At 42.5% G+C, this 115,343-nt stretch carries 86 protein-coding genes, 2 tRNA genes, 1 other RNA gene and 1 pseudogene (2 of these 90 only partly in view); 82 read left to right on the top strand and 8 right to left on the bottom strand.

Going from position 1 to position 115,343, the window contains the following annotated elements:
• Both dusB and hslO read right to left on the bottom strand, forming a co-directional pair.
• Positions 1–648 carry the 5' portion of a tRNA dihydrouridine synthase DusB gene (dusB, locus tag DW930_RS06805; protein ID WP_165851216.1) on the bottom strand. The gene continues 333 nt to the left of window position 1, outside the view, so only the first 648 of its 981 coding nucleotides appear in the window; the start codon lies at positions 646–648; its stop codon lies beyond the left edge, outside the window.
• Complete coding sequence (hslO, locus tag DW930_RS06800; RefSeq protein ID WP_023027349.1) at positions 635–1,507, bottom strand: Hsp33 family molecular chaperone HslO; 873 nt, start codon at positions 1,505–1,507, stop codon at positions 635–637. The genes dusB and hslO overlap by 14 nt, the downstream gene beginning before the upstream one ends.
• Positions 1,508–1,882: 375 nt before the next feature.
• Here hslO and DW930_RS06795 point away from each other — a divergent pair, with 375 nt between their 5' ends.
• From DW930_RS06795 to DW930_RS06670, 25 genes and pseudogenes are all read left to right on the top strand, one after another.
• A complete protein-coding gene (locus tag DW930_RS06795) occupies positions 1,883–3,175 on the top strand; it encodes an adenylosuccinate synthase (protein ID WP_049522949.1) in 1,293 nt (430 codons plus the stop codon).
• A 214-nt stretch (positions 3,176–3,389) separates the two neighbouring features.
• Positions 3,390–4,034 carry an HAD family hydrolase gene (locus DW930_RS06790; RefSeq protein ID WP_031575622.1) on the top strand — a complete coding sequence of 215 codons (645 nt, stop codon included), beginning with the start codon at positions 3,390–3,392 and terminating at the stop codon, positions 4,032–4,034.
• 118 nt (positions 4,035–4,152) lie between these two features.
• Positions 4,153–4,431, top strand: coding sequence for a hypothetical protein (locus DW930_RS06785; protein ID WP_003009004.1), 279 nt, complete (start codon positions 4,153–4,155; stop codon positions 4,429–4,431).
• Positions 4,432–4,575: 144 nt separating this feature from the next.
• Positions 4,576–6,153 carry an ABC transporter ATP-binding protein gene (locus DW930_RS06780; RefSeq protein ID WP_049498605.1) on the top strand — a complete coding sequence of 526 codons (1,578 nt, stop codon included), beginning with the start codon at positions 4,576–4,578 and terminating at the stop codon, positions 6,151–6,153.
• 302 nt (positions 6,154–6,455) lie between these two features.
• Positions 6,456–6,965: a tRNA adenosine(34) deaminase TadA gene (tadA, locus tag DW930_RS06775; RefSeq protein WP_207801603.1), complete on the top strand. Its 510-nt coding sequence runs from the start codon at positions 6,456–6,458 to the stop codon at positions 6,963–6,965.
• A 38-nt stretch (positions 6,966–7,003) separates the two neighbouring features.
• Positions 7,004–7,099, top strand: an RNA gene (gene ffs, locus DW930_RS06770) — signal recognition particle sRNA small type.
• Positions 7,100–7,418: 319 nt separating this feature from the next.
• Positions 7,419–8,768: a glucose-6-phosphate isomerase gene (locus DW930_RS06765; RefSeq protein WP_008808173.1), complete on the top strand. Its 1,350-nt coding sequence runs from the start codon at positions 7,419–7,421 to the stop codon at positions 8,766–8,768.
• A gap of 186 nt (positions 8,769–8,954) precedes the next feature.
• A complete protein-coding gene (locus tag DW930_RS06760) occupies positions 8,955–9,755 on the top strand; it encodes an SDR family oxidoreductase (protein WP_001000837.1) in 801 nt (266 codons plus the stop codon).
• Between the two features lie 62 nt (positions 9,756–9,817).
• Positions 9,818–11,644, top strand: a complete 1,827-nt coding sequence (locus tag DW930_RS06755; RefSeq protein WP_117744786.1) for a PRD domain-containing protein — start codon at positions 9,818–9,820, stop codon at positions 11,642–11,644.
• On the top strand, positions 11,644–12,141 hold the full coding sequence (locus tag DW930_RS06750; RefSeq protein WP_023024627.1) for a transcriptional regulator GutM: 498 nt from the start codon (positions 11,644–11,646) through the stop codon (positions 12,139–12,141). The genes DW930_RS06755 and DW930_RS06750 overlap by 1 nt, the downstream gene beginning before the upstream one ends.
• The gene (locus DW930_RS06745) at positions 12,138–12,680 is read left to right on the top strand and encodes a PTS glucitol/sorbitol transporter subunit IIC (RefSeq protein ID WP_023024625.1); all 543 of its coding nucleotides are present in this window, start codon (positions 12,138–12,140) and stop codon (positions 12,678–12,680) included. Before DW930_RS06750 ends, DW930_RS06745 begins: the two co-directional genes overlap by 4 nt.
• Before the next feature lie 16 nt (positions 12,681–12,696).
• Complete coding sequence (locus DW930_RS06740; RefSeq protein WP_020992831.1) at positions 12,697–13,677, top strand: PTS glucitol/sorbitol transporter subunit IIB; 981 nt, start codon at positions 12,697–12,699, stop codon at positions 13,675–13,677.
• A 98-nt stretch (positions 13,678–13,775) separates the two neighbouring features.
• On the top strand, positions 13,776–14,147 hold the full coding sequence (locus DW930_RS06735) for a PTS glucitol/sorbitol transporter subunit IIA (protein ID WP_008808177.1): 372 nt from the start codon (positions 13,776–13,778) through the stop codon (positions 14,145–14,147).
• A 440-nt stretch (positions 14,148–14,587) separates the two neighbouring features.
• Positions 14,588–15,064 (top strand): annotated as a pseudogene (gene pgi / locus DW930_RS06730) (glucose-6-phosphate isomerase); the annotation flags it as partial.
• A gap of 183 nt (positions 15,065–15,247) precedes the next feature.
• Positions 15,248–16,384: a hypothetical protein gene (locus tag DW930_RS06725; RefSeq protein WP_123159623.1), complete on the top strand. Its 1,137-nt coding sequence runs from the start codon at positions 15,248–15,250 to the stop codon at positions 16,382–16,384.
• A 21-nt stretch (positions 16,385–16,405) separates the two neighbouring features.
• Positions 16,406–17,209, top strand: a complete 804-nt coding sequence (locus DW930_RS06720; RefSeq protein ID WP_123159622.1) for a hypothetical protein — start codon at positions 16,406–16,408, stop codon at positions 17,207–17,209.
• A 350-nt stretch (positions 17,210–17,559) separates the two neighbouring features.
• Positions 17,560–18,291 (top strand): hypothetical protein, encoded by a 732-nt coding sequence (locus DW930_RS06710; RefSeq protein WP_123159621.1) that lies wholly within the window; start codon positions 17,560–17,562, stop codon positions 18,289–18,291.
• A 10-nt stretch (positions 18,292–18,301) separates the two neighbouring features.
• Positions 18,302–19,048: a hypothetical protein gene (locus tag DW930_RS06705; protein WP_023024614.1), complete on the top strand. Its 747-nt coding sequence runs from the start codon at positions 18,302–18,304 to the stop codon at positions 19,046–19,048.
• Between the two features lie 17 nt (positions 19,049–19,065).
• A complete protein-coding gene (locus DW930_RS06700; RefSeq protein ID WP_023024612.1) occupies positions 19,066–19,977 on the top strand; it encodes a hypothetical protein in 912 nt (303 codons plus the stop codon).
• A 69-nt stretch (positions 19,978–20,046) separates the two neighbouring features.
• Positions 20,047–20,961 carry a hypothetical protein gene (locus DW930_RS06695; protein ID WP_023024610.1) on the top strand — a complete coding sequence of 305 codons (915 nt, stop codon included), beginning with the start codon at positions 20,047–20,049 and terminating at the stop codon, positions 20,959–20,961.
• A 209-nt stretch (positions 20,962–21,170) separates the two neighbouring features.
• Positions 21,171–21,869, top strand: a complete 699-nt coding sequence (dapD, locus tag DW930_RS06690) for a 2,3,4,5-tetrahydropyridine-2,6-dicarboxylate N-acetyltransferase (protein ID WP_123159620.1) — start codon at positions 21,171–21,173, stop codon at positions 21,867–21,869.
• 60 nt (positions 21,870–21,929) lie between these two features.
• Complete coding sequence (locus DW930_RS06685) at positions 21,930–23,063, top strand: N-acetyldiaminopimelate deacetylase (RefSeq protein WP_123159619.1); 1,134 nt, start codon at positions 21,930–21,932, stop codon at positions 23,061–23,063.
• A gap of 12 nt (positions 23,064–23,075) precedes the next feature.
• Positions 23,076–23,615, top strand: a complete 540-nt coding sequence (locus DW930_RS06680) for a 5-formyltetrahydrofolate cyclo-ligase (protein ID WP_123159618.1) — start codon at positions 23,076–23,078, stop codon at positions 23,613–23,615.
• A complete protein-coding gene (locus tag DW930_RS06675) occupies positions 23,599–24,273 on the top strand; it encodes a rhomboid family intramembrane serine protease (RefSeq protein WP_123159617.1) in 675 nt (224 codons plus the stop codon). Before DW930_RS06680 ends, DW930_RS06675 begins: the two co-directional genes overlap by 17 nt.
• A 239-nt stretch (positions 24,274–24,512) precedes the next feature.
• Complete coding sequence (locus tag DW930_RS06670) at positions 24,513–26,477, top strand: C69 family dipeptidase (protein ID WP_123159616.1); 1,965 nt, start codon at positions 24,513–24,515, stop codon at positions 26,475–26,477.
• 225 nt (positions 26,478–26,702) lie between these two features.
• Here the strand turns inward: DW930_RS06670 and galU are convergent, their stop codons facing one another.
• Both galU and DW930_RS06660 read right to left on the bottom strand, forming a co-directional pair.
• Positions 26,703–27,611, bottom strand: a complete 909-nt coding sequence (gene galU, locus DW930_RS06665) for a UTP--glucose-1-phosphate uridylyltransferase GalU (protein ID WP_123159615.1) — start codon at positions 27,609–27,611, stop codon at positions 26,703–26,705.
• Positions 27,612–27,672: 61 nt separating this feature from the next.
• Positions 27,673–28,689 (bottom strand): NAD(P)H-dependent glycerol-3-phosphate dehydrogenase, encoded by a 1,017-nt coding sequence (locus DW930_RS06660; RefSeq protein WP_117744778.1) that lies wholly within the window; start codon positions 28,687–28,689, stop codon positions 27,673–27,675.
• Between the two features lie 274 nt (positions 28,690–28,963).
• Between DW930_RS06660 and DW930_RS06655 the strand changes: the two genes are divergently transcribed.
• The 41 genes from DW930_RS06655 to rsmA all read left to right on the top strand — a co-directional run bounded on the left by DW930_RS06655 (position 28,964) and on the right by rsmA (position 93,041).
• A complete protein-coding gene (locus DW930_RS06655; protein WP_165851215.1) occupies positions 28,964–32,899 on the top strand; it encodes an FctA domain-containing protein in 3,936 nt (1,311 codons plus the stop codon).
• A 156-nt stretch (positions 32,900–33,055) separates the two neighbouring features.
• On the top strand, positions 33,056–33,745 hold the full coding sequence (locus DW930_RS06650; RefSeq protein ID WP_123159613.1) for a gamma-glutamyl-gamma-aminobutyrate hydrolase family protein: 690 nt from the start codon (positions 33,056–33,058) through the stop codon (positions 33,743–33,745).
• Positions 33,746–33,982: 237 nt separating this feature from the next.
• A complete protein-coding gene (locus tag DW930_RS06645) occupies positions 33,983–34,429 on the top strand; it encodes a dUTP diphosphatase (RefSeq protein WP_042361437.1) in 447 nt (148 codons plus the stop codon).
• Positions 34,380–34,946 (top strand): histidine phosphatase family protein, encoded by a 567-nt coding sequence (locus tag DW930_RS06640; protein WP_123159612.1) that lies wholly within the window; start codon positions 34,380–34,382, stop codon positions 34,944–34,946. The genes DW930_RS06645 and DW930_RS06640 overlap by 50 nt, the downstream gene beginning before the upstream one ends.
• Positions 34,947–34,959: 13 nt before the next feature.
• Positions 34,960–36,321 carry a DNA repair protein RadA gene (gene radA / locus DW930_RS06635; protein ID WP_081698230.1) on the top strand — a complete coding sequence of 454 codons (1,362 nt, stop codon included), beginning with the start codon at positions 34,960–34,962 and terminating at the stop codon, positions 36,319–36,321.
• A gap of 81 nt (positions 36,322–36,402) precedes the next feature.
• On the top strand, positions 36,403–37,098 hold the full coding sequence (locus tag DW930_RS06630) for a TIGR00266 family protein (protein ID WP_023027329.1): 696 nt from the start codon (positions 36,403–36,405) through the stop codon (positions 37,096–37,098).
• A 146-nt stretch (positions 37,099–37,244) separates the two neighbouring features.
• Positions 37,245–37,742, top strand: a complete 498-nt coding sequence (locus tag DW930_RS06625) for a carbonic anhydrase (RefSeq protein ID WP_023027328.1) — start codon at positions 37,245–37,247, stop codon at positions 37,740–37,742.
• Between the two features lie 175 nt (positions 37,743–37,917).
• Positions 37,918–39,933, top strand: coding sequence for a DUF2079 domain-containing protein (locus DW930_RS06620; protein WP_023027327.1), 2,016 nt, complete (start codon positions 37,918–37,920; stop codon positions 39,931–39,933).
• A gap of 394 nt (positions 39,934–40,327) precedes the next feature.
• Entirely contained in the window at positions 40,328–41,857 is a 1,530-nt protein-coding gene (locus DW930_RS06615) for an LPXTG cell wall anchor domain-containing protein (protein WP_023027326.1), read from the top strand.
• Positions 41,858–41,930: 73 nt separating this feature from the next.
• Complete coding sequence (locus DW930_RS06610; protein ID WP_023027325.1) at positions 41,931–42,890, top strand: glycosyltransferase family 2 protein; 960 nt, start codon at positions 41,931–41,933, stop codon at positions 42,888–42,890.
• Between the two features lie 20 nt (positions 42,891–42,910).
• Positions 42,911–45,835 carry a YfhO family protein gene (locus DW930_RS06605; protein WP_123159610.1) on the top strand — a complete coding sequence of 975 codons (2,925 nt, stop codon included), beginning with the start codon at positions 42,911–42,913 and terminating at the stop codon, positions 45,833–45,835.
• Positions 45,836–46,271: 436 nt separating this feature from the next.
• Positions 46,272–56,015: an SspB-related isopeptide-forming adhesin gene (locus tag DW930_RS06595; protein WP_123159609.1), complete on the top strand. Its 9,744-nt coding sequence runs from the start codon at positions 46,272–46,274 to the stop codon at positions 56,013–56,015.
• 168 nt (positions 56,016–56,183) lie between these two features.
• The gene (locus DW930_RS06590) at positions 56,184–57,050 is read left to right on the top strand and encodes an ABC transporter permease (protein ID WP_120701529.1); all 867 of its coding nucleotides are present in this window, start codon (positions 56,184–56,186) and stop codon (positions 57,048–57,050) included.
• Positions 57,047–57,805 (top strand): ABC transporter ATP-binding protein, encoded by a 759-nt coding sequence (locus tag DW930_RS06585; RefSeq protein WP_048715660.1) that lies wholly within the window; start codon positions 57,047–57,049, stop codon positions 57,803–57,805. The genes DW930_RS06590 and DW930_RS06585 overlap by 4 nt, the downstream gene beginning before the upstream one ends.
• A gap of 567 nt (positions 57,806–58,372) precedes the next feature.
• Entirely contained in the window at positions 58,373–58,861 is a 489-nt protein-coding gene (locus DW930_RS06580; protein WP_123159608.1) for a hypothetical protein, read from the top strand.
• Between the two features lie 213 nt (positions 58,862–59,074).
• Complete coding sequence (locus DW930_RS06575) at positions 59,075–60,736, top strand: ribonuclease J (RefSeq protein WP_123159607.1); 1,662 nt, start codon at positions 59,075–59,077, stop codon at positions 60,734–60,736.
• 73 nt (positions 60,737–60,809) lie between these two features.
• A complete protein-coding gene (locus DW930_RS06570) occupies positions 60,810–61,592 on the top strand; it encodes an alpha/beta hydrolase family protein (protein ID WP_023024561.1) in 783 nt (260 codons plus the stop codon).
• A gap of 98 nt (positions 61,593–61,690) precedes the next feature.
• Positions 61,691–63,151 (top strand): glutamate--tRNA ligase, encoded by a 1,461-nt coding sequence (gene gltX / locus DW930_RS06565; protein WP_123159606.1) that lies wholly within the window; start codon positions 61,691–61,693, stop codon positions 63,149–63,151.
• A 186-nt stretch (positions 63,152–63,337) separates the two neighbouring features.
• Positions 63,338–67,279 carry a KxYKxGKxW signal peptide domain-containing protein gene (locus DW930_RS06560; RefSeq protein WP_243635762.1) on the top strand — a complete coding sequence of 1,314 codons (3,942 nt, stop codon included), beginning with the start codon at positions 63,338–63,340 and terminating at the stop codon, positions 67,277–67,279.
• A gap of 240 nt (positions 67,280–67,519) precedes the next feature.
• The gene (locus tag DW930_RS06550; RefSeq protein ID WP_123159603.1) at positions 67,520–73,324 is read left to right on the top strand and encodes an accessory Sec-dependent serine-rich glycoprotein adhesin; all 5,805 of its coding nucleotides are present in this window, start codon (positions 67,520–67,522) and stop codon (positions 73,322–73,324) included.
• 304 nt (positions 73,325–73,628) lie between these two features.
• Complete coding sequence (gene secY2 / locus DW930_RS06545; RefSeq protein WP_123159602.1) at positions 73,629–74,843, top strand: accessory Sec system protein translocase subunit SecY2; 1,215 nt, start codon at positions 73,629–73,631, stop codon at positions 74,841–74,843.
• An 8-nt stretch (positions 74,844–74,851) separates the two neighbouring features.
• Complete coding sequence (gene asp1 / locus DW930_RS06540; protein ID WP_023024550.1) at positions 74,852–76,429, top strand: accessory Sec system protein Asp1; 1,578 nt, start codon at positions 74,852–74,854, stop codon at positions 76,427–76,429.
• Between the two features lies 1 nt (position 76,430).
• Positions 76,431–77,975 (top strand): accessory Sec system protein Asp2, encoded by a 1,545-nt coding sequence (gene asp2, locus DW930_RS06535; protein WP_123159601.1) that lies wholly within the window; start codon positions 76,431–76,433, stop codon positions 77,973–77,975.
• A 5-nt stretch (positions 77,976–77,980) separates the two neighbouring features.
• Positions 77,981–78,451 carry an accessory Sec system protein Asp3 gene (asp3, locus tag DW930_RS06530; protein ID WP_042361434.1) on the top strand — a complete coding sequence of 157 codons (471 nt, stop codon included), beginning with the start codon at positions 77,981–77,983 and terminating at the stop codon, positions 78,449–78,451.
• A 21-nt stretch (positions 78,452–78,472) separates the two neighbouring features.
• The gene (gene secA2 / locus DW930_RS06525; RefSeq protein WP_023027315.1) at positions 78,473–80,848 is read left to right on the top strand and encodes an accessory Sec system translocase SecA2; all 2,376 of its coding nucleotides are present in this window, start codon (positions 78,473–78,475) and stop codon (positions 80,846–80,848) included.
• A 10-nt stretch (positions 80,849–80,858) separates the two neighbouring features.
• A complete protein-coding gene (gene gtfA / locus DW930_RS06520) occupies positions 80,859–82,364 on the top strand; it encodes an accessory Sec system glycosyltransferase GtfA (protein WP_023027314.1) in 1,506 nt (501 codons plus the stop codon).
• A complete protein-coding gene (gtfB, locus tag DW930_RS06515) occupies positions 82,357–83,712 on the top strand; it encodes an accessory Sec system glycosylation chaperone GtfB (RefSeq protein ID WP_123159600.1) in 1,356 nt (451 codons plus the stop codon). The genes gtfA and gtfB overlap by 8 nt, the downstream gene beginning before the upstream one ends.
• A complete protein-coding gene (gene asp4, locus DW930_RS06510; protein ID WP_023024538.1) occupies positions 83,705–83,893 on the top strand; it encodes an accessory secretory system protein Asp4 in 189 nt (62 codons plus the stop codon). The genes gtfB and asp4 overlap by 8 nt, the downstream gene beginning before the upstream one ends.
• 1 nt (position 83,894) lies before the next feature.
• Positions 83,895–84,119, top strand: coding sequence for a preprotein translocase subunit SecG (locus tag DW930_RS06505; protein WP_023024536.1), 225 nt, complete (start codon positions 83,895–83,897; stop codon positions 84,117–84,119).
• A gap of 196 nt (positions 84,120–84,315) precedes the next feature.
• Complete coding sequence (locus DW930_RS06500; RefSeq protein ID WP_023024535.1) at positions 84,316–84,864, top strand: carboxymuconolactone decarboxylase family protein; 549 nt, start codon at positions 84,316–84,318, stop codon at positions 84,862–84,864.
• Positions 84,865–85,008: 144 nt separating this feature from the next.
• The gene (locus DW930_RS06495) at positions 85,009–85,902 is read left to right on the top strand and encodes a TDT family transporter (RefSeq protein ID WP_123159599.1); all 894 of its coding nucleotides are present in this window, start codon (positions 85,009–85,011) and stop codon (positions 85,900–85,902) included.
• Positions 85,903–86,061: 159 nt separating this feature from the next.
• On the top strand, positions 86,062–86,757 hold the full coding sequence (locus tag DW930_RS06490; RefSeq protein ID WP_023024531.1) for a type II CAAX endopeptidase family protein: 696 nt from the start codon (positions 86,062–86,064) through the stop codon (positions 86,755–86,757).
• A gap of 106 nt (positions 86,758–86,863) precedes the next feature.
• Positions 86,864–87,205, top strand: a complete 342-nt coding sequence (rnpA, locus tag DW930_RS06485; RefSeq protein WP_023024530.1) for a ribonuclease P protein component — start codon at positions 86,864–86,866, stop codon at positions 87,203–87,205.
• A gap of 4 nt (positions 87,206–87,209) precedes the next feature.
• A complete protein-coding gene (locus DW930_RS06480) occupies positions 87,210–88,025 on the top strand; it encodes a YidC/Oxa1 family membrane protein insertase (protein WP_123159598.1) in 816 nt (271 codons plus the stop codon).
• A gap of 15 nt (positions 88,026–88,040) precedes the next feature.
• Positions 88,041–88,985, top strand: coding sequence for an RNA-binding cell elongation regulator Jag/EloR (gene jag, locus DW930_RS06475; protein WP_123159597.1), 945 nt, complete (start codon positions 88,041–88,043; stop codon positions 88,983–88,985).
• An 86-nt stretch (positions 88,986–89,071) separates the two neighbouring features.
• Positions 89,072–89,713: a ribonuclease P gene (locus tag DW930_RS06470; protein ID WP_117744754.1), complete on the top strand. Its 642-nt coding sequence runs from the start codon at positions 89,072–89,074 to the stop codon at positions 89,711–89,713.
• A 149-nt stretch (positions 89,714–89,862) separates the two neighbouring features.
• Positions 89,863–89,997: a 50S ribosomal protein L34 gene (gene rpmH / locus DW930_RS06465; RefSeq protein ID WP_003003086.1), complete on the top strand. Its 135-nt coding sequence runs from the start codon at positions 89,863–89,865 to the stop codon at positions 89,995–89,997.
• A gap of 121 nt (positions 89,998–90,118) precedes the next feature.
• The gene (locus DW930_RS06460; protein ID WP_117744753.1) at positions 90,119–90,889 is read left to right on the top strand and encodes a TatD family hydrolase; all 771 of its coding nucleotides are present in this window, start codon (positions 90,119–90,121) and stop codon (positions 90,887–90,889) included.
• Entirely contained in the window at positions 90,861–91,445 is a 585-nt protein-coding gene (rnmV, locus tag DW930_RS06455; protein WP_207801607.1) for a ribonuclease M5, read from the top strand. Before DW930_RS06460 ends, rnmV begins: the two co-directional genes overlap by 29 nt.
• Before the next feature lie 20 nt (positions 91,446–91,465).
• On the top strand, positions 91,466–92,092 hold the full coding sequence (locus DW930_RS06450; RefSeq protein ID WP_123159595.1) for a DUF2185 domain-containing protein: 627 nt from the start codon (positions 91,466–91,468) through the stop codon (positions 92,090–92,092).
• Positions 92,093–92,165: 73 nt separating this feature from the next.
• Positions 92,166–93,041 (top strand): 16S rRNA (adenine(1518)-N(6)/adenine(1519)-N(6))-dimethyltransferase RsmA, encoded by an 876-nt coding sequence (gene rsmA / locus DW930_RS06445; RefSeq protein WP_048715706.1) that lies wholly within the window; start codon positions 92,166–92,168, stop codon positions 93,039–93,041.
• A 294-nt stretch (positions 93,042–93,335) separates the two neighbouring features.
• On the opposite strand, the gene DW930_RS06440 is transcribed toward rsmA, so the two are convergent.
• The 3 genes from DW930_RS06440 to DW930_RS06430 all read right to left on the bottom strand — a co-directional run bounded on the left by DW930_RS06440 (position 93,336) and on the right by DW930_RS06430 (position 94,550).
• A tRNA-Ser gene (locus DW930_RS06440) sits at positions 93,336–93,424 on the bottom strand.
• A gap of 4 nt (positions 93,425–93,428) precedes the next feature.
• Positions 93,429–93,511 (bottom strand) — tRNA-Leu (locus DW930_RS06435).
• Positions 93,512–93,629: 118 nt separating this feature from the next.
• Positions 93,630–94,550, bottom strand: coding sequence for a type II CAAX endopeptidase family protein (locus DW930_RS06430; RefSeq protein ID WP_123159594.1), 921 nt, complete (start codon positions 94,548–94,550; stop codon positions 93,630–93,632).
• Positions 94,551–94,881: 331 nt separating this feature from the next.
• Between DW930_RS06430 and rsgA the strand changes: the two genes are divergently transcribed.
• The 16 genes from rsgA (at position 94,882) to glnA (ending at position 114,414) form a co-directional block, all read left to right on the top strand.
• Positions 94,882–95,760 carry a ribosome small subunit-dependent GTPase A gene (gene rsgA / locus DW930_RS10530; RefSeq protein ID WP_123159593.1) on the top strand — a complete coding sequence of 293 codons (879 nt, stop codon included), beginning with the start codon at positions 94,882–94,884 and terminating at the stop codon, positions 95,758–95,760.
• Positions 95,761–95,775: 15 nt separating this feature from the next.
• Positions 95,776–96,435, top strand: a complete 660-nt coding sequence (gene rpe / locus DW930_RS10525; RefSeq protein ID WP_023024510.1) for a ribulose-phosphate 3-epimerase — start codon at positions 95,776–95,778, stop codon at positions 96,433–96,435.
• Entirely contained in the window at positions 96,395–97,060 is a 666-nt protein-coding gene (locus DW930_RS06415; RefSeq protein WP_023027306.1) for a thiamine diphosphokinase, read from the top strand. Before rpe ends, DW930_RS06415 begins: the two co-directional genes overlap by 41 nt.
• Before the next feature lies 1 nt (position 97,061).
• A complete protein-coding gene (gene rmuC, locus DW930_RS06410; protein ID WP_023024506.1) occupies positions 97,062–98,318 on the top strand; it encodes a DNA recombination protein RmuC in 1,257 nt (418 codons plus the stop codon).
• Complete coding sequence (locus DW930_RS06405; RefSeq protein WP_123159592.1) at positions 98,305–99,246, top strand: 3'-5' exoribonuclease YhaM family protein; 942 nt, start codon at positions 98,305–98,307, stop codon at positions 99,244–99,246. The genes rmuC and DW930_RS06405 overlap by 14 nt, the downstream gene beginning before the upstream one ends.
• A gap of 126 nt (positions 99,247–99,372) precedes the next feature.
• Positions 99,373–100,197, top strand: a complete 825-nt coding sequence (purR, locus tag DW930_RS06400; RefSeq protein ID WP_123159591.1) for a pur operon repressor — start codon at positions 99,373–99,375, stop codon at positions 100,195–100,197.
• Between the two features lie 22 nt (positions 100,198–100,219).
• On the top strand, positions 100,220–100,756 hold the full coding sequence (locus DW930_RS06395) for a hypothetical protein (protein ID WP_023024500.1): 537 nt from the start codon (positions 100,220–100,222) through the stop codon (positions 100,754–100,756).
• 216 nt (positions 100,757–100,972) lie between these two features.
• Positions 100,973–101,389 (top strand): 30S ribosomal protein S12, encoded by a 417-nt coding sequence (gene rpsL, locus DW930_RS06385; protein ID WP_001142333.1) that lies wholly within the window; start codon positions 100,973–100,975, stop codon positions 101,387–101,389.
• 19 nt (positions 101,390–101,408) lie between these two features.
• Complete coding sequence (gene rpsG / locus DW930_RS06380) at positions 101,409–101,879, top strand: 30S ribosomal protein S7 (RefSeq protein WP_003003105.1); 471 nt, start codon at positions 101,409–101,411, stop codon at positions 101,877–101,879.
• Positions 101,880–102,151: 272 nt separating this feature from the next.
• Positions 102,152–104,233, top strand: a complete 2,082-nt coding sequence (gene fusA / locus DW930_RS06375; RefSeq protein WP_023027302.1) for an elongation factor G — start codon at positions 102,152–102,154, stop codon at positions 104,231–104,233.
• 252 nt (positions 104,234–104,485) lie between these two features.
• Positions 104,486–105,496, top strand: a complete 1,011-nt coding sequence (gene gap / locus DW930_RS06370) for a type I glyceraldehyde-3-phosphate dehydrogenase (RefSeq protein WP_006595530.1) — start codon at positions 104,486–104,488, stop codon at positions 105,494–105,496.
• 228 nt (positions 105,497–105,724) lie between these two features.
• The gene (locus tag DW930_RS06365) at positions 105,725–110,509 is read left to right on the top strand and encodes a bacterial Ig-like domain-containing protein (protein WP_042361260.1); all 4,785 of its coding nucleotides are present in this window, start codon (positions 105,725–105,727) and stop codon (positions 110,507–110,509) included.
• A 202-nt stretch (positions 110,510–110,711) separates the two neighbouring features.
• A complete protein-coding gene (locus DW930_RS06360) occupies positions 110,712–111,911 on the top strand; it encodes a phosphoglycerate kinase (RefSeq protein WP_023024494.1) in 1,200 nt (399 codons plus the stop codon).
• 146 nt (positions 111,912–112,057) lie between these two features.
• The gene (locus DW930_RS06355) at positions 112,058–112,591 is read left to right on the top strand and encodes an aromatic acid exporter family protein (RefSeq protein WP_123159590.1); all 534 of its coding nucleotides are present in this window, start codon (positions 112,058–112,060) and stop codon (positions 112,589–112,591) included.
• A gap of 69 nt (positions 112,592–112,660) precedes the next feature.
• Positions 112,661–113,026, top strand: coding sequence for a MerR family transcriptional regulator (locus DW930_RS06350; protein ID WP_023024490.1), 366 nt, complete (start codon positions 112,661–112,663; stop codon positions 113,024–113,026).
• A 41-nt stretch (positions 113,027–113,067) separates the two neighbouring features.
• A complete protein-coding gene (gene glnA / locus DW930_RS06345; protein WP_023024488.1) occupies positions 113,068–114,414 on the top strand; it encodes a type I glutamate--ammonia ligase in 1,347 nt (448 codons plus the stop codon).
• A 249-nt stretch (positions 114,415–114,663) separates the two neighbouring features.
• Here glnA and DW930_RS06340 read toward each other — a convergent pair whose 3' ends face one another.
• On the bottom strand, positions 114,664–115,343 hold the final stretch of the coding sequence (locus tag DW930_RS06340; protein WP_023027298.1) for a ribonuclease J. It continues 1,003 nt past the right edge of the window; the window shows 680 of its 1,683 coding nt (coding positions 1,004–1,683); the start codon falls outside the window, past its right edge; it ends in the stop codon at positions 114,664–114,666.

Raw genomic sequence — 115,343 nt, 5'->3', positions numbered from 1 at the left:
GTCTTGAACCGTCCGGATGTCTCCGTTTGCGATAAATGGAATCTTGGTCAGAGCTTGCGCAACCTTGTGAAGGGTCTCAAGGTCAGCGTGACCAGTGTACATTTGCTCCCGGGTCCGTCCGTGCATAGCAAGGGCAGAAACACCAGCCGCTTCAGCTGCTAGGGCATTCTCCACTGCTAGAGAAGGATCTGACCAACCTGTCCGCATTTTGACAGTGAGAGGGATATCAAGGACGGATTGGACCTTGTTGATAATGGAGTAGATCTTATCAGGGTCCTTGAGCCACATAGCACCCGCCTCGTTTTTCACGATTTTATTCACTGGGCAGCCCATGTTGATATCAACGATATCGGTCTTGGTATTTTCTTGGATAAATTCTGCTGCGCGTGCTAGGCTATCTTCGTCGCTCCCGAAAAGTTGGATCGATACAGGATTTTCTCCTTCATCGATATGGAGCATATGCAGGGTCTTTTCGTTATTGTATTGGATTCCTTTATCAGAGACCATTTCCATGACTACAAGCCCTGCTCCCAGTTCCTTAGCAATCGTCCGGAAAGCGGAGTTGGTCACACCGGCCATAGGTGCTAGGACCGTCCGGTTTGGGATCTCGACGTTCCCAATCATAAAAGGTGTATTAAGATTTGTCACGAATGAGTTCCTCCAAGTCGTTTTCGTCAAAGTGATAAGCTGTCTGACAGAATTGGCAAACAATTTCCGCTCCCTGGTCTTCGTCCTTCATTTCTTGAAGGTCTTTGGCTGGTAAGCTAGCCAAGGCATCCATGAAACGTTCCTTGCTACAGTCGCATTGGAAACGAAGTTCTTCTTCAGAGAGACGTTTGTAGGGATCTTCGCCATAGATGGCAGCAAGAAGAGCTTCAATATGGTCGTCAGACGCTAAAAGGGTAGAAATGGCCGGCATTTCTTGGATACGTTTTTCAAAGCGGGCAATTTCTTCTTCCTTGGCATTTGGCAAGACCTGCACCAAGAAACCACCAGCAACCTTGACCTTGTCTTCTTCGTCGAGTAGAACATTGAGCCCCACTGCAGATGGCGTTTGTTGGCTTTCAGTCAAATAATAAGCCAGGTCTTCACCGATTTCTCCAGTGACCAGGGGCGTCATGGAGTGGTAAGGATTGCCTGTGCCGTAGTCGGTAATCACTAGGAATTCCCCATTTCCGACGAATGGTCCGACCACAACTTCACCAGTCGCTGTTTTCTTGATATCCACACCAGGATTTTGAACGTAGCCTTTGACGTTTCCTTGAGTATCTGCCACAGTGATAATAGCCCCCAGTGAGCTAGTACCTAGGATTTTCACCGTAATCTTGGTATTTCCCTTTTCATTGGCCGCTAAAATTTGGCTAGCGATCAGGGTCCGACCGAGGGCCACTGTTGAGCTTGCTTGTGTCTGATGGTGTTCTTGGGCTGCTCGCACGGTCTCTGTACTGTCAAGTACAAAGGCACGGAAGGAGCCACTTTCTGAGATAGTTTTAATAATTTTGTCCATAGCTTCTATTTTAGCATAAAAAAAGAAAAGAGGTGAAGGGAGTAACTTGATTTATTTAGACTTGAAAGGGAAAAAATCTTTCTGAGGAGAACCTTGCTTAAAAACTGAAAAGAATAAGATCTAATTTAGGGAGAAAAGAAGGTAAAAGACGAACGATCATTGTATAAGCTGGGATATGAAGGCCAAAAGATGGATGTTTAGAAAATGAGAGACAACTTTTAAGGGTAAAAAACCAAGCAAAGAAATAGCTGACCTTGAAAAAAAAGAGGAAATTTCTTATAATAGGGTGTAAGACAAACTTGCAGGTGAGACTCCTGCCCCTAGTTTGAAGAAAGGCATAGATAGGGAACTATCTATGGTATATGAAAAAGAATTATGACATCAGTTGTTGTAGTAGGAACCCAATGGGGTGATGAAGGAAAAGGGAAGATTACAGACTTCCTATCAGCCAATGCAGAAGTCATTGCGCGTTACCAAGGTGGGGACAATGCCGGTCACACCATCGTGATCGACGGCAAAAAATTCAAGTTGCACTTGATTCCTTCAGGTATCTTCTTCCCTGAAAAGATTTCTGTCATTGGGAATGGGGTTGTGATCAATCCTAAATCATTGGTCAAAGAGTTGGCTTATCTTCATGAAGAAGGTGTGACAACAGACAGTTTGCGCATTTCAGACCGCGCCCATGTCATCCTCCCTTACCATATCGAATTGGACCGTCTCCAAGAAGAGTCAAAAGGGGACAACAAAATCGGAACGACCATCAAAGGGATTGGACCAGCTTACATGGACAAGGCTGCGCGTGTGGGAATCCGGATCGCGGATCTTTTGGACCGCGACGTCTTTGCAGAACGCCTGCGCATCAACTTGGAAGAAAAGAACCGTCAATTTACCAAACTCTATGAAGCAGAGGCTCTTTCCTTTGACGATATCTTCGAAGAATACTATGAATATGGTCAACAAATCAAACAATATGTAACCGATACTTCTGTCATCTTGAACGATGCTTTGGATAACGGCAAGCGCGTGCTCTTTGAAGGAGCCCAAGGGGTTATGTTGGATATCGACCAAGGAACTTATCCATTTGTTACTTCATCAAACCCAGTTGCTGGTGGGGTGACCATCGGATCAGGTGTCGGCCCAAGCAAGATCGACAAGGTTGTCGGTGTATGTAAAGCCTATACCAGCCGTGTCGGTGACGGACCATTCCCTACAGAACTCTTTGATGAAGTGGGGGACCGGATCCGTGAAGTGGGGCATGAGTATGGGACAACAACCGGTCGTCCTCGTCGTGTTGGTTGGTTTGACTCAGTTGTCATGCGCCATAGCCGCCGCGTGTCAGGAATTACCAACCTTAGCTTGAACTCGATCGACGTTCTGTCCGGCTTGGATACAGTGAAAATCTGTGTAGCCTACGACTTGGATGGGGAACGCATCGACCACTACCCAGCAAGCTTGGAGCAACTCAAACGTTGCAAACCAATCTATGAAGAATTACCAGGCTGGTCAGAAGACATCACAGGTGTCCGCCACTTGGATGAGCTTCCAGAAAATGCCCGCAACTATGTCCGCCGTGTCGGTGAATTAGTTGGTGTGCGCATTTCAACCTTCTCAGTCGGACCAGATCGTGACCAAACCAATATCCTTGAAAGTGTGTGGTCTAGTTTATAAGCAAATGAAGATAAGAGAGTGGGACAGAAATCGGTCATTCGTTAGAATTCGATTTCATCGTCCCACCTCCGCACAGTTGAGTAGGGCTGTAAAAGCTGATGAAATCAGCGTAGTAGAGCCCACTCAACCACTGCGTCTTGCTCGACAATCCAAAGACAATTGAGAGGCTAGGACTTTTGTCCCAGCCTCTTTTTGAAAGCAGAAAGAGGAAAAAATGTATCAAACGATTTTATTTGACCTAGACGGCACCTTGACCAATTCAGAACTAGGGATTACCAACTCGGTGGCCTATGCCTTAGGAAAATATGGGATTCAAGTGCCAGACAAGAAAGCATTGAGAGTTTTCATCGGTCCGCCCTTGCAGGAGTCTTTTGAGCGCTTTTATGGATTTTCTAAGGAAGAATGTTTAAAGGCCATTGACTACTATCATGAGTATTTTTCCGAAAAAGGCCTTTATGAAAATGAGGTCTATCTAGGCGTTCCTGACTTGCTGGCTTCTCTCAAGCAGGCTGGCAAACAGTTGATTGTAGCTACGTCAAAGCCTGAAGAATTTTCCATTCAAATTCTCAAACACTTTGGTTTGTATGATTATTTTGACTTTGTCGCTGGTGCGACCATGGATAGAAAACGTAGTAAAAAAAGCGATGTTATCCAGTATGCCTTGGAGCAAAATGGGATTACAGATTTGGCGCATACCATCATGATTGGAGACAGGGAGCACGATGTGCTTGGCGCTCAAGCGCAAAAGTTTGATTCTATCGGTGTCCTTTATGGCTTTGGAAGCAGGGAAGAATTGGAAGAAGCCGGCGCCACCTATATTGCTCAAGAAGTTGGCGAAATTGCAGCTTTTATAGGATAACCTTTTCCAAAATATTAAAAGTTGGAACTTTTCTAATCTGCTGAATATTGCTTTATTTAATATTTCTATCGGTGTATACTTACTGTAGGTTAAGTCACACAGATTAAGAGGTGATAATATGAATTTGTCACGATATATATTAAAATATAGTACTGATGATGGTACGTTGTATTTTAATACTAAAACCAATCATTCATTTTTTCTTACGAATGAATTGAATAGAGTAGTCGACAGCAATGATGTGATTAGGAAAGAGTTTCATGCTTATCTTGATAAAAATAAATATTTAAGTGAGGGTGAGTATGAGGTCGAAAAGTATCTATCTAAAATAAGCGATACAGATGCTGAATTATTGGAACTAACAATTTTGACACATGGAGATTGTAATTTTCGGTGAAGGTTAAAGTGAATAACAAATTCGATGACAAAATGAATGCTAAACCTAGAGTATTTAACTATAATTGTGATTGTAAATAATCACGATTTTAAATAAATTAGAGAAGAGGGTTGTGCTAGCCCTCTATTTTGATGGATGATAATTATGAGAAATATTTATAAGTACATTGATAAGAAGTATCTTTTTCCTATTTTTTTAGGGCGTATTGTGAATAGTGGTTTGGTGTTGGCGCAACCTCTGATTTTAACGAAGGCCTTGAAGTTAGATCAAGACGGCCTTTCTTATGGAAAAATTCTCAATTTTGTTTTATTTGGTTTGTCTGTCTATCTTGTTATTTATAGTCTGATGCTGTTTTCAAACCATTCGCACAATATATTCCGAAGAGAAATCAACAAAAGTGTCCGTGCCCTTTTATTTAAGAAAGTCATATTGAATCCTAAATTTTCCAATGATGAAAAAGTTAGTCTGCTAACTCAAGATATGGAATATGTGGGCGATAATTATTTGGAAAATATAAATGTTATGGTGAGTTGGGGATTTGTCGCCCTTGTTACAGCCATTTATATTGTTTCACAAAATTTTCTCTTAGGACTTATTTTTGTCATTTTTACGATTATGAGACCTATTCCTCAGTTCATCATGAATCGTCGTTTACAAGATTCGGGAGACAGCTGGTCCAAGCTTAGAACGAAATTACATGGGCTTGTCTCGGATAGTATGCAAGGCAGCCAAACCTTACGGATTAATCAGGCCATGAGGCTGAATGAAGAGCGCGTGAATGATTTAAACGGAGAATATCAAAAAGCCATCCAAAGATTTTGTTTCACACATAATATTATTTTTTTCTTTAATGGATTTATGGTCTTTTTTAGTCAGGTTGTTCCTCTTGCTTTAGGCTTTTATTTGAGTTTACAGGGAAATTCTATTTCTATTACAAGCCTCATCTCTATGTATGTTGCTGCGGGGATGCTGGTAGAACCGATCCAAACTCTGATGTACAGTGCAGCCAATCTCCAAGGTGCCTTGCCGACTGCGAACCGCCTGTTTAAGATTATCGAGGAAGAACCTGATTTCGAAGAGACAAAGGATCAATTTGTTGAAAATCTCGAATCGTTGCGCTTAAATCATATTTCAAAAAGTTTTGCTGAACGTCAGCTTTTTTCTGATTTGACGGCGACGATTTCAGTAGGTCAGAAGGTCTTAATCAAAGGACCGAGCGGGTCTGGAAAGACGACTCTTTTTCGCTTGATTTTAGGAGAAGAAGTATGTGATGAGGGTGACATTTTCGTTCAGTATGATGGAAATCAAATAACGAGTCATTTCCAAGGGAATATCGGTTTAATTAGCCAGCATCCCTTCCTGTTTAACGATACTATCCGCTATAATCTAACTTTTGGTCAGCCTTTTCAGGACCATGAATTATTGGAGGTATTGGACCGAGTTGGCTTAATAGATGAATTTCAGGATATTTTGAATGTAGAAATTCATAATAATGGTGAAAACATTTCAGGAGGTCAGCGTGTCAGATTAGAGTTGGCTCGTTTTCTCTTACGCGAGAAGGATATTTTATTAGCGGACGAAGTGACATCAGCTTTGGACGAAAAAAATAGTCGTCTGGTTAGAGACCTAATCTTTTCTTTGCCGATCACGGTACTAGAAATAGCCCATCATATTGATGAAGAAGAGCGCTATGACCAAATCCTTGAGTTACGTAAAGGATGAGCGATGCCACAATAGTTGGTTCTGCGACAAAGCGGATAGTAGTAAGCCAGCAATTTGTCAGATATTTTTGAGATTCTAAGTGGTGATATTTCCAAAATCATCAATACTCAGAGAACTTAAGCTTTATTTAAGATAGGCCAGCTATACTAGAAGCATAAACAAAGACCTCCTAACTTTGTTTAAACCTCCTAAACTTTTTCATAATAATCTCCCATAAGAGTCGCCCAATCGGCGGCTTTTTTTGTGAGTCGTAAGCTGCCTATGGTATAATGAACAAAGAAACTAAAAGGAAGAAGGAAGAGATGGACTACACGATAGAGGAAAAAGCGATGTTTATGAGGGAAGCCCTGAAGGAGGCGGAAATTGCCCTCGCCAATGATGAAATACCGATTGGCTGTGTCTTGGTCAAGGATGGTCAGATTATCGGGCGTGGACATAATGCGCGTGAGGAGCTGCAGCGGGCGGTCATGCATGCGGAAATCATGGCGATCGAGGAGGCCAATCAGCGTGAAAATAGCTGGCGCCTGCTGGATACGACGCTTTTTGTCACGATTGAGCCCTGTGTCATGTGTAGTGGTGCCATTGGTCTAGCTCGGATTCCCCAGGTGATTTACGGGGCGACCAATCAGAAGTTCGGTGGAGCAGGGAGTCTCTACGACATTTTGACAGATGAACGTCTCAATCACCGAGTCGAAGTAGAAACAGGAATCTTGGAAGCAGAATGTGCAGCCATCATGCAGACCTTTTTTCGCCAAGGTCGAGAACGAAAAAAACAAGCCAAACTCGCAGCCAAGGCCGAAACACAAGAATAAAAACCGGACCTTTGCAAATCGAACAAATTATGATATAATACCTATCGGAGCAACAGTTCTGCGTGAAGCGGGTCAGGGGAGGAATCCAGCAGCCCTAAGCGAAGTGAACTGTGTGCTCTTTTCTATTGCTCTTGATGAGTCAAGCCTAAAAGGTGCAGATGAATATTGGAGCAGCGAATCTAGTTTGAACGGACCTGAAATGAATTCAGCTGACATCCAATCTTAAGAAGCATATTTGTTTTCTTGTCAATCAAAATTGTTCTTCTCAATAGGCCTAAATAGGCCTAAAATTTGTTGACTCACGCAAACGATTGCTCTCGGTTATGTCCTAAGGTTAGCTTATTTAGAAAAATAGTATAGAATACAAATGTAAACGTTTTAAAATAGCGAAAGCACTTGCTTATTTTTTCTTAAAGCGTTATCATAAAAGAAAAGAACAATTGGAGGATAAACATGTCACATATTAAATTTGACTACTCAAAGGTGTTAGATAAATTTGTAGCACCACATGAACTAGATTATATGCAGCCTCAAGTGACTGCTGCAGATTCTGCTCTGCGAAATGGTACAGGTCCTGGGGCAGAAATGACTGGCTGGTTGAACTTGCCTGAAGAATATGACAAAGATGAATTTGCTCGTATTCAAAAGGCTGCTGCTAAAATCCAATCTGATAGTGAGGTATTGATCGTAATCGGTATTGGTGGTTCCTATTTAGGAGCTCGTGCAGCTATTGATTTCTTGAATAATTCTTTTGTAAATCTACAAAGCAAGGAAGAACGCAAGGCACCTCAAATCCTCTATGCTGGAAATTCTATTTCTTCAAGCTATTTGGCTGATTTGGTAGACTATGTATCAGACAAAGATTTCTCTGTCAACGTTATTTCTAAGTCAGGAACGACTACAGAGCCTGCTATTGCTTTCCGTGTCTTCAAAGAACTCTTGGTTAAGAAGTATGGTCAGGAAGAAGCAAATAAACGGATTTATGCAACTACAGACCGCGCTAAAGGTGCAGTTAAGGTTGAAGCAGATGCTAATGGCTGGGATACTTTTGTAGTGCCTGATAGTGTAGGTGGTCGTTTTACAGTATTGACAGCAGTGGGACTCTTGCCAATCGCAGCTGCAGGGGCTGATATCAGCAAGTTAATGGAAGGAGCAAATGCTGCTCGCAAGGCTTATGCTTCTGATAAGTTGGCTGAAAATGAAGCATATCAATATGCAGTTGTACGCAATATCTTGTACCGTAAAGGTTATCTGACAGAAGTTCTAGCTAACTATGAACCATCTCTACAATACTTCTCTGAGTGGTGGAAGCAACTGGCTGGTGAGTCAGAAGGGAAAGACCAAAAAGGGATTTACCCAACTTCAGCCAACTTCTCAACAGACTTGCACTCTCTGGGACAATTTATCCAGGAAGGTACCCGTATCCTCTTTGAAACAGTTGTACGTGTAGATAAACCTCGCAAAAATGTGCTGATTCCTGAATTGGCAGAAGACTTGGACGGTCTTGGCTACTTGCAAGGAAAAGATGTTGACTTTGTCAATAAAAAAGCTACAGATGGAGTGCTGTTAGCACACACTGATGGTGGAGTTCCAAATATGTTTGTGACACTGCCTGAGCAAGATGAGTTCACTTTGGGCTACACTATTTACTTCTTTGAGTTGGCTATTGCTCTTTCTGGCTACCTGAATGGTATCAATCCATTTGACCAGCCTGGAGTTGAGGCTTATAAGAAAAACATGTTTGCCCTTCTTGGAAAACCAGGCTTTGAAGAGCTGGGTGCTGAGTTGAATGCACGCCTTTGATTCTTATATGCCTTGAGTTCATTTAGAGTATAAAAAGAGATCCACAAGTTCATTTCTTGTGGATTTTTTAGTACAAGCCTCATAATTAGTTTATTATTTTTTTGAACAGTATAAAAAAGAGTGTCTTAATTCTTTTATGAAAGCGCTATATAATTGCCTTGTAAATAAAATTTGAGAGGTATCAAAATGAATGATTGGTTAAACATAAAAGGCAAAACAGTTCTTGTGACTGGCGCGTCATCTGGGATCGGTAAGGCAATTGTTGAAGAATTGCTGGAATTAGGTGTCAATGTAGCGAATTTCGATCTTAGCGACAACGATTTGCGTCATCCAAATCTATTATTTGTAAAAGTTGATGTAACTTCTCGCTCTGAAGTAGAAGAGGGTGTTGCCAAAATAGTTGAAAGATTTGGCAATATTGATGCAGTGGTCAATAATGCAGGGATTAATATCCCTAGATTATTAATCGATGCAGAAAATCCTAAAGGTCCTTACGAATTGGACGATGAGACGTTCGAAAAAGTAACGATGATTAATCAAAAAGGTTTGTATCTGGTTAGTCAGGCAGTGGGACGTATTTTAGTGAAAAATGGAAAAGGTGTAATTGTGAACATGGCTTCAGAAGCAGGCTTGGAAGGTTCTGAAGGACAAAGTGCCTATGCTGCCACAAAAGCAGCAGTCTATAGTTACACTCGTTCATGGGCAAAAGAGCTGGGTAAGCATGGTGTACGTGTGGTTGGAATTGCTCCAGGAATTATGGAAGCTACGGGACTTCGAACTCTTTCTTATGAGGAAGCTCTTGCTTATACCCGTGGAAAGACGGTAGAAGATATTCGAGCTGGTTATGCTTCAACTTCAACAACTCCTTTGGGACGAAGTGGTAAACTACGGGAAGTAGCTGACCTTGTAGCATTCTATATTTCAGACCGTTCTAGCTATATAACTGGAGTCACTACAAATATTGCCGGAGGGAAAACTCGCGGTTAAAAAAATGAAGGTGAGGAAGAGAGTTGACCATAGTAAATCGATGGTATAACATTTTAGAAAAAATGGTCTCACAGCCAACTTATTCCTTGGTAGATATGCGCTCAGAGCTGGATATTAGTATGCAAACCTTGCAAAAGAGTATCCAACAATTAAATGATGTTTTGGCTCCGAGTATCCAGATTATCTCACAAGATGATAAGTTAATGTTAGAGGTGTATGACTATACTGAGTTGGAAAGGATTTTATCTGGTAGTTTAAAACGGGAGAGTGACTTCAATTCTTCCAGTAAAAGAATTGCCTATTTACTAAAACGTTTAATTAAGTCAACCTCCCCTCTTCTTATTGACGACTTGGCTGAGGAAGCAGGTGTTAGTAGAAGTACCCTTAATAAGGATTTAAAACAAGTAAAATCTTTGGCAGAGAGTTACTCTATCACTATTTCAGGAAAGCCCAACCGTGGGCTGGAGGTCTTGGGGTCCGAGCTGAATTTGCGCTTGCTCTATATTCACCAAGTGGCCCCTTACTTTGAAGGAAAGACACTCACCGAGGCAACATCTTCTTTTCTGGAGACGCTAGTCCAGGAGTATAAAATCCCGAAAGAAACAAAGGAACTCCTTCGAAAGACAATTTCAATTATGGTGGAGCGTATTCATGCATCTAGGGTGTTGAGTTGCCCTATTCCTTACTATAGGAATGATTTAACAGAGACACCTTTGGTTGAAAAATTAATCTATCATATTGAGATGACTTATAAGATTTCCCTCAGTCAGTTTGAGATAGACTTTTTGTGTTTTCCGTTTAATATCCGTTTTATTGACACTTTAAGCAAGCCGTCTTATCAATCTGAACAGCTTGCAAACATTTTTCAAGGGATTGTCAAGAAAGTCAAAGAAACAATGTTGGTTAACTTTGATGATGAAGAATTATTTGAAGAAATCAAGTCTCATCTAGGCCCCTTAATCAATCGACTGATTTTCCATGTGCAAGCTAATGATATATTCCATGGCGAGGTTCAAACTCAATATCCTTTTGCTTTTGAAATGGCGAAAATTGCTGGAGAAGAACTATCTGCAATTTTTGGTTCTGAATTGGAATTATCTGAAATCGGATATCTGGCTTTGTATTTTGAAATGATTTTAAGAAAGCAAAACTCTGTTGTAAATGGTTCTCGCAAGCAGATAGCTGTAGTTTGCACAACAGGAAGAGGAACTGCTGCGATGATTATTCAGCAACTCAGACGAATACTTGGAAATGATGTAGACATTACTCAGTATTCTGAAGAGGATTTTAATCTGGATTTGAATCAGGACTATTTCGCGATTTTTACGACAGTTCCTCTAAAATATAAAGATTCTAAATCTCCAGTCATTCAAGTTAATCATCTTTTTGATGATCAATGGCTGCAGGAAGAATGGCAGAGGGTCAATGCTTTTCATCAAAAAAATCTAGAAACAGTCAGCTTACGTTTTCTTCGGTTGAGTCCCCAAAAAACCTATCAGCAATACTTGCTAAATATGGTTGCAGAGTTAGAGAAACTTCAGATGATTGATGAAGGTTTTAGAAATCGGATAATTGATAGGGATAAAAAACAATCAACCATTTTTGGTGGAGGAATTGCCTTCCCCCATACAATTAACCAGGGTTATGCAAAAACTATTTTAATGTTTGGAAAGCTAGAAGAGCCCTATCAAAAAGGAGATGATTGGATTGAATTTATCTTTCTAGTCGCCATTCCCTCAGAAATTGAAAGCAAAATGGAGAGTGAATTGCTGGAATTGTATGACGACATTTTTCGAATTGCAGGAGAGCCTTCTCTAAAAGAAGCATTGAGGGCTGTAGAAACAGAGACAGAGTTTCTATCATTTTCTAAGAGCAAAGGAGTATTTTAATGAATTCGCTAATAATTTTCGCTGTATTTATCATGGCAGCTTATATATTTCAAATGTTCCTCGGCTGGCAGCAACTCAAAGACTTCAATAAGACCTATACGATGCTCCGAAGACTGGGGCGCGTAGCGATTGGCAGGAAGTCCGGAAGAATCAAATCCGGTACGATTGTCATGTTCGCGGTTGATGAAAACGGTCGGGTTCTTAAAGCTAGCAAAATGCAAGGAGTCACAATCTTAGCACGTTTTCAAAATATGGACGATTATGTTGGAGAAGACATCCATTATTTTGACAAGTATAATCCTCTTGTGAGAAAAGAAAATAAGTTGATGCAATCAGCCATAGAAGATGCTAGAAAAGTCTATCTTTGGCATGAGGCAGGTATTGAGAAAGAGACAAGTTCATCTGATTCTTTTCTGGGATTCGGCTTTTATGCGAATTACTTACAATTATCTATTAAACAGTTATTAAAAAAAAATAAGAAAGGGAGTTCCTTATGAATCACATTACAAATTTTGCAGAGAGTTTTATGAAACTCTTCCAATTAGGTGGAGAAACCTTTATTAGCTGGATGACAAATATTGTACCGCTTGTCTTAATGCTATTGATTGCAATGAATACCCTTATCGCTTTCTTGGGAGAAGAGAAGGTCAATTCCCTGGCTAAGATTTCTGCCAAAAATCCTGTTAGCCGGTATATGATTTTACCTTTCATTTCAGCCTTTATGCTGGGGAATCCGATGGCAATCAGTATGGGACGTTTCTTACCAGAATATTATAAACCTAGTTTTGTAGCAGCTCAGATGCAGTTCTGCCATACTTCAAATGGTGTATTTCCGCATATCAATCCTGGGGAATTGTTTGTATGGATGGGAATTGCAACAGGAATTCAAACTTTAGGTTTAAGTCAAATGGACTTAGCCATTCGTTACATGCTTGTTGGGCTTGTCATGAACTTTGTAGGCGGTTGGGTGACCGATTTTACAACTGCTTATGTAGCAAAACAGCAAGGTGTTACCTTGAGTAAAACATTTGATTGATAGAAAGAGTGAAATTATGTCATATAAGAGTATAAAAGTTGTTAAAGGAAATGGCGGTTTCGGAGGACCTTTGGTCATTACACCTAGTGAAGCTAAGCATAAATTCATCTATATCACTGGCGGAGGAGAAAAGCCAGATATTGTAGATAAAATTGCTGATTTGACCGGTATGGAAGCTGTTAATGGGTTTAAAACTTCTATCCCAGATGAGGAAATTGCTTTAGCAATCGTGGATTGTGGCGGTACTCTTCGCTGTGGTATTTATCCTAAAAAGGGGATCCCTACAATAAATATTGTCGCTACAGGGAAAAGTGGGCCTCTAGCTCAATATATAACCGAGGAAATCTATGTGTCAGCAGTTGGTCTTAATCAAATTTCTGCTGCTAATGAAGACGAAAAAGCGACAACTGTGGTAACAGAAAAGCCAACTTACGATACTAGTAAAAAAATTACAGAGCAAAAAGCTGAAACAAGTATTGTAGCAAGAATTGGGATGGGTGCTGGGAAGGTCGTTGCGACTTTCAACCAGGCTGCTCGTGAAGCCATACAAACAATGCTCAATACGATCATTCCTTTCATGGCCTTTGTTTCCTTGCTGATTGGGGTTATTCAAGGTTCAGGTGTTGGAAATTGGCTGGCAAAATTAATGGTTCCCCTAGCTGGGAACATCTGGGGACTCATTTTGATTGGCTTTATCTGTTCCTTGCCATTCCTATCTCCTTTGTTAGGCCCCGGAGCTGTTATCAGTCAGATTATTGGAACCTTAATTGGAGTTGAAATCGGCAAAGGGAATATTCCGCCCCAAATGGCTCTGCCAGCTATATTTGCTATCAACACTCAAAACGGTTGTGATTTCATTCCTGTAGCACTCGGTCTATCTGAAGCCAAGGCTGAAACAGTTGAGGTTGGTGTCCCTTCTGTGCTTTATTCACGCTTTCTCAATGGTGTTCCGCGGGTGCTAGTAGCTTGGATAGCTAGTATTGGCCTTTATCAGTAGACCTTTGATAGATGCACGTAAATATAGCAACTATTATGTTAAACTTATCTACAAACATAAGTTTATGACAGATTTGAGAAAGGATGAATAGGAATTAGATGAAGAAAATTTTTGAAGCTAAAGTAATTCAAGTGGGGCCTGAAGCTCAGAATATGATTCAAGACGCTAATATGCTCATTTTATTTGGAGAAGAAGCTCCAGAAGACTTAGCAGAGTATTGTTTTAAAATCGATAACAAAAATCTTCTAGGTGCAATACTAGAAGGTGGAAAGCTGGTCGTAGATAGTCAGGAATATTCGATTACTGCAGTAGGAAATGTAGTAGAAAAAAATTTAACTGGACTGGGCCATATCACTATTTCTTTTGATGGTTCAAAAGAGGGCAGCCTGCCGGGCACTCTCCATGTTGCAGCAGACCAAGCAGTAGTAATTGAAAAGGACTCTACCATTCAGATTTTCGAAACTGCTTGACCATAACAAAATTTAAAATCAAGCAATTTAGAAAAATAAAAGTCTAAAAAATTGATTCAGAGCTTGGACAAAAAGTCCAGGCTTCTGGGTCTAAATTAGAAAAAATAGATGACGCAGTGGTTGATTGGCATCTTCCTTCGCTTTTTAAGCCCCAAAGATTGCCTGATCAACTGTGCGGGGGTGGGAAGATGAACTTTTTAACTTGTTTGAAGTTCTTTCCCACTCCCTTTTTGATAGGGAAAATAATTTATGTTTTAATATTGTAAAATTTGTCATTGTTTTTCAATGTTTTCGCAATATGACAAATCAACAAAATTTATAAGGATAAAAACATGCCAGAAAAAGACGGTCAGGGTCAAGCGCAAAGAGCTTGAAGTCAATCAAACTAGCCAGCCAGTGCAAGGGAATTTCCAGCAGATGCATCCATAAGGGGTGCCTGAACAGAAGGAAAAGACCAAAAAGGGATTTACCCAACTTCAGCTAACTTCTCAACAGACTTGCACTCATTGGGTCAATTTATCCAAGAAGGAACTCGTATCATGTTTGAAACAGTTGTCCGTGTAGACAAACCACGTAAGAACGTGATTATCCCTACTTTGGAAGAAGATCTTGATGGACTTGGATACCTTCAAGGAAAAGACGTTGACTTTGTTAACAAAAAAGCGACTGACGGTGTTCTTCTTGCCCACACAGATGGTGATGTACCAAATATGTACGTAACTCTTCCTGAGCAAGATGCCTTCACTCTTGGTTACACAATCTACTTCTTCGAATTGGCCATCGCCCTTTCAGGTTACTTGAATGCCATCAATCCATTTGACCAACCAGGTGTTGAAGCATACAAACGCAACATGTTTGCCCTTCTTGGTAAACCAGGATTTGAAGAATTGAGTAAAGAACTCAACGCTCGCCTTTAATCGACAGACAAAACGATCTCGAAAGGGGTCGTTTTTTAATTGCTTTCCCTATCTCAGAATGAGGTGGAAAAAAGGATTGTTTTATGATATAGTAGAACTACTATATTTATACTTTGCACGTCAAACTATGGCCACAAAAAGTGGGGAGGATGATGGGCGAAGGTTCTTAGTAAAGGAGAGATTATGACAACAGAAGACAAGACACCTTTTGGAACACAAGAGGGACAAACTGTTCAAGAACCTTTCGGAGCACAATCCGAACAAACCGTTCAACCACCTCTTGAAGCCCAAACTGGTCAAAGCGTTCAAGAACCTTTTGGAGCACAAGTAGGGCAGACTGTTCAAGAACCTTTTGGGGCACAAAATGGTCAAACAGCTTATGAGCCATTTGGCGCACCAGGAGCGCAAGCCTTTCAACAGTCTTCTCCAGTAGAAGGACCACAAGCTGGAGGGCAGGGACAATTTTTCCAAAACCAAGCTCCTCAGGTAGAAAACAATCCTTTCTACCAACAAGGGACCCCTCAAGCCTTCCAATCGCAATGGAATGTTCAGCCAAATCCGAAGCGTGTATGGACGAAATTTGTTGTCTTTTCTATTCTTGCACTCCTTCTTGGTGGCTTGATTGGTGGCGGAGCTGGTTATTTCTGGGGACATTCATCTAAACCTCAAGCAGATGCCAAACGTACCAAACGATTAGATCGTGCCAGCGAAGAAGCAAAGAAGACAAAGAAGGGCTTCACCACAGAAAAGGATGAGGTTGTCTTTACTTGGACCCTTAAAGACCTTGCAACATTAAGTTACAGCAACAAGGACGGTTATGGCTTGACTGCTGATCAGATTGTTGATACGTATGGATTGGCTACTAGTGTCGAATATGAAAAGAAAGGCATGACCCTTACTTGGGATCGTGCAAAGAACGCCTCTCACCAAAATATTTATTTCCGATTTGAAAAAGTGGATGGTAACTATTATTTGAAATCTGTAGAAGCCTTTAACTTGGAAGAAGTCTATGCTAGTGAAGACGATGAAGATGAAGATACTTCAAACGAACGTGAGATGAGCACGAAAGAATTCAAAGATCTGAAAAAAGGAGATAAGAAAACTGGTAAAGGTGGAACCTCCTTATTAGAAGTTTTGAAAAAACATAAACAAAATGTTCAAATTGGTACAGAGACAAAAATCACTGCTGATGGAGAAGAGTATGACTCTACTCGAGTGGTTGCAAAGATCAACCTTAAAGTGGGAGACGATTATAAGACATTACGCTTCTTAGCACAACCAGATGGGGACTTCTTATACATTGGTCCAGAACGTTTTTAATATAGAGGAGATAGATGAAAGATGAATACGAATCAATCACAGGCACCATTTGGTGTGCCAGAAACTGGTGATCAGAAGAAGCCAGGGAAAGGTCTGTTAATTGCTTGTATTAGTGGTTTTGCCGTCTTAGGAGTCATTATCGGTCTCTTCGTCGGCCATTCTATGGGTGCAGCAAATAGTGCTAAAAGTTCCTATCCTGCCCTTCATCCGAAAGCTGATGCAGGGGAATCAAAACGCGATCAGTCTGGAAAGTATATTGATCCAGAAGATACTGATTTCACATGGAACATTACTGATTTGGCTGACCTCGAGCTTGGTACTTACTCAACTTCAAATTTGGGAACATCCATTGAAGATGTTGTGGATAAGCACGGAAAAGCTTTACAAGGTTCATTTAGAAGAGATCTCATTGATTTAGAGTGGGGCGAGTTAAAAGAAGATCAGGATGATACCTATTCTCAATACCATACCGTTCGTGATATGAGATTGACCTTTAAGAAAGAGGGAGATACCTATTATTTACAGGACCTCTATTATTCAGGGGATTATAACGAAGCTGAGGACAATTTCATGACTTCTTCTTACTATGACAAGCTTAAAGTCGGGGATTCCAAAACTGGTAAGGATGGCGTTTCTTACAAGGAAGTCTTGAAAGATAATACTATTTATTCTCTCTCTTTGTCTGCAGATGAAGACTATAAAACTCACGATATTGTTACTACCATGACAATCCGTTTTAAATCCTCAACGACAGACCAATATAAGTTGACTTTTGTGAAACAATCAGATGGAGATTTCCTTCTTGCTAAAAAAGGCGATGACTAAGATCGGTCACTTTTCTGCCTCACAATGGTAGGGGAAGAGAAAAAATCAACTTTCCTAATGCTAGAAAAAGAGAGTGGGACAGAAATCGGTAATTGGTTAGAATTCGATTTCGTCGTCCCACCTCCGCACAGTTGAGTAGGGCTGTAAAAGCTGATGAAATCAGCGTAGTAGAGCCCAGTCAACCACTGCGTCTTGCTCGACAATCCAAAGACAATTGAGAGGCTAGGACTTTTGTCCCAGCCTCTTCTCTATTCTAGCGAGGACGGGCTATTTATGGTATAGTAGGATATGTTGCCATAGAAAACAGGGGTAAACAGTTGGAAGGAAAGGGATACAGATACGATTGCAGAATGGATAATGTAAAGGAAATAACAAGAAAACATCTGAAGACCCTCTTAGCTTTCATCCAAAAAAGAGGAATTATTTTAGGGATCCTCGCAATGCTGGGAGTGGGCTATGGACTCGCTGCTTCTGGGAGACCACAAGACCAGCTAAGTCCAGACCAGCAAGTGACCTTTCGTAAGGAAGAAGCTTATCTGCAGGCCTTCCTGGCGAAATCAGATCGACCAGAAGTTGGGGTGCATTTGGAGGAATTGCTAGAATTTAAAATAGGAGATGGGACTGGTGAGCTAAGCACCAAGGGGACGACACCGGAGACCCTGGTCAAAAAATTAGGGGGAGCCAAGCAAGCTCGGCTGGAGTCAAAAGCTAGAACGCAGCTCCTTCGTCTCAGCTATGGAACGACACAAGATGGTCGAGATAGATACCAATTTGAATTTACCCATATGAAGGATGGCTACTATCTAACAGCTATTCAGGGCTATCAACCAACCTCTAAGCAGAATATAGAAAGTAAACAGCTGAAAAAGGCAGCCTTGACCAGTCTTGCTAGTGGGAAAGAGAAAACTGGCATGAAACTAGAAGACATTTTACAAAAGGTTGGCTTGCCACAATCATTGCTTTTGAATCGTAAGGATGGAAAGACAGTTTTGGTCCTAACCTACCGTGCACAAGAGGGGCTCGTCTTTCTCACTTTGCAAGCCCAAAAAGATGCTCACTATCATCTAGTTAAGGTCGAATAAGGAGGAGTAAATGGATACAGTCATCAAGAAGCTAAAAATTCCTGGTCTCCTGCTGCTAGCGTTCCTCTTAGGGATGGGTCTAGAGGTCCTTAGTCATCCACCCAAAAGTTCTACAGCGATAAGTGAAATAAAGAACTTATCAACTTTTAAAGCGAAAGAATTTCAAGGGGAGCGACTCTTAAAAGAAACGAATGAAAAAAAGGATTCGCCATGGACCTTGGAACAGATCGAGCGCTTCCCTCTATCGATAAAGAACCAAAACGGTAGTCTGAAGCAGACTGGAAGTCGCCTGGAGACCCTTCTGAAGGAGATGGGGCACCCCCAAGAGAAAGTTCTCTTTCAATCTACAGCAAGCAAGCAACCCAGTCTCTCCCTGCTCTATCGATGGGACGATAGGGGAAAGGGAGCCTCCATCCGTTTGCTTTTTAGCAAGGGGGCTGATGGGAGCTATCTGCTAGAAGAGATCGACGCCAGTCTAGCCAATCTAGACCGGGAGGGGAACAAAGCTTTTTCAGAAAAAGTTTACCAGAGCTTAGAACCTGGAGAAAAGATGGATCTTAAAGCACTTCTAGGTAGCTATCAGGGCCTACAATCCTTCGTCCGACGCCAAATCAGCCCTGATCAGGAAGGATTTCAACTATCCTTTCAGGATGAGAAGGGGAAATCTTATTTATTAGAGATTAAAATAATGGATGGTTCTTGCTATTTGTTGCGAAAGAGCCAGGTGGACTCTCAAGGGATTACAAGTCTTACCTGATAGAGGGGAGAAATTGAATGGAAAAAGGTAGAAAGATTCAGAGAGAATGGACTAAGGTCCCAGGTGGAAATAAAATCTCTTCAGAGCTCTCTTCAAAAAGTAATCTGCAGAATGATAGGATGGAACTACCAAGCAGGGTCAAAGAAGCAAAAACAGGGAAGCGAAATGGTGGAGAGAATCTTCAAAAAAGTGTGCTTAAGAAGTCTTACTTAGCTCATTTCTCTATTTTCTTCAAGCTAGTGCTAGGAGGTCTGTTCCTCTTGTTCCTTTTTAACATTGTGTCTCGATATGTGAAATCACCTGCGCATGATTCTCACTCTGTAAAATTAAGCAAGGGGACAGAGGCTCGTTTATCAGATAAGGAATTTAAAAATCTTTTTAATAAAAACTCTCGCTATACAGACCCAAATCATAAAATTGATATCAATATAGAGGAGGTTGTCGCATACATTAGAAAAATTAATGATGCCAACCTTACTATGGATGATATTTTCAACCAATTAGGAAAAGCAAGAGATGGATATGTGAGTATAGACTCTGATGGTAGTCGAGGAAGTGTATTGACGTATCTCCTTACCGATAATAAAGCAGCACTGGACTTTGATTTTAGTGAAAAGGAGAATCGCCTCCTTCTGCATTCGATTCAGTATTTTACCCTAGAAAGCCAGAGAGAATCAACTGAAAGAACAAGTGATGATTATAGTGCTCTTATTCCTCAGCCAGGTCAAGAGGGGGTGGAGTTGATGGAAGCTATCAAAGAATTGGGAGTACCAGATTGGCTCTATTCCAGTTTTTTACCTGGGACGGAGGCTCAAATTGCTATCTCCTATAAAGCAAGTGATGAGATGCGAGTTACCTTGTATTTTGATCAAGATGGAGATTTTTTCCGTTTGGGAAGTATGACGAAATTAAAGGATAAAAAAGAATAACTAAAGTGAGAAGGAGGAGTCTCATTCCGTTTTCTTCCATCCTGAGAAACGAGAATAAGGGAGAGTGAAATGCAAAAAGGTAGAAAAATTCAACGAGAATGGTCAAAAGTGCCAGGGGGGAATAAAAAAGTACCGGAGGTGTTTTCAGAAGGTCAACCACAAGGAGAGGTATTTGAATCCAAAGATCAATTTGAGGAAGACAAATATTCGAGATCAGATCGAGTATACGCATCCCAAATGGGCCAGTTCAAAGCATCCTGGTTTTCTCGTCGCAGTGGTCTCCTGAAGCTAGGGATAGGTCTTGTCGTCATTGTGTGTCTCTTTTGTGGGGCTCTCCACTATGTAAGATACCTTTCCCATCAAAGAGATTCCTATTCAACCACTAAAAAGACTGAGAAGCTCCCAACAGATTCATCCGTAAAAACTGAATTTACATTTTTTGGAGAAGATTCTCCTTATATTGACAAGGACCACAGAATTGAATTGTCCATAGAGGATTTCATTTCTTTAGTGAGAAAAGCGAATGAACCTAATGTAACGCCAGAGCAGATTGTCGATCAGATTGGGAAAGCGGTCTCTGGTCACCTGTCCTCTAGCTCCGACGGTAGCCAGAGAATCGGATTAGAATATGAGCTCGTCGGGGATACAGGGCGCTTGTCTCTTAATTTTCTGAAAGAACAAGATTCTATGGAACTCAGTAGTGTGACCTATTATACTAGGAAAAGTTTTAGAGGAGAAGTCACGAAAACAAGTAAAGACTATAAGGCTTTGCAAGCTTCATCTGAAGAAGGTCTAGAGTTGACAGAAGCTGTAAAAGAATTAGGAACTCCTGACTTTATGCATAATAATTATGCTATTGGGGGAGTCAAACGAATTACAATCGTCTATACTACAAGGGATAAGATGAGTGTCTTTATGTCTTTTGATGAAACTGGGGGAAGATTCCGTTTGAAAAGTATAAGGAGTGTTGAGGATAAATCATAATCGATAAGATCATCTGAGAATTCCTATTTAGGGGTTGTCAAAAAATTCTGGCCTCTCTACTTGTCTCTATTGGTCCAGAACGTGTTGCTTTGATGAAATCTTTAGATGAGAAAGAATTCTTGCAAATTATGCTATAATAGTAAAATCAAAGAGTTCGAAAGAAGCTCGTCTTCCTAGAGGATTGACTACATAGAACAAGAGGTATTGCCATGACTGCACAAAAAATGACTGCACAAGAGATTATCGCCTTTATCGGGAATGCAGAAAAGAAAACCAATGTAAAAGTAACCTTTGAAGGGGAACTGGCAGGAGATCTTCCAGCATCCGTTGTAAAATTAGGCAATGTCCTATTTGGAGACTGGAAAGAGATTGAGCCCCTTCTTGCCAACTTAACAGAAAACAAAGACTATATCGTAGAGCAAGATGGTCGCAATTCGGCGGTACCTTTGCTGGACAAGCGTTATTTGAATGCTCGGATTGAACCTGGTGCGATCATTCGAGACCAGGTGACCATTGAAGACAATGCGGTAATCATGATGGGAGCCGTCATCAATATCGGTGCTGAAATTGGTTCAGGGACCATGATCGATATGGGAGCTATTCTTGGTGGCCGTGCAACGGTTGGTAAAAACAGCCACATCGGGGCAGGAGCGGTTCTAGCTGGTGTCATTGAACCAGCCTCTGCAGAACCAGTCCGAATCGGGGATAACGTTTTGGTGGGAGCCAATGCCGTCGTCATCGAAGGGGTTCAAGTTGGGAATGGCTCCGTCGTAGCGGCAGGTGCGATTGTTACCCAGGATGTGCCTGAAAATGTAGTGGTAGCCGGTGTACCTGCGCGCGTGATCAAGACCATTGACGAGCAGACGCAACAAAAAACAGCACTTGAGGATGCTTTGCGTAACCTTTAAGAGTATAGAAGTAGGAAGCTGGGGGATACCTCGGCTTCTTCTCAAAAGAGAAAGACGAATATGACACTTGATTTAGTAAAGATTCGACGAGACCTGCATCAAATCCCAGAAATTGGACTAGAAGAATTTAAAACACAAGCCTATCTCTTGGAGCGCATCGCAGAAATCACCGAGGGGAAAGAGTTCGTCGAGCAGCGGACCTGGCGGACGGGCATCCTGGTTTTTCTGAAGGGTTCCAATCCCGAAAAGACCATTGGCTGGCGGACGGATATCGATGGACTGCCCATTGTTGAGCAGACTGGTCTTGACTTTGCGTCCCGTCACGAAGGTCGGATGCATGCCTGTGGCCATGATGTTCATATGACCCTAGCCTTGGGCTTATTGGAGCAACTGGTCCAAGAACGGCCTAAGAACAACCTCCTGTTCCTCTTTCAACCAGCTGAGGAAAATGAAGCTGGAGGCATGCTCATGTATGAGGATGGGGCCTTTGGAGACTGGTTGCCAGATCAATTCTATGGTCTCCATGTCCGACCAGACTTAAAGGTAGGTGAGATTGCGACCAATCGGGGGACCCTCTTTGCAGGGACCTGTGAAGTGAAGCTGACCTTTAAAGGAAAAGGTGGACACGCCGCTTTTCCGCATGAAGCTAAGGATGCCTTGGTTGCTGCCAGCTATTTTGTCACCCAGGTTCAAACCATTGTCAGCCGTAATGTCGATCCTATCGAGGGAGCAGTTGTGACCTTTGGTTCCATGCATGCGGGGACGACCAATAATGTCATTGCGGAGACGGCCTTTCTGCATGGGACGATTCGGACCCTGACCATGGAAATGAACCTCTTGATCCAGAAGCGACTCGAGACGATTGCGAGAGGAGCTGCAGCTGCTTTTGATATGGACATAGACTTAGAACTCAAGCAAGGGGGCTATTTGCCAGTGGAAAACAATCCAGACTTGGCAGATGAACTGATGACCTTCTTTGATCAAGCAGAAGATGTCACCTTGATTGATATCCTGCCCGCGATGACCGGAGAGGATTTTGGTTATCTCTTGTCAAAAGTGGATGGGGTCATGTTCTGGTTGGGAGTGGACAGTCCTTATGCCCTTCATCATCCTCAGATGAGTCCCAAGGAAGAGGCCTTGTCCTTCGGTGTAAAGGCCATTAGTCCTTTCTTACAAATGAAAGCTAATCAATAAAGAAAGATGGAAATGAAAGCAAGTATTCGAAAAAGTGTGTTGAAGAAGATGAAAGGTTTGGATCCAGAGACCAAGCGAAGGGCCGATCAAGCCTTGATCCAGCGTTTACGCTCTTTGTCAGCTTACCAAGAAGCAAGTGTTATAGCGTCCTATTTGTCCTTCCCGCATGAGCTGGATACGAGTATTCTGATTGACGCAGCTCAAGCAGATGGCAAGCAGGTCGTCATTCCGAAAACCTATCCAAAAGGACGCATGGAATTTGTGGCCTATGATCCTCAGAAGTTGAAACAAACATCCTTTGGCCTCATGGAACCAGAGGATGGGACTCAAGCAATAGATAAGTCGGAGATTGATCTAATCCATGTTCCCGGAGTAGCCTTTCAAAAGGATGGCTATCGGCTGGGTTATGGAGGAGGCTATTACGATCGCTATTTGGTAGATTTCGACGGAGCGACCGTCAGCACCATCTATGCTTGCCAAGAAGCAGACTTTTCACCTGCTCCCCATGATATCCCTGTTAAGGAGGTTCTAGTGGATGAATCAACTATTTGATAAGAAATACCCAGTGACCAGTAGCTTGCTTCTATTAACAGCTGGCGTTTTTCTATCCATGTTGCTGGTTCGTGGCTTTGACTATGAATCTGTCCAGACTGTTTATGATTTTGGGGGTGTCATAGGAGCTGAAATTCAGGTAGACCCGAGTCAGAGCTGGCGTTTGCTTGCTGCCATGTTTGTTCATATTGGCTTGCAACATTTTGTTTTAAACATGGTTACCCTCTATTTTCTCGGAAGAATCGCAGAGGATTTATTTGGCTCCAAAGCTTTTCTAGCCCTTTACATCTTGTCAGGTTTAATGGGCAATCTTTTTGTGATGATCTTTTCCCCAGAAGTCGTAGCAGCTGGGGCTTCTACCGCCTTGTTCGGCATCTTTGGGGCCATTGCCAGTTTGCGCTTCATTGCTCGGAGTCCCTACATTCAGTATCTGAGCCAAAGTTATACTTCATTGATCCTGGTCAATATCCTCTTTAGCTTTATGCCGGGGATTAGTCTGGCAGGTCACTTAGGAGGCTTGGTAGGAGGAGGGATTCTAGCCTTTGTCTTTCCAGTCTATGGTGAGCGAGATAGCGTGAAAAAAACTTGGCGCTTGGGAGCTCTGCTCCTTTATATAGCTGGGGCCACCCTTCTTTACGCTTGGCCTTTTATATTTTAGCCCTTCAAAGAATTTGTAACGAATTTGTAAATTATCTGAAAACTGAGTGAAGTCTCAGTTTTTTTGTATATAAAAACCAAAAACAAGCAGATACACCCAAAAAGATGCTCTAAAGGTGAATAAAGACAACATAAGAAAGCGCTTGCAAAAAGGGTTAAAAAGGAGTAAACTAGCAATTGTAAATATCTTTCTTATCCATTCATAAAATGGATAAAATATTAAATAAGAGGAGATTTGCAATGAAAAAATGGTTGATTAAGCTCTCGCTAGTAGCGATGGCTATATTGCTCCTTCCGTTTCAAGCTGTTGAGGCTTGCTGTGGATTTATCATTGGACGTCAGTTGACCAAGGATGGGACCACCCTGTTTGGCCGGACTGAGGACTATCCTTATTATCCAAATGGCGGAAAACACAACAAAAACTATGTTGTTGTTGATGCCAAGAATTATAAGGAAGGGGACCAAATTCAGGACGAATCCAATGGTTTCACCTATCCTCATGCTGCCAGTGAAATGAAATACACAGCTACCTATGACTCCGCTCGTGGAGACGGTAGCAACGGTGCTTTCGGAGAACATGGCTTCAACGAAGCGGGTGTTTCAATGACTGCCACTGTTACAGCAATCCCAAATAAAAAAGTATTAGCAAAAGATCCACTAAAAGAAGATGGACTTCCAGAAGCTGCTATGCTCGATGTGATTTTACCTCGTGCAAAAACAGCTCGTGAAGCAATCGAATTACTTGGAAAAGTTATCGAAGAAAAGGGATCAGCCGAAGGAAATACAGTTGTAGTTGCTGACCAAAACGAAACCTGGTATATGGAAATCCTTTCAGGTCACCAATATGTAGCGGTGAAGGTACCAGAAGATAAATATGCAGTCTTTGCAAATACCTACTACCTTGGTCACGTTGATTTGAATGATAAGGAAAATGTTATCGCTTCAAAAGATGTTGAAAAAGTAGCAAAAGAATCAGGAAGTTACAAGACTGATAAAGATGGCAACTTCCATATTGCTAAGTCTTACGGACCTGAAAAATATGCAGAAGGAGACCGTTCTCGGACTTATGCAGGGATTACAGTACTTGATCCAAATTCAAAAGTGACTTACGAGGATGATGAATACGAACTCTTCCGCTCACCAACTGATCCAAATAAGAAATTTACATTAGAAGATGCCTTTGCTCTCCAACGCAACCGTTTTGAACACTTGAATGGTCGCTTTGTACCGGACGATCAAATCGGTGTCAAGAAACAAGGTGACAATGGTGCAAACGACACAGTTCGCAAAGATCAATACAAATATGCACTAGGTAATGAAAATGTTATTGATGCCCATGTCTATCAAATCAATCCAAAACTACCAAAATCATTTGGTGGTACAGTTTGGCTAGGAATGGGACCATCACGGAACACTCCATATGTCCCATTCTATGGAAATGTGAAAGACACTCATGAAGTCTTTAAACCACAAACAGAAACCTATGATCCAAATTCTTGGTATTGGACTGTTTGGCATATTGACAACATGGCAATCAACAATCAAGATATCTTTGGAAAAACCGTCCAAGAACATTGGAAAGCACTAGAAAAAGGATTTATTGCTGATCAAGAGAAGAAAGATATTGAATATTATTCACTAAAAGATCAACCGGAAGCTGCAAAAGCTGCTGAAGATAAAGTAACGAAAGATGCCCTTGACTTGTCTGATCGCCTTTTCCAACACTTCAAAGATTATGAAAGATTAATGGAAAAACAATTAGAGGCAGCTGGACGCAAGTCAGATCCTTATCGTGCTTCTAAACCAGATAATTATAAAGATCCTGAAGAGTCTAAAGATCCTAAAGAGCCTAAGAAACCAGACACACCAACAGTTTCAGAAAAACCACAAGTTGACGGAAATATTACAAAAATTGAAATTCCTGCTTCTTATTATAGGGCTACCCCTTCTAATAAGGATATCCCAGCAAATGCAGAAGGAAATCCAAACAATCGCTTTGGCTATGCTGCTAACAAGGACAAACAACCATCTGCACCTACCCAAGTAGCAACCCCTGCGAAGCCTGAAGAAACTGTTCAAGCTCCAGCTGAAGCTCCTGTAGCAGGAAACAGTGTAAACAACAATAATCGCTTCGGTTCTAATTTCAATCCAGGTGAAATTGAGACTTACCCAAATACAAATTATTCTTACAATGTTCATCCTTAAAAAATAGATAAACAAGAGAATAAATGAAAGAGGAGGCTGGGACAAAAGTCCTAGCCTCTCAATTATGCGGAGGTGGGACGACGAAATCGAATTCTAACGAATGACCGATTTCTGTCCCACTCTCTTCTTTTTTACAAGAAAAAAGAGATTGACCATTTTGTAGAGTGGCGAACCACTTACACCATATGGTCAGTCTCTTTTGCATCCTTCAGATTCGTATATGGTTTAGTCCGAAGTTTGTTCAGATGTTTCTAATTTTTTTCCAAGATCAATGATGTATTGTTTGAGATCATCTTTAACCTGTGGGTGTTGCAAGGCATAATCAATAGATGTTTTCATAAAACCAAACTTATCCCCTACATCGTAGCGTCTGCCCTTAAATTCACGGGCAAATACTCGTTGGGTCTTGTTTAAGGTATCAATGGCATCCGTTAATTGGATTTCATTTCCAGCGCCTGGTTTTTGGTTTTCCAAAATCTGGAAGATTTCTGGAGTCAGTAAGTAACGACCGATAATGGCAAGGTCACTCGGTGCCTCTTCAGGTGCCGGTTTTTCGACAAAGGTTTCAACGCTATAGAGTCCGTTGATGCCTTCCCCTTGAGGAGCAATGACACCGTAGGCAGAAACTTCTTCATGGGGAACTTTCATGACAGCAATGGTTGAAGCATGTGTCTCATCGTAGTCATTCATCAATTGCTTAGTGAGCGTAGTCGCTGTATCATCTGTAATATCCATGAGGTCATCACCCAGCATCACAACGAAAGGCTCATTCCCAACGAAGGCCTTCGCCTGAAGGACAGCATCTCCAAGGCCGTTCGGATGTTTTTGACGAATGAAGTGGAGGCGCATCCCGGTAGTTTCATCGACCAGTTTCAACAGGTCATTTTTCCCTTTTTCCTTGAGGTTGTACTCAAGTTCAAAGTTTGAGTCGAAGTGGTCTTCGATCGAACGTTTTGATTTACCAGTGACAACGAGAATATCCTCGATGCCAGCCTTAAGGGCTTCCTCAACGATGAATTGGATGGTTGGCTTATCCACGATTGGCAGCATTTCTTTGGCCAGGGCTTTAGTAGCAGGTAGGAAACGAGTTCCAAGTCCAGCCGCAGGAATGACTGCTTTTCTAACTTTTGTCATAATAATTCCTTTCTAACTGAAGAATGATTGGTTGTTGATCTGATTGGGAAGGAAGAATTCCTTAGTTCCACTCATTTTCTTCTTTAAATTCGTTGCTCATCATGAAGTTGATGGCTTCACGAATATCTTGCCCTTCATAAATTACTTGGTATATGGCTTGTGTGATTGGCATGTAGACGTCTAGCTCTTGAGCCAGTTCGTAGGCAGCCTTAGTGGTTGAAATCCCTTCGATGATCATGCCCATGTTGGCTTCGATATCTTCCAGTTTTTCACCGCGACCGAGGGCATCCCCAGCTCGCCAGTTCCGAGAGTGGATGGAAGTCCCTGTCACGATCAGGTCCCCAACTCCGGATAGTCCACTATAGGTTAAGGGGCTGGCACCTAGTTTAACACCTAGACGGGTAATTTCAGCTAGTCCACGTGTGATGATGGCAGCCTTGGCATTGTCCCCAAAGCCGAGTCCATGGAGGGCTCCAGCACCAACAGCGATAATATTTTTCAAAGCTCCAGCTGTCTCTACCCCAATCACATCTGTATTGGTATAGAGGCGGAAGTAGTGGTTACTGAAGAGTTCTTGAACATAACGAGCTGTTTCTAAATCTTTAGAAGCCGCTGTGATCAGAGTGATATCGCGAACGATGGTTTCTTCAGCGTGACTTGGCCCAGACACAACCACAATCTCGCTACGTAGAGAAGCAGGGATTTCCTCTTCTAAGATTTGAGAAATCCGTTTGTGACTATTTGGTTCTAGTCCTTTGGACGCGTGCATGACCTTGACAGGATGGTCCAGAGTCTCAGCGACTTGTTTAGCTACCAAGCGGGTTACCTTAGTCGGAACCACAAAGAGGATGGCATCTACACTGTCCAAGGCTGCTTTCAGATCGGTCGTAGCGGTAATCTGATCACTAATAACGATATCTTTAAAATAGCGCTGATTGGTATGATTGGTGTTAATTTCATCGATCTGTTCTTGGATATTTCCCCAGAGACGGACTTCATGGCCGTTATCATTGAGGACTTGTGAAAGGGCTGTTCCCCATGAACCAGGACCCAATACTGCAACGGTTTGTTTTTCCATTGTATCTTCCATTTCTATATCTATTTTCAAGCAAGTCTAGAAATCTAGGACTTGCATCTTCAAAAACGCTCCAAGAGGGCCTTGAAGAATGATCCTATTCTTCTCTCTATTTTAACATAATATAGGCAAAAAAACTTGTATAACTATCAATTGTTTTGTGAAGACAATTCATTTAGGAAGGAAACTAAATAAAAAATGTTACTTTATAGTTGCATTATTACTAGTTTGTGGTATAATAATTTCACTTATTATTATGAATATAAGGGGAGAAAAAATGAAAAAGTTGGCAATATATCTATTGATGACGCTTTCATTGTTGATGGTAAGCTTTACGCTTTTTTCAAAAATTGTAAATGCAGAAACGTCAAAAAAAGTGGATGTCATCACGGATGTAAAGATTCAAAATGATAAAGGTGAAGCTTTGACAGGACCGGTTGGTCGATACGATAGTTTCCGTCTGAATGCAAAGTTTGCTTTGGAGGGAAAAAATGTTACAGCTGGAGATACCACAGAAGTTAGCGTTGCCTCTCCAATAGATATCAAATCTCAAGATTTTGAGATTAATGACTCAATTACTGGTAAATTGATCGCTAATGCAAAGGTTGACGCTGCGACTGGTAAAATTATCTTGACCTTTACAAAATTTGTGGAAGAAAAAAATGATGTTTCAGGTTCATTTTTCTTCTATGCTCAAGTTAATAAAGTAAAATCTCCAAATGATGGAGAGGTTCCAGTTAAGGTTTCTGTAAATGATAAAGTGAAATTCACAGGAAAAGTTACAAGTGGGACAATCGGTGGAGGTAACCGCTACTCTATCATTAAATCGGGTTGGAGCGAAAAAGGAAACAAAGAGCTTGGCTTCCGAATTTCTGTAAACAGAACGAATGAAGTCATTAATGATGCTGTTGTTACAGATACCTTGAAATCACCAGGTATCACCTACAAGCCAGGAAGTTTCAAGATTAAAAAAGGAACTTGGGAATATAACAATGGTAAATGGGAACTCAAAAACGCAAAAGATGTTACCGCTGACTATACAGTGAATATTAATGGAAATTCATTTTCTATTAATCTAGGTAATATTGCTGCTGATGATCAATTTGCTATTGAATATGAGACAGATGTAAACTATGCTGTTGTTGATGGTGAAAAAATTCTTAACCAAGCTACTATCAAGGGAAGCAATAAGGATGAATACTCATCAAATAGTACAGTGAAAATCCAAATTGCTGGTGGTGAAGGTATTGGTTACGAATTTAGTATTAAAGTTACTAAGGTAGACGAACAAAACAGACCTCTTAAAGGAGCAAAATTCCAAGTTGTTCGACAAGCAACTGGTCAAGTGATTGGTGAATTCGAGTCAGATGCGAACGGTGAATTTACTGTCAAGAACATCCTTCGTGACAAATACATCATCAAAGAAATTCAAGCTCCGGAAGGCTATGGGTTGGCAGAAGATACAATTGTTGAAGCTAGTGAATTTACGACACCAACTAAACCTGTTAGCAAAACAATTGTAAACAAGAAAGAGAAGCCAGCTAAGACTCAAGCTACTATCGAGCTGGATAAAAATCTTACAGGTCGTGACTTGGTAGACGGCGAGTTTAGCTTTGAATTGTACGAAGGTGAAAACAAGCTTCAAACAACGACTAACCAAAGTGGGAAAATTACATTCGAACCGATTGAGTTCACAGCAGAAGGTGAACATACATACACTGTAAAAGAAGTCAAAGGTAATGATGCCACTATTACTTACGATGCCTCTGAAAAACAAGTGACTGTTAAAGTCACTCGTGATGGAGATGCCTTGAAGGCAGAAGTCGTCTATCCAGAAAGCAAAACATTTACCAATGCCTTCACACCAAACGCAACAACTGCAACAATTGAGTTGTCTAAAGAGTTGACAGGTCGTGACTTGGTAGACGGTGAGTTTAGCTTTGAATTGTATGAAGGTGCAAACAAACTTCAAACTGTTACCAACAAATCTGGCAAAGTGACCTTTGATGCTATCTCTTACACAGCAGAAGGTGAACACACTTACACTGTGAAAGAGGTCAAAGGCGATAATGCCACTATTGCTTACGACACAGCCGAAAAACAAGTGACTGTTAAAGTTACTCGTGACGGAGATGCCTTGCAGGCAGAAGTCGTCTATCCAGAAAACAAAACATTTACCAATGCCTTCACACCAAACGCAACAACTGCAACAATTGAGTTGACGAAAGAGTTGACAGGTCGTGAATTGGTAGACGGTGAGTTTAGCTTTGAATTGTACGAAGGTGCAAACAAACTTCAAACTGTTACCAACAAATCTGGCAAAGTGACCTTTGATGCTATCTCTTACACAGCAGAAGGTGAACACACTTACACTGTGAAGGAAGTCAAGGGGAACGTACCAGGTATCACATACGATACAGCCGAAAAACAAGTAACCGTTCAGGTAACTAAAGATGGAGACAACCTAAAAGCAACAGTTGTCTATCCAGAAAGCAAGGTCTTTGCAAATACTTACTCAGCTCCAAGTCCAGCAAAAGCTCAGATTTCAGCTAGCAAGATTTTAGAAGGTCGTGACCTAAAAGATGGCGAATTCAGTTTTAACTTGTTGGATGAAGCTGGAGAAGTTCTTCAAACAAAACAAAATGCAGCAGATGGTTCTGTAGCATTTGACGAAATTTCTTATTCACAAGAAGATGCAGGAAAAACTTTCCACTACACGATTAAGGAAGTAATCCCTCAATCTCAAGAAAAAGGAATGACCTACGATCAAGCGAGCATCGAAGTGACAGTAACTGTTACGAAAGATGATGCAAGCAATACCATCAAGGCTACAGTGGCGTATGGTGCGAAGACATCCTTCACCAATACCTTTGTCACAAGTGAAATCCCACCAACTCCACCAGTCGTTGAAAAACCAGAAGCTAAGCTTTATACGATTCAGCTTCACAAGGTCAATGGTGAAGGTCGAGCTTTAGCGGGAGCTGTCTTTGGACTCTTTGAAGCGGATGGTAGCACTCCAGTTGCCAACCCATATGGCGAAGGTCAAGCGACAGCGACATCCGATGCTAATGGTCTTGTAAGCTTTGTAGGCTTTGAGGCTAAGGATTATGTAGTGAAAGAATTGACAGCACCAGAAGGTTACCAACTTTCAACAGCTTCAATCGCTGTCTCTGCAACAGAATTGAGCGCTGCGTCAGATTTGGTAGTGGATAAAGGAAATGTGGTGAACCAACCGTTTACTGAAATCCCACCAACTCCGCCAGTTGTTGAAAAACCGGAATTGACTCTCTACAGCATTCAATTGCACAAAGTTAACAATGAAGGCAAAGCCTTAGCAGGAGCAGTCTTTGGACTCTTTGAAGCAGATGGTGTGACACCAGTAGCTAATCCATATGGTGAAGGTCAAGCGACAGCGACATCAGATGCCAATGGTCTCGTTACCTTTACAGGGCTTGAAGCCAAGGATTATGTAGTGAAAGAAATCACTGCTCCAGAAGGATACCAACTTTCTGAAGAAGCGATTACTGTCTCATCTAGTCAATTGATTGCTTCAACTGATCAAGTACTTGATCAAGGTAAAGTTGTCAATAAACCATTCACTGCTATTCCACCAACTCCACCGGTAGTTGAGAAACCAGAATTGAAGCTTTACACCATTCAGCTTCACAAGGTAAATCCATTCTACCAAGATCTAGCAGGAGCAGTCTTCGGACTCTTTGAGGCAGATGGTGTGACACCAGTTGCCAATCCATATGGCGAAGGTCAAGCGACAGCAACATCTGATGCCAATGGTCTTGTAAGATTTGTAGGCTTTGAGGCTAAGGATTATGTGGTGAAAGAATTGACTGCTCCAGCAGGATACCAACTTTCAACTGATTCAATCACTGTTTCTGCGGCGGAATTAACTGCTGCGACAAATTTGGTAGTAGATAAAGGGAATGTTGTCAATCAATTGACTCCTCCAAAAGGGAATACCCCGCCACCTTCTACTGACAAACCAAGAAAAGAAATCCCATCAAATCCTCCAAAAGGGAATACCCCACCACCTTCTACTGAAAAACCAGAAAAAGAAATTCCATCAAATCCTCCAAAAGAAGATAAAAAAGAAGTTCTTCCTTCTACTGGTCAATCAATGAGTGAAGGACTAGTGGCTACAGGACTCGCATTGGCGGTTGCTGGAAGTGCCTTGGTTTACAAAAAACGTGAGAATTAATCTCTAAAACAGGTTTTGTTCTAGCCTTGCTAGACAAGCCTGTTTTTTTGATTTGGGTGATAAAAAATATTTATCAGGCCCTTAAAAAATACATATTAGACGCTCTAAGGGTGGGATGATAAAATAGGGAATAGAAATATCAAAGGAGGGAAGGCCATGTGTAGAACGATTGTTGGAGTCTCTGCCAATCTATGTGCAGTGGATCCAGATGGGAAAAATATCCATTCGTCTGTATCTTGTAAATTTGCGGAAACCATTAAGCAAGTAGGTGGCCTTCCTATGGTCATCCCAGTGGGAGACCCATCTTTTGCCAAGGATTATATCGAAACAGTGGACAAGCTCATCCTCAGTGGAGGGCAAAATGTCCATCCTAGCTTTTATGGCGAAGAGATCACCGTCGAAAGTGATGACTACAATCTCGAGCGCGATCAGTTTGAATTGGCCTTGCTAAAAGAAGCGGTCCGTCAAAACAAGCCCGTCCTAGCTATCTGTCGTGGCGTTCAGTTGGTCAATGTTGCCTTTGGTGGGACTCTCCATCAAGAAGTAGAAGGGCACTGGCAGGGCCTCCCTTTTGGGACTTCTCATTCAATTGAGACCAAAAAAGGCAGTGTGGTGGAGCGACTCTTTGGGCAAGCCAGCCAGATCAATTCTGTTCATCGCCAAAGCATCAAGGACTTGGCGCCTAACTTTCGAGTGACAGCCATTGACCCACGAGATCAGACCATTGAAGCCATCGAAGCAGTGGATGGGCATCGCATCATCGGCTTGCAATGGCATCCAGAGTTCCTAGTCAAAGAAGAAAAAGGCAATCTCGAACTCTTCCGCTATCTTTTACAAGAATTGTAAACTCTTTAGGATTTTTTAAGGAGAAAGAGGTAAACTAGTCTCATCAACAAAGACCTCCTAACTTTGTTTGATACAGTTTACTTTTTTCATATAATCTCCTGCAAAAGTCTCCTCGTCTGAGGGGGCTTTTGTGTGTTTGTCAGGAAAAATACGAATAGTAGTATAGGGGAGACGCTAGGCCAAAGTGATGGTATAATAGAAGAGATAGAAACTATTTAGAATGAAAGAGGAATTATGATGACAAAAATTCGTGGATTTGAACTTGTATCAACCTATACCAATCAGGACTTGCTTCCAAAACGGGAGACAGCCCACGCAGCTGGCTACGACTTAAAGGTGGCCGAGCGCACAGTCATTGCACCAGGAGAAATCGTCCTCGTCCCAACTGGGGTCAAGGCCTATATGCAACCGACTGAGGTGCTCTATCTCTATGACCGCTCGTCTAATCCTCGCAAGAAGGGATTGGTCTTGATTAACTCTGTTGGGGTTATCGATGGAGACTACTACGGCAATCCAGGAAATGAAGGCCATATCTTTGCACAGATGAAAAATATTACGGACCAAGAAGTCGTTCTTGAAGTTGGGGAACGTGTAGTTCAGGCTGTCTTTGCTCCTTTCTTAATTGCAGATGGAGATGAGGCAGACGGCGTGCGGACTGGTGGCTTTGGATCAACTGGGCACTAAGATGAAGATTATCTTTGTCCGTCACGGGGAGCCAGATTATCGTGTGTTAGAGGAGCGTGCTTATTCCGGATTTGGAATGGATTTAGCTCCCTTATCTGAGAAGGGAAGGAAACAGGCTCAGGACCTTTGCCAAAACCCCTTGTTCCAATCAGCTGATCTGCTAGTAGCTTCAGCAGTAACGCGAGCTTTAGAAACGGCTTCTTATCTGGCTTGTGCTACGGGCCTACCTTTGAAAGTGGAACCCTTATTGCACGAATGGCAGGTCTACGAAAGTGGAAGAAAGAATTTTGAAACAGCTCGGACTCTGTTTCTAGAAAATAATGGGAAGCTCCTTCCGGATAGCCCGATACAATATGAAACCGCTGAGGATATGAGAGTTCGCTTTATTGAATCGTTGGCCAAGTACCGAGACTATCAGAAGATTGTAGTGGTTACCCATCGCATGCTCATGCGTCAATTTGTACCGAATGAAACCATTGATTTTTGCCAAGTGATTGAGTGTGAGATAGAGATTTAGAAAGAGGTTTATCATCGCAAAGAAAAAAACGACATTTGTGTGTCAAAATTGTGCTTATAATTCACCCAAATACCTAGGGCGCTGTCCTAACTGTGGGGCCTGGTCTTCTTTTGTTGAGGAGGTCGAGGTTGCAGAGGTCAAGAATGCACGGGTATCCTTGACGGGTGAAAAGACCAAACCCATGAAATTGGCGGACGTGACCTCTATCAATGTTCACCGGACCAAGACGGAGATGGAGGAATTCAACCGTGTGCTTGGAGGAGGAGTGGTGCCAGGAAGTCTAGTCCTCATCGGTGGGGATCCAGGGATCGGGAAATCAACCCTGCTCCTCCAAGTGTCGACCCAGTTGTCTCAAGTGGGAACGGTACTCTATGTCAGCGGAGAGGAATCAGCCCAGCAGATTAAACTGCGAGCAGAGCGCTTGGGAGATATCGACAGTGAGTTTTATCTTTATGCCGAGACCAATATGCAAAGCGTGCGAGCAGAAGTGGAGCGCATCCAGCCTAACTTCCTCATCATTGACTCTATTCAGACCATTATGTCTCCTGAGATCTCAGGGGTGCAGGGGTCTGTTTCTCAGGTGCGTGAGGTGACAGCTGAACTCATGCAGCTGGCTAAGACTAATAACATTGCCATCTTTATCGTAGGGCATGTGACCAAGGAAGGGACCTTGGCAGGACCTCGGATGTTGGAACACATGGTGGATACGGTGCTCTACTTTGAGGGTGAACGCCACCACACCTTCCGGATCCTGAGAGCGGTCAAGAACCGCTTTGGCTCCACCAATGAGATTGGGATTTTCGAGATGCAGTCAGGCGGCCTGGTTGAGGTCCTTAATCCCAGTCAGGTCTTTCTAGAAGAACGCCTGGATGGGGCGACTGGCTCTGCCATTGTCGTCACCATGGAAGGAAGCAGACCAATCTTGGCGGAAGTTCAGGCCTTGGTGACACCGACTGTATTTGGAAATGCCAAGCGGACGACAACGGGTCTTGACTTTAATCGGGTCAGCCTCATTATGGCTGTGTTAGAGAAACGTTGCGGGCTCCTTCTTCAAAATCAGGATGCCTATCTCAAGTCGGCCGGTGGTGTCAAACTGGACGAACCAGCCATTGACCTATCTGTAGCGGTGGCTATTGCTTCCAGCTACAAGGAGCTTCCAACCAATCCGCAAGAGGCCTTTATCGGTGAGATTGGCTTGACTGGCGAGATTCGCCGAGTGACTCGGATCGAGCAACGGATCAATGAAGCGGCGAAACTTGGTTTCACTAAGATTTATGCACCTAAAAATTCTCTCCAAGGGATCGCGATCCCAGACGGTATTCAAGTAATAGCAGTCTCCACGGTAGGGGAAGTTTTGAAAAAAGTCTTTTCTTAACTAGATCTTGGAATCGTTTGCAAAAAGGTTTTTCCTGTGCTATACTTTTTCTATACTTACTAAACATAGGGGGTACTTATTTTGCAATTTTTTACAGATAACAATGTGCAGTTCCCTTTGGTCGAGCTGTCTCTCAATCAAGGTGAAACTGTCTATATTCAACGGGGGAGTATGGTCTACCATACGCCTAATGTGACCCTCAACACCAAATTAAATGCGAGTGGCTCTGGTGTGGGACGCTTTGTGAAAGCAGTTGGACGGTCAATGGTTTCGGGTGAAAGTACCTTTATCACTCAGGTATTTGCCCAGTCTAATAATGCTTACCTAGCATTAGCACCCGACTCACCAGGTCAGGTGGTGCCACTCTACTTGGGCGAAAAGCAGTATCGATTGAACGATGGTGCCTTCCTTGCACTGGATGGTTCAGCTTTCTATACAATGGAAACCCAATCGATTGGTAAGGCTCTCTTTGGTGGTCAGGGTGGATTCTTCGTCATGACGACCCAAGGTCAAGGGACCCTCTTGGTGAATGCCTACGGCTCAATTAAAAAAATTGAGCTAAACAATCAAGAAATCACCATCGATAATGCCCATGTCGTTGCTTGGAGCCAGTCTTTGGATTACAATATCCATTTGGAAAATGGTTTCTGGCAATCCATCGGAACGGGTGAAGGTGTTGTCAATACCTTTAGAGGGACTGGTGAGGTCTATGTTCAAAGTCTCAACCTTCAGACCTTTGCTGGCTTGCTGAATCGTTATTTACCAAGACGATCATAAGATAAGAAAGGAGTGTAGAAGTCGGTTTGCTTTTGCTCTCCTTTTTCATGTAGGCTGACAACTGACAATCTGGGAAAAAGATGGTAAGATAGAGTGTAAATAATTTGGTGTTCAAACTATTTTACCAACCAGAAAGGAAGTTCCTAATGTCCTATTTTGAGAATTTTTTAAAAGCCAATCAAGCCTATGTTGAATTGCACGGAGACCTCCATCTTCCGATCAAACCGAAAACGCAAGTGGCCATTGTGACCTGTATGGACTCTCGTCTTCACGTGGCACCAGCACTGGGGCTTGCTTTGGGAGATGCCCATATTTTGCGGAATGCAGGTGGGCGCGTGACAGAGGACATGATTCGTTCCTTGGTCATCTCACAGCAACAGATGGGGACTCGAGAAATCGTGGTCTTGCACCACACAGACTGTGGAGCACAAACCTTTGAGAATGAAGGCTTCCGTCAGCATCTGAAGAAGGAACTGGGAGTTGATGTTGGAGACCAAGACTTCCTACCCTTTCAAGATATCTACGAGAGCGTCCGGGAGGATGTTGCTCTCTTAAAAGCATCGCCACTGATTCCAGACGACGTCATTATCTCAGGAGCTGTCTATGATGTCGATACAGGATTGATCACTGAGGTGATAGATTGACTTAAACTTATACCGTTAGCTTTTTGGCTAACGGTTTTTGTATGCAAATACGAAACTGAAAATTGATAGGGGTTGAAAACATAAGGCATCAAATGGTTAGAGAGGTTACAAAAATATTAGTCCAAACTAGGTTTGAAGTATAAAATTATGATAAAATATCATTTGGAGGAATTTTATGATGAAAAAAGTTTTTAGCGATTTGTTTTCGAAAACGGATTATGCTATCATGTGCGGTATCAGTGCCTATTTGACAATGTTATTGGTAGACTTGTTGAGTGCGACCTCACAGGATCTGTTTTTGACACTCGCCCCCTTGTCCGTATTAAAAATGGGAATCTTTTTTATTGTGGGAGGTGCCTTAATTTGTTTACATGACAAGTTGACGAACTCAGATATAGGTAGTATCACGATGATTCTTTCTTGTGTGACTCTCCTCGTAGCTATTTATAAGAGTATGTCCTTCTTTTTATCGTTGGGTTTAATTCTTTTAGCTCTGATTTTGTTTATAGGAGGGATGTTTAATGAAGAAAAGTCTTCCTATTTGTATTTATCGGTCATCTTGCTAGCCATACCGCGTTTACTAACCTTGGGAAGCTCGAATTTTCAAGATCAAGTACTTGGCTTCCATGCTGTTGATCTTTCCAGTACCCGATTTCTTTCAATCATCTGGCCAGTTGTTATTGCCTCCATTATCTCAATTGTGTTTATGATCCTCTATCTCAAATTTCCAATCTTTAACTATTTAGAGCGACATAAAAAAATAGTTCAAATAATCGTGTTTTCGCTAGTTCTAGTTTACGTCCTTTATCTTTCTGTTGTAGTGGTTTACAAAGTGAAGACGAATGAGTTGTCATCGTTTGATATTGGGATCTTTTCTCAAATGTTTGAACGGATGAATCACGATTTGACTCCGATAACGACCTTGGAAAGAGATAGAGTACTCTCTCATTTTTCTGTCCATATTTCACCGATCTTTTATGTAATGTTGCCATTCTATAAGCTCTTCCCATATGTAGAGACTTTAGAAGTTTTACAGTTGCTCGTAGTCTTTTCGGGGATTATCCCATTGAGATTAATCCTTCGTAAATTAAAGTTTTCTAATCTCACAAATACCTTGGCCGTCTTATGGTTTGTGTTGTTGCCAGTGATGACAACGGCAGGGGGATTTCATCTGCATGAAAATTGCTTTTTAGTCCCATTAGTGTTTTGGGTATTCTATTTTATTATTTCGGAACAAAAATGGAAGATTCTACTAGCGACCATGTTACTATTGTTCGTGAAAGAAGATGCCTTTATCTATGTACTTAGTATGGGTTTGTTCTTCCTTTTTCAAAAACGATTTGATTTATCCAAACAGACAAAAAGATGGCTTTTCTTTACAGAGATTGTCTTGCCAATAGTCTATTTCGTTTTTGCCATGTACCTTTTGAGTGCCTATGGTGAGGGAGGAATGGTTTCACGGTATGACGGATTCTTGCTCAATGGGGAAAGCGGGATGTTAATGGTGATTAAGAATCTATTCTTCCATCCAGGCTATGTCATTAGTACGCTACTGACTGCCAAAAGATTAGGGTATTTATTCTTAATGTTTGCTCCGTTATGTTTCTTAGGACTACTCCAACGGCGTTGGTCGACTTATTTTCTTGTGCTTCCACTGATAGTGATTAACCTACTGCCTAATTGGCCCTATCAGTATGATATTGGTTTCCAATATAGCTATGGAAGTGGTGCTTTAGTTTTCATCATGACGCTTCTAGCATTAGAGGATCTTAAGGAAACTAACATCCTACAGGAAAAAATAGCGGTAGCTATCGTGATAGTAGGAATTATTTTTTCTGGTAGTCTTCTACACCACTTTACTAATAATTGGTCCTTTAATATCGGCTATTACCGTCAAAATAAAGACATGTTTGATGAAATCCAAAAGACTTTAGGAAGTTTGCCAAAGGATGCTTCAGTCTTAGCTGAGGGAGCCTATACACCATCACTTAGAGGTCATAAAAAACTCTATGATATTTTCTATCACAATGATAAGAAGGCGGATCCAACAATTGATTATATTGTGATCCCTCAATCTCAAAAGGATCAAAACGAAGAATACAATCAATTATTAGCGAGTTATGAAGCTTTAGGATACCGGGAGAGTCAGTATTCGTCCGCTCATGTTTATATTTTAGAGAAGGCGAAGTAAAAAAGGTGGCTACCTTGTCTATTTGATCAGAAGCAATAAACATATGCTGTGCGATATTTTTTCATAATGAACAATTATAGAGGCAGTAGTACATAGTAGCTACTGCCTTTTTATATAGGTTGCTTACTTTTATTCTCGGAGCGATGAAAGCAACATCTGAAAAAACTAGGAAAAGCTTGTGAAAATTTAATGAAAAAGATGAAGATCAAGATGGTTTTCGTTGTGAATTGAAAGGCTGTCGATGGGCTTTGTTTCGGTGTTTGAGAGGCTTTGACTCTCCTGTAAAATCGGATTGACAAAAAACTGAACAATTAGTGAAAAATAATTAAAAAATCTTGCATTTATAAACAGATATGTTACAATAATAATCAAATAATTTATAAAGGAGCATAATATGCAGACCACAAAAGCACGCGTGAAGCGAGTTTTAGCATTTATGAGTCTTTTAGTTTTATCCTTGACAGTTTTTACGACAGTCTTTGCGACTGAAGTAACCAGTTATACGATAAAAACTGAAATTAAGGTTGATAACCAACCGTTAACTGCCGACACGAAGATCACTACTGGTCAAACGATGGAGGCGACAAACGAGATTAGTTTCCCTGACTCACAGCAGATCAATGCTGGTGACACATTGGTTCTAGATCTTCCAAAAGAACTAGGCCTGGTGACCAAGCTAGAGTTTCCAATTGTACACGAAAATGGTGAAGTAATTGCCAATGCAGTGACCGATCCAAGTACGCAAAAGGTGACCATTACTTTTACAAACTATTTCTCTGAGAATTACAAAGATAAGGTAATGACCTTGAGGTACAATGTTCGTCCAAATGCAGCGAACTTGCCAAAGACGGGAACTTACTACTTTACATTTGGTAGCACTGACTTCACATTGAACTACAACAAGGACGATGGTGAAGCTGGTGACTATGAAATGAAGTATGGTTACCAAGATCCAGAAAATCCTAAGCGGATAAAATGGCGTATTGTCTTGAATGCGGTTCAAGACAAGTTGAACAACATGGTCATCAAGGATGACTTCAGCGACAGCGGACAAGTCTTGGTAGAAAGTTCCTTCCGTGCAGTTCGTTATGCGACTCAACCAGAGAAGATTCCGAATGAGGCGGCTCTTCTTAAATTGGATCCAATTGATAACTTTAGCAATAAAGCTGAATTTACACGAAATGCTGATGGTGGCATCACAGGATTCACGATTAATTTTGGGGATAACTGGAACTGGGCTATGTACATTGAGTACACAACAGAGTTGAAGTCAGAGCTTCCTGAAGGAAGCAAAGTAGCTAATGTCCTAGAATGGTCAGCTAGCAACTTTGAAAAGTCTCGCTCAGTCAACGCCTTGACACGTTTGGAAACTGCTTCAGGTAGCGGTAGTGGGGATCGAACAACCACTACAACGACAACTACCACAACAAGCACAACCACTACAACGACAACAACCGAGGAGCCTTCAACAACGTCAACTACGACAACTGAGGAGCCTTCAACAACGTCGACCACGACAACTGTGGCACCAACGACCACGTCAACCACGATGACTGAGGAGCCTTCAACAACGTCAACCACGACAACCGAGGAGCCTTCAACAACGTCGACCACAACGACAACAGAGGATTCAACAACCACCTCAACCACAACGACAACTGAGGGACCAACCACTACGTCAACCACGACAACTGAGGAACCAACCACTACGACTGGTGAAAGACGACCAACAACCACTACAACGACTCCAGGTGGGTCAACTACTGGTGACACGACTGAGCCAGCGCCAGGCGGCGGTACGGGTGGAGGTCGTAAGAAACTTCTTCCAAGTACAGGTGAAGTCGTGGCAACTGGTCTTGTAATTTCAGGAGTCATTGTCCTCATCGGTGCGATCGTGTTAAAACGTAAAATTTCTAATAAATAAACAAAGAGTTTCCGTATGATGGAGAGAGCGAAAGCTCTCTCTTTTTTGGGAGAACGATAGATGGAGAAAAAGGATGAAATTATCAATACTCATTACACTACTCAATGAGGAATTAGTACTAGCTCAGACGCATGCAGCTATTTCGGCCCAGTTGGAAGACATGCTTGGGAAAGATCTTTCGGATTATGAAATCCTTTATATTGATGATGGGAGCAATGACAGGACCTTTGAGCTGATTGCAGGAATTGCCAGAGACAATAATCGGGTCAAATATATTCGCTTTAGTCGAAACTTTGGCCGGGAGAGCGGCATCTTGGCTGGTTTTAAGTATGCGACGGGAGATGCGGTCATGGTCATGGATGGTGATTTGCAACATCCGCCCTATCTCATACCTCTCTTTCTAGAGGCTTACAAGGAAGGCTACGATATCGTCAGTGGCCAGCGGACTCGTGATGGTGAGTCCTTTGTGGGGAGCAGTTTTGCTCGTCTCTTTTACTTCCTATCCAACCGCTCGATGGATGTCCATTTGACGGATGGGAAATCTGAGCTCAGACTTCTCAGTCGCAAAGCTATCAACGCTTTTGTTTCCATGCCAGAATACAATCGATTTAATAAAGGTTTGTATGAATGGATTGGTTTCAAGGAGAAAGTCATCCCTTATAAAAATGAACTTCGCAAGGCTGGAAAGAGTAAGTTTGGCTTTAAGAAATCCATGAACTATGCCATACAAGGGATTATTTCTTTTAATGACCGTCCCCTTCGGGTTTGTATCCAGTTTGGCTTTATCTGTCTGGGCTTGGCTATTCTTTACTTGGCTTTTGAGTTGATGAAGTATATCTTTGCTCCGGGGAATTATGTGAGTGGGTATTTCACCACCATTGCGGCCATCATTCTCTTTAGTGGAGTGCAGCTGATCTTTATCGGAATTCTTGGAGAATATATCGGGAAGATTTATTACGAAGTGAAGCGTCGCCCTCACTTCATTATTGAAGACACCAATATTGAGAAGGCGAAAGAAGATAGTATCGGATAAGGAAGATAGGAGATAGAAGAATGTTTGTTTGGACCAAGCCTTGGCAAGAGCTTTGGAAGAGAAATCCCAAGGGCTTGCTGTATGCTTTTAGTGCCATGCTCCCAATGGCTATCATGCTGGTCGTTTGGGCTTTTATGGGGACTTTTCCATTTGGAGACAAAAGCTTGATGGCTGTTGATTTTGGTCAACAATACATCAGCTTCTTTGGCTTGTTGAAACATGCCGTGCTCTCCGGAGATTTATCTAGTTTGAGCTATTCCTTTACCAAGTCTCTGGGGGGAGATATGATAGGGGTGCTCGGCTACTATTTGATGAGTCCTTTTAATATCATCTATATTTTGACGCCCCTCAAGTACTTTGGGTTTGCGGTCTTCTTGACCATTTGGCTCCGTTATGGGGCTATTGGGATGGCCTTTGCCTTCCTCTTGGTCAAGCGGTATAAGGGCTTGGAGTCTAGGAAGTGGCTGGTGCCCCTCTTTGCGACGGCTTATGCCCTGTCTGGGATGCTAGTGTCCTATCAGATGAATGTCATTTTCTACGATGCCATGATCATGCTTCCCATCGTCATTGTCTACCTAGAAGAATTATTGGATGGAGGCGCTCCCTATCGCTATGCCTTTGCCTTAGGCTTGACGGTCTTGCTTCAATTTTATATGGGCTATATGATTTCCATTTTCATCGCCTTGTATGCTTGCTACTATGTATCACCAAGACTGATGGTCGAAGGAGATTGGAAGAAGAAAATAAGAAACGTGACTCTCCCCCTCTTGCAGGCAGTGATCTATTCGATTATCGGGATTGCACTAGCCTCAGTCATCCTCTTGCCGGTCTTCTTCAACCTTATCGAAAGTAAGGGTCAGGTCGGAGGAGGGATGACCTTCTCATTGGCCTTTCAAATAAATCCCTTGGATATTTTTGCCAAGCTAGTTGTGGGTGGCTTTGATAACACCTCAGGCTGGTCCGCGGGGCCAAACCTCCCCAATATCTATATCGGAGCCTTGGGGTTACTAGGCTTTGTATCCTATTTCTTGTCGAAAAAAGTTGTCACAGTCAAGAAATGGGCTGCCGGTCTGGTCACCTTCGTCTTCTTTATTTCCTTTGTCAATGAATTTGTCAGCAAGATTTGGCATATGGGACAAAATCCAGCTGGTTTCTTTTTCCGCTTCTCTTGGCTATTCTCTTTCTTTATGCTCATTCTGGCCTACCAAGCGATGAAAGAAAAAATTGTGCTTTCACGCATCGCCAACCTAGTGATTGGTCTGGTATTAGCCTTGGCAGTTGTCTACGTCTATTCGCAGAACTATAGCTTCATTGCCAAGCTTCAACCGTCTGGTGTCTCCCGTTACATCACCCGATTTACCACCCTTCATTTGTTGGGGTTCCTGGTCGTTGCCTCCTATGGCTTTTACAGCTATTGGGACAAGTCCAAGAAGAGCCAGAAAGAAAAGCTTGTTCGAATTGGCTGGACGGCCGGCTTCCTTGTCCTTGCCCTCATCCTCTTGAAAGCAGGCTATTTGTTGTCCCAAGTCGGAATCACAGTTCTACTATATCTGCTTGTCCTTCTGGTCTTGAACAAAAAATGGACCCGCTTGTCAGTCGTGGTATTATCTGTCTTGACCTTCTTTGAGCTGGGCTACAATGCCTATCTCTCTCAGGTGACCTTGGGCTATGACAGTGTCTACAAATTTGCAGATGCTGCTGTTTCGGTCAAGCGTGTAACGGATAAAGTCCAGGCAGATGCAGATGAGAAGTTCTACCGGATTGCGACTGATTTCGCTTATTCTCGAACGGTTCCATCCTTGGTTTCTTATCCAGGCTTGAGTACCTTCAGCTCGAGCTTAGAACGGTCGACCATGGACCACTTTGCTTACATGGGAGATCTGGGGGTCAATGCAGCCACAGAGTATAGCAATGGGACGCCCCTGACGGATGCCTTGTACGGTGTTCGCTATTATATGCATGCCAAGGAGTTTGATCCAAAAGAGATGGAAGCTCATCCGGAAAAGATGTATTTCTATCGCTTTACCAACCGCTTTGACATGGGGCGTTACTACACAGAGACTGTTTATGAAGACAATCGCTTTATCGTCTATAAAAACCCTCATTCTTTCCCTTTGGCCTATGGGACGAATTCTCTCGTGAAGAACATTCAGTTTGGGGCCAACAATGCCTTTGCTAACCAAAACATTATCCTTAACTCTATGGATGGCCATCAAAAGAATACGGGGGATTATGTCGAGTATTTTAAACCTTTAGCCTTTACCGGGATTGAAACGGAAAATTTAATAGAAGAAAAGGTCAACAAGGACACAGGAGAGGCCATCTATCGACGGGCAGATTCTTCTAAGGAAGGCATTATCCGTTATAAGGTTATTCCTCAGTCCAACAATACCTATTACTTCTTTGTACCAGCATCCTTGATTCCCAAGCAAGATTACTCTGTCCTGGTCAACAACAAATGGTTGCCAAATAGTAAGACCTTTACCCAAAGGCAAATCTGGCAGCTGACGGACATGACTGAAAATCAAGAGTCAGTCATTGAGTTCCGCTTTAGAACGGATGCCATCGACATGAGCCAGGCAGGTGTCTATCGGGCCGAGCTGGATCAGATCCAAGAAGTGCTAGAGAAGCGCAAGCAACAAGGTCTGAAGGTGACCAAGTTCAGCAATACTCATATTGAGGGAAATGTCACCATTACGGATGATAGTGATGTCATGATGACCTCCATCCCATACAGTGCCGGCTGGCAGGTGAAAGTGGACGGTCAATCCGTCACGACCGAAAGAGCCTGGAATAGTTTCCTATCTTTCCCAATCACCAAAGGGAAACATAAGGTCGAGTTTGTCTTCAAAACCAGAGGCAGCTTGATCGGTGCCCTATTGTCTATTGTCGCAGTTGTGAGTCTCCTTATCATAAGAAAAAGATGGGAAGAGGAGCATGCTTAAGTTTCCTCAACGAGGAATAAATTTCTTAAAAAGAGAGTGGGACAGAAATCGGTCATTCGTTAGAATTCGATTTCGTCGTCCCACCTCCGCACAGTTGAGTAGGGCTGTAAAAGCTGATGAAATCAGCGTAGTAGAGCCCACTCAACCACTGCGTCTTGCTCGACACTTCAAAGACAATTGAGAGGCTAGGACTTTTGTCCCAGCCTCTTTCTATATAAAGGATGAAAATGTGTCAAAAAAATGAATAATAAAAAAATGGACTAAATGGGAAAAAAAGTAAAAAAATGTTAAAAAATAGAGGGAAACTTCGTCTGAATATTCAGAAAGTTTTACGATAAGTAACAACTTTGATATAATTAGTTGACGGAGATGAACAAGTTTGATAACATTTGTTATGTATCAAACAATAAAAATATGAAAAAGGAGATACAAATAAATGAAGGAAATGTTTAATAGACGTCAGCGCTTTTCTTTGCGAAAGTATAGCGTTGGCGTTTGTTCTGTATTACTAGGGACAGCGCTTTTTGCTGTCGGAGCTCCGACAGTAGCTGCGGATGACGCTAGTGCGCCTACTGACACAAGCAAGGAGACAGCAAGCGTTCAACCTGAGTCGTCTCAAGAGGCTCAAGATAATGCTACTGTAGCGCCTGGTAAAACTTATGGTGAGGGAGCATCTGCACTTAAAGTGGATCTTTCAAACTCTGCTTTAGCAGCTGAAGCAAAAGCTGCGACTGAAACACCAGCCGCACCTGAAGCAAAACCAGCTGTAGAAGCAACTCCAAAAGCAGAAGAAACTGCAAAACCAGCAACAGCTGAAGCAGGAATCTCTTTAGAAGAGCATGCTAAATTGTTGGAAACAGAAAATGCAGCTACAGCAAAACCAACAGCGACTGATGCAAAACCAGCAACAGACGAATCCAACAAACCACGCGTACGTAGTCGTCGTGCTGCTACGGACCACAATAGCGCGCCAGTTTCTGTAGAAACTTACCTTAGAGATGGTGAAACTGCGACTCCAGACATGACAAATCCAAACGGTGCAACTGTAAGCTCTCAAACTGTACCGTCAGGATACGCTGCTAAAGAAGGCGACTGGTATACTTATGCTGTTTGGGATCTAACAGAATTCAATAATCGTTATGGTACAAAATATTACGCGCGTGCCTATAAGAGATTTGATGAATCTACTGATACAACAGTTGAATTGATCGATAAAACGACTGGTAATGTCGTAGAAACAAGAACTATTACTTCATCTAGTGGTGTTCAAAAATTCACTACTACAACAGCAGCATCTAACAGCCAATTAACTTTCCAAGTAGATTATAAAGCAGGAACTGCTGCTGATAAAGGTAAAGTAGCTCAACCGTTTATTCAAAATGGTTATGAAGTTGGAAGTAGTATAACAAATCTAGTGGCACCAGGGCACAAACTTACACCGGAAGAACAAGCACTTTATACTGCGGTTTATAACGCTCGTACTACAACAGATATACTAAACGTTGTTGAACCAGCATATAATGGTCGTACAATTACTGATTCAAACGCTAAAATACCAGAAGCAATTAATAAAACAACTTACTATAAAGTAGTTGATAAAAACAACCCAACATTTAATGCAAATAAAACAGATAAAACTGTTCAAGATTATAAAGAAAATGGTAATGAAGTAGATTTAGCTAGATATACTACTAAAGCTATGGAAGGGCAAAGTTTCACAGCATCTGGTGAACGTCAATTTGACGGATACAAACTGTACCAAACAGCTGACGCAAATGATAAATCAGGTTATGTAAGTCGTCCTTACACAGTTGGAACTAAATTCATGGATGCGGACCGTTATGGTATTAAACGTATTAAAGAAGTAGTTGGAGAAGACGGTTCAGTAGTTATTCGTGTTTACTTACTAGATCCAAAACAACAAAGTAAACGTTCTGATGGTACATTAGAAACAGATGGATACATGTTACTAGCAGAGACTAAGCCAATTAAACCAGGTGATTGGAATTCACAGGAATTGGTTGTTAAAAAATCACCTCTTAACACTATTCCGCATACTGTAACTGATCCAAAAACTGGAGCAAAAACTAATTATCCAAACGGTAAGGAACTTGAATTTGATTTCTATAAAGGTTCTGACATGCCACCATATCACGCTGTATTTGTACCATTCTTAGGGGATAATATTGGATACAAGATAGATAATGCACAATTAGAACGTGGAATATACGGTAGTGGTATAAAAGTTGACTTAGCAAACTCGTTAACACCATATAAACAACCTGTTTATTACTATGTCAAACAAGAGCCAGTTGAAGTCACTCCAGAAGTTGAAAAACAATTGGAAGGACGTGTCTTAACAGATGGCGAGTTTACTTTCAAGTTAACAGAAGATAGCAGCAGTTCTGATAAACATGAAGAAACAGTTACTAATAAGGACGGAAAAGCTACATTCAGCAAACTTACCTTTACGAAAACTGGTACTTATAAATACAAGATCACTGAACAAAAGGGTTCTGATACAAACGTTGATTACGATGCAATGACTGTAACTATGACAGTTACTGTAACTGAGAACAATAAAGGTGATTTAGAAGCTGCAGTTAAATATAGTGCTGAAGGTGGATTCAAAACTAGTGATGATGATAAAGTCTTCAACAACTACGTTGTAGCACCAGTTAAAACTAAATTCGACTTCACTAAGAAATTAGCTGGACGTGAACTGAAAGACGGCGAATTCAAATTCGTTCTTAAAGATGCAAACGGTCAAGAAGTTGAAACAGTAACGAACAAAGCAGACGGAACTGTAACATTTACAGAATTGTCATTCGACAACTCTAAAGTTGGATCTCACACTTACACTGTAGAAGAAGTGATCCCTGCAGCGAAAGAAGCTGGAATGGTATATGATACTATGAAAGCTACGATTACTGTCGAAGTTGCTAAGAACGGTCATACTCTGACAACTGTAACCAACGTATCATCAACAGGTGGGGTAGATGCGAATGGTAACGCTACTGATGGAACAGCGGATAAAGAGTTCAACAACAAGATCACTCCTCCGGAAACACCTGAGTTCCAACCAGAAAAATTTGTACTTAACAAAGAAAAATTTGACCTAACAGGTACAAAATTAATGGACGATGACGATGAGCTTCAGGATGAGTACACAGAAACAAATGCAAATCCATATGCTGATCAAGTCAAGAACAACGAAGCAGAAAACATCAATACCAAGACTGTTGAACGTGGTGATAAATTAGTTTACCAAGTATGGTTGGATACTAAGAACTTCACTGACAAGAACAACATCCAATCTGTAGGTATCTCTGATACATACGATGCAGATAAATTGACTGTTAACAGTGCTGATATCAAGGCTTATGACAGCGAAACAGGAGTTGATGTAACATCTAAATTTGATATTACAGTAGCTAACGGAGTCATTACAGCTACATCTAAAGCTTCTATGAACAAATCTTTAGGTGATGCTGATAACACTCAAGTTATCGACACAACTAAATTTGCATTTGGTCGTTACTACAAATTCGATATCCCAGCAACTGTTAAAGATTCAGTAGCAGGTGGAGTAGACATCGAAAACAAAGCGAACCAAATCGTTCACGTTTACAACCCAGTAAGCAAATCTGTAGAAACTCCAGAAAAACCAACTCAAAAACGTGTGAACAGTGTACCAATCACTGCAGAATTCAACTTCACAAAACGTTTGGAAGGTCGTGAACTTAAAGCTGGCGAATTTACATTTGAGTTGAAAGACAGCGACAATGTTGTGATTGCGACTGCAACCAACGATGCAGATGGTAAGATTAAATTCTCTCCAGTGGAGTACACAAATAAAGCTGGTGAAAAAGTCACTGCCCTTAAATACAAGAAGGGTCAAGAAGGTACTTACACTTACTCTGTAACAGAGGTGAAAGGTACAGACACAACTGTAACATACGATACTATGAAAGCAGAAGTGACTGTAACAGTATCTCACGACGGTACAGCTAAAGCATTGGTTGCTAACGTAACTGAACCAGCTGACAAAGAGTTCAACAACACAGTAACTCCTCCAACAGAACCTAAGTTCCAACCAGAGAAGTATGTGTTGAATACAGCTAAATACTCTATCACTGATAACAAACTTCTTGATGATGATGCTGAGTTGACTGATAAATATGGAGAAACAAATACTGATCCATATGTTGATAAAACAAACAACAATGAAGCAGAAAACATCAATACCAAGACTGTTAACCGCGGAGATAAGCTGTACTACCAAGTATGGTTGGATACAACTAAATTCTCAGCTAACAACAAAGAAAACGTTCAATCTGTAGGAATCACTGATGACTTTGATGAAACGAAGGTTGACGTTGATTCAACTAAGATCAAAGCATACGATTCAGTATCTGGTAATGATGTAACAAACAAATTCGATATTAAAGTTGAAAATGGTGTGATGACTGCAACCCTTAAAGCTGGCTTCACGAAGTCATTGGGTGATACAGAAAATACTCAAATCATTGATACAACTAAGTTTGAATTTGGACGTTACTACAAGTTTGATATTCCAGCAGTAGTTAAAGCAGATGTTGCAGGTGGAGTAGATATCGAAAACACTGCGGCTCAAGTAGTAAACTACTACAACTCAGTAAGCAAGACTGTTGAAAAACCAAACAAACCAACTGAAAAACGTGTAAACAGTGTACCAGTATCAGTAGAATTCAACTTCACTAAACGCTTGGAAGGCCGTGAGTTGAAAGCTAACGAATTCAGCTTCGTTCTTAAAGATTCAACAGGTAAAGAAGTTGAAACAGTTAAGAACGATGCCGATGGTAAAGTTAAGTTCTCAGCTATCGAATTCAAGAAAGAACAAGCGGGCGTTCACAACTACACTGTAGAAGAAGTTAAAGGAACAGACACAACTGTAACATACGATACAATGAAAGCGAATGTAACAGTAACTGTTTCTCACGACGGAACAGCTAAAGTTCTTGTGGCTACTGTTGGTGATATCGCTGATAAAGAGTTTAACAACCGTGTAACACCTCCAACTGAACCTAAGTTCCAACCAGAGAAGTATGTATTGAATACAGAGAAATACTCTATCACTGATAACAAGCTTCTTGATGATGATGCTGAGTTGGCAGATAAGTACGCAGATACCAATGCGAACCCATATGCGGACGATGCATCAAATAACGAAGCTCAAAACTTGAACACCAAGACTGTTGAACGCGGTTCTAAATTGGTTTACCAAGTATGGTTGGACACAACTAAATTTGACGCAAACAACAAAGACAACATCCAATCAGTTGGAATCTCGGATGACTACGATGAAGCTAAGTTGGATCTTGATTCTACTAAGATCAAAGCTTACGATTCAGTAACAGGTGCAGAAGTAACAGATAAATTCGATATCGCTGTGAACAACGGTGTGATTACTGCAACCCTTAAAGCTGGCTTCACTAAGTCACTTGGCGACGCAGAAAACACTCAAATCATTGACACAACTAAATTCGCCTTCGGACGTTACTACAAGTTCGACATCCCAACAACAGTGAAAGCTGATGTTGCGGCTGGTGCAGATATTGAAAATACTGCGGCTCAAGTTGTTAACTACTACAATCCAACTACTAAGAAGGTTGAAACTCCAAACAAACCAACTGAAAAACGTGTAAACAATGTTCCAGTTCCACTTGATCTTAAATTCACGAAATCTCTTGAAGGTCGTCAATTGCAAGATCAAGAATTCACATTCGTTCTTAAGAAAGATGGCAATGTTGTCGAAACAGTGAAGAACGATGAGTCTGGTAAGATTAACTTCAAGACTCTTAAGTTCGGACGTGATGATCTTGGTAAGACATACAATTACACTGTAGAAGAAGTTCGTGGTACTGATAGCACTGTTTCTTACGACCCAATGGTTGCGACTGTGAAAGTTGTGGTATCTCATGATGGTACAGCTAAAGCAATCGTTGCTAACGTAACAGACGCTGCTGATAAAGAATTTAACAATACCGTAACACCTCCAACTGAACCTAAGTTCCAACCAGAGAAGTATGTATTGAATACAGAGAAATACTCTATCACTGATAACAAACTTCTTGATGATGATGCTGAGTTGACTGATAAATATGGTGAAACAAATACTGATCCATATGTTGATAAAATAAACAACAACGAAGCAGAAAACATCAATACGAAGACTGTTAAACGTGGCGACAAGTTGGTTTACCAAGTCTGGTTGGATACAACTAAATTTGATGCAGCTAACAAGGACAACATCCAATCCGTAGGAATCTCTGATAACTACGATGAAACTAAGTTGGATCTTGATTCTACTAAGATCAAAGCCTACGACTCAGTAACAGGTGCAGAAGTAACCGATAAATTCGATATCGCTGTGGACAACGGTGTGATTACTGCAACTCTTAAAGCAGGCTTCACTAAGTCACTTGGAGACGCAGAAAACACTCAAATTATTGACACAACTAAATTTGAATTTGGACGTTACTACAAGTTCGACATCCCAACAACAGTGAAAGCTGATGTTCCTGGTGGTGTAGATATCGAAAATACTGCGGCTCAAGTAGTGAACTACTACAACCCAACAACTAAGAAAGTTGAAAAACCAAGCAAACCAACCGAAAAACGTGTCAACAACGTTCCAGTTGAAGTGGAATTCAACTTCACTAAGCGCTTGGAAGGTCGTGAGCTTAAAGCTAACGAATTCAGCTTCGTTCTTAAAGATTCAACAGGTAAAGTTGTTGAAACAGTAAGCAATGATGCGGCAGGAAACGTTAAGTTCTCAGCTATCGAATTCAAGAAAGAACAAGCAGGCGTTCACAACTACACTGTAGAAGAAGTAGCTGGAACAGACGCAACCGTTACATACGACACCATGAAAGCGAATGTAACAGTAACTGTTTCTCACGATGGAACAGCTAAAGTTCTTGTAGCTACTGTTGGCGAAATCGCTGATAAAGAGTTCAACAACCGTGTAACTCCTCCAGAAGAACCTAAGTTCCAACCAGAGAAATACGTTGTTTCTGAAGAGAAATTCGATATCACAGGTGACAAACTCGTTGATGATGACAAAGAATTGGCAGACAAGTACGCAGATACCAATGCGAACCCATATGCAGACGATGCATCTAACAACGAAAAACAAAACTTGAACACCAAGACTGTGAAACGTGGCGACAAGTTGGTTTACCAAGTCTGGTTGGATACAACTAAATTCTCTGAAACTAACAAAGAAAACATCCAATCAGTAGGAATCTCAGATGACTACGATGAAACTAAGTTGGATCTTGATTCTACTAAGATCAAAGCTTACGACTCAGTAACAGGTGATGATGTAACAGATAAATTCGATATCGCTGTGGACAACGGTGTGATCACTGCAACTCTTAAAGCTGGCTTCACTAAGTCACTTGGCGACGCAGAAAACACTCAAATCATTGACACAACTAAGTTTGCATTTGGACGTTACTACAAGTTCGACATCCCAACAACAGTGAAAGCTGATGTGGCAGCTGGTGTAGATATCGAAAATACTGCGGCTCAAGTAGTGAACTACTATAACCCAACAACTAAGAAGGTTGAAAAACCAAGCAAACCAACTGAAAAACGTGTAAACAACGTACCGGTTTCAATTGAGTTCAACTTTACTAAGAAGTTGGAAGGACGCGAACTTCAAGCCAACGAATTCAGCTTCGTGCTTAAAGATTCAACCGGTAAGACTCTTGAAACTGTAAGCAACGATGCAGCAGGAAACGTTAAGTTCTCAGCACTTGAATTCAAGAAAGGACAAGAAGGCGTTCACAACTACACAGTAGAAGAAGTTAAAGGAAGCGACGCAACCGTTACATACGATACAATGAAAGCGAATGTAACAGTTACAGTATCACACGACGGAACAGCTAAAGTTCTTGTAGCGACTGTTGGCGAAATCGCTGATAAAGAGTTCAACAACCGTGTAACTCCTCCAGAAACTCCAGAGTTCAACCCAGAGAAATACGTTCTAAACGAAAAAGAATTTGATTTAACTGGAACTTCATTATTAGATGATGATAAAGAGTTGGCAGATAAGGTCGCAGATACAAATGCGAACCCATATGCGGACGATGCATCTAACAACGAAGCTGCGAATATCAATACTAAGACTGTTAAACCAAAAGATAAATTGGTTTACCAAGTATGGTTGGATACAACTAAATTTGATGCAGCTAACAAGAACAACATCCAATCAGTAGGAATCACAGATGACTACGATGAGACTAAAGTTGATGTTGAAGCTACAACTATTAAAGCCTACGACGGTAAGACTGGTGCTGATGTAACAGATAAGTTCGATATCGTTGTGAACAATGGTGTGATTACTGCAACCCTTAAAGCTGGCTTCACTAAGTCACTTGGCGACGCAGACAACACTCAAATCATTGACACAACTAAATTCGAATTCGGACGTTACTACAAGTTTGAGATCCCAGCAACTGTTAAAGCTGATGTTGCAGGTGGAGTAGACATCGAAAATACTGCGGCTCAAGTAGTGAACTACTACAACCCAACTACTAAGAAGGTTGAAAAACCAAGCAAACCAACTGAAAAACGTGTCAACAGCGTACCAGTACAAGTAGAATTCAACTTCACTAAACGTCTAGAAGGACGTGAATTGAAAGCTAACGAATTCAGCTTCGTACTGAAAGATTCAACAGGTAAAGTTGTTGAAACTGTAAGCAACGATAAAGATGGTAACGTTAAGTTCTCTAAACTTGAATTCAAGAAAGAACAAGCAGGAGTTCACAACTTCACAGTTGAAGAAGTGAAAGGTACTGACGGAACTGTTACTTATGATGCGATGAAAGCGAATGTAACAGTCACAGTTAAACACGATGGAACAGCTAAAGTTCTTGTAGCTACTGTAGGAGATATCGCTGATAAAGAGTTCAACAACAAGGTGACTCCACCAGAAACTCCAGAATTCAACCCAGAGAAGTATATCCTGAATGAATCTAAATTCGATATTACAGGTGACAAACTTGTTGACGATGATAAAGAGTTAGCAGACAAGGTAGCGGATACTAATAAAGATCCATATGCCGATAAGGTTGATAACAACGAAGCTCAAAATATCAATACGAAGACACTTAAGAAGGGTGATAAAGTATACTACCAAGTATGGTTGGATACAACTAAGTTGACTGAAGCTCACAATATTCAATCTGTTGGTGTAACAGATAAATATGACAGCGAAAACTTAGACGTCAACGTAGCAGATATTAAAGCATACGACTCTGTAACAGGAGAAGATGTGACAGCTAAATTTGATATCAAGGTTGAAAATGGTGTGATCACTGCAACTTCTAAGACAGACTTGACTAAGTCACTTGGAGATGCAGAAAACACTCCAGTAATCGACACTGCTAAATTGGCATTCGGACGTTACTACAAGTTTGAGATCCCTGCAACTATCAAAGCAACAGCTAAAGATGGTGTAGATATCGAAAACACTGCTTCACAAACTGTTCACCAATACGATCCAACTAAGAAATCTGTTGAAAAACCAGAGAAACCAACAGAAAAACGTGTCGTTAACATCCCAACTAAAGTTGAATTTAACTTCACTAAGAAGCTTGAAGGACGTGAGCTAAAAGAAGGTGAATTTAGCTTCGTACTTAAAGATAAAGATGGAAAAGTTATCGAAACAGTTAAGAACGATGCATCAGGAAACATCAAGTTCTCTGCATTAGAGTTCAAACGTGGAGATGAAGAAACTAAAACTTACACTTACACTGTGGAAGAGGTTAAAGGTACTGAAGCAGGAGTTGAATACGATAAGATGGTAGCTACAGTAACAGTAACAGTTACTAAAGAAGGCAAAGTCTTAACAGCAACTTCTCAATTACCGAAAGATACTGAGTTCAATAACAAGGTAATTCCACCGAAACCACCAGTAACACCACCAACACCACCGGTAACACCACCAACACCACCGGTAACACCACCAACACCACCGGTGACACCACCAACACCACCGGTAACACCGCCAGCACCAGAACTTCCTTCTACTGGTGAAGAACAATCAGCTTCTGCTGCATTGTTAGGCGCTGCTCTTGGTTTGGTAGGACTTGCTGGTCTTGCAAGACGCAAGAAAAACGAAGACTAAACAAGTGGTAGACACTAACGATTCCCGCTAGGATCGTAAATGGTTTAGTTTTCCACAAGGAGGTCTCGCTCTAAGGAGTGGGGCCTTTTTGTTATTTCTTGAAAGCATTGAAATCACGTCTTGCAATATGATACAATAGAGGATATTTACAATAGTTAGGACAAAGATATGCTTATTTCGATTATTTCACAAGGCTTGATCTGGGCTATTTTGGGATTGGGGATTTTTATGACCTTTCGTATCTTGGATTTCCCAGATATGACTACAGAGGGCTCTTTCCCATTAGGGGGAGCCGTTGCGGTAACTCTGATCACCAAAGGGGTTCATCCTTTGCTAGCCACCCTAGCCGCCGTTGGTGCGGGTTGTTTGGCTGGATTAGCAACAGGTCTTCTTTATACCAAAGGGAAGATTCCGACGCTCTTATCGGGGATTTTGGTGATGACTTCCTGTAACTCAGTCATTCTCTTTGTGATGCAACGGGCCAACCTGGGTTTGCTTGGCTACTCAAAAATCCAAGATATGATTCCTATCGCCAGTGGTGTGAACGAGATTATCATTGGGATCATCTTTGTGACTCTGGTGATTGCTGCTATGCTCTTCTTTTTAGATACCAAACTGGGGCAGGCCTATATTGCGACAGGGGACAATCCTGAGATGGCTAAAAGCTTTGGGATCCATACCAGTCGGATGGAGTTGATGGGGCTAGTGGTTTCCAATGGGATTATTGCCTTGTCAGGTGCCTTGATGGCCCAGCAAGAAGGCTATGCAGATGCTTCTCGAGGGATAGGGGTTATCGTCGTTGGCTTGGCTAGCTTGATTATCGGAGAGGTTCTTTTTTCAAAACTGACCTTAGCAGAACGTTTACTCAGTATCGTTATTGGATCGATCATTTATCAATTCTTGATTTGGGCTGTGATTGCTATTGGGGTCAATACTAGCTACATCCGTATCTTTAGTGCTATCATCTTGGCGATCTGTCTCATGATTCCAACCTTTAAAGAGAAACTGCTGAAAGGAGTCAAACTCAGCAAATGACCGCAATTGTAGAATTAAAAAATGCCACTATCGTGGTGAATAATGGCTTGAATGAAGAAAAAGTCATTTTGGATAATGTCTCTTTGGAGATTCATGAGCATGACTTTATCACTATTCTTGGGGGCAATGGTGCTGGGAAATCAACCCTCTTCAACACCTTGGCTGGGACCCTTCCTCTGACCAGTGGTCAAGTCTTGATCAAGGGAGAGGATGTGACTCACTATGGTCCAGAAAAACGGGCCAAATACCTATCTCGTGTCTTCCAAGATCCAAAGATGGGGACAGCCCCTCGAATGACAGTGGCCGAGAATCTCCTGATTGCAAAATTCCGAGGAGAAAAGCGGGGCTTGGTTCCTCGTCGTCTTGCCCAGTACAAAGACGAATTTAAAGAAGTTTTGAGCCAGATTGGCAATGGTTTAGAGAAGCATGTTGATACGGCGGTAGAATTCTTATCTGGTGGACAACGTCAGGCTTTGAGCCTGTTGATGGCTACCTTGAAGCGTCCTGAACTCTTGCTCTTGGATGAGCATACAGCTGCTCTCGATCCCAAGACGAGTCAGGCCTTGATGGAGCTGACGGATCGATTTGTCAAATCGGATCGACTGACTGCCTTGATGATTACCCACCATATGGAAGATGCGCTCAAGTACGGGAATCGCTTGATTGTCATGAAGGATGGAAAGATTATCCAGGACTTGAACCAAGAGGAAAAGGCTAAGATGGACCTGTCTGATTACTACCGTTTCTTTGAATAAATTTAGAAACTAGTTTCAGCGTGTAATCGCTTGCAATACCAATATTAAAGGAGTATACTATAGGTGAAGATAAGGGAGAAGGGGTTGATACCAATGCCTTATAGATTCATACATTAGGTTACTTCGTTATAGGTTTGCCTCGCTGACACTTGATTGTGCTTTTTATAAAAAAGCCAGAACGTCGGAAATGTTGAATCGGTTGAGCCGTCAAGTAAGTCTGCTTAACTTACTAAATGACATTGAAATACGTGGAAATAGTAGTGGAAGCTTTAGATGGTTTTCGAACTTCGGTATGCTCAACTGAGTACTTTGTAACAAAACTGAAAGAGAAATTGCAAAGAAAACCTCTGGTATGTGAAAACGTACCATAAAAAGAAATGAAAATCATAACTGTTGTTTTCGTTAGCCTGAATGGTTAATCGCCTCTTGTCAGTGAAGCAGACCAGACCTCTAGTCCCGTAAGACTGGAGGTCTTTTTGTCTGTCATGGTAGAAAGTCGAGGTGAGGTCAGTGGGATTGCCGTATGCACATGAATATAGCTGTCGAGATCACTTTAAAGAAAGAGCAATGGAACGATTTGGAGTCGATGAAGATCAGTTGAGACGCTGGGTCAATCAACACGTGCCCTCGCTTCATCATTTTGATAGCAGTTTCGATCAACGGCCCGATACGGAAGCCTATGTAGCAGAGGACGGTGTCGTCTTTGTGTGTGATCTGAAGAATCGGGAATTTATTACCTGCTTCCAAGCTGTCAATTTGACGGTGGATGAAGAGCAGAAGGAGGTCTGTCAAGATATTCATCGTGAGAATGTGCTAGCCTATAAACATAGTCAAAGTAAGCTCCTGAATCGCTATCGCTTGAAAGAAGCCAAAGAGTTACTAGCCAATATTGAAGAGCATCTGGATCGATTTTATAGCTTGTCTCAAACCCTTAAGAAGGGGGCTCTCAGTGATCGGAATTACCAGCGTTTGGAAGAACTGCTAAATGAGTTTCACGTGATCAAGGCGGCGATACGGGTGATTGAGAATAAGAAAAATGATTATCATACGGACTAGTGTTTCTTTACCAAGCTGACAATCTAGGCTCTTGATCTTCGTCTTAATAAAGGGTCCTCTATCAGATGATGGAGGGCTTTTGTTTGATCTGATTTTTGAAAAAATCGTGAAAAAATAGTATAATGTTCTAGATATGCAAGAAATTTGCAAAACTGTAATTCGACTTGGTGAGCCAAGGACCGTAAGTATGAACCATCACATAAAGGAGAAAACATGAGTAACATTAAGTTGATTACTTTAGGTGGAGTCCGTGAAAACGGGAAAAACCTCTACATAGCTGAAGTAAATGACTCTATTTTTGTTTTGGATGCTGGACTCAAGTATCCAGAAAATGAGCAACTAGGGGTCGATGTTGTTATTCCCAACATGGACTACCTCTTTGAGAATAGCGATCGTATCGCAGGAGTCTTTTTAACGCACGGGCATGCGGATGCCATCGGAGCTCTTCCCTATCTTTTAGCGGAAGCTAAAGTTCCCGTATTTGGGTCGGAGTTGACCGTCGAGTTGGCCAAGCTCTTTGTCAAGAGCAATGACAGTGTCAAGAAGTTCAATGACTTCCATGTGATCGATGCCAATTCAGAAATTGATTTTGGAGGAACTGTTGTTTCCTTCTTCCAGACCACCCACTCCATTCCAGAAAGTTTAGGAATTGTCATCAAGACTCCTGAGGGAAATATCGTCTATACAGGAGACTTCAAGTTTGACCAAACAGCTAGTGAGTCTTATGCGACAGATTTTGGTCGTTTAGCAGAGATTGGTCGTGAAGGGGTGTTGGCGCTCCTGAGTGATTCTGCCAATGCAGATAGCAAGATTCAAGTTGCTAGTGAGCAAGAAGTTGGAGATGAAATCCTGGATACCATTGGGGACTGGGATGGCCGTGTCATTGTTGCTGCTGTTGCTAGTAACCTATCACGGATCCAGCAGGTCTTTGACGCAGCTGCAGAGACAGGGCGTCGGGTTGTTTTGACTGGATTTGACGTAGAAAATATCGTCCGGACAGGGATTCGTTTAAATAAGCTTTCTTTGGCCAACGAAAAATTGTTGATCAAGCCAAAAGAAATGTCTCGTTTTGAGGATCATGAATTGATTATTCTTGAAACTGGACGTATGGGTGAGCCGATCAACGGACTTCGTAAGATGTCCATTGGCCGTCACCGTTATGTCGAAATCAAGGATGGTGACTTGGTCTATATCGTAACGACTCCATCTATCGCCAAAGAAGCGGTTATGGCACGTGTAGAAAACATGGTCTACCAAGCAGGCGGAGTAGTGAAACAAATTACTCAAAGCTTGCGTGTATCAGGACATGGAAATGCGCGTGATTTGCAGTTGATGATCAACCTCCTTCGTCCGAACTATCTGTTCCCAATACAAGGGGAATACCGCGAATTGGATGCCCACGCACGGCTTGCTATGGAAGTGGGGATTTTGCCTGAAAATATCTTCATTCCGAAGAAAGGCACCATCATGGAATATGACAATGGTGACTTCGTTCCTGCCGGTAGTGTCTCTGCTGGAGATGTCCTCATCGATGGGAATGCCATTGGAGATGTTGGGAATGTCGTTCTCCGTGACCGGAAAGTCCTTTCAGAAGATGGGATCTTTATTGTGGCTATTACGGTTAACCGTCGTGAGAAACGCATCATCTCGAAGGCAAAAGTTCACACCCGTGGCTTTATCTATGTGAAGAAGAGTCGCGATATCTTGCGCGAAAGTGCAGAGATTGTCAACCAAAGTGTGGAAGAATACTTAGCTCAGGACAGCTTCGACTGGGGTGAGCTCAAGGGTGCTGTTCGTGATAGTTTGGCTAAGTACCTCTTTGACCAGACCAAACGTCGACCAGCTATCTTGCCAGTAATCATGGAAGTACGCTAGGATGAACATAAGAGGAAAAGTCGATCGTCGGCTTTTTCTTGTCAAGGAAGAAAGAAATGGTGAGGAAAGATAGATGGCAGTAATGCAGATTGAATACTATTCAGAAGCGCTCGCAATGGAGTGGGGGATCAACGTCCTCTATCCAGATGCGTCTCGAGTGAAAAATCCGGATGATCAAGATATCCCGGTCCTCTATCTCCTTCATGGGATGAATGGTAATCAGTACTCCTGGTTGAAACGGACCAATGTAGAACGGATTCTACGTTCGACCAATTTGATTGTCGTCTTGCCTAATACCAATAATGGTTGGTACACGGATACTCAGTATGGTTATCCCTACTACACAGCCATTGCAGAGGAACTGCCTAAGACCTTGGCACGCTTCTTCCCCAATATGACCAAGAAACGAGAGAAGACCTTTATCGCTGGTCTATCGATGGGGGGCTATGGATCTTTCAAACTGGCCCTTCAAACCAATCGCTTCTCGCATGCTGCTAGCTTTTCTGGTGCTCTTAGCTTTGAGGGGCGTCAACTGGCAGACACCGACCTTGGAAGTGCAGCTTACTGGAAAGGGGTCTTTGGAGAGCTAGAAGATTGGACGACGAGTCCTTACTCCTTGGAAAGTATTGCGGACAAGTATTCAGATAAAAAGACGGTCTTATGGGCTTGGTGTGGAGAGCAAGATGCTCTGTATGAGGCCAACAATACAGCTGTGGATCATCTGAAGGACCTCGGATTTGATATCACCTATAGCCATGGGCCAGGAAAACATGAATGGTTTTATTGGGAGCGGGAGTTGGAGCATTTCTTAGCAACCCTGCCGATCGATTTTGAACTAGAAGAACGACTCGATTAGGAAGCTACTCCTTCGGAGATATGCTATAATAGAGTGAAAAGTGCCTGGGCCAGTTAGATGAGAAGCCCAGAATCAATGAACAATTAGGAGAAATATACGTGACTAAAGATATTCGTGTGCGTTATGCACCAAGTCCAACTGGACTACTACACATCGGTAATGCCCGTACTGCATTGTTTAACTACTTATATGCGCGCCACCATGGTGGAACCTTTATCATCCGTATTGAAGATACGGACCGCAAGCGACATGTGGAAGACGGCGAACGTTCCCAACTTGAAAACCTTCGTTGGTTGGGCATGGACTGGGATGAAAGTCCTGAGACGAATGAGAACTACCGCCAGTCTGAGCGTTTGGAACTCTATCAAAAATACATTGACCAACTCTTGGCTGAAGGAAAAGCCTACAAATCTTACGTTACAGAAGAAGAATTAGCAGCGGAACGTGAACGCCAAGAAGCTGCTGGTGAAACACCTCGTTACATCAACGAATACCTTGGTATGAGCGAAGAAGAAAAAGCAGCTTATATCGCTGAACGTGAAGCGGCGGGTATTGTTCCTACAGTTCGTTTAGCTGTTAATGAGTCAGGTATCTACAAGTGGCATGATATGGTCAAAGGCGATATCGAGTTTGAAGGTGGCAATATTGGTGGTGACTGGGTTATCCAAAAGAAAGATGGCTACCCAACTTACAACTTTGCCGTTGTCATCGATGACCACGATATGCAAATCTCTCACGTTATCCGTGGAGATGACCACATTGCCAATACACCAAAACAGCTCATGGTTTATGAAGCGCTAGGATGGGAAGCACCTGAGTTTGGTCACATGACCTTGATCATCAACTCTGAAACGGGTAAGAAGTTGTCTAAACGGGACACTAATACCCTTCAATTTATCGAAGATTACCGTAAGAAAGGTTACCTTCCAGAAGCAGTCTTTAACTTTATCGCTCTTCTTGGTTGGAACCCTGGTGGAGAGGACGAGATCTTCTCTCGCGAAGAACTCATCAAACTCTTTGATGAAAACCGCCTTAGCAAGTCTCCAGCAGCCTTTGATCAGAAGAAACTAGACTGGATGAGCAACGACTACATTAAGAGAGCTGACTTGGCAACTATCTTTGAAATGGCCAAACCATTCCTTGAAGAAGCTGGTCGTTTGACGGATAAGGCTGAAAAAATGGTTGAACTCTATAAACCACAAATGAAGTCAGTGGACGAAATCGTTCCATTGACAGACCTTTTCTTCTCAGACTTCCCAGAATTGACAGAAGCTGAACGAGAAGTTATGGCTGGTGAAACGGTTCCGACTGTACTTGAAGCCTTTAAGGCAAAACTTGAGGCTATGTCAGACGAAGAGTTTGTGGTAGAAAATATTTTCCCACAAATCAAAGCGGTTCAAAAGGAAACAGGTATCAAAGGGAAAAATCTCTTCATGCCGATCCGTATCGCTGTTTCAGGGGAAATGCATGGTCCTGAATTGCCAGATACCATCTACTTGCTAGGCCGTGAAAAATCTATCCAGCACATTGAAAAAATGTTGGAAGAAATTGCAAAATAGAATTCAACTTTTGAAAATATGCTGTTCATTTCTAAAAAGTCATCGATTCGATGGCTTTTTTGCTGAGATAGAGCATAGATATAGCCAAAATGATTGAAAATAGGATTCAATCATGTATAATCAAGAGAGAATAATTTTTGAGGAGAGAGGGGCATCCTTACCTTGCTAAAAAAAACATGGAATAGAGTGACAAGATTTAAATTAGTGAAATCAGGGAAACATTGGATTCGAGTAGCCTGTTCGAATGCTTCTTTTTTGCGCCCTAAAAAAGAAAGAGATGTTGCCAATCATTCTAGTGTGGATGCGCCAAGATCTATAGCCTTAAAAGGTTTGATTGCTACTGGTTCTATTATGGGTGCTACGTCAATCGTGCATCCGACGGATGCTGATGAGCTAGCAGGTCCAACTTTACAGTCAGAAATAGCTTCGGAACTGGGAGTAGTAGGTAAAGATAGCTTAGTGCTGAGCAGTGTGGGACAGTCGTCAACGACGAGTCTGTCTACGAGCGAGTGGTCTCCATTAGACTCACAGAGTGGCTCTCTTTCTACTACTTTGTCCATGACGCATTCAGAAGTAGGCTCTACTTCAATGACGGAAGCTAGCGTCCTTTCAAATGGGAATCAAAAGGCTGTAGCCGTCTCAGATCCTGCTCGGGAAAAACAGCTTCAAAGTATTGCCCGGGATCTTTATTCGTATATAGAGCAAGCGAAAGAATTGAAGGATGGAGAAGGACTTGTGTTGGAAGCGGAAGGAGCTCTAGAGGCGATCCGTAACCAATTAGCCGATCCGAATCAAGATGGAGAGGTGACTCTTCTTCAGGCGAAATCTGCTCGGAATCGCTTGGTCAATGCTGTGTTAAGAGAGCAATCAGGGAAGAGAGATCCGCGTACAGGTAGTGCCTTAGAAGTGGACAGTGCATTTCGTACTCCATTTGTCATGAGTGGTCCGGCAAATAATCATCTGATCACAGCTTATAATTCTGATTCGATTAAGTTGCAATATATTGTGAGAGAGCAGAATGGTGGCGTTATTCTCACCTATATGGGCTATGCTCCCAACAGTGAACGGGTTGATGGGGTTCTCGTTCCCAACGCAACCTTGAAATCGCCTTTTGCTCCCATGTTGATCGAAGGGAAAGTCGGAGGTACAGAGGTTGTCGAACCTGGGAAAACTTATACAATCACGGTTCGTTTTACCAATTCTAGAAATCAGTTTCTCGACCGTTCTTTCCGCATTAAAGTCTTACCTCAAAATGATGGCATCCGAAATCCGATTACTCCGGTGACTTCTAATACTCAAGTGACCGATTTGACCAATCTGACAGAATCAGAAAAAGCGCAGGTTTTGGAAAAATTTAAGGAGGCAAATCCACGTCTCTTGGCGTCTAAAGATTTTAAGAGCTATTCAGTCTCTGCAACTGGAGAAATTGCGGTTGTCTTCAAGGATAATACGTCTAATACTGTGAAGGTGCCTTTGACAGAGGATCCTCGAACGCAGTCGCTCTCGGTGAGTTATTCACAGAGCGTATCTGAAGCGCAAAGTACTTCTCAAATGCGGTCACAATCGGCTAAGTTATCAGAGTCTTTGTCTGAGAACTATTCAGAATCGGAGAGTGCTTCAACATCAATCGTCGCTTCTCAAAGCACCTCGCTTTCTACAAGTCTCTCGGTATCAAAAGCGGCATCTCAATCTTTGAGTGTTTTAGAATCAGAAAGACTTTCAGAATCTGCTGTGGCCTCAGAGAGTGAGTCTACATCAGTCAGTGTGGTGGTATCTGAGAGTCAGTCAACATCTGTAAGTGGTTCAAAATCTTTGAGTACCTCTGTTTCCACGAGTGAGTCAATTTCGACCTCTGAGTCAGAGTCGATCAGTCAGTCTGCGTCGGCAAGTATTTCAGAGTCAGTCTCCGAATCCATGAGTACCTCGATTTCTTTCAGTGAGTCAGTTTTGACCTCTGAGTCGGAGTCGGTAAGCCAGTCTGCGTCGGCAAGTGTCTCCGACTCAGTCTCCGAATCCATGAGTACCTCGATTTCCGCCAGTGATTCAGTTTCGACTTCTCAATCCGAGTCAATCAGTCAGTCTGCGTCGGCAAGTGTTTCCGAGTCAGTCTTGGACTCCATGAGTACTTCAGTTTCTACAAGCAATTCTGTTTCGATCTTTGAGTCAGAGTCGATCAGTCAGTCTGCGTCGGTAAGTATCTCCAACTCAGTCTCCGAATTCATGAGTACCTCTGTTTCCACGAGTGAGTCAATTTCGACTTCTCAATCCGAGTCGATCAGTCAGTCGGCCTCGGCAAGTATCTCCAACTCAGTCTCCGAATCCATGAGTACCTCGATTTCCGCCAGTGATTCAGTTTCGACCTCTGAGTCAGAGTCAATCAGTCAGTCTGCGTCGGCAAGTGTTTCCGAGTCAGTCTTGGACTCCTTGAGTACTTCAGTTTCTACAAGCAATTCTGTTTCGATATTTGAGTCAGTGTCAATCAGCCAGTCTGCGTCGGCAAGTGTCTCCAACTCAGTCTCAGAATCTTTAAGTACCTCTGTTTCCGCCAGTGATTCAGTTTTGATCTCTGAGTCAGAGTCGATCAGTCAGTCAGTCTCGGAAAGTTTTTCAGACTCAGTCTCGTACTCGTTGAGTACCTCGCTTTCCACCAGTGATTCAGTTTCGACCTCTGAGTCAGAGTCGGTAAGCCAGTCGGTATCGGCAATTGTTTCCGAATCAGTCTCGTACTCGTTGAGTACCTCTGTTTCCGCGAGTGATTCAGTTTCGACCTCTGAGTCAGAGTCGGTAAGCCAGTCTGCGTCGGCAAGTGTTTCAGAGTCAATCTCAGGCTCTTTGGGTACCTCTGGTTCAACAAGTGAATCAATTTCGACCTCTGAGTCAGAGTCGATCAGTCAGTCGGTATCGGCAAGTGTTTCCAACTCAGTCTCGAAATCTTTAAGTACCTCTGTTTCCGCCAGTGAATCAATTTCGACCTTTGAGTCAGAGTCAGTCAGTCAATCTATATCCGCAAGTAGTTCCGATTCAGTCTCAGGCTCTTTGAGTACCTCTGCTTCCACAAGTGATTCTATCTCGACTTCTCAATCTGAGTCAATCAGTCAGTCGGTATCGGCAAGTAGTTCAGAATCATTCTCCGACTCCTTGAGTGCTTCGGTTTCGGCAAGTGAGTCAGTTTCGACTTCTCAATCCGAGTCGGTCAGCCAGTCGGTATCGGCAATTGTTTCCGAATCAGTCTCAGAATCTTTAAGTACCTCGGTTTTCGCGAGTGAGTCTATTTCGACGTCTGAGTCAGAGTCGATCAGTCGATCGGTATCGGTAAGTGTATCAGAATCAGTCTCAGGATCGTTAAGCACATCAGTTTCCGCGAGTGAGTCTCTTTCTACCTCAGAATCCGAGTCAGTAAGCCAGTCTGCATCGGCAAGTATCTTAGAATCCCTTTCAGACTCTCAAAGTGTTTCAGCTTCTCAAGTTGTCTGGGATAGTCAATCGGAAAGTAGTTCTGAATTAGAATCCATTTCTTTGAGTACCTTGGATTCTACAAGAGAGTCGGATTCAACTTCCCAGTTCGAGTCGACAAGCCAGCTGACATCAGCCATGTTATCAGAGTCAGTCTCTAAATTCATGAGTACCTCAATTTTCGCCAGTGAATCTATGTCGGCTTCTCAATCCGAGTTTGTAAGGAGTTCAGAATCTATCTCGAGTTCTTCGAGTCAATCTGCTCTATCAAGCGAGTCCGTTTCGACACCGGAGTCTAGGTCTAACAGTCAGTCTGATTCACTCAGTCTAACCGAGTCGTCATCAGAATCCTTGAGTGGTTCTATCTCAAGAAGTGAAACCCTTTCAGAGTCCTCATTTAATTCGCATAGACAATCAGAGTCAATCAGTCATTCTCAGTCCGTTTCAATGCTAGATTCAGCAAGTGAAGCTCATTCTGGTGGGACTTCGGGAGTGCTCATTCAGTCCCTATCCTTTTCTACTCCAGTGATCCTATCCAATAAAGAAAGCTCATCGAAAACCGTTCTTCCAGCAACTGGTGAAAAGAAATCTACAGCATCAACCTTATTTGCTACTCTTGCATCTTTCATTGGACTAACTCTATTGGGGTGCCGTAAAAAAGAAGAGGAAGAGTAATGGTATTTCTTTATAGGAAAAATAACCGTCTAGTATTCAAAGTGTCTGCAAAAGAATCTCATTTTGAGGTTCTTTTTTTCTATTTTACCCTAGTAGATTTCACGGATTTTAGTAAAAGAAAACGGAATTACTTTTGGGAAGGAAATTTTTTGAAAATTGAATGGTTATCTACCTCAAATTACTTGAATATGTATAGTAATGATGTATAATATTAATGACTATAATGTTTAGGGGATATTCATGTTATTTAAACGTTTAAATGGAAAAGTTAGGGAGCTGGATCGAACGACTCGTTTCAAGTTAATCAAGTCTGGGAAGCATTGGGTTCGATCTGAAAATTCTACCTTAGGTTTATTTAAAATTGTTCGTGGAGAAGTAAAAACAACAGTCGTAACGAAGTCAGATAAGGAGCGGTATGTGATCCGTTCTACAAGTCAATTCGTACTGAAAGGCTTATTGGCGACGGGAGCAACTGTTGGTGCCACCGCCATTATCAATACGGCTTATGCGGATGAAGCAGGTGTTGATGTGGCTACAACTTCTGAATTACAGAAAGAAACCTTAGCAGAAGCGAATAGCTTGGTGATTGGTTCTGTATCTGATGCTAGATCAATGTCAGAAGAAAGTCTAGAATCGACAAGTTCTTCTGCCTCTTTAGGCGAGCAAACATCTGAGAGTCTTTCTGTGTCTCAGAGTGAATCTACTTCAGAAACATTGACGACATCAGAGTCAAACGAGGAAACGACCGAAACGGTTCTAGGAGCAACGGATAAGGCTATCCTGGAACAGAATATGTCAGAGGCTACCTTATTGACCCAGATGGCTGAAAATCATGCCTCAAACCTTGCAGATGCGGATCAGAAAACAGCTCTCTCAGTTGCGATTGCTAAGGTACAAACAGAATTGTCAACTGGTACTCAGTTGCTTAATGAACATGTGGCGATGCAAGCCTATGTGGATCAACGTCAACGGTTAAATAAGTCTGTTGATGAAATGATGCTTGTACTGAAAGCGACAGGTTTTGTGGGGAATAGCAGTGTAAACGGCAAACCTGCTATTGCAGCTCAGTTGGCACCGATTTATGAAATCGTAACAGACTCTAAAGAGTTGTCCAATATCACTCCTAATTTGGATGATCGAAACGGGGCTAGCATAGAAGACGTTGCTTTGAAATATGAAGACATAGAAAAGGATCCGAATTTAGATAAATCGGTAATAAATCTCGATCCTGTGACTCTTAAGTCTCTGTCTGAGAAACATGATGTGACGCGCTATACCTTTGCTATTTGGGATTTCGTTAATCGAGTGAAGCCGGACCCTCTGGATTATTATGCAACCTTATCCGTCGACCGTAGCTCGATTGGTTCAACTACTCCTAAAGGTCTCGATGTATACTTCCGTCTGGTTAAAAAATCTAGTGGTACGGAGGTTTTTGCTCAAACAGTTAAAGCAAATAGTGTGGTTGAATTTGATTTACCAAAGGAATTAACAGGTTCAGATACAAACCGCCAATATAGGGTTTCTTACTCAATTTATGATGATGGGAAACCTGGAGTTATACGGATGCAAAGTGTGGATTACCAGACTCCTAAGTTTATGATCCATCAGCTTTATGATGTGGTAGAACCTAAGAATGTAGGTATTTATGCACCATCGACCGTAGCATCAATTGTCCCATCACGAAGTGCTGAACACGTCACTTATTACAAGCTCGTTGACGACAAGGGAGAATTCCGGCAAGGAGCTTACGTTCCGAATGGTAGAGAAACTGTTTTGGCCTCTTATGCCCAGGTTGGTATTGAAGGTCAGGAGTACACAGCTTCAGCTGCTCGACAATTGGACGGATTTGTGCAAGTTCCACTGGTAGACTATCATCAGAATAAGATGTCTGGTGTCTTTGATCTTAGTGAAGTCGGGAAACAGACTGTCGAAACCTATCGAGGAGGGGCAAGAGACCACTATATTAAGCTTGTCCGAGAAGTAACGAGTCCAAATGGTGATTATACCTTAAAATACTATGTCTTGGATCCTTCTAAACTATGGAATTACCGCAAAGGAGATAACGGTACAGTATTTGATCTTGCAAATTATACCTTAGTGTATGAAAAGGCCTTTAGAAACGATCATTGGAATGAAACCTTTGAACATCTTGAGACGCGAGAGGTAAAAAGCAAGAAAGAAGATTATTCTCTTACAGTTACTCCTGATTTTTCAGATGGAAAAAACTTTAAGTTAAAAATCTCAGGTTGGTTCTCCTTGACAGAGAAGGTAAGCTATACGGATGAAAAAACGGGTAAGGAATATTCTTTTCGTAAACCATATACTTCCGCTCCAGAAAAGCAGGCACAGCTGAGTGGTAGCCATATTGTGGGTGATGATGCATCACTGCAAGGCGCTGACGGATTTTCTAAGTTTTATCATACAGTTTCGACCGGGGTGAGTTACTCGCCATCGAAGAGTGTGAATTACTATTACCGAAGAATGACTCCTTCTGAATTGCGATCTCAATCACTCAGTTATTCAGCTTCTCATTCGATGTCAGCACAAGATAGTCTTTCCTACTCAGAAAGCAGCTCACAAGTAGTTGCTTCAGAGTCTCAATCTCTATCTGCAGCTGTTTCTCTGTCGGCTCGTCAATCAACCTCCTTATCTGAGTCGATGTCAAATAGTGATTCAGCATCAGATAGCCTATCCATTTCACAGGTGCTCGAATCTCAATCGCTATCTTCTTCTCAGTCTGATTTGCAGAATGATTCAGAGGTCTCTGCCTCAGCATCGGTAAGTAGCTCCTTGTCAGCCTCAGAGAAGTTAGTTTCTGAATCAGAGAGTGGATCGTTGTCTGTATCAGAATCGATTTCTTCAGCATCAACAAGTGCTTCGGTATCGGCATCAGAGGCATTAGCTTCCGAATCGGTAAGTAGCTCCTTGTCAGGCTCAGAGAAGTTAGTTTCTGAATCAGTGAGTGGATCTCTGTCTGTATCGGAGTCCATCACTTCAGCATCGGCAAGTGCTTCTCTATCAGCATCAGAGGTAGCCGTTTCTGAATCATTAAGTAGCTCTCTATCAGCCTCAGAGAAGTCAGCTTCTGAATCATTAAGTGGTTCCTTATCTGTATCAGAGTCAATCGCTTCAGCATCGGCAAGTAGCTCTTTATCAGCTTCAGAGAAGTCCGCTTCTGAATCAGTGAGTGGATCCAGGTCTGTATCGGAGTCGATCTCTTCAGCATCGACAAGCGCTTCGGTATCAGCATCAGAGGTAGCCATCTCGGAATCATTAAGTAGCTCTTTATCAGCTTCAGAGAAATTCGCTTCTGAATCAGAGAGTGGATCGCTGTCTGTATCGGAGTCAATCACTTCAGCGTCATCAAGTAGCTCTCTATCAGCTTCAGAGAAAACCACTTCTGAGTCATTAAGTAGTTCCCTGTCTGTGTCAGAGTCAATTACTTCAGCATCGACAAGTGCTTCGGTATCAGCCTCAGAGGCAACCGTTTCGGAATCAGTAAGCAGCTCTCTATCAACTTCAGAGAAAACCGCTTCTGAGTCATTAAGTAGTTCCCTGTCTGTGTCAGAATCGATTGCATCAGTCTCAACAAGTACTTCAGAATCTGTAGCTCAAATGGAATCTTCTGAACTTCAATCAGCCTCAGTTTCTGAGTTGACTTCGAAATCAACCAGCGTTTCCGTTTCAGCATCAACAAATGCGTCGATTTCAGCAAGTGCATCTGATTCAGTCTTGAATTCCGAGTCTGTTTCAATCAGTACATCAGAATCAACCTCACGCAAGCAAGCATCTAAGTTGGCGTCGGCTTCAGCCTCAGAGTCAGTCTCAACAAGTACATCAGCATCTGTAGCTCAAATGGAATCTTCTGAACTACAATCAGCCTCAGTTTCTGAGTTGACTTCGAAATCAACCAGCGTTTCCGTTTCAGCATCAACAAGTGCGTCCGAATCTGAATTGAATTCTAAGTCTATTTCAATCAGTGTATCTGAATCTGATTCAATCAAGCAAACTTCTGAGTTAGAGTCAACATCAACATCTGATTCAGTGTTCACTAGTGAGTCTGTATCGGAATCGATTGCATCAGTTTCAACCAGTACATCAGAATCAACATCACGCAAACAAGCTTCAGAGTTTGAATCTGTTTCAGCCTCTGATTCAGTTTCAACCAGTACATCAGCATCTGTAGCTCAAATGGAATCTTCTGAACTACAATCAGCCTCAGTCTCTGAGTTGACTTCGGAATCAACCAGTGTTTCCGTTTCAGCATCAACCAGTGTGTCAGAAGCAAGTGCGTCAATTTCAGCAAGTGCCTCAGAATCAGTCTTGAGTTCAGAGTCTGTTTCAATCAGTAGCTCTGAATCAACTTCACGCAAGCAAGCATCTGAGTTGGCGTCAGCTTCGGCATCTGCTTCAGTGTCCACTATTGAGTCATTATCAGTAAGTAGCTCCGAGTCTGTTTTGAATTCTACATCAGTTTCAGCAAGCGCATCCGAATCAATCTTGAGTTCAGAATCTGTTTCGACCAGTACCTCTGAATCCACTTCACGCACGCAAGCCTCTGAATTGGCTTCGGCATCAACCAGCGTTTCAGTTTCTGCTTCGACAAGTGCGTCCGAATCTGAATTGAATTCTAAGTCTATTTCAATCAGTGTATCTGAATCTGATTTAAGCAAGCAAACTTCTGAGTTAGAGTCAACATCAACATCTGCTTCAGTGTCCACTAGTGAGTCTGTATCGGAATCGATTGCATCAGTCTCAACAAGTACTTCAGCATCTGTAGCTCAAATGGAATCTTCTGAACTACAATCAGCCTCAGTCTCTGAATTGCTTTCTGAATCCATTAGCGTGTCAACTTCTGTATCGACAAGTGCGTCAGAAGCAAGTGAATCAATTTCAGTAAGCGCATCTGAATCTGCCCTAGATTCTGCATCTGTATCTGAGTTGACCTCGGAATCAACCAGTGTTTCCGTTTCAGCATCAACAAGTGTATCCGAAGCTAGTACGTCGATTTCAGCAAGTACCTCTGAATCAACCTCAAGCAAACAAAGCTCAGAATTGGAATCTATTTCAGCCTCAGAGTCAGCCTCAACAAGTAGCTCTGAATTTGTCTTGAATTCTACATCAGTTTCAGCAAGCGTCTCAGAATCTACCTCAAGTAAGCAAACATCAGAGTTGACTTCGAAATCACTAAGCGATTCTGTTTCAGCGTCAACAAGTGCTTCAGAATCTAGAGAGTCAGTTTCAGCAAGTATATCTGAATCAGTCTTGAGTTCAGCATCGGTTTCAGCAAGTGCCTCCGAGTCAGTCTCAACTAGCACTTCAGCATCAGTAGCTCAAATGGAATCTTCTGAACTTCAATCCGCTTCAGTATCCGAGTTGATTTCTGAATCAACTAGTGTTTCCGTTTCTGCTTCGACAAGTGCGTCAGAAGCAACTGCATCTGAATCAGTCTTGAATTCTACATCAGTTTCAGCAAGCGTCTCAGAATCTATCTTGAATTCCGAGTCCGTTTCAACAAGTACCTCTGAGTCAACCTCACGCAAGCAAGCTTCTGCCTTAGAGTCAGCCTCAACATCTGGATCTATCTCAACATTGGCATCAGCATCGTTCCAAATGAGTGTATCCAACCAGCCTTCGACAGATAGATCGGCTTCGTCTAGTCATTCGATGTCACTGACATCAAATTGGTCATCTGTTTCCGCTTTGGCTTCAAACGAGGTAAACGTATCTGAAGTGGTGTACGAGTCTGCTTCGGCGAGCCCTCAGGAACCAAGGAGCACACTTGTTTCATCAAAAGTAAGCCAGCTCTTATCGGAATCGACGTCTCTTTCAACGAGTCAGTCTACCTCTAGCTCGGCAAGCCAAACTCATTCAGAAAGTCAAGTGACTCCTCAGATGAGCTCCTCTGGAGAGAAATCGGCTGCTTCTGTATCCGAAGCAAAATCGACGTCGGACTCTCTCGGAGTGACTTCACGTGAGCTGTTCATCACGCTTGTAGTAGCTTTCTTTGCAGGCTTGGCCTCATTTTTCCATCGTAAAAAGTAAATACAATTATCTTTCTTAAAATTGAAAATTTGCTTATTTCGATTCTACTGATATACCGGCAGATCCATGAGAGGATTTGTCGGTTTTCTTTGAGAATGTCGGGGTGAAAAGCCTCGTGAAATATGGTATAATGAATGGAGAAAAGCTAGATGAATAGTGGTTCTTCAGATCATCTTCTGAAGAACTTTTTTCTCTTATAGATAAGAGATTGTTTAGGTGAAATGGTTCAGTCTTATGCGAGTGTTTGATGAGCGGATTTAGGTAGGATAACCATTTGAGAGAAGGGGGAGTAGAAGAGTAGGATATGATGAAACAATCTGGAGTTAGGAATCGATTATGTTGGACGATCCTATTCATCTTTGTTTATGTTTTAGGAAGTAAAATCACCTTACCCTTTGTGGACCTAGCAAAGGTTTTAAATGTGAACGAAGGTACTGCAAGGGGTCTGGAGTTGACGAGTGCTATCATGGGTGGAAACCTTCGTGGCTTGTCCATTTTTGCCCTCGGGCTTTCGCCTTGGATGTCTTCAATGATCTTGTGGCGGTTGTTTACAGTATCTAAACGTCATAACCTGGAGAGAACCAGTTCGGACCTTGTGGAGCGACGGAAGATGTATCTGACACTTGCTTTGGCTCTTGTGCAATCTTTGGCAGTTTCCCTCTATCTCCCGTTAGAAACAGACCTGAGCCCTCTTCTAGTGGTCTCGCTTAATGCCTTGATTATGATAGCAGGTACTTTTTTCTTAGTCTGGTTAGCTGATTTAAATACCGCACTAGGCTTGGGGAATTCTATTGTGATCATGATGGCGGGGATGCTTCTGTACTTACCAGAGGATGTCCTTGGGACCTTATCAAAGAGTGGGCTTCCAGCATACAGCCTTCTGTTTCTATTTCTCCTCTTGTTAGCATTTATGTATATGGTCGTATGCATCGAGTATGCTCGCTATCGGATCCCTGTGAATAAGCTGGGGATTCACAACAGTTTGAAAGCTCACACGTTTTTAGATGTGAAGCTCAATCCAGCTGGAGGCATGCCCTTTATGTATGCCATGACCTTGGTTTCTATCCCGCAATACATATTTTTGCTGGTCCAAGCCATTAATCCCCATGCTTCATGGGCTGGCACTATTGCTAAGGAGTTGGTAATAGGAGAGCCAGCCTGGATATTTCTCTACGGTCTGATGATGGTCCTTCTGTCCTTTGCTTTTGCCTTTGTAACGGTCAATGGGGAAGAAATTGCAGACAAAATGATGAAAAACTCAGAGTATATTGATTTCGTTTATCCTGGAGAAGAGACGCGTAGGTACATCAATCGAATTGTCTTTCGTTTAACGGTTTTTGGGACGCTGTATTTAATCCTGTTTACCGTGTTGCCCTTCCTTCTTCTGCTTTGGGATAGAGGGCTCTTGCGTTTGGTCATGATTCCAGGAAGTTTTCTCATGTTTGTGGGGATGATCTCGACGATCCGGGAGGAAGTTCGAGCTCTTCGCGTGAACCAACGCTATACAAGATTGTTTTAGGAGTTGCTATGTATTACTTTATCCCAGCCTGGTATGGCAGCGAGCGTATTTGGCACAGTACGACGACGCCTTGGTATTGGTCGAAAGATATGATTGAATTTGATGAGACCATTCATCAAATTCGCGTCTTCCAGGAAGCGGGAGTGGAGCGGAGATTAGTGCTTCCACACTATTGCCCACAACTGCGTTACTACCTCCATCGGCAAGATTTATTGGAAACAGACTATCTGTCGATTTTTGATCACATTCAGGGGATTTCCCCTCGCCAAGAGATGATGCCGATCCAGGTCGAGGATTTGGAATGGCCAGCTCAAACAAGCTTTGCCTATACTCCTTTTCAAATAGTGGCTTTCTGTCGCGGTCAGGTCATCGCTAGTATCGATTTGGGAGTAGATGGGAATCTTCTTTCAGTTAATCGGCTAAAGGATAAAGAAACGGTTTATGTGCAGTATCTGGATGACCGAGGTTTTATTTCCAGTGTCTTATACTACAAAGAGGGAAGTCCGTATTTCCAAGACTATCTAACCCCCGAAGGGAACTGGGTTTTGAGAGAGTTATTGACAGATGCTAGCCACATGGTCTTTGTTAATGAAGCCTTTCAGAAGCAGTTTAAACGAGAAACTTACTCGGACATGGGAGAAGTGGTTGCTGAAAAAATGAAAGCCATACTAGAAGACCTAGTTCCCGGTCACGATCGTATGGTGATTGCGGCCCATCCAGCTAACCTACCCTTTATCCAACAAGTGGAGCGGGGCATTTCAAAGGTTCTCTCTTTTTATGGGCAACGCCAGCCACTATCACAAGAAGATTCCTTGCTTCATTTTTCTTTAAAAGAGGTTGACTTGGTGCTAACTGATAGTGAAAAAACGAAACAAGATTTGCTTCGTCTTGCTCCAAGTATTGCTTCTAAGGTCCATCGCCTGACGTCCTTTGATTCGCGGCTGAGATTGGGAAGCAGTCAAGAGAGGAAAGAGTCGAAAATCTTTTTCTATCTGGATGAAAAGAACCTCCCCTCTCAATCCGCTTTAGAGAAAGTGTTCGAAATCTTAGCGAAAAACCCTTTATTTGAAGTCGTTTTCGCAATCTACAATGCTTCTGATGAAGCAGTAGCGACACTGGATCGGCAGTTAGAAGACTTAGCTGGCGAGATGGGGATGGCTGCTAGAGGTGTTCAGGTTGATTCTCGCGAGCTGGGAGAAAACCACATCCTCGAAGATGCTTCTCTTTTTGAAAAGAAGCTAGATCGTTATAAGGTTCAAAATTTCTTTCATGAGAACGACATCATCAAAGAATTAGAACAGACTCGCTTAATAGTAGATATGAGTGAGGAACCCAATCTGTATACACAGATTGCAGGCATTTCGGCAGGGATTCCTCAGATCAATCGCAGCCAAACGGAGTATGTAGACCATTTAAAAAATGGATATGTCCTGGGGGAGATGGAGGAAGAGCTAGAAAAAGCGATGGACTATTTCCTTAGAGATCTTAAACCATGGAATGAATCGCTGATTTATTCCGTCGAAAAGATTCAAGAATACACAGGCCAGCGCTTGATCGCCAAATGGGAAGGATGGATGGAAAACTAGGATGGACAGAAAGTTGGAAACAGACCATATTCTTCAAATTGGACCTACAAATTGGCAGGGAGAAGTGACGATCCCAGAAGGTCTGAACTGGCATTATTTTTCTATCCAAACACCTCTACAGATAGAGGATTACATGGCGGAGCAAGGCATCAAGCAGTTTAAGGCCTTGGTGCTGGATCATCCTGAAAGGCTATTGAACTTAAAAGAAGAACTGGCTCTATTTCAGCCCTACACTGTTTTCTATGATCAAACATATGATCAAGAGTCATTTACAGAAGAACTGGCTCGTTTGATGCAACTGGTTCAGGCTAAGGCTTGGGATTTTTCTGATAAGGCTCACTTTCTCTATCAACTTCATCGTTTCCTTTATGACGGTCAGTACGGAGATGCTTTTAGCGTCAGAGATTTACGAATTAGAGCAGACTTTGAAGGGATGCAAACGGTCAGAGGGAAACACTTTTTGGAATTAGACGGTTCATATGGAGAGGAGTTTACTCCTATAGCCCAGTGGGTTAACACCTATTCTTATAATGGGACCATTCCTACGGATTTATGGTTAGAGTACGAGAAAACGGCAGGCTGTCAAATCCGTTTGCGGGTCCAATTTTTCCAGAGTGGTAGTCTGGGATCGTTAGAGAAGGAACTCGTCTATTCGGAAGTAGACTTGGTAAGGCCGGTTCTGATTGACGAGCCTGGTCGCTATTACCTATCTTTTTCACTGGAAGCAAGGGGACAGGGACAACTCATTATCGGTGCTTTGCACAAGCGCTTCTCTCACGGTCCCTTTGGAGAAATTTCTCTTGGCTCCCAGACTCTCAGAGACAGCAAGCGTCAGGAAATTTTTGCTTATTTCCATCCAGGAGATCTGAAGCCACCACTGAATATCTATTTCTCTGGTTATCGTCCTGCGGAGGGCTTTGAAGGCTTTTACTTGATGAAAAATATGGGAGCTCCCTTCATTCTCTTTTCGGATCCGCGTCTAGAGGGAGGATGCTTCTATCTTGGCTCTCCAGAGTTAGAAAAGAAGATTCAGGATTTTATCGATTATCATCTCCAAGCCTTAGGATTTGGTCCAAAAGAATTGAACTTTTCAGGTCTATCGATGGGCACTTATGGAGCCCTCTACTATGGAGCTTCATACTCGCCACATGCGATCTTGGTTGGAAAACCTATTGTCAATCTTGGGGATGTGGCGGCCAATCTGAAGTTTAAACGGCCAGATGAATTTGGGACATCACTCGATATGATGCAGTTACTCGTCGGTCAAGTGACGAGTGAAGGGATTGAGGTCTTGAACAAGCGTTTTTGGGATCGATTTGGTCAAGTAACCTTAAAGGATACTCTATTAGCCTTGGCTTATATGCGAGATGATGATTACGACCAGAAGGCTTATTCGGATATTTTAGAAGCTCTTTATCACCAACCGGTTCGGATCATTAGTTCGAGTCGGCCGGGGCGCCACAATGATGCAACGGAATCCATCATTGAGTGGTTCTTGACCCAATACAAAGAAATCATGGAAAGAGATTTTGGTAGAAGCGGATGATTAGGATGAGAAAACAGAAAGGTCGCCAGATTTATTGGGGATCAACCTCTTCGGCAGATTATTTATGGGGGTCTGTTATTCAGAGATTGGCAGTCGATCAGATTCGGTTTACGAATCCTTTAATGCCTTCTGGTCAAGTCTTAAAAACCTGGAAATCCCTCACAAGCTATGGGGAGGATCGGATGGCCCCCAGTCTACCACTTTTACAGAGAGGCCAGACATATGTGCTTGAAGCTCAGATGACTTCTAGGCCTGCTCATACGGTAATGTTGGAAATTGTTTGCCAAGACCGTTTTGGTAAGATGGTGGACCGGCAGGTCAGTACAGAGGGGCAGGTCAGGTTTGTTTATCCAGAGCAAGCTTATTCTTACCAAGTGCGTCTCCTCAGTGCTGGGATGCAAGAGTTTACCTTTCACCATATCACGATTTCTCCGATTTCGTCTGAACAAGGAGCTATTCTGATACAGACTAAATAGATTGCAGTAAATGAGGACCTAGTGGATTTTATTCAATTGAAAAAAATAAAAAAGATTTTAAAAAAGGTTAATGGCTGGAAAGATAGAATGTCTCAATTGACAGACCAGCAGTTACAAGAAAAGACAGAGGAATTCCGCCGTCGTTTCCGAAAAGGGGAGTCACTGGACGATTTGCTAGCAGAAGCTTATGCAGTCGTGAGAGAAGTCTCTCAGCGAGTCTTGGGGATGTTTCCTTACGATGTTCAAGTCATGGGAGCTATCGTTCTCCACCAAGGAAATATTGCAGAGATGGAAACTGGGGAAGGAAAGACCCTAACGGCAACCATGCCAGCTTACCTGAATGCTATAGAAGGGAAGGGGGTTATGGTGATTACCCCCAATACTTATCTGGCAACTCGTGATGCGGAAGAAATGGGTAAGATTTATCGTTTCCTAGGTTTAACGGTCGGGGTTCCACTCCAAGATAGGGAGGGCGAACTCTCCCCAGCTAGGAAGCGGACGCTCTACCAAGCTGACATTGTCTACACTACTAATAGTAGCTTGGGCTTCGACTATCTTTCAGAAAATTTAACAGCCTCTGTCGAAGGTCAATTCCTAGCAAAGTTTAACTATGCTATTGTGGATGAAATTGATTCTATCTTGTTGGATAGTGCTCAGACGCCCTTGATTATCTCAGGTTCTCCTCGAGTTCAATCCAATCTATATGGGATTGTAGATACCTTGGTCCGAACCTTTCAAAAAGGAGAAGAATACAAGATTGACGGAGACAAGAAACAAGTTTGGTTGACCCCTAAAGGGGTGAAGGCAGCCGAGGCTTTTTTATCCATTCAACATTTGTATAATCCTCAACATCGTGATCTCGTCCGCCATATCAATTTGGCATTACAAGCGCATCAAAACTATACAAAAGATAAGGATTATGTCGTCCGTGTAAATGAAAAAGGGGAGAAGGAGATTGTCCTTCTAGATCAGGCAACGGGGCGTCTCATGGAATTGACTCGCCTTCAAGGGGGACTTCATCAGGCACTTGAAGCCAAGGAAGGACTTCCTTTGACACCAGAGACACGGGCCATGGCTTCGATCACTTACCAAAACTTGTTCAAGATGTTTCGGAAACTCGGCGGTATGACGGGAACCGGGAAGGTTGCAGAAGCTGAATTTCTGGAGACCTATGCCATGTCAGTGGTTCAGATCCCAACCAATCGAAAACGCATTCGCCAGGATCTTCCAGATGAGATATACCAGACCTTGCCAGAAAAAGTCTATGCCTCTATTGCCTACATCAAAGAAGTCCATGCAAAGGGAAATCCGATTTTGATTTTTGCTGGATCGGTTGAGATGTCTATCTTGTACTCAAACCTTCTGCTTCGTGAAGGAATTCCCCATAATCTCTTGAATGCCAACAAGGCTTCTCGTGAAGCACAGATTATTGCTGAATCTGGTCAAAAAGGAGCGGTAACAGTTGCCACCTCGATGGCAGGTCGGGGGACAGATATCAAATTAGGGAACGGTGTAGCTGCCTTAGGCGGATTAGTGGTCATCGGGACGGAGAGGATGATGAATCGCAGGATAGATCTCCAAATTCGAGGACGATCAGGACGTCAAGGAGATCCTGGAAAAACCAAGTTCTTTGTCTCTCTGGAGGATGACTTGATCAAAAACTGGGGTCCAAATTGGATCCAGGATAGGTATCAAGATTATGACGTAGAGGATCGACTTCAAGAAGCCAAACCTCTATCTCGGAGAAAATACCAACGTATAATCGCTCAAGCTCAGGATGCGAGTGAAAGTGCTGCGCAAGCTAGTCGTCGCTTGACCTTAGAGTTTGCAGAGAGTATGAATATTCAACGTGATTTAGTTTATAAGGAACGGGATCGTTTAATCAGGTTAGGTAGACGTTTGGACGGATTAATCGAGAAAATTGCCCGAGAAGTTTTTGCCCAGGTAGCCAAAAACAAGAAGTATCAAGACCCGATTGCCTTCTATCACTATATTCTAGATCATATCAGTTATCAGGTTGTTCCTGCCCAGATCCCTCAAGCCTTTCCTTCCAAACAGGCAAAAGAGGATTTTCTCTGGGAGCTAGCCCGCTCTGAGTTACTTGCTAAATATCAAACGCTTGAATCCGATGAGGTGATTGCTCAATTTCAACGGATGGTACTTTTAAAGGCTATTGATGAAAATTGGGTGGAACAAGTGGATTATTTGCAACAATTACGTGTGGCCTTATCTGGCCAGTACACCAGCCAAAAGAATCCGCTGGTCGAATTTTACCAAGAAGCCTACTTGTCTTTCGATCGGATGAAGGCTTTGGCAAAAGAGCAGATGGTTCGCAATCTTTTACTCAGTCGAGTAGAAATCAATACAAAAGGGGAAATTGTCCTGTATTTCCCATAAAAGAGGATTTATGACAGTATACAATATCAATCTTGGGATTGGATGGGCCAGTAGTGGCGTCGAGTATGCACAAGCCTATCGGGCCAAGTTGCTACGACAGATCCAAGAACCCGCAAAATTTATTTTTATGGATATGATATTAGCAGACAATATTCAACACTTAACAGAGAATATTGGCTTTAAAGACCATGAAATCATATGGCTCTACACCCATTTTACAGATATAAAAATTGCGCCTACGACTTACACGGTGGAGCAAGTCCTGGCTGGGTTCGCTGGGAGCCCAACGCGAGAAGAGACCACAGGGAAGGTGAAACGCTATTTCTACGAAGACCAAGACAGTTTTTTGACCTGCTATCTTCGGGACGAAAAGAGTCCCTATGTAGAGCGCTGTGAGTATGTTTCTGGAGGGATCCTAGTCAGAAAAGATTATTTTTCCTATACTCGCTACTGTACAGAGTACTTTATCCCCAAAAATAATCAAGCCCATTTGATTGAACGGCGTTTCTACAATGAGGACGGAAGTGTGGCCTATCGGATGCAGGTGGCAGATGGTCAGGAGATTTACCGTTTCCCGGATCGTTATCTCCTGGGCCGGCAGGAATTGATTCGCTACTTCATGCAAACCCTCAACTTGACCAAACAAGATCTGGTGATTTTGGATCGGGAGACGGACATCGGCCAACCCATTTTTGAAGAGGCCCAAAAAGCTCGTCTAGGAGTCGTGGTCCATGCGGAGCACTATAGTGTCAACAGTACTGATAATCAATATATTTTGTGGAACAATTATTACGATTACCAATTTACTAATGCGGATAAGGTGGACTTCTTTATTGTCGCGACAGATCGCCAAAAGGAAGTTTTGGCAGCGCAATTTGAAAAATATACCCAGCATTCTCCTGCTATTTATACCATTCCGGTAGGAAGTCTTGAAAGTCTACCGCAAAAGGACTCTCGTAAACCTTTTTCTTTGATAACTGCTTCGCGTCTGGCGACAGAAAAACACATCGACTGGTTAATTCGAGCAGTTGTCGAAGCAAAAAAAGAGCTACCTGCTCTCTCTTTTGATATTTATGGAAAAGGCGGAGAGGAAGAGAAACTGCGGTCGCTAATTGAAGAGTTAGGAGCGATGGACTATATCCAGCTCAAAGGGCATATGGATTTGACCGCTATTTACAAAGATTATGAAGTCTATCTATCGGCTTCAACCAGCGAAGGCTTTGGCCTCACCTTGATGGAGGCAATTGGTTCTGGTCTTCCAATCATTGGCTTTGATGTACCCTACGGCAATCAGAACTTTGTTAGAGATGGGGAGAATGGCTACTTGCTTCCGACTGAACCAGACCAGATTGTGGACAGGATAGCGAGGTCCTTCGCTGAAAAGATCCACTTGCTATACCAGAGTCAAAAGGTGGCATCCATGCGTCAAGCATCTTATGCGCGTGCAGAAGATTTTCTAACCAGTAAGGTTGAAAAAGCTTGGTCTCAATTGATTGAGGAGGTGACCCATGCTTAATGTGTTTGATCGGTTTTCGCGCGAAAGCCAAGATCTGCTCTATTCTTTACAAAGAGCAGGTTATAGGCATCCAACCATCGTCTTGGAAGCAAATGGTTTTTTACCCGATGGAGTGGAGTCGCCTTTTCTTTACTTTTTAGGTCGACCGACAGGTGAAAAACGGGGGCGCTTCTTTAACGAAATTTTAGTTCCTGATTTTTGGGAAATTACTGGAGATGCGTCTGGCGGCCGGATTTCCTATTACGGCCAAGAAAAAGCGCGTATCTATTACCAAGGAGCGACTCATAAGCGAATTGTTGAGCGGGTAGAGTGGTTCAATCAAGAGGGACAAGTAAGGACAGTGGATCGCTATGATCAGTATGGTCGCAAAATAGCGGTAACCAGTTGTGATGGTCAGGGCAATCCTTTGTTAACCACCTACTTTGAAGAAGAAATAGAACGCCTGACAGAAAATCATCAAACAGGTGATCTGCTCTTGACCCTGGATCATGAGCCTATGCGTATCTTTAAAAATCGACTAGATTTCTACGTCTTTTATGTCCAATACCGAGGATTTGCTTTAGATCAGGTGATTTTCAATACGCTGGCTCAGTCTTTTGCTTTGAGTTTGCAACTCGGCAAAATGGGACTGGTAGGCCGGGATGTTTTGGTTTGGCAAGAGCCATTACGGGATAATCTGCCAGGCAATATGCAACTCATCCTAAACAGTCCAGATATACGGACGAAGAAGATCTTCATCCCTCAAAGGGAGACCTATCTCCGTGCTCTACAGTTGGTATCACCAGAGCAACAGGGCTTTTTTGCCCCTCTTGGCTATATCTATGATTTTGTAATCAAAGATGATGTTCGTAAGGATGCTTTTGTATTAACAAATTCAGATCGGATTGAAGCCTTACCTTATTTGCTAGAGCAATTACCGGATGTGACCTTCCGAGTTGCTGCAGTGACAGAAATGTCTCCAGAGCTCATGTCTCTAGTCCGCTACCCCAATTTGGTCCTGTATCAGAATATTAGCCAGGAGCGGATCAAGGAGCTCCTTCACCAATCTAGTATCTATCTAGACATCAATCATTTTGGGGAGGTACAAGGGATTGTTCGCAAGGCCTTTGAGCACCGACAGCTAATCCTTGGCTTTGAACAGACTTTACATGACCCGCCTTATCTTGCTAAAGAAAATGTCATTAGGCAAGGAGAAAAAGACAAACTCGTAGCACGTATTAAAGAAATTTATCAATCAATAGAGAACTATCGACACGCAGTTTCAAATCAAATTGCACAGTCTAATGCGATCGAACAGGAAGTATTCCGTTCGAGATTCCAAGAAGGGATAGGTGATAGAAATGCCTGATCAGAAGAAGGACTTGTTCTATAAAGAAGTAGAAGGACGAATGAATGCTCTGAAGCGACGATCCGCAGAAAAAGAAAAAGCAACGCGCTCGGAAAAAGTTAACCTGACCTTAAATGTTGTTATCGGTCTCGTTATCTTGTTGGGGGTACTGCTCACCCTTTTCCGAGTTTTTGGAGGATAAGATGGAAATGCTATTTGTTGTGCTGATGTTCCTTCTATCGATCAGTCTAATCTTGTTGGTGATGTTTCAACCTCGTCAACAACAATCACTATCAACAGATGCGACCAGTAACTTAGGGAAGCCAAACTATTGGCTAGCCCGTCGAGGGATGAAACTAGCGACCTTGATCGTTAGTGTCCTCTTTTTCTTAGTCTTGTTAATCTATCTGCTACTTGCTCGGGCTTAGAAGGATAGGGAAATGAGAAGAAGGCCCTTTCTCTTGAAGTAGTTGCTTGGAACGGGAGCAGAAGTGGGGTCGATAGGTCTGAATCTTTTCTTCTTGGTGATAACTATTTTTTATGGAAGGTATATGAAATATATATTTTTCAAGCTTTCTATTCTATGATAGACTAAGTGCCACCAAGAGAAAAAGAGGTAGATTTATGACAACATTTCAGATTCATACAGTTGAGACAGCGCCAGAAGAGGTAAAAGAGGTTCTTGAAACTGTTCAAAAAGATAATAACGGCTATATTCCAAATCTTATCGGTCTTTTAGCAAACGCACCGACAGCTCTAGAAGCCTATCGCACAGTCGGTGCGATTAACCGTCGGAACAGTTTGACACCAGTTGAACGTGAAGTGGTCCAAATCACTGCCGCGGTGACCAACGGTTGTGCCTTCTGTGTGGCAGGGCATACAGCTTTTTCGATCAAACAGATCCAAATGAATGACGACCTTCTTCAAGCTCTGCGCAATCGTACTCCGATTGAAACAGATCCGAAATTGGATACCTTGGCTAAATTCACCCTAGCAGTGATCAATACCAAGGGACGCGTTGGAGATGAGGCCTTAGCTGAATTTTTAGAAGCAGGTTATAGTCACCAAAATGCTTTGGATGTGGTCCTAGGTGTGAGTTTGGCTAGTCTCTGTAACTATGCCAATAACTTGGCCAATACACCTATCAATCCAGAATTGCAGCCCTACGCGTAAAAGAACCAAACTTGTGCATGAAATGATGGAGCAAAGCTTAAAAATAAGAAAATGAGAAGGAGATTTTATATCTACTTCTTTTTTTGATGATGCCTCCTGATATTTTATGTTATACTGAAAGCGATAAAATAATTGGAGATCAAGATGAAAAAGATTCCTTTAGCATTTTCAGGTTGTCTATTAGGTTTAGCAGGAGCGGGAAACCTTCTGTCTGATACCTTCCCAGTTCTGGCCCATTTTTTCAGTTTGACGGGTTTGTTTCTATGGGTCTTCTTTTTGTTTCACCATCTGATCTACTGGCAAGAAACGAAGATCGAACTTCAAGAACCAGCCCTTCTGTCTGGAATGGCGACCTTTCCCATGGCTGGGATGATTCTATCGACTTATCTCCTCCGACTGTTTCCTACATTTGGAGGACTCGCCCAGATAGTTTGGTGGTCTGCTTTCCTCTTAGATTGTAGCTTAATTTTCTACTTTACCAAGACCCATATATTGGCAAAACCAAGAGCCAATGCCACCCCTAGTTGGACCGTCCTTTATGTGGGGATTGCTGTGGCAACCTTGACCTATCCAGTGGTAGGAGTGGTTGAGTTGGCCTATCTGGCTCTCGGGTTTGGCTTTGTCTTAACCTTGATTCTTTACCCGCTGATCTATCAGGGATTGAAAACTACCCCTTTACCGAGCCACTTATTGGGGCAAGAAGGCATTTATTGTGCGCCCTTTTCTCTTCTGTTAGCGGCCCTCGTTCGTCTTGGTGGAGCTAGTCTGCCGGTTTGGCTCTTATATATCATGATCGGTCTCTCTCAAGGTTTTTATTTCTTCGTTTTAACGCGTCTGCCCAGAATGATAAAAGAAGGGTTTCAACCAGCCTTTTCAGCCTTAACCTTTCCCACGGTCATCACAGCTACTTCCCTGAAAATGGCCCAAGACTTATTACAAAGTCCTCTTTTAAGGCCCCTTGTCTGGCTAGAAACCATTCTTTGCCTAGCCATTCTTGTGTCTGTGCTAGTGGGCTTTACGACTTACAGAAAAGGGTAGAAGAAAGCTTGATAATCGCTACAATAAGCTGGTATTCCAATAGAAACTAGAGGTTAGAGACGGCTGTCTCGACCTCTTTTTTATCCACTTTCTAATTGAATCCTAGGAATGATTATGGTAAGATGCAATAAATCATTTTTAATCCCTTGAAAGGAATGTATGAAATTTTTAAAAACAAAGGCCAAGCTCTTTTATCCACTTTTATTGCTGGTCTTTTACATCTTGGTGCGGCCGCAATTTCGCGAGTTAGCCCAGCTAGTCAGCAACCAAGTCGGCCAAGCCCTTAGCTATTTTTGGACCCTTCTCTTTTTAGAAGCAGGTTATCTGATGCTTGTTTTTTCATTCGTGAAGAAGTATAGTCCACGTAGCGTTTTTCAGTGGGCAAAGAAGAAACAATTCCTCCCCGCTATCTACGCCACTATATTCACTAGTTGTGCCATCTATTGGCTGGACTACTTTCTCAGTGGTTTTACCAAAGGACGTCTAGCTATTTATCACTCCTTTCCGGTGACCTTGGAAGCCTTAGGATCTCTCATCCTCTTTGTCCTAGTGGTCATCATTCGACCGATGACAGTAGAATTGGTCTTCCGTGGAGCGCTTGTCCAAGCCTATTTTAAAAAATGGCCCTTCTATGCGAGTGTATGGGCGCCTGCCCTCATCTATAGCGGATTTCAATTCCTCCAGCATCCCTTTACTGTCTTGAGTTTTTTGATCTATACGATCCCTTCTCTTCTGTTTGGATTACTGAATGAAAAGACAGGCTCCTTGTATTATCCTATCCTTGCTCATATCGGACTGAACTTCATTTATAGCCTACCCATCATCTTGTCAACTATCCAGCATCTCTTCTCCTAGTCGTTTTAACAGTACTGGAGGAAGCTTCAAACCAAGGGCCAGAAGGTCGTTGGTTTTTTTTGAAATTATGGTATAATAGAATAAATTTAAAAGAGGGAGTGGGAGTTTGAGAAAAAGCTATCGTGTCAAGCGAGAAAAAGATTTCAATGCCATTTTTAAAAGTGGTATGAATTGTGCGAATAGAAAATTTGTGATCTACCGTTTGCCACAAGAGCAGCCCCATTTCCGTGTCGGCTTATCTGTTAGTAAAAAACTAGGAAATGCTGTGACACGCAACCGAATCAAGCGCTTGATTCGTCATGTTTTGATGAAGCACCAGGATCATCTTGTAGCAGATGATTTTGTTGTGATTGCTCGAAAGGGTGTTGAAGAGCTGGATTTTGACCAAGTTGAAAAAAATCTAGTCCATGTATTAAAATTAGCGCAAGTCTATCGTCAGGAAAGGTAATTACGTGAAAAAGAAATTAAAAGTAGCTAGCTTATTAGGAGGGACCCTCCTTTTATTAACAGCCTGTGGAACGTCTGAAGTGACTTCCCAATCATCAGGAGTTTGGGAAAAATTCGTTTACTTCTTTGCAGAAGTCATCCGTTTTCTTTCGATTGGAGGAAATACCGGAGTTGGGATTATCCTCTTCACTCTCTTGATTCGGACAATTCTTTTGCCAGTTTTCCAATACCAAATGACCTCCTCGCGCAAAATGCAGGAGATTCAGCCACTAGTGAAAGAAATCCAGGCCAAGTATCCTGGGAAGGATTTGGAAAGCCGCACTCGTATGTCAGAAGAAATGCGGGCCCTCTATAAAGAAAAAGGAGTTAAGACTTCCTCGGCCTTCTTGCCATTGTTTATTCAAATGCCAGTCTTGATGGCCTTGTTCCAAGCTTTGAGTCGGGTAGAATTCCTAAAAGTCGGTCATTTCCTTTGGTTGGATATGAGCGCAACAGACCCAACCTTTATTTTGCCAGTTTTGGCAGCCGTCTTTACTTTCTTTAGTACCTGGTTGAGCAACAAAGCCATGCCAGAAAAAAATGGTGGAATGACAGCCATGATGTATGCAATGCCAGTCATGATTTTCTTCTTCGCCATGTACTCAGCTAGCGGGGTTGCTCTCTACTGGGTAGTTTCCAATGCCTACCAAGTTGGGCAAACTTACCTGTTGAACAATCCATTTAAGATCATTGCGGCGCGTGAAGCAGAGCAACAGGCAATCAAAGATATAGAAAAACAAAAACGACGTGCATTTAATAAAGCACAGAAAAAGAAAAACTAAGAAGGAGTTTGACAGATGGTCCAATATACAGGAGTCAATGTTGAAGAAGCCATTCAAAATGGTTTGAAAGAATTAGATATCCCGCGCATGAAAGCACATATTACTGTCGTTTCTCGTGAAAAGAAAGGGTTCCTCGGTCTCTTTGGTAAGAAGCCAGCTGTGGTAGACATCGAACCGATTGCAGAAACTACGGTTACAAAAGCTAATCAACAAGCTGTTAAGGGAGTTCCTGAGGAAATAAATGTTCAAAACGAACCTGTCAAGAGTGTCAGTGAAGAGACTGTTGATTTGGGTCGTGTGGTGGCTGCGATTAAAAAAGTTGAAGAAGAAGGCCAAGAAGTTTCGGAAGAGGTGAAGGCTGAGATTCTTAAACATGAGAAGGCTCCTGAAACCATTCTTGAAGAACAAGGTCATGGGGAGATTCTCGATTCAAGTCCTAAAGAAACTGAGTCACGCCAAACGTCTGATTTTGCTGATTTGGGCATTGAAGTAGAAGAAAGCTATGACATCGAAAAGGTTGTTTCTGATGTCACTTCCTATGTTCAAACAGTAATTGATGAAATGGATGTAGAAGCTAGCATTTCAAGTAGCTACAACCGTCGAACCATCAACATGCAGATTGACACCAATGAGCCAGGCCGTGTGATTGGCTACCACGGGAAAGTTCTCAAAGCCCTTCAATTGTTGGCGCAGAACTATCTTTACAATCAGTATTCTAAGAATTTCTACATTGCTATCAACGTCAATGATTATGTTGAACACCGTGCAGAAGTCCTTCAAAGCTATGCGCAAAAATTGGCAAGTCGTGCTCTAGAAGAAGGTCAAGCACAACATACAGATCCAATGTCTAATAGCGAACGCAAGATCATCCACCGTATCGTATCGAAAATGGATGGAGTAACGAGCTATTCAGAAGGTGAAGAACCAAATCGTTACGTTGTCGTCGATATTGAAGGTTAATCTACCGTCTAAAAAAGAAGATTTCAAAAGGGAGAGAGGAGTGTAAGCTTGGTCTCTTCTTTTATTTTTGAGAAGGGAATAGCAGTATGTTTGTTAAGATTAAAGACTTTTTGAATTGTCAGGGGATCAAGTACCTAGCCCCTACTAAAGCAGGTGAGGATGCGGAGCGAATGTTGGTCTATCGAGAGATGGGCCAAGAAGCTCGCAAGGAGTTCACTCATCTGGTCAGTGATTTTCAGAAGATTTTTCCGCACTTAAAACAAGAGCGGACCAGTCAGTGGATGAATCAAGCCCAAATTCTTCGCCCTCATTTTTGGGCCTATCTCCAAGGAGAGGGAGAAATAGCGGATCCGATGTTCGCCTTGCGACTTTATGGGGATGCGAAGGACTTTGGTGTATCCTTGGAAGTGAGTTTTATCGAACGCAAGAAGGATGAGGAGAGTCTACAAAAGCAGAACCGAGTTTTAACTCTTCCGGTTTCTTCGCCAGTCTATTATTTCGCCCAAATAGAAGGTGTCAGCCAACGATTTCAAGGGACAGAAGCCAATCGTCTGAGACTTCTCAAAGGTGTGGAAGCTAGCCAAGTCCGCAAGGTCTTGGTTAAAGTCGATGTAAATCTATCACAAGCGACTAGCCGAGATTCCATTCTTGAGGAATTAAAAAAAGGAATGGCCTGCTTGCTTCCATACTATGAAGCAACTCGTCAAAGGATAGAAGGAGATGCCTAATAAAAGCGGTATCATTGAACCTGACCCAACAAATTTTTCATAGCTATTGACAAACAGCCTTGAATCAGATAGAATAGTAAAGTATGTTTAGTAACTGATCACATTATAGCCGGCTAAACGAATACAAAATCTATGAGGAGGTATTCATCGTGAAACGTACTTATCAACCAAGTAAACTTCGTCGTGCGCGCAAACATGGTTTCCGTCACCGTATGGCAACTAAAAACGGTCGTCGCGTATTGGCAGCTCGTCGTCGTAAAGGACGCAAAGTTTTGGCTGCGTAATTCAGATAAAAACCTAAAAACCAGTAGAAACTCGAGACTACTGGTTTTTGTTTTGCCAAAAGTGTATTCAGCTATGCTTTCTGTTATAATAGAGTGAGAAATATCGTAGAAAAGGATCCATATGCAGATTTTTGATACCCATACTCACCTCAACGTTGAAGAGTTTGCAGGGAGAGAACAAGAGGAATTAGAACTAGCAAAAGAGCTGGGAGTCATTGCCCATAATGTTGTTGGTTTTGACAAACCAACCATCGAACGAGCAATAGAATTGGCAGACCAGCACCCAGAAGTTTATCTCACCCTTGGTTGGCATCCTACTGAGGCAGGTGATTATAGTCCTGAGGTAGAGGCTTATCTACTGGAACGGCTGAAACATCCTAAAGTCGTCGCCTTAGGGGAAATCGGTCTGGACTACCACTGGATGACAGCACCTAAGGAAGTTCAAGAGAAGGTGTTTCGCCGTCAGATTCAGCTATCTAAGGAACTAGACTTACCATTTGTGGTTCACACGCGTGATGCGCTAGAAGATACCTATGCCATTATCAAGAGTGAAGGAGTTGGCCCACGCGGTGGGATCATGCATTCTTTCTCAGGAAGTCTAGAAGATGCCAAACGCTTCATGGATTTAGGCATGATGATCTCTTTCTCGGGGGTGGTGACCTTCAAAAAAGCGACAGACATTCAGGAGGCAGCCAAAGAATTACCTTTGGACAAAATCTTGGTTGAAACAGATGCACCCTATCTGGCACCAGTTCCTAAGCGTGGCCGAGAAAATAAAACAGCCTACACCCGTTATGTAGTAGACTTTATTGCAGAACTACGTGGCTTAACGACAGAAGAGGTGGCACAAGCGACCTATGACAATGCGAGAAAGGTATTTGGCCTTGACTGAGAAAAGAAAAATACCAGAAGTGATTGTTGTTGAAGGCAAGGACGATACGGCCAATCTGAAACGCTATTATGAGGTGGATACCTATGAGACACGTGGCTCTGCTATTAATCAGGATGATTTAGAACGAATTGCTACATTGCAAGAGTTGCGTGGAGTCATTGTCTTTACGGATCCAGATTACAATGGGGAGCGGATTCGTAAGATCATCATGCAAGAAATTCCGCAAGCCAAACATGCCTTTTTAAATCGTGGCGAAGCAGTACCCAAATCTAAGACCAAGGGGCGTTCCTTGGGAGTGGAGCATGCCAGTTTTGATGACTTAGAAAAAGCCCTAGCGGGACTGGTGGGCTCCTATGAAGATGAGCACTTCTTTGATATTACCAAATCAGATCTGATGCGACTCGGCCTGCTGATGGGTAGTGAAAGTCGCAAACGACGGGAATATCTAGGAGAAGCCTTGCGCATCGGCTACTGCAATGGCAAACAACTGCTCAAACGCTTGGAATTGTTTGGGGTAACATTAGCGGAAGTTGAAGAAACGATGGCTAGTTATTAAAAAAGAGATAGAGGTAGAAGATGGGATTGTTCGACCTGTTTACAGATAAGAAAAAAGTGATAGGCTTTTCGTTAGAGAATGTTCAAGTGGAGCACCAAAAGAACCCGCGACATTTTTTGATTCCTAGTCAAGAAGAAATCGACCAATTGAAGCTTGGAGATCAGGTTCGCCTTATCTTTGTGCTGGATACCGTTTTGGAGAATGGGTGTCGAGCAGAGCGTATGTGGGTTGAACTGACTGAGATTCGTGATGGAAAATTTAAAGGACGTTTAACCAATCAACCGGCTTATATTACCTCCATCCAGCTTGGAGATGAGCTGGAATTTGCCCAGGAACATATCGCAAGCCTGATGGTTCCTCCGCTGAATCTTGATACGCAAAAAGGGGCCATGATTACCAAGGATTGCTTCCTACGACGTGAGATTAATTGGGCGATTCACGATGTCCCTCATCATCCACAAGATAGTGGTTGGCAATTCTTTACAGGCTTTGAGTCTCAGGAAGATTTGGACGATCCATCTAAGATCACCATTATCAGTCTTGAAGAGGCCTTGGAAATAGAGCCCTTGTTGGAAACCGTCTTAGATAAGAACGGGGAAGCTTATGTCTACCAAGCGGAGCAGAATGCCTTTGTGGAAGACTGTTAGGCTAGCTTGTAGAGAAACACAAGAGAGATAGAGTGATTATTTCTTACACTAAATGGATTAGAAAAGAGAAAAAATGAGAATTGCAGATTATAGCGTGACCAAGGCAGTGCTAGAGCGTCACGGCTTTACCTTTAAAAAATCCTTCGGTCAAAACTTCTTGACCGATACCAACATCCTTCAAAAGATTGTGGATACTGCTGAGATTGATAAGCAGGTCAATGTCATCGAAATCGGTCCTGGAATTGGAGCTCTCACTGAGTTTTTGGCAGAAAATGCCGCAGAAGTGATGGCCTTTGAGATTGATGACCGCTTGGTTCCTATCTTAGCGGATACCTTGCGGGATTTTGACAATGTCACGGTTGTCAACCAAGACATCCTCAAAGTGGATCTCAACCAGTACATCGCAGAGTTTAAAAATCCAGAGCTTCCGATCAAGGTAGTGGCCAACCTTCCTTACTACATCACGACTCCCATCCTCATGCACTTGATCGAGTCTAAAATTCCTTTCCAAGAATTTGTGGTCATGATGCAAAAAGAGGTGGCAGATCGCATTTCAGCCGAACCTAATACCAAGGCTTACGGGTCTTTGTCCATTGCAGTCCAATACTATATGACCGCTAAGGTAGCCTTTATCGTGCCTCGCACCGTCTTTGTGCCAGCGCCAAACGTTGATTCTGCCATCCTCAAGATGGTGCGTCGCCCAGAGCCAGCAGTGGCAGTTAAGGATGAAGATTTCTTCTTCTCTGTCAGCAAGGCTAGCTTTGTTCACCGTCGCAAAACGCTTTGGAACAACTTGACCAGTCGCTTTGGCAAGACCGAAGAAATCAAAGCCAAATTGGAAGCAGGGATCCAAGCTGCAGGCCTGCAACCTTCTGTACGAGGAGAAGCCCTTAGCTTAGAAGACTTCGCCCGACTAGCTGACGGACTTCTAGAAGCTGGGATCAAATAATAGAAAAGACATGGGTTCGTAATCTTCTTTCTTAATTATAAATACGCTATGAAGTACGGTGTTTTTTATGTGTTTTCGAATGATATCGGTTATAAAACGAGACTTTCCGCTGTGAGAAAAGAGCCTAAATAAAAGGTAGTTTAGGCTCTCGGAATTTTTGAGACTTAAGGCTCAAAAATTAGTTATGGAACTTTGGAGAAGTTCGCTAACGTCCGTACTCACCTAAGGAAAGTCTCAAAGAAGTTTTATAAGTAATAAGCCATAGGTCATGACCTATGGCTTATTTGCATCGTAAGGAAAGGACGGGATTTGAACCCGCGCGTGAAGAAAATCCACTTGCCGGATTTCGAGTCCGGTGCCGTACCGAGCTGGGCCACCTTTCCAAGATGCGGAGAAAGGGATTTGAACCCTCACGCCCGAAGGGGCACATGCGCCTGAAGCATGCGTGTCTGCCGTTCCACCACCTCCGCATAGTTCTATTATACTCTTTTTAAAAGAAATGCCAAGAAAAAATAGCATGTTTCTTTTTATCGAACCTATTGAGGAAAAAGAAAGAGGCTGGGAAAATCCAGCCTTTTCTTTTTTTACTTATTCATAACTCACTTGAGGATAAAGTTCTTCTTGTTCTGCAGAGGTATCTTTGAGAAGAAAGATAGCCCATAAGAGAGCAAGAAGAAAGACGACTAAGCCAGGGATCCCGCCTTCAGGTCCAAACTCACCACCTGTGATAATGGTCCGGTTTGAAGTCGTGAAGTACATAAGAGAGGATTCACTATCAAAGCCACTAACATGGAAGCCGTAGACATTGCCCATGATGAAGTTCCAGGCGAAGTGGAAGCCACAAGGACCCCAGATATTTCCTCTCTTCAAGGCATAGACGGCTGTGAAGAGTCCGAAAACAAAGAGGTGGACCGTAGATAGCCAAGAAGCACCATTGTTATTCAAGTGGAAGTAAGAGAACATAGTGGAAGAAATGAGGATGGCAAGGTAGGCATTTTTGTGATAAGAAATAATTGGAATGAGCCAGCCACGAATATAGATTTCTTCGGCTGCCGTTTGGAAAATATAGCCAATTAGAACCAAGATCCAAGATACGAGGAAAGGAAGGCTAAATTGAATGCGATCGAAACGGACATCACCAGTGATAAAGAAGACGATTAAGACCGTGGTAATCATAATGGCGCCGACCAAGACACCCTTAGCGAATTCGGACAGGCCGTTTCCTTTGGTAAAGCCCATGGTCCGAACCGGTCTTTTTTCAATGAGTTTCACCCAGAGGAAGAAGGCGATGATGGTGTAGAGGAAGGACAAAAGGTCTAGAATATTCCACCAGTCAGGAATCCAACTTTGTTTGTTCAAAAAGAAGTTTGTGGAAGCTGTACTAATTGGAGACATGTATTGGGTGATGTAATAGAGAATAAAGGGAGCTAAAAACCAAGGGGTTAAAAACTTCCCTTTTTTTACATTGGAAACGAGAGGGTTACTCTTGGAAAGAAATGAAAAACTCATAAAGGACCTCCTTATAACTGGCAGGGATTAGTAAGAAAGTCAGAAATACTGCCACAAAAATAAGGCTTCTTTCATTACTAATCAGGTAGCTTCGTCAATAAATGTATCAGTCTCCGTCACTTCCTTTCTGTCAAATAGTCTGCACTTCCCACAAGAGGCATATATATTATGTCCTTTCTCTCTATTATAAACCTATCTGAAAACGTTTACAACCGCTTGTGTGCATCTTGCTCAAAAAAACTGAATGGACTTCTTTTTTCATACTTAAGTAAGCAAGCGCTATCGTATATTTTTTGATATAATGGTAGTATTAACTTTAAAGGAGTGCTAGTTGCAAGGAACGATTGTTAAAGCCTTGGCCGGTTTTTATTATGTGGAGTGTGAAGGGAAAATTTACCAAACACGCGCCCGAGGAAATTTCCGGAAAAAGGGACAAACTCCCTATGTTGGAGATAGGGTAGAATTTTCAGCTGAAGAAAATTCGGAAGGCTATATTTTAAAAATATTTCCTCGAAAGAATAGCTTAGTCCGTCCACCGATTGTTAATATTGATCAGGCTGTCGTTATCATGTCCGCCAAAGAGCCCGATTTTAATGTTAATTTATTGGATCGCTTTTTGGTCCTCTTGGAGCAAAAAGTCATTCATCCAATTGTCTATATTTCAAAAATGGACTTACTAGAAGATCCGGCTGTCATGCTTCCTTTTCAAGAAGTCTATCGCCAAATGGGGTATGACTTTGTCACTGATAAGGAAGAGCTCTTGCCTCTCTTGAAGGATCAGGTGACGGTCTTTATGGGCCAAACAGGAGTGGGGAAATCAACCCTCTTGAATACCTTGGCTCCAGAGTTGGAACTAGAGACAGGAGAGATCTCCGACAGCCTTGGACGAGGTCGCCATACGACGCGAGCCGTCAGCTTTTATGATCTCAATGGTGGCAAGATTGCGGATACCCCTGGCTTCTCCTCTTTAGATTATGAAGTCGACAATGCAGAAGATCTGAATCATGCTTTTCCAGACATCGCCAAGGTAAGCCAGGATTGCAAGTTCCGTACTTGTACCCATACACATGAACCATCTTGTGCCGTCAAACCTGCTGTCGAGGAAGGGATCATTGCTTCCTTCCGCTTTGAGAATTACTTACAGTTCTTGAGTGAGATCGAAAATAGACGAGAAACCTATAAAAAAGTATCGAAAAAATTACCCAAATAAGGAGACCTGAATAATATGAAAACAAACAAATTAGCCCCATCTATTTTGAGTGCAGATTATGCAAATTTTGAAAGTGAATTGAAGAAATTGGAAGCATCTGGTGCGGAATACGCTCACATCGATGTGATGGACGGCCACTTTGTACCGAATATCAGCTTTGGTGCGGGTGTAGTTGCTAGTATGCGTCCTCACAGTAAGCTAGTTTTTGACTGTCACTTGATGGTGACCAATCCTGAGCAACATATCGAAGAGTTTGCGCGTGCCGGGGCAGATATCATTAGCATTCACGTAGAAGCGACTCCACACATCCATGGCGCCCTTCAAAAAATTCGTTTGGCAGGGGTAAAACCAAGTGTGGTCATCAATCCAGGAACCCCTGTTGAAAGTATCCAACACATTTTGAACTTGGTGGATCAAGTACTTGTCATGACTGTCAATCCAGGATTTGGTGGGCAAGCCTTCCTGCCAGAAACCATGGATAAGATTCGTCAATTGGTTCAATTGCGTGAAGAGAAAGGCTTGGATTTCGATATTGAAGTGGATGGGGGAATTGACGACAAGACGATTCACGCTGCGAAAGAAGCAGGGGCAAACGTCTTTGTAGCAGGTTCCTATGTATTTAATGGAGATGTGAATGAACGAGTTCAAACCCTTCGAGCAGCCATCCAAGACTAAGGTTGCGATTGTAGCTGGAGGCCAAGTGGAAACCATTCCGTTAGACTTGGATGTTTATGTCGGAGTGGATGCAGGTTGCCTTTTCCTATTAGAGCAAGGGCTGGAACTATCTTTAGCAGTTGGAGATTTTGACTCTGTTGAGCCAGAAGAATTCCAGAGGATTCAATCTGCGGCTCACGAATTACGGACTTCGGTAGCAGAAAAAAATGATACTGACCTGGAATTGGCGATTAAGGAAGTAGTAGAACGTTGGCCTCAAGCGGAAATTCTAATCTTTGGAGCCTTTGGTGGTCGCATGGATCACCACTTGGCCAGCGTTTTTTTGCCCACTGATCCAGAGATTGCTCCCCTTATGTCGCAACTTTGCTTGATGGACCGACAAAATTATCTCTGCTATCGTCCAGCAGGTCGCCACACCATTCAGCCCCTAGCAGGCTATACGTATGTAGCTTTCATGCCGGTTGAGGGAGCTTCCATCCAGATTGAAGGAGCCAAGTATCCCTTAAATTCGACCAATTATTTTAAAAAAGCTATTTATGGTTCCAACGAGTTTAGCAATCAGCCGATCACCTTAAGCGTTGATCGAGGCTATGCTGTTATCATTTATAGCAAGGATGGGAAATAAGATGGAATTAATCCTTTTTGTATTAGGAGTGGGAAATCTTGTCTTGCTCTTCTTGCTGTACCAACAACGGACAGCTGATAACAAACGGATCCGTGACTTACTAGAAGACCAAGAAGATCATCTTTCGGATCAGCTGGATTACCGATTTGAGAGAGAGCGACAAGCTCAGCAAATCACTGGTCAGCAGATAGAGATGGCGATCAGTGACCGTCTAATGGAATTACGGACAGAAATGCATCAGCAAACGACTGCTTTACGAGCAGAACTTGCTGAGAATTTTACTAAAAACCGAGACAAAACGGACGAACGGATGCAACAGATTCAAGCCTCCAATGATTTGCGGTTGGAGCAGATGCGTCAAACGGTCGAAGAAAAGTTGGAAAAAACCTTGCATAGTCGTCTCCAAACCTCTTTTGAGACTGTCTCCAAACAATTGGAGTCGGTTAATAAAGGCCTTGGGGAAATGCAGACGGTCGCTAGAGATGTGGGGAGTCTCAATAAGGTCCTCTCTAATACCAAAACCCGTGGGATTATGGGAGAACTTCAACTGGGCCAGATCATTGAAGATATCCTAACTCCCGCTCAATACGAGAGAGAGTTTGTAACAGTTCCTCATTCCAGCGAACGCGTCGAGTATGCAATCAAGATGCCTGGTCAGGTAAGAGGGGAATACGTCTATCTGCCAATCGACTCTAAGTTTCCTCTGGAGGGTTATTACCGACTGGAAGAAGCCTATGAAAGTGGAGAGAAAGAGGAGATTGAACGGTGTCGCAAGCTCCTTCAGACTAGTATTAAACAATTTGCCAAGGACATTCATCAAAAATACCTATATCCGCCTGCCACTACTAATTTTGGGATTCTCTTTTTACCGACGGAAGGCCTCTATTCAGAAGTGGTCCGCGACCCAGCCTTCTTTGATCGCCTCCGAAGAGAGGAGCAGATCGTTGTCGCGGGGCCAAGTACTCTTTCAGCCTTGTTAAATTCCCTATCGGTCGGATTTAAGACTCTGAATATTCAACGAAGTGCAGATGATATTAGCAAGGTCCTTGCTTCAGTCAAGACAGAGTTCCAAAAATTTGGAGGCGTTTTAGAAAAGACCCAACGGCAGTTGAAACATGCTTCTGGAAACATCGATGAACTCTTAAACCGAAGAACAAATGCTATCGAGCGTACTCTTCGAAGTATAGAAACGTCAGAAAATCTAGATATGGCAAGCCTATTGAATTTAGAAGATGGAGAAGATGATGGTCAAAATTAATCAAATGAAAAAAGACGAATTGTTTGAAGGCTTCTACCTCATTAAGTCAGCAGATGTTCGTCAGACACGGGCTGGAAAGAATTATCTTGCCTTTGTCTTCCAAGATGAGACAGGCACGATTGAAGGAAAATTGTGGGATGCTCAGCCGCATAATGTGGAGCAGTTCCAAGCTGGTCGCGTAGTTCATATGAGCGGACGCCGGGAGGTCTACAACAATACGCCCCAGGTCAATCAATTGACCTTGCGTTTGCCTCAAAGCGGGGAACCGTCTAATCCAGCAGACTTTAAAGAAAAACCTCCGGTGAATCCAGTTGATTTGAAAGATTACCTGTCGGGGATGATTTTCAAAATAGAAAATCCAGTTTGGCAACGTGTGGTGAGGGCGCTCTACAACAAGTACGACAAGGAGTTTTACTCGTATCCTGCGGCAAAAACCAACCACCATGCTTTTGAGACTGGCTTAGCCTATCACACAGCCACCATGGTTCGATTGGCCGAGAACATTTCTCAGGTTTATCCTCAATTAAATCAAAGTCTCCTCTATGCAGGAATCATGCTCCATGATCTTGCCAAGGTACTGGAGCTATCAGGTCCTGAAAATACGGAATATACGGTCAGAGGGAATCTCATCGGACACATTGCACTGATTGATGAAGAAATTACCAAGGTCTTACAAGAGTTGAAGATTGATGATCAAAAAGAAGATGTGATTGTGTTACGACATGTCATTTTAAGTCACCATGGTCAATTAGAGTATGGTAGTCCAGTTCGTCCGAAAATTATGGAAGCGGAGATCATTCATATGATTGATAATCTAGATGCCGAAATGATGATGATGACCTCAGCCTTGGCTTTAGTGGGACCTGGTGAAATGACCAATAAGATTTTTGCCTTGGATAACCGCTCCTTCTATAAGCCAAATTTATAAACAAGAGCCAAAAAGCCTTCTCTTAGTTTGTTAGTAAAAAAACGAGAAACGAATGTTGTAAGACTAACAATGTTCGTTTTTTGGTATAATATGGTATAATACAATAAAAAACTATGTGGAGAGATAATGAAGCTAAGAAGAAGTGAGCGGATGGTTGTGATCTCGAACTACTTGATTAATCATCCCTACGAATTGACAAGTTTAAATACATTTGCGGAGAAATATGAATCTGCCAAATCCTCTATTTCTGAGGACATTGTTATTATTAAACGGGCCTTTGAAGAAATGGAAATTGGACACATTGAAACTCTCACTGGGGCAGGTGGAGGGGTCATCTTTACACCATCGATTTCGGATGCAGATTCAAGAGAAATTGTCCAAAATTTGTGCAATCAATTGTCAGAAAGCAATCGGATTTTACCAGGTGGTTATATCTACCTTTCAGACCTATTGAGCAATCCAAAAATCCTAAATAATATTGGGCGCATTATTGCCAAGGCTTTTCGAGATCAAAAAATCGATGCAGTCATGACGGTGGCCACTAAGGGTGTCCCATTAGCAAACGCGGTAGCGAATGTCTTAAATGTTCCCTTTGTCATTGTGCGACGAGATCTAAAAATTACAGAAGGATCAACGGTCAGTGTGAACTATGTATCAGGTTCCAGTGGTGATCGGATTGAGAAAATGTTTTTGTCCAAACGCAGTTTGAAAGCTGGCAGCCGTGTCTTGATTGTCGATGACTTCCTTAAAGGAGGGGGAACTATCAGTGGGATGGTTAGCCTCTTGGCTGAGTTCGAATCAGAGTTAGCAGGAGTCGCTATTTTTGCGGACAATGCTTCGGCTAGAAGTAAAGATTTATTTGATCACAAGTCACTTCTACGTGTAACCAACATTGATGTAGCAGAAAATAAAATTGATGTAGAAGTCGGAAATATTTTCGATAAGGATTAAGTCTGGAGAGGGAGATAGGAAAATGAAAACAATTTTAGACCGTTTTGACCGTAGTCCCCTATGGCTTCGATTGGCAACGATATTCATCTTGACAGGAGTTCTTGTCGGTGGGCTTTATACGGTTCGAAAAAATTCTGCAGACCAAGTTACAGTGGTGAAACAAGAAGCCAAAAAGACAGGTTCTCTTCCTATTAAAAAGAAAGACCCTAAAAAAGCAAAAGAAGAAGAGGAAGCGAAAATAGCTGAAGATGCAGAAAAGGCAGTCGCTCATTTTGAAACGACTGCAACCCAAGAAACCTTAACAGCTGCCCGAGAAGCCGTGGAAAAAGTGAAGGACGAAACAAAGAAACAGGCCTTCCAAGCTCGAATTCAGTACATTGTAGACTACTATGGAATGCAAACCAACCAGAATACTCAATCAACTGATACGAATCAAGCTAGTCAAACAGGGCAACCTCAACAAGTGGTTCCGGCAGAAGTTCCTCAATATCAGTCCAATGAAGTTCCTCAAGTTTCGAATGCTACAATTCCAGCTGTAACGCAACAATATGAACAATAATTTAGCACGGTTTTAAGAAGAAGCAATCGTGCAAAAAAGAGAAAAAAATCTTGACAGTGAAAGTACCGCTATGTTACAATAATAGACGGTACTTTTTACTTTTGGTCTCTCAAGAGTGTACAGGGACGTGCTGACAAATGTTGCAAAAGTACACACAGATGATAGCTGTCACCAAGTGTATCATCACCAAAAATAAAAAAACACAGGAGAATGTAGATGCCTACAATTAACCAATTGGTTCGCAAACCGCGTAAATCAAAAGTAGAAAAATCTAAATCACCAGCTTTGAACGTTGGTTACAACAGTCATAAAAAAGTTCAAACAAACGTTTCTTCACCACAAAAACGTGGTGTAGCAACTCGTGTTGGAACTATGACACCTAAAAAACCTAACTCTGCCCTTCGTAAATTTGCTCGTGTACGTTTGAGCAACTTGATCGAAGTTACTGCCTACATCCCAGGTATCGGACACAACTTGCAAGAGCACAGCGTGGTGCTTCTTCGTGGTGGACGTGTAAAAGACCTTCCAGGGGTACGTTACCATATCGTCCGTGGTGCACTTGATACTGCAGGTGTTAACGATCGTAAACAAGGCCGTTCTAAATACGGTACTAAACGTCCGAAAAAAGCATAAGGAAAGGGGATAAAGAGAAATGAGTCGTAAAAATAGAGCTCCAAAACGTGACGTATTGCCAGATCCGCTTTACAATTCACAACTAGTTACTCGTCTTATCAACCGCGTTATGCTTGATGGTAAACGTGGTACAGCAGCTTCAATCGTTTACGGTGCTTTTGAGCAAATCAAAGAAGCTACTGGAAATGACGCACTTGAAGTATTTGAAACAGCTATGGAAAACATCATGCCTGTACTTGAAGTACGTGCACGTCGTGTTGGTGGATCAAACTACCAAGTCCCAGTTGAAGTTCGTCCAGAACGTCGTACAACACTTGGACTTCGTTGGTTGGTAACAATCGCTCGTCAACGTGGTGAGCACACAATGGTTGACCGCCTTGCTAAAGAAATCTTGGATGCTGCAAACAACACTGGTGCAGCTGTTAAGAAACGTGAAGACACTCACCGTATGGCTGAAGCTAACCGTGCCTTCGCACACTTCCGCTGGTAAGAATAAGATACTGAGGGCGTTAAAAAAGCGACTGAAAATTAGGAAGTTTGACGCAGAATCAAAGATTCTAGGAAAGCTTATCTATTTTCCGAGCTTTTAGCCCGGGTTCAATTGAGCTCGGTCCGCTCTTTAGTTCAATTCAACTTACCATCTCGTAAGTTGAAACCAACACATACATGAGAACACTGAGAACGGGTAGGTCCTGCCTATCCGTTTTTGTTAAATCATGTTATAATAGTATAGAAATAAAAAATATAGGAGAAACAAACCTCATGGCACGCGAATTTTCACTTGAAAAAACTCGTAATATCGGTATCATGGCCCACGTCGATGCTGGTAAGACAACTACAACTGAGCGTATCCTTTACTACACTGGTAAGATTCACAAAATTGGTGAAACTCACGAAGGTGCGTCACAAATGGACTGGATGGAGCAAGAGCAAGAACGTGGTATCACTATCACTTCTGCAGCTACAACAGCTCAATGGAAAGATACTCGTGTAAACATCATCGACACACCAGGACACGTGGACTTCACGATCGAAGTTCAACGTTCACTCCGCGTTTTGGACGGTGCTGTAACCGTTCTTGACTCACAATCAGGTGTTGAGCCTCAAACAGAAACTGTTTGGCGCCAAGCAACTGAATACAGAGTTCCTCGTATCGTATTTGCGAACAAGATGGATAAAATCGGTGCTGACTTCCTTTACTCAGTAAGCACTCTTCATGACCGTCTTCAAGCAAATGCTCACCCAATCCAATTGCCAATCGGTTCAGAAGATGACTTCCGTGGAATCATCGACTTGATCAAGATGAAAGCTGAAATCTACACCAACGACCTTGGTACAGATATTCTTGAAGAAGATATCCCAGCTGAATACCTTGAACAAGCTCAAGAATACCGTGAAAAATTGGTCGAAGCAGTTGCTGAAACTGACGAAGATTTGATGATGAAATACCTTGAAGGTGAAGAAATCACTAACGAAGAATTGAAAGCTGGTATCCGTAAAGCGACTATCAATGTTGAATTCTTCCCAGTATTGTGTGGTTCTGCCTTCAAGAACAAAGGGGTTCAATTGATGTTGGATGCGGTCCTTGACTACCTTCCAAGCCCACTTGATATCCCTGCAATCAAGGGTGTAAACCCAGATACAGATGAAGTAGAAGAACGTCCAGCATCTGATGACGAGCCATTTGCAGCTCTTGCCTTCAAGATCATGACTGACCCATTTGTAGGTCGTTTGACATTCTTCCGTGTTTATTCAGGTGTCTTGAACTCTGGTTCATACGTATTGAACACTTCTAAAGGTAAACGTGAACGTATCGGACGTATCCTTCAAATGCACGCCAACACTCGTATGGAAATCGAAACAGTTTACTCTGGAGATATCGCAGCTGCTGTTGGTTTGAAAGATACAACAACTGGTGACTCATTGACAGATGAAAAAGCAAAAGTTATCCTTGAGTCAATCGAAGTTCCAGAACCAGTTATCCAATTGATGGTTGAGCCTAAATCTAAAGCAGACCAAGACAAGATGGGTATTGCCCTTCAAAAATTGGCTGAAGAAGATCCAACATTCCGCGTTGAAACAAACCCTGAAACTGGTGAAACAGTTATCTCTGGTATGGGTGAGTTGCACTTGGATGTCCTTGTTGACCGTATGAAACGTGAATTCAAGGTTGAAGCAAACGTTGGTGCTCCTCAAGTATCTTACCGTGAAACATTCCGCGCTTCTACACAAGCACGTGGATTCTTCAAACGTCAATCTGGTGGTAAAGGTCAGTTTGGTGATGTATGGATCGAATTTACTCCAAACGAAGAAGGAAAAGGATTCGAGTTCGAAAATGCAATCGTCGGTGGTGTGGTTCCACGTGAATTCATCCCTGCAGTAGAAAAAGGACTTCAAGAATCTATGGCGAACGGTGTTCTTGCTGGCTACCCAATGGTTGACGTGAAAGCGAAGCTTTACGATGGTTCATACCACGATGTCGACTCATCTGAAACTGCCTTCAAGATCGCTGCATCTCTTGCTCTTAAAGAAGCAGCTAAATCAGCACAACCAGCTATCCTTGAACCAATGATGCTTGTAACCATCACAGTTCCTGAAGAAAACCTTGGGGATGTTATGGGTCACGTAACTGCTCGTCGTGGACGTGTAGACGGTATGGAAGCACACGGTGCAAGCCAAATCGTTCGTGCTTATGTACCACTTGCTGAAATGTTCGGTTACGCTACTGTCCTTCGTTCTGCAACTCAAGGACGTGGTACCTTCATGATGGTATTTGACCACTACGAAGATGTACCGAAATCAGTACAAGAAGAAATCATTAAAAAAGCTAAAGGTGAAGCATAATTTTGCCGTCTAGCTAAAAGCTTTCCTCTTAGGAGGAAGGCTTTTTTGATTCGAAAGAGTTCAACCCCTCTTCCTCATAAGAGATAGTGAAAATGAATATGAAAGTTTGTGTAATATTTCTAATCCTACTGAAATCAGTTGCATTTTAGGGGAAGAAAGTATATAATAATATTGTTGAAAGATGATTTGTAACCTATCAAGTTACTCTTTTCACATAAAAATTTTTTGATTTTCATAAGGAGGAAATCACGAATGGTAGTTAAAGTTGGTATTAACGGTTTCGGTCGTATCGGTCGTCTTGCTTTCCGTCGTATCCAAAACGTAGAAGGTGTTGAAGTTACTCGCATCAACGACCTTACAGATCCAGTTATGCTTGCACACTTGTTGAAATATGACACAACTCAAGGTCGTTTCGACGGTACTGTGGAAGTTAAAGAAGGTGGATTCGAAGTTAACGGTAAATTCGTTAAAGTTTCTGCTGAACGTGATCCAGAACAAATCGACTGGGCTAACGACGGTGTAGAAATCGTTCTTGAAGCAACTGGTTTCTTTGCTAAGAAAGAAGCTGCTGAAAAACACTTGCACCCAGGTGGAGCTAAGAAAGTTGTTATCACTGCTCCTGGTGGAAACGACGTTAAAACAGTTGTATTTAACACTAACCACGACATTCTTGATGGTACTGAAACAGTTATCTCAGGTGCTTCATGTACTACAAACTGCTTGGCTCCAATGGCTAAAGCTCTTCAAGATAACTTTGGTGTTGTAGAAGGATTGATGACTACTATCCACGCTTACACTGGTGACCAAATGATCCTTGACGGACCACACCGTGGTGGTGACCTTCGTCGTGCTCGCGCTGGTGCAGCTAACATCGTTCCTAACTCAACTGGTGCTGCTAAAGCTATCGGTTTGGTAATCCCAGAATTGAACGGTAAATTGGACGGATCTGCACAACGCGTTCCAACTCCAACTGGATCAGTTACTGAATTGGTTGCAGTTCTTGAAAAGAACGTTACTGTTGATGAAGTGAACGCAGCTATGAAAGCAGCAGCTAACGAATCATACGGTTACACAGAAGATCCAATCGTATCTTCAGATATCGTAGGTATGGCTTACGGTTCATTGTTTGACGCAACTCAAACTAAAGTTCTTGACGTTGATGGTAAACAATTGGTTAAAGTTGTTTCATGGTATGACAACGAAATGTCTTACACTGCACAACTTGTACGTACTCTTGAATACTTCGCAAAAATTGCTAAATAATTCATGTGTATGATGAGAGGAGGGTGACCTCCTCTTTTTTTGTACTTTTTTTAGTTCCTCCTCACCTTATTATAGGATTTGCTAAAATGGATTGACAGACCTCTCTTTAAAGGGGTAAACTAAATTTGAGTGAAGATTTCCAATTAAACAAAATGTAAGCGATTGCACGAGAGCAAAGGAGAAGTGTTTTAGGAGATTGGAAATTAGTAAAATAAGATGGAGGTCAAGATGAAAGGTCATCAATTTGAAAAACAACAACGTTTTAGTATCCGAAAATTCAGTGTGGGAGTTTGTTCTGCACTGATTGGATTGGCATTTTTAGGGACGGGGGCTGTCTCAGCGGATGAGACGCATGCTGCGAATGAACAACCCTTAGAAGCCACTTCAGCAACTGCAGAAGATGTAAATCATTTGATCAGAGAAGCTGGTGTCTACACTGCAGATGCTGTCTTGCCAACTACAGAATCAGTGAAACCAGTTGAGGAAGCCACTTCAGCAACTCCAGAGGCTACTTTAGCAACTCCCGAAGTTAGCCCGACGACCACAGATAGTCCAGCGGTTTCAGCGACAGAACAGCCAAAAGCAAGCACAGAAAAAGTAGAAGATTTACCAACTAATGAAGAAAAACAATTAAGACCGAAAGAGGTCAAATTTGATACATGGGACGATTTGTTGAAATGGGAACCTGGTAAACGAGTAGATGATGATTTGAACCGAGCAAGTGTCCCCCTCGCTAGCCGTTTTCAAGGGAAGCAAATCAACGAGCAAGCAAACCCTGATGCAAAGATTCAGGCTCTGTCTAACATGAACTCAAAGGCTAAGGATCATGCTTCCGTCGGTGGGGAAGAGTTTAAGGCCTATGCTTTTGACTATTGGCAGTATTTGGATTCCATGGTATTCTGGGAAGGTCTGGTACCATCAGCGGATGTGATTGATGCTGCTCACCGAAATGGGGTGCCCATCTATGGAACACTCTTTTATAACTGGTCTAGTAGCATCAAGGATCAAGAGCATTTTGCAGAAACCTTGAAAGAAGATAGTGAAGGCTCTAAAACCTTCCCGATCGCACGGAAATTAGTTGATCTAGCTAAGTATTATGGTTTCGATGGCTACTTTATTAACCAAGAAACGACAGGGAACCTAGTAGAACCTTTAGGACCAAAATTAAGAGATTTCCTTCTTTACACCAAGGAGTATGCGAAGAGTATTAACTACCCTATCAAGTACTCTTGGTATGATGCCATGACCTATGAATATGGTCGTTACCATGAAAATGCACTGGGTGAATACAACTACAATTTCATGCAACCTGAAAATGGGGAAAATCCAGTTGATACCTTCTTTGCCAACTTTAACTGGGGCAAATCAGAAGTTGATTATTCTATCAGCACAGCCAAATGGATTCAGCGCAATCCTTATGATGTTTTAGCAGGACTCGAACTTCAAAAAGGGGGCTCTTATAAGACCAATGTGGACTGGAATGCGATTTTAGATGAACATGGCAAGTTGCGTCTATCCCTGGGGCTTTATGCACCTGATACCATTACGGGTCTAGGAAAGACAGGAGAGGGGTATCATACCCATGAAGATCTATTCTGGACAGGTTTCCAAGGTGATCCAACCAAAGGAAAACCAGCAGATCAATCTTGGTACGGGATGTCCAATCTAGTCGTGGATAAAACTCCGATCACAAATGCTGATTTTAATACTTCATTCAATACTGGTCACGGAAAATATTGGTTTGTAGATGGAAAAATTTCCAAAGATGGCGAGTGGAATTACCGATCCGTCTCTGGCTACCTTCCAACATGGCGCTGGTGGGTAGAACATAGTGAAGACAGCACGCCATTGAAAGGGCGCTATGACTTTGATCAAGCCTATAATGGAGGAAACTCGCTAACCTTTGAAGGCGATTTGAAAGCTAATAGCAGTCAAAATGTCATGCTCTATTCGACCAAGATCCCTGTGACAGAAACAACAAAATTAAGTGTCTCTCACAAGGGTGGGGTTGGTGCGGCTGCTTGGGTAGCTGTTGCTACAAAAGAAGATTACTCGGAATACGTATGGAAGGAATTGACGCCAAACGCAGATTGGTCCACTCAAACCTTCGATTTGGGAGACCTAGCTGGCAAGACCATTTATGCCGTTAAGATGTTCTTTGACCATGATGCAGATGTCAAAGACTACAAGTTCAATCTCGGCCAATTGTCGATTACGTCGAACCAAGAAAAACCAGCTGCTCCTTCTGAAGTAACCGTGAAAGGCAAACGCCTGCAAAATGCGCAAGAAGCAGAAGCAGTCCTAAACTTTAAAGGAGTTGCGGATGCAGATTATTATGAAGTCTATGAGAAAGATGGGGATAACTGGCGTCTCTTAACAGGGTCTTCTGCGACAACTGTCTATCTTCCAAAAGTTAGTCGTTCAGCAAGTGCTGAAGGGACCACTCAAGAACTCAAGGTTGTTGCTGTTGGGAAGAACGGTCAACGTTCAGATGCGGGAACTGTAGCCTTTGATTGGGGTATGACAGTGTCGGATACCAGCCTACCAAAAGCATTGGCGCCAAACGTAGTGATTGGGGCGAAAGTCATCGGTTCAAGTTTCCCAGATGCAGATGGTAGTGAAGGTATCGAGGGGATGTTGAATGGTACCATTACGAGTCTTTCAGATAAATGGTCGTCGGCTCAATTGAGTGGAACTGTCGATATTCGCTTGACACAACCAAGGACCATTGTTCGTTGGGTTATGGACCATGCAGGTGCGGGTGGTGAATCTGTCGATGATGGCAAGATGAATACCCGTGACTTCGATCTTTACTACAAGGACGAAGCCGGCGAGTGGAAATTGGCCAAGGAAGTCCGTGGTAACAAAGCCCATGTGTCAGATATTACACTCGATCAACCGATTAAGGCCCAAGATTGGCGTCTCCATGTCATTACAGCCGATAATGGGACTCCATGGCAAGCTATTCGAATCTATAACTGGAAAATGTATGAAAGTTTAGATACCGAAACAGTCAATATCCCGATGAAGGATGCTGCAGCGCAAAACCTAGGCAATCATTTTGTCCAGGTTGGCTTTAAGGATGTACCTGCGAATACAACGATTTCACTTTATGCCGATAAAGAAGCGACTAGCCCAATTGCGACTATGACAGCCGATCAAGCTGGAAATCTGATCTTTAAACCGCTCGCTTTTGAATCGACTCCGTCTCTTCTTTACTATCGTGCACAAGCACCAGGAAAAGAGATCAGTAATGTTCTAGCGATTGAAGTTCCAAAAAATGATAAAGAAATTAGTGGAGTTCAATTAGAAGAGGGCTTAGCTAAGAAGGTCTACAGAAAAGGAGATGCTCTCTCCTTGAAAGGAGCGACTCTTCGCGTTCATTATCAAGATGGACAAGCAGATCAACTGGTCAACCTCACCAACTCAGGTGTAGAGATTCATGGATTTGACAGTAGCAAGCTTGGAGAACAACACCTAGAAGTTTCTTATCTTGGTCAGAAATTGGATAAGACTCTCACTGTTTTTGTGGTCAGTGCAGAGGAAGCAGGTGAAAAAGCCGTTGCTGGTCTAGAATTGACTGACAAACCAAAAGTCGAATATATTGTCGGAGAAGCATTTGAAAAAGAAGGCGGACGCTTTACAGTCGTCTTTGAAGATGAAACGACTGAAACGCACGCCTTGACCGATGAAGGTGTTGAAGTAACTGGCTTTGATGCGAGCAAGGAAGGTCGTCAAACTATCACCGTCCATTACAAGGGAGCTAGCACAAGCTTTGATGTCCTCGTGAATCCAAAACCAGCTCTCAACGATGAATATCTCAAGCAAAAATTGGCTGAAGCTGAAGCTGCAAAAGCCAAAGTAGACTTTACTTTTGCCACTCCTGAAGTCAAAGAAGCCTTGTTGGCTGGAATAGCTGCTTCTGAAAAAGTCTTGAAAGAGCATGATACCAGCACACAAAATCAAGTCAATGAGCAGTTAAACCAATTGACCGCTCTCTTGAAAGCCTTGGATGGACAAGCCAATCTAACAAAAGAAAAAGAAACTCTCTCTGCTCTGACAGAGGAAGCGACCACTCTATTAGCAAGCAAGCCAAATCATCCTTCTGGTGATGCTTTGAAGGCACTGGTTGAGAAAAATAAAGAACTCCTAGCCTCTTCAGAACTCATTCCTGAAGCGCTCGCAACCGCAAAAACAGGTCTAGAAACCTTGATTGCGCTCTTGAAAGAAGATAAGCCGGCTGTCTTTGTAGACCCTGCAACTGGAGTTGAAGTTCAGTTCTCTAATTTGGAACCTACTGTTGTTAAGGGGTTGAAAGTCGCGAAAGTTGAAGCAAATCAGGCAGAAAAAGAAGAGCTGAAGGGACGAGAAGCGGCTATCTTTGATATCGAAGGAGTCGATGCAAGTGGTCAAGATGTGGATACCCATCATCCATCACTTGTGAAAATACCTGTGGATAAGGATAAAGAAGTGGAGCAAGTCCTCTTCTTCCCAGAAGGTCAAGCACCTCAATCTTTAGCCTTTGAGCGTGTAGGAGATGTAGTCATCTTCACAGCTCCACACTTTACTCACTATGCGATTGTCTACAAAACTCAAAAGATAGAGGCACCGGATCAGCCAATCCAGCCAGATCAACCTGTGACACCGGACCAACCGATCCAGCCAGAGAAACCTGCGACACCAGATCAACCGATTCAGCCGGAGAATCCAACAAAACCAGACCAACCGGATAACAATCAAACATCACCAGAACAATTGAATCCGACGAAACCAACTGATCCATTGAATCAAAAGGAAAATGGACCAGATCTTCTGGATCAACGAGTTCAACAAGTTTTGAGTCGTTACTTAACACCGTCTAAAGAAGATTCTTCTCAACAAGATCCAACCAGCAAAGAAACTGACAAGGAATTGCCAACAACTGCAAGTTTAGAGGCTTCTTTTGCAGCAGAAGCTGTACTCTTAGCGGCACTTGGAGGCTTCCTCTTGGCCGGTAAGAAGAAAGAAGAGTAAGGTTTTCTAGAGGCTTAAAAAAGTTAAAATCAATCATAAACCTCCTTTGTGAAAAACAAGGGAGGTTTCATGATGTAGATTCTGAATCAGGAGTATCAATCCAGATAGGCTATTATGAAGTAGAAATCCACTATTTTTCTACCTCTTTTACATCTTTTGTGATATAATTATCATGTATAAAAAATAGAAGGAGTCATATCCAATGGCAAAATTGACTGTTAAAGACGTTGACTTGAAAGGGAAAAAAGTTCTCGTTCGTGTTGACTTCAACGTTCCTGTAAAGGATGGCGTGATCACAAATGACAACCGTATCACTGCCGCTCTTCCAACAATCAAGTACATTCTTGAGCAAGGCGGACGTGCAATCCTCTTCTCTCACCTTGGACGTGTAAAAGAAGAAGCTGATAAAGAAGGTAAATCACTTGCTCCTGTAGCGGCTGACTTGGCTGCTAAATTGGGTCAAGACGTTGCTTTCCTACCAGGTGTTACTCGTGGTGTTGAATTGGAAGCTGCGATTAACGCTCTTGAAGACGGACAAGTTCTTTTGGTTGAAAACACTCGTTTTGAAGATGTTGATGGCAAGAAAGAATCTAAAAACGATCCTGAACTTGGTAAATACTGGGCATCACTTGGAGATGGTATCTTCGTAAACGATGCATTCGGTACAGCTCACCGTGCGCACGCATCTAACGTTGGTATCTCAGCAAACGTTGAAAAAGCTGTTGCTGGATTCCTTCTTGAAAACGAAATTACCTACATCCAAGAAGCAGTTGAAGCTCCAGAACGTCCATTCGTGGCTATCCTTGGTGGTTCAAAAGTTTCAGACAAGATCGGTGTTATCGAAAACTTGCTTGAAAAAGCTGATAAAGTTCTTATCGGTGGTGGGATGACTTACACATTCTACAAAGCTCAAGGTATCGAAATCGGTAACTCACTTGTAGAAGAAGACAAATTGGATGTCGCTAAAGCTCTTCTTGAAAAAGCAAACGGCAAATTGATCTTGCCAGTTGACTCAAAAGAAGCGAACGCATTTGCTGACTACACTGAAGTGAAAGACACTGAAGGTGAAGCAGTTGACCCAGGCTTCCTTGGTTTGGATATCGGTCCTAAATCTATCGCTAAATTTGACGAAGCTTTGACTGGTGCGAAAACAGTTGTATGGAACGGACCTATGGGTGTATTTGAAAACCCTGACTTCCAAGCTGGTACAATCGGTGTCATGGACGCTATCGTTAAACAACCAGGCGTTAAATCAATCATCGGTGGTGGTGACTCAGCTGCCGCAGCGATCAACCTTGGTCGTGCAGACAAGTTCTCATGGATCTCTACTGGTGGTGGAGCTTCAATGGAACTCCTTGAAGGTAAAGTTCTTCCAGGACTTGCAGCTTTGACTGAAAAATAAGACGGTTCCTCATACACCATAGAAGAAGCACTGAAAGGTGCTTTTTCTATTGGACGAGAGTAGAAGGGAACCAGATATTCCTCATTTCCCTGCTTGAACCTTTCTGGAAATATGTTAGAATAAAAGAGATAGAAAGATAGGGGACAATGGATTACTTTAAACGACATAAATTTGACCGTTCCAAATTTCGATTGGGAATGCGGACCTTCAAAACAGGGATAGCCGTTTTTCTGGTTCTATTGATTTTTGGTATCTTTGGTTGGAGAGGACTGCAAATTGGGGCTCTGACAGCTGTTTTTAGCTTGAGAGAAGATTTTGATAAGAGTGTTTACTTCGGAGCTTCGCGTGTGATGGGCAACAGCATCGGTGGTTTTTATGCTCTGCTATTCTTTATGATCAAGATCCTCTTCCACGATGCCTATTGGGTCACCCTGATTTTTGTACCGATTGCGACCATGTTAACCATTATGACCAATGTCGCCATGAACAATAAAGCCGGAATTATCGGAGGCGTATCAGCTATGCTGATTATTACTCTCTCGATTCCTACAGGTGAAACTTTCCTATATGTTTTTGCCCGCATTTTTGAAACCTTTATCGGTGTCTTTGTAGCGATTTTAGTTAATTCAGATGTGGATCGCATTCGAGACTTTATAAAAGAAAAAAGAAAACCCATGTGAGATTATATGACATTTTAATCTTGACATCGGTTTTTTTTGCGTTATAATAGAAGGGAAAGGAGGTCGGATATGAAAGAAAAGGAATTAAGACGAACGTTAGCGGTCTTTCCGATTGGTAGTGTTATGAAATTGACAGATTTAACAGCTCGTCAGATTCGCTATTACGAAGATCAGCAACTCATTACTCCGGATCGTACAGAGGGCAATCGTCGGATGTTTTCTCTCAACGATATGGATCGCCTGTTGGAGATTAAGGATTACTTATCTGAAGGCCTTAATATTGCAGGAATCAAAAAACGGATTGCTGAGAAAGAAGCTAAACGCCAAGCTGCCAAGGTAGTTAGCGAGAAGGAAGTTCGCAAGGCCCTTCATCGCGATATTCTTCAGCAAAGTCGCTTTCATACGACCTCATCGCCATATGGTCAGTTACGCTGATCATTCTTTTTACTTATTGCTTTATTCATAAGGAGACACACATGTCAATTACTGTTGAAGATATTCGTCGCGAAGTCAAAGAAAAAAATGTAACCTTTATTCGGTTGATGTTCTCGGATATCTTAGGAACCATGAAAAACGTTGAAATTCCAGCGACAGATGAACAGTTGGAAAAAGTTTTATCAAACAAGGCTATGTTTGATGGATCTTCTATCGAAGGGTTTGTTCGGATTAATGAGTCTGATATGTATCTCTATCCTGACTTGGACTCTTGGACTGTTTTCCCTTGGGGAGATGAGAACGGTAGTGTCGCAGGCTTGATTTGTGATGTCTATACAACAGAAGGGGAACCATTTGCAGGAGATCCACGTGGAAACCTCAAACGTGCTCTTCGTCACATGGAAGAAGTTGGCTTCAAATCGTTCAACCTTGGACCAGAGCCAGAGTTCTTCCTCTTTAAACTGGATGAAAATGGAGACCCAACTCTTGAAGTGAATGACAAGGGTGGCTATTTTGATTTGGCACCTACAGACCTTGCGGATAACACTCGTCGTGAGATCGTCAATGTCTTAACCCAAATGGGATTTGAGGTAGAAGCCAGTCACCACGAAGTGGCTGTAGGTCAGCATGAAATTGACTTTAAGTACGATGAAGTTCTTCGCGCCTGTGACAAGATTCAAATCTTTAAACTCGTTGTAAAAACCATTGCTCGTAAACATGGTTTGTATGCAACCTTTATGGCTAAACCAAAATTTGGTATCGCTGGTTCTGGTATGCATTGCAATATGTCCTTGTTTGATGCCGAAGGGAACAACGCCTTCTTTGATCCAAATGATCCAAAAGGAATGCAGTTGTCAGAAACAGCTTATCATTTCCTTGGTGGTTTGATCAAGCACGCTTACAACTACACAGCCATCATGAACCCGACTGTCAACTCCTACAAACGTTTGGTACCAGGTTTTGAAGCTCCTGTATACATCGCTTGGGCTGGACGCAACCGCTCCCCATTGGTGCGTGTACCTGCTTCACGCGGTATGGGAACTCGTTTGGAATTGCGTTCCGTAGATCCGATGGCTAACCCATACATCGCTATGGCTGTTCTTTTAGAAGTTGGTTTGCATGGGATTGAGAACAAGATTGAAGCGCCAGCACCAATCGAAGAGAATATCTATATCATGACAGCTGAAGAGCGTAAAGAAGCTGGAATTACGGATCTTCCATCTACTCTTCACAATGCTTTGAAAGCCTTGACGGAAGATGAAGTAGTTAAGAATGCTCTCGGTGAACACATCTACACGAGCTTCTTAGAAGCCAAACGCATCGAGTGGGCAAGCTATGCAACCTTCGTTTCACAATGGGAAATTGATAACTACTTGGACTTGTACTAATCAAATCCATACAAAAAATGAGCTAGGTTTGATTACCTAGCTCATTTTTCATAGATAGAAAATGAGAGTGGGACAGAAGTCGGTCATTCGTTAGAATTCGATTTCATCGTCCCACCTCCGCACAGTTGAGTAGGGCTGTAAAAGCTGATGAAATCAGCGTAGTAGAGCCCACTCAACCACTGCGTCTTGCTCGACAATCCAAAGACAATTGAGAGGCTAGGACTTTTGTCCCAGCCTCATTCTTTTTACTTAATTTTCTTCATCTGGTGTCAAAATCATCGGGATGATGATGGGTTCACGTTCCGTACTTTCGTAAAGGAAAGGACGGAGGGCATTGACAATAGCACCGTGTACGGTTTGAATGTTGGCATCTTTGTTCTTCAAGGCGATTCGGATAGCATTGAAGAGGATACGTTGACTTTCACGGATCAGGTCACCAGACTCTCTCATATAGATGAAACCACGACTGAGAATATCTGGTCCAGCTAAAATCATTTTTGACTTGAAGTCAACTGTCGCAACAGCTAGGACAACACCATCTTCTGATAAATCTTTGCGGTCACGAAGGACAGCAGCTCCGATTTCTCCGATGCGATTTCCGTCGACATAGATATCTTGAGCATTGAAACTTCCTGCGATACGAGCCGAGTTGGCTGTTAAGGCAAGGACATCACCGTTGCTCATGATGAAGATGTTATCCTTTTCTACTCCGCAATCACGCGCAAGTCCAGCATGAATTTTCTGCATGCGGTACTCACCGTGAACAGGCATGAAGTATTTTGGCTTGATCAAGCGCAACATGAGCTTTTGTTCTTGTTGACCACCGTGTCCAGAGGTATGGATATTGTTAATCTTACCGTGGATGACATCGACTCCTGCTTCAGAGATGATGTTGATCAGGCGGTTGACGCTCGTTGTGTTGCCAGGAA

It is taken from the genome of Streptococcus sp. AM43-2AT, assembly GCF_003603405.1.
Taxonomy (GTDB): Bacteria; Bacillota; Bacilli; order Lactobacillales; family Streptococcaceae; genus Streptococcus; species Streptococcus ilei.
The sequence above is the reverse complement of the archived record's forward strand: the minus strand, read 5'-3'. Positions and strand labels throughout refer to the sequence as shown.

What these genes read in the sequence shown, in the direction of transcription:
- hslO (WP_023027349.1), bottom strand. Translation starts at nt 1,507, where the DNA reads ATGGACAAAATTATTAAAACTATCTCAGAAAGTGGCTCCTTCCGTGCC.
- DW930_RS06795 (WP_049522949.1), top strand. Translation starts at nt 1,883, where the DNA reads ATGACATCAGTTGTTGTAGTAGGAACCCAATGGGGTGATGAAGGAAAA.
- DW930_RS06790 (WP_031575622.1), top strand. Translation starts at nt 3,390, where the DNA reads ATGTATCAAACGATTTTATTTGACCTAGACGGCACCTTGACCAATTCA.
- DW930_RS06785 (WP_003009004.1), top strand. Translation starts at nt 4,153, where the DNA reads ATGAATTTGTCACGATATATATTAAAATATAGTACTGATGATGGTACG.
- DW930_RS06780 (WP_049498605.1), top strand. Translation starts at nt 4,576, where the DNA reads ATGAGAAATATTTATAAGTACATTGATAAGAAGTATCTTTTTCCTATT.
- tadA (WP_207801603.1), top strand. Translation starts at nt 6,456, where the DNA reads ATGGACTACACGATAGAGGAAAAAGCGATGTTTATGAGGGAAGCCCTG.
- DW930_RS06765 (WP_008808173.1), top strand. Translation starts at nt 7,419, where the DNA reads ATGTCACATATTAAATTTGACTACTCAAAGGTGTTAGATAAATTTGTA.
- DW930_RS06760 (WP_001000837.1), top strand. Translation starts at nt 8,955, where the DNA reads ATGAATGATTGGTTAAACATAAAAGGCAAAACAGTTCTTGTGACTGGC.
- DW930_RS06755 (WP_117744786.1), top strand. Translation starts at nt 9,818, where the DNA reads ATGGTCTCACAGCCAACTTATTCCTTGGTAGATATGCGCTCAGAGCTG.
- DW930_RS06750 (WP_023024627.1), top strand. Translation starts at nt 11,644, where the DNA reads ATGAATTCGCTAATAATTTTCGCTGTATTTATCATGGCAGCTTATATA.
- DW930_RS06745 (WP_023024625.1), top strand. Translation starts at nt 12,138, where the DNA reads ATGAATCACATTACAAATTTTGCAGAGAGTTTTATGAAACTCTTCCAA.
- DW930_RS06740 (WP_020992831.1), top strand. Translation starts at nt 12,697, where the DNA reads ATGTCATATAAGAGTATAAAAGTTGTTAAAGGAAATGGCGGTTTCGGA.
- DW930_RS06735 (WP_008808177.1), top strand. Translation starts at nt 13,776, where the DNA reads ATGAAGAAAATTTTTGAAGCTAAAGTAATTCAAGTGGGGCCTGAAGCT.
- DW930_RS06725 (WP_123159623.1), top strand. Translation starts at nt 15,248, where the DNA reads ATGACAACAGAAGACAAGACACCTTTTGGAACACAAGAGGGACAAACT.
- DW930_RS06720 (WP_123159622.1), top strand. Translation starts at nt 16,406, where the DNA reads ATGAATACGAATCAATCACAGGCACCATTTGGTGTGCCAGAAACTGGT.
- DW930_RS06710 (WP_123159621.1), top strand. Translation starts at nt 17,560, where the DNA reads ATGGATAATGTAAAGGAAATAACAAGAAAACATCTGAAGACCCTCTTA.
- DW930_RS06705 (WP_023024614.1), top strand. Translation starts at nt 18,302, where the DNA reads ATGGATACAGTCATCAAGAAGCTAAAAATTCCTGGTCTCCTGCTGCTA.
- DW930_RS06700 (WP_023024612.1), top strand. Translation starts at nt 19,066, where the DNA reads ATGGAAAAAGGTAGAAAGATTCAGAGAGAATGGACTAAGGTCCCAGGT.
- DW930_RS06695 (WP_023024610.1), top strand. Translation starts at nt 20,047, where the DNA reads ATGCAAAAAGGTAGAAAAATTCAACGAGAATGGTCAAAAGTGCCAGGG.
- dapD (WP_123159620.1), top strand. Translation starts at nt 21,171, where the DNA reads ATGACTGCACAAAAAATGACTGCACAAGAGATTATCGCCTTTATCGGG.
- DW930_RS06685 (WP_123159619.1), top strand. Translation starts at nt 21,930, where the DNA reads ATGACACTTGATTTAGTAAAGATTCGACGAGACCTGCATCAAATCCCA.
- DW930_RS06680 (WP_123159618.1), top strand. Translation starts at nt 23,076, where the DNA reads ATGAAAGCAAGTATTCGAAAAAGTGTGTTGAAGAAGATGAAAGGTTTG.
- DW930_RS06675 (WP_123159617.1), top strand. Translation starts at nt 23,599, where the DNA reads ATGAATCAACTATTTGATAAGAAATACCCAGTGACCAGTAGCTTGCTT.
- DW930_RS06670 (WP_123159616.1), top strand. Translation starts at nt 24,513, where the DNA reads ATGAAAAAATGGTTGATTAAGCTCTCGCTAGTAGCGATGGCTATATTG.
- galU (WP_123159615.1), bottom strand. Translation starts at nt 27,611, where the DNA reads ATGACAAAAGTTAGAAAAGCAGTCATTCCTGCGGCTGGACTTGGAACT.
- DW930_RS06660 (WP_117744778.1), bottom strand. Translation starts at nt 28,689, where the DNA reads ATGGAAAAACAAACCGTTGCAGTATTGGGTCCTGGTTCATGGGGAACA.
- DW930_RS06655 (WP_165851215.1), top strand. Translation starts at nt 28,964, where the DNA reads ATGAAAAAGTTGGCAATATATCTATTGATGACGCTTTCATTGTTGATG.
- DW930_RS06650 (WP_123159613.1), top strand. Translation starts at nt 33,056, where the DNA reads ATGTGTAGAACGATTGTTGGAGTCTCTGCCAATCTATGTGCAGTGGAT.
- DW930_RS06645 (WP_042361437.1), top strand. Translation starts at nt 33,983, where the DNA reads ATGACAAAAATTCGTGGATTTGAACTTGTATCAACCTATACCAATCAG.
- DW930_RS06640 (WP_123159612.1), top strand. Translation starts at nt 34,380, where the DNA reads ATGAGGCAGACGGCGTGCGGACTGGTGGCTTTGGATCAACTGGGCACT.
- DW930_RS06625 (WP_023027328.1), top strand. Translation starts at nt 37,245, where the DNA reads ATGTCCTATTTTGAGAATTTTTTAAAAGCCAATCAAGCCTATGTTGAA.
- DW930_RS06620 (WP_023027327.1), top strand. Translation starts at nt 37,918, where the DNA reads ATGATGAAAAAAGTTTTTAGCGATTTGTTTTCGAAAACGGATTATGCT.
- DW930_RS06615 (WP_023027326.1), top strand. Translation starts at nt 40,328, where the DNA reads ATGCAGACCACAAAAGCACGCGTGAAGCGAGTTTTAGCATTTATGAGT.
- DW930_RS06610 (WP_023027325.1), top strand. Translation starts at nt 41,931, where the DNA reads ATGAAATTATCAATACTCATTACACTACTCAATGAGGAATTAGTACTA.
- DW930_RS06605 (WP_123159610.1), top strand. Translation starts at nt 42,911, where the DNA reads ATGTTTGTTTGGACCAAGCCTTGGCAAGAGCTTTGGAAGAGAAATCCC.
- DW930_RS06595 (WP_123159609.1), top strand. Translation starts at nt 46,272, where the DNA reads ATGAAGGAAATGTTTAATAGACGTCAGCGCTTTTCTTTGCGAAAGTAT.
- DW930_RS06590 (WP_120701529.1), top strand. Translation starts at nt 56,184, where the DNA reads ATGCTTATTTCGATTATTTCACAAGGCTTGATCTGGGCTATTTTGGGA.
- DW930_RS06585 (WP_048715660.1), top strand. Translation starts at nt 57,047, where the DNA reads ATGACCGCAATTGTAGAATTAAAAAATGCCACTATCGTGGTGAATAAT.
- DW930_RS06580 (WP_123159608.1), top strand. Translation starts at nt 58,373, where the DNA reads ATGGAACGATTTGGAGTCGATGAAGATCAGTTGAGACGCTGGGTCAAT.
- DW930_RS06575 (WP_123159607.1), top strand. Translation starts at nt 59,075, where the DNA reads ATGAGTAACATTAAGTTGATTACTTTAGGTGGAGTCCGTGAAAACGGG.
- DW930_RS06570 (WP_023024561.1), top strand. Translation starts at nt 60,810, where the DNA reads ATGGCAGTAATGCAGATTGAATACTATTCAGAAGCGCTCGCAATGGAG.
- DW930_RS06550 (WP_123159603.1), top strand. Translation starts at nt 67,520, where the DNA reads ATGTTATTTAAACGTTTAAATGGAAAAGTTAGGGAGCTGGATCGAACG.
- secY2 (WP_123159602.1), top strand. Translation starts at nt 73,629, where the DNA reads ATGATGAAACAATCTGGAGTTAGGAATCGATTATGTTGGACGATCCTA.
- asp1 (WP_023024550.1), top strand. Translation starts at nt 74,852, where the DNA reads ATGTATTACTTTATCCCAGCCTGGTATGGCAGCGAGCGTATTTGGCAC.
- asp2 (WP_123159601.1), top strand. Translation starts at nt 76,431, where the DNA reads ATGGACAGAAAGTTGGAAACAGACCATATTCTTCAAATTGGACCTACA.
- asp3 (WP_042361434.1), top strand. Translation starts at nt 77,981, where the DNA reads ATGAGAAAACAGAAAGGTCGCCAGATTTATTGGGGATCAACCTCTTCG.
- gtfA (WP_023027314.1), top strand. Translation starts at nt 80,859, where the DNA reads ATGACAGTATACAATATCAATCTTGGGATTGGATGGGCCAGTAGTGGC.
- gtfB (WP_123159600.1), top strand. Translation starts at nt 82,357, where the DNA reads ATGCTTAATGTGTTTGATCGGTTTTCGCGCGAAAGCCAAGATCTGCTC.
- asp4 (WP_023024538.1), top strand. Translation starts at nt 83,705, where the DNA reads ATGCCTGATCAGAAGAAGGACTTGTTCTATAAAGAAGTAGAAGGACGA.
- DW930_RS06505 (WP_023024536.1), top strand. Translation starts at nt 83,895, where the DNA reads ATGGAAATGCTATTTGTTGTGCTGATGTTCCTTCTATCGATCAGTCTA.
- DW930_RS06500 (WP_023024535.1), top strand. Translation starts at nt 84,316, where the DNA reads ATGACAACATTTCAGATTCATACAGTTGAGACAGCGCCAGAAGAGGTA.
- DW930_RS06495 (WP_123159599.1), top strand. Translation starts at nt 85,009, where the DNA reads ATGAAAAAGATTCCTTTAGCATTTTCAGGTTGTCTATTAGGTTTAGCA.
- DW930_RS06490 (WP_023024531.1), top strand. Translation starts at nt 86,062, where the DNA reads ATGAAATTTTTAAAAACAAAGGCCAAGCTCTTTTATCCACTTTTATTG.
- jag (WP_123159597.1), top strand. Translation starts at nt 88,041, where the DNA reads ATGGTCCAATATACAGGAGTCAATGTTGAAGAAGCCATTCAAAATGGT.
- DW930_RS06470 (WP_117744754.1), top strand. Translation starts at nt 89,072, where the DNA reads ATGTTTGTTAAGATTAAAGACTTTTTGAATTGTCAGGGGATCAAGTAC.
- DW930_RS06460 (WP_117744753.1), top strand. Translation starts at nt 90,119, where the DNA reads ATGCAGATTTTTGATACCCATACTCACCTCAACGTTGAAGAGTTTGCA.
- rnmV (WP_207801607.1), top strand. Translation starts at nt 90,861, where the DNA reads ATGCGAGAAAGGTATTTGGCCTTGACTGAGAAAAGAAAAATACCAGAA.
- DW930_RS06450 (WP_123159595.1), top strand. Translation starts at nt 91,466, where the DNA reads ATGGGATTGTTCGACCTGTTTACAGATAAGAAAAAAGTGATAGGCTTT.
- rsmA (WP_048715706.1), top strand. Translation starts at nt 92,166, where the DNA reads ATGAGAATTGCAGATTATAGCGTGACCAAGGCAGTGCTAGAGCGTCAC.
- DW930_RS06430 (WP_123159594.1), bottom strand. Translation starts at nt 94,550, where the DNA reads ATGAGTTTTTCATTTCTTTCCAAGAGTAACCCTCTCGTTTCCAATGTA.
- rpe (WP_023024510.1), top strand. Translation starts at nt 95,776, where the DNA reads ATGAAAACAAACAAATTAGCCCCATCTATTTTGAGTGCAGATTATGCA.
- DW930_RS06415 (WP_023027306.1), top strand. Translation starts at nt 96,395, where the DNA reads ATGAACGAGTTCAAACCCTTCGAGCAGCCATCCAAGACTAAGGTTGCG.
- rmuC (WP_023024506.1), top strand. Translation starts at nt 97,062, where the DNA reads ATGGAATTAATCCTTTTTGTATTAGGAGTGGGAAATCTTGTCTTGCTC.
- DW930_RS06405 (WP_123159592.1), top strand. Translation starts at nt 98,305, where the DNA reads ATGGTCAAAATTAATCAAATGAAAAAAGACGAATTGTTTGAAGGCTTC.
- purR (WP_123159591.1), top strand. Translation starts at nt 99,373, where the DNA reads ATGAAGCTAAGAAGAAGTGAGCGGATGGTTGTGATCTCGAACTACTTG.
- DW930_RS06395 (WP_023024500.1), top strand. Translation starts at nt 100,220, where the DNA reads ATGAAAACAATTTTAGACCGTTTTGACCGTAGTCCCCTATGGCTTCGA.
- rpsL (WP_001142333.1), top strand. Translation starts at nt 100,973, where the DNA reads ATGCCTACAATTAACCAATTGGTTCGCAAACCGCGTAAATCAAAAGTA.
- rpsG (WP_003003105.1), top strand. Translation starts at nt 101,409, where the DNA reads ATGAGTCGTAAAAATAGAGCTCCAAAACGTGACGTATTGCCAGATCCG.
- fusA (WP_023027302.1), top strand. Translation starts at nt 102,152, where the DNA reads ATGGCACGCGAATTTTCACTTGAAAAAACTCGTAATATCGGTATCATG.
- gap (WP_006595530.1), top strand. Translation starts at nt 104,486, where the DNA reads ATGGTAGTTAAAGTTGGTATTAACGGTTTCGGTCGTATCGGTCGTCTT.
- DW930_RS06365 (WP_042361260.1), top strand. Translation starts at nt 105,725, where the DNA reads ATGAAAGGTCATCAATTTGAAAAACAACAACGTTTTAGTATCCGAAAA.
- DW930_RS06360 (WP_023024494.1), top strand. Translation starts at nt 110,712, where the DNA reads ATGGCAAAATTGACTGTTAAAGACGTTGACTTGAAAGGGAAAAAAGTT.
- DW930_RS06355 (WP_123159590.1), top strand. Translation starts at nt 112,058, where the DNA reads ATGGATTACTTTAAACGACATAAATTTGACCGTTCCAAATTTCGATTG.
- DW930_RS06350 (WP_023024490.1), top strand. Translation starts at nt 112,661, where the DNA reads ATGAAAGAAAAGGAATTAAGACGAACGTTAGCGGTCTTTCCGATTGGT.
- glnA (WP_023024488.1), top strand. Translation starts at nt 113,068, where the DNA reads ATGTCAATTACTGTTGAAGATATTCGTCGCGAAGTCAAAGAAAAAAAT.